Source organism: Shewanella zhuhaiensis (assembly GCF_022484835.1).
Taxonomy (GTDB): domain Bacteria; phylum Pseudomonadota; class Gammaproteobacteria; order Enterobacterales; family Shewanellaceae; genus Shewanella; species Shewanella khirikhana.
Genome location: NZ_JAKUDL010000001.1, coordinates 979229 through 1094571 on the forward strand (window position 1 = coordinate 979229; position 115343 = coordinate 1094571).

The 115343-nt window shown below is 55.3% G+C and carries 87 protein-coding genes, 2 pseudogenes and 1 riboswitch (2 of these 90 running past the window's edge); of the genes and pseudogenes, 51 read left to right on the forward strand and 38 right to left on the reverse strand.

Going from position 1 to position 115343, the window contains the following annotated elements; all coding sequences use genetic code 11:
* The 7 genes from MJ923_RS04220 to MJ923_RS04250 all read right to left on the reverse strand — a co-directional run.
* A protein-coding gene (locus tag MJ923_RS04220) for a sensor histidine kinase (RefSeq protein WP_240590021.1) crosses the window boundary here: on the reverse strand, nucleotides 1-1417 show its 5' portion. Its footprint begins 20 nt before the window's first position; the window shows 1417 of its 1437 coding nt (coding positions 1-1417); the start codon lies at nucleotides 1415-1417; the stop codon falls past the left edge of the window.
* A 129-nt stretch (nucleotides 1418-1546) separates the two neighbouring features.
* Nucleotides 1547-2215, reverse strand: coding sequence for a response regulator (locus tag MJ923_RS04225; RefSeq protein ID WP_240590022.1), 669 nt, complete (start codon nucleotides 2213-2215; stop codon nucleotides 1547-1549).
* A 28-nt stretch (nucleotides 2216-2243) separates the two neighbouring features.
* Nucleotides 2244-5705 carry a two-component regulator propeller domain-containing protein gene (locus MJ923_RS20840; RefSeq protein ID WP_240590023.1) on the reverse strand — a complete coding sequence of 1154 codons (3462 nt, stop codon included), beginning with the start codon at nucleotides 5703-5705 and terminating at the stop codon, nucleotides 2244-2246.
* A gap of 219 nt (nucleotides 5706-5924) precedes the next feature.
* Nucleotides 5925-6380: a GNAT family N-acetyltransferase gene (locus MJ923_RS04235; RefSeq protein ID WP_240590024.1), complete on the reverse strand. Its 456-nt coding sequence runs from the start codon at nucleotides 6378-6380 to the stop codon at nucleotides 5925-5927.
* 252 nt (nucleotides 6381-6632) lie between these two features.
* Entirely contained in the window at nucleotides 6633-6839 is a 207-nt protein-coding gene (locus MJ923_RS04240; protein WP_240590025.1) for a tautomerase family protein, read from the reverse strand.
* Nucleotide 6840: 1 nt separating this feature from the next.
* Entirely contained in the window at nucleotides 6841-7221 is a 381-nt protein-coding gene (locus MJ923_RS04245; RefSeq protein ID WP_240590026.1) for a nuclear transport factor 2 family protein, read from the reverse strand.
* Entirely contained in the window at nucleotides 7221-7922 is a 702-nt protein-coding gene (locus tag MJ923_RS04250; RefSeq protein ID WP_240590027.1) for a glutathione binding-like protein, read from the reverse strand. Before MJ923_RS04250 ends, MJ923_RS04245 begins: the two co-directional genes overlap by 1 nt.
* Nucleotides 7923-8046: 124 nt before the next feature.
* Between MJ923_RS04250 and MJ923_RS04255 the strand changes: the two genes are divergently transcribed.
* The 3 genes from MJ923_RS04255 to MJ923_RS04265 all read left to right on the forward strand — a co-directional run bounded on the left by MJ923_RS04255 (nucleotide 8047) and on the right by MJ923_RS04265 (nucleotide 10165).
* On the forward strand, nucleotides 8047-8409 hold the full coding sequence (locus tag MJ923_RS04255) for a winged helix-turn-helix transcriptional regulator (protein ID WP_240590028.1): 363 nt from the start codon (nucleotides 8047-8049) through the stop codon (nucleotides 8407-8409).
* Between the two features lie 201 nt (nucleotides 8410-8610).
* Entirely contained in the window at nucleotides 8611-9222 is a 612-nt protein-coding gene (locus tag MJ923_RS04260) for a histidine phosphatase family protein (RefSeq protein WP_240590029.1), read from the forward strand.
* A 385-nt stretch (nucleotides 9223-9607) separates the two neighbouring features.
* Nucleotides 9608-10165, forward strand: a complete 558-nt coding sequence (locus tag MJ923_RS04265) for a YfaZ family outer membrane protein (RefSeq protein WP_240590030.1) — start codon at nucleotides 9608-9610, stop codon at nucleotides 10163-10165.
* A gap of 169 nt (nucleotides 10166-10334) precedes the next feature.
* Here MJ923_RS04265 and MJ923_RS04270 read toward each other — a convergent pair whose 3' ends face one another.
* Nucleotides 10335-12365: a glycoside hydrolase family 97 protein gene (locus tag MJ923_RS04270; protein ID WP_240590031.1), complete on the reverse strand. Its 2031-nt coding sequence runs from the start codon at nucleotides 12363-12365 to the stop codon at nucleotides 10335-10337.
* 306 nt (nucleotides 12366-12671) lie between these two features.
* Here MJ923_RS04270 and MJ923_RS04275 point away from each other — a divergent pair, with 306 nt between their 5' ends.
* From MJ923_RS04275 to MJ923_RS04300, 6 genes are all read left to right on the forward strand, one after another.
* Nucleotides 12672-13040, forward strand: coding sequence for a hypothetical protein (locus MJ923_RS04275; RefSeq protein WP_240590032.1), 369 nt, complete (start codon nucleotides 12672-12674; stop codon nucleotides 13038-13040).
* A gap of 197 nt (nucleotides 13041-13237) precedes the next feature.
* On the forward strand, nucleotides 13238-14227 hold the full coding sequence (locus MJ923_RS04280) for a YegS/Rv2252/BmrU family lipid kinase (protein WP_240590033.1): 990 nt from the start codon (nucleotides 13238-13240) through the stop codon (nucleotides 14225-14227).
* 769 nt (nucleotides 14228-14996) lie between these two features.
* Nucleotides 14997-15209, forward strand: coding sequence for a hypothetical protein (locus tag MJ923_RS04285; RefSeq protein WP_240590034.1), 213 nt, complete (start codon nucleotides 14997-14999; stop codon nucleotides 15207-15209).
* A 770-nt stretch (nucleotides 15210-15979) separates the two neighbouring features.
* Nucleotides 15980-17545 carry an ATP-dependent nuclease gene (locus MJ923_RS04290; protein ID WP_240590035.1) on the forward strand — a complete coding sequence of 522 codons (1566 nt, stop codon included), beginning with the start codon at nucleotides 15980-15982 and terminating at the stop codon, nucleotides 17543-17545.
* On the forward strand, nucleotides 17530-18567 hold the full coding sequence (locus MJ923_RS04295) for a DEAD/DEAH box helicase family protein (RefSeq protein WP_240590036.1): 1038 nt from the start codon (nucleotides 17530-17532) through the stop codon (nucleotides 18565-18567). Before MJ923_RS04290 ends, MJ923_RS04295 begins: the two co-directional genes overlap by 16 nt.
* A 121-nt stretch (nucleotides 18568-18688) precedes the next feature.
* Nucleotides 18689-19066: a hypothetical protein gene (locus MJ923_RS04300; protein ID WP_240590037.1), complete on the forward strand. Its 378-nt coding sequence runs from the start codon at nucleotides 18689-18691 to the stop codon at nucleotides 19064-19066.
* Nucleotides 19067-19574: 508 nt separating this feature from the next.
* Here the strand turns inward: MJ923_RS04300 and MJ923_RS04305 are convergent.
* The 5 genes and pseudogenes from MJ923_RS04305 to MJ923_RS04325 all read right to left on the reverse strand — a co-directional run.
* Nucleotides 19575-21002, reverse strand: a pseudogene (locus MJ923_RS04305) (PfaD family polyunsaturated fatty acid/polyketide biosynthesis protein); the annotation flags it as partial.
* 270 nt (nucleotides 21003-21272) lie between these two features.
* The gene (locus MJ923_RS04310; protein ID WP_240590247.1) at nucleotides 21273-27050 is read right to left on the reverse strand and encodes a hotdog fold thioesterase; all 5778 of its coding nucleotides are present in this window, start codon (nucleotides 27048-27050) and stop codon (nucleotides 21273-21275) included.
* A gap of 65 nt (nucleotides 27051-27115) precedes the next feature.
* Nucleotides 27116-29011: a PfaB family protein gene (locus MJ923_RS04315; protein ID WP_240590039.1), complete on the reverse strand. Its 1896-nt coding sequence runs from the start codon at nucleotides 29009-29011 to the stop codon at nucleotides 27116-27118.
* A gap of 12 nt (nucleotides 29012-29023) precedes the next feature.
* Entirely contained in the window at nucleotides 29024-36859 is a 7836-nt protein-coding gene (locus tag MJ923_RS04320; RefSeq protein ID WP_240590040.1) for a type I polyketide synthase, read from the reverse strand.
* A complete protein-coding gene (locus tag MJ923_RS04325) occupies nucleotides 36856-37671 on the reverse strand; it encodes a transcriptional regulator (RefSeq protein WP_240590041.1) in 816 nt (271 codons plus the stop codon). Before MJ923_RS04325 ends, MJ923_RS04320 begins: the two co-directional genes overlap by 4 nt.
* Nucleotides 37672-38031: 360 nt before the next feature.
* Here MJ923_RS04325 and fusA point away from each other — a divergent pair, with 360 nt between their 5' ends.
* From fusA to MJ923_RS04340, 3 genes are all read left to right on the forward strand, one after another.
* Nucleotides 38032-40080 (forward strand): elongation factor G, encoded by a 2049-nt coding sequence (gene fusA / locus MJ923_RS04330; protein WP_240590042.1) that lies wholly within the window; start codon nucleotides 38032-38034, stop codon nucleotides 40078-40080.
* A 146-nt stretch (nucleotides 40081-40226) separates the two neighbouring features.
* Nucleotides 40227-41138 (forward strand): 4'-phosphopantetheinyl transferase family protein, encoded by a 912-nt coding sequence (locus MJ923_RS04335; RefSeq protein WP_240590043.1) that lies wholly within the window; start codon nucleotides 40227-40229, stop codon nucleotides 41136-41138.
* A gap of 10 nt (nucleotides 41139-41148) precedes the next feature.
* Entirely contained in the window at nucleotides 41149-42459 is a 1311-nt protein-coding gene (locus MJ923_RS04340; protein ID WP_240590044.1) for an FAD-dependent oxidoreductase, read from the forward strand.
* A 59-nt stretch (nucleotides 42460-42518) separates the two neighbouring features.
* On the opposite strand, the gene queF is transcribed toward MJ923_RS04340, so the two are convergent.
* Entirely contained in the window at nucleotides 42519-43376 is an 858-nt protein-coding gene (gene queF, locus MJ923_RS04345) for an NADPH-dependent 7-cyano-7-deazaguanine reductase QueF (protein ID WP_240590045.1), read from the reverse strand.
* Between the two features lie 59 nt (nucleotides 43377-43435).
* Here queF and syd point away from each other — a divergent pair, with 59 nt between their 5' ends.
* Nucleotides 43436-44083, forward strand: a complete 648-nt coding sequence (gene syd, locus MJ923_RS04350) for a SecY-interacting protein (protein ID WP_240590046.1) — start codon at nucleotides 43436-43438, stop codon at nucleotides 44081-44083.
* Between the two features lie 68 nt (nucleotides 44084-44151).
* Here the strand turns inward: syd and MJ923_RS04355 are convergent, their stop codons facing one another.
* Both MJ923_RS04355 and MJ923_RS04360 read right to left on the reverse strand, forming a co-directional pair.
* Entirely contained in the window at nucleotides 44152-44925 is a 774-nt protein-coding gene (locus MJ923_RS04355) for a Zn-ribbon-containing protein (protein WP_240590047.1), read from the reverse strand.
* Complete coding sequence (locus MJ923_RS04360; protein WP_240590048.1) at nucleotides 44925-45233, reverse strand: hypothetical protein; 309 nt, start codon at nucleotides 45231-45233, stop codon at nucleotides 44925-44927. Before MJ923_RS04360 ends, MJ923_RS04355 begins: the two co-directional genes overlap by 1 nt.
* Before the next feature lie 144 nt (nucleotides 45234-45377).
* Between MJ923_RS04360 and MJ923_RS04365 the strand changes: the two genes are divergently transcribed.
* Nucleotides 45378-45734, forward strand: coding sequence for a DUF3192 domain-containing protein (locus MJ923_RS04365; RefSeq protein ID WP_126166253.1), 357 nt, complete (start codon nucleotides 45378-45380; stop codon nucleotides 45732-45734).
* Here the strand turns inward: MJ923_RS04365 and MJ923_RS04370 are convergent, their stop codons facing one another.
* The gene (locus MJ923_RS04370) at nucleotides 45735-45965 is read right to left on the reverse strand and encodes a DUF2789 domain-containing protein (protein WP_240590049.1); all 231 of its coding nucleotides are present in this window, start codon (nucleotides 45963-45965) and stop codon (nucleotides 45735-45737) included.
* Nucleotides 45966-46155: 190 nt separating this feature from the next.
* Here MJ923_RS04370 and MJ923_RS04375 point away from each other — a divergent pair, with 190 nt between their 5' ends.
* Complete coding sequence (locus MJ923_RS04375) at nucleotides 46156-46794, forward strand: GNAT family N-acetyltransferase (RefSeq protein WP_126166255.1); 639 nt, start codon at nucleotides 46156-46158, stop codon at nucleotides 46792-46794.
* Complete coding sequence (locus tag MJ923_RS04380) at nucleotides 46787-47089, forward strand: Mpo1-like protein (RefSeq protein WP_240590050.1); 303 nt, start codon at nucleotides 46787-46789, stop codon at nucleotides 47087-47089. The genes MJ923_RS04375 and MJ923_RS04380 overlap by 8 nt, the downstream gene beginning before the upstream one ends.
* A 2080-nt stretch (nucleotides 47090-49169) precedes the next feature.
* On the opposite strand, the gene MJ923_RS04385 is transcribed toward MJ923_RS04380, so the two are convergent.
* Nucleotides 49170-49559 carry a DUF3301 domain-containing protein gene (locus tag MJ923_RS04385; protein WP_240590051.1) on the reverse strand — a complete coding sequence of 130 codons (390 nt, stop codon included), beginning with the start codon at nucleotides 49557-49559 and terminating at the stop codon, nucleotides 49170-49172.
* A complete protein-coding gene (locus MJ923_RS04390) occupies nucleotides 49556-50569 on the reverse strand; it encodes a DUF3549 family protein (protein ID WP_240590052.1) in 1014 nt (337 codons plus the stop codon). Before MJ923_RS04390 ends, MJ923_RS04385 begins: the two co-directional genes overlap by 4 nt.
* 117 nt (nucleotides 50570-50686) lie before the next feature.
* Here MJ923_RS04390 and MJ923_RS04395 point away from each other — a divergent pair, with 117 nt between their 5' ends.
* Nucleotides 50687-51001 (forward strand): YqcC family protein, encoded by a 315-nt coding sequence (locus tag MJ923_RS04395; protein WP_240590053.1) that lies wholly within the window; start codon nucleotides 50687-50689, stop codon nucleotides 50999-51001.
* The gene (truC, locus tag MJ923_RS04400) at nucleotides 50991-51800 is read left to right on the forward strand and encodes a tRNA pseudouridine(65) synthase TruC (RefSeq protein ID WP_240590054.1); all 810 of its coding nucleotides are present in this window, start codon (nucleotides 50991-50993) and stop codon (nucleotides 51798-51800) included. The genes MJ923_RS04395 and truC overlap by 11 nt, the downstream gene beginning before the upstream one ends.
* Before the next feature lie 94 nt (nucleotides 51801-51894).
* Here truC and MJ923_RS04405 read toward each other — a convergent pair whose 3' ends face one another.
* Nucleotides 51895-52053, reverse strand: coding sequence for a hypothetical protein (locus MJ923_RS04405; RefSeq protein ID WP_164551134.1), 159 nt, complete (start codon nucleotides 52051-52053; stop codon nucleotides 51895-51897).
* Between the two features lie 341 nt (nucleotides 52054-52394).
* Between MJ923_RS04405 and MJ923_RS04410 the strand changes: the two genes are divergently transcribed.
* From MJ923_RS04410 to purU, 3 genes are all read left to right on the forward strand, one after another.
* Nucleotides 52395-52856 carry a flavodoxin gene (locus MJ923_RS04410; protein WP_240590055.1) on the forward strand — a complete coding sequence of 154 codons (462 nt, stop codon included), beginning with the start codon at nucleotides 52395-52397 and terminating at the stop codon, nucleotides 52854-52856.
* Nucleotides 52808-54277 carry a PTS transporter subunit EIIC gene (locus tag MJ923_RS04415; RefSeq protein ID WP_240590056.1) on the forward strand — a complete coding sequence of 490 codons (1470 nt, stop codon included), beginning with the start codon at nucleotides 52808-52810 and terminating at the stop codon, nucleotides 54275-54277. Before MJ923_RS04410 ends, MJ923_RS04415 begins: the two co-directional genes overlap by 49 nt.
* A gap of 162 nt (nucleotides 54278-54439) precedes the next feature.
* Nucleotides 54440-55285 carry a formyltetrahydrofolate deformylase gene (gene purU / locus MJ923_RS04420; protein WP_240590057.1) on the forward strand — a complete coding sequence of 282 codons (846 nt, stop codon included), beginning with the start codon at nucleotides 54440-54442 and terminating at the stop codon, nucleotides 55283-55285.
* 101 nt (nucleotides 55286-55386) lie between these two features.
* Here purU and MJ923_RS04425 read toward each other — a convergent pair whose 3' ends face one another.
* From MJ923_RS04425 to map, 4 genes are all read right to left on the reverse strand, one after another.
* A complete protein-coding gene (locus MJ923_RS04425) occupies nucleotides 55387-55734 on the reverse strand; it encodes a DUF3718 domain-containing protein (protein WP_240590058.1) in 348 nt (115 codons plus the stop codon).
* A 264-nt stretch (nucleotides 55735-55998) separates the two neighbouring features.
* A complete protein-coding gene (dapD, locus tag MJ923_RS04430; protein WP_240590059.1) occupies nucleotides 55999-56823 on the reverse strand; it encodes a 2,3,4,5-tetrahydropyridine-2,6-dicarboxylate N-succinyltransferase in 825 nt (274 codons plus the stop codon).
* 27 nt (nucleotides 56824-56850) lie between these two features.
* A complete protein-coding gene (gene glnD, locus MJ923_RS04435) occupies nucleotides 56851-59424 on the reverse strand; it encodes a bifunctional uridylyltransferase/uridylyl-removing protein GlnD (protein ID WP_126166265.1) in 2574 nt (857 codons plus the stop codon).
* A gap of 8 nt (nucleotides 59425-59432) precedes the next feature.
* Entirely contained in the window at nucleotides 59433-60233 is an 801-nt protein-coding gene (gene map / locus MJ923_RS04440) for a type I methionyl aminopeptidase (RefSeq protein ID WP_240590060.1), read from the reverse strand.
* 314 nt (nucleotides 60234-60547) lie between these two features.
* Here map and rpsB point away from each other — a divergent pair, with 314 nt between their 5' ends.
* The 15 genes and pseudogenes from rpsB (at nucleotide 60548) to rnhB (ending at nucleotide 75282) form a co-directional block, all read left to right on the forward strand.
* Nucleotides 60548-61276, forward strand: coding sequence for a 30S ribosomal protein S2 (gene rpsB / locus MJ923_RS04445; protein ID WP_126166267.1), 729 nt, complete (start codon nucleotides 60548-60550; stop codon nucleotides 61274-61276).
* Between the two features lie 129 nt (nucleotides 61277-61405).
* Nucleotides 61406-62257 (forward strand): translation elongation factor Ts, encoded by an 852-nt coding sequence (gene tsf / locus MJ923_RS04450; protein ID WP_126166268.1) that lies wholly within the window; start codon nucleotides 61406-61408, stop codon nucleotides 62255-62257.
* 69 nt (nucleotides 62258-62326) lie between these two features.
* Entirely contained in the window at nucleotides 62327-63055 is a 729-nt protein-coding gene (gene pyrH / locus MJ923_RS04455) for a UMP kinase (protein WP_126166269.1), read from the forward strand.
* A 73-nt stretch (nucleotides 63056-63128) separates the two neighbouring features.
* Nucleotides 63129-63686: a ribosome recycling factor gene (frr, locus tag MJ923_RS04460; RefSeq protein WP_126166270.1), complete on the forward strand. Its 558-nt coding sequence runs from the start codon at nucleotides 63129-63131 to the stop codon at nucleotides 63684-63686.
* Nucleotides 63687-63768: 82 nt separating this feature from the next.
* Complete coding sequence (gene uppS, locus MJ923_RS04465; RefSeq protein WP_126166271.1) at nucleotides 63769-64569, forward strand: polyprenyl diphosphate synthase; 801 nt, start codon at nucleotides 63769-63771, stop codon at nucleotides 64567-64569.
* Between the two features lie 24 nt (nucleotides 64570-64593).
* A complete protein-coding gene (locus MJ923_RS04470) occupies nucleotides 64594-65451 on the forward strand; it encodes a phosphatidate cytidylyltransferase (protein ID WP_240590061.1) in 858 nt (285 codons plus the stop codon).
* A gap of 2 nt (nucleotides 65452-65453) precedes the next feature.
* Entirely contained in the window at nucleotides 65454-66641 is a 1188-nt protein-coding gene (ispC, locus tag MJ923_RS04475; protein ID WP_126166273.1) for a 1-deoxy-D-xylulose-5-phosphate reductoisomerase, read from the forward strand.
* A 27-nt stretch (nucleotides 66642-66668) separates the two neighbouring features.
* Entirely contained in the window at nucleotides 66669-68039 is a 1371-nt protein-coding gene (gene rseP / locus MJ923_RS04480; protein ID WP_240590062.1) for a sigma E protease regulator RseP, read from the forward strand.
* A 31-nt stretch (nucleotides 68040-68070) separates the two neighbouring features.
* On the forward strand, nucleotides 68071-70554 hold the full coding sequence (gene bamA, locus MJ923_RS04485) for an outer membrane protein assembly factor BamA (protein ID WP_240590063.1): 2484 nt from the start codon (nucleotides 68071-68073) through the stop codon (nucleotides 70552-70554).
* A 62-nt stretch (nucleotides 70555-70616) separates the two neighbouring features.
* Nucleotides 70617-71114, forward strand: a pseudogene (locus MJ923_RS04490) (OmpH/Skp family outer membrane protein).
* A gap of 3 nt (nucleotides 71115-71117) precedes the next feature.
* On the forward strand, nucleotides 71118-72143 hold the full coding sequence (gene lpxD, locus MJ923_RS04495; protein WP_240590064.1) for a UDP-3-O-(3-hydroxymyristoyl)glucosamine N-acyltransferase: 1026 nt from the start codon (nucleotides 71118-71120) through the stop codon (nucleotides 72141-72143).
* 56 nt (nucleotides 72144-72199) lie between these two features.
* The gene (gene fabZ / locus MJ923_RS04500; RefSeq protein ID WP_126166277.1) at nucleotides 72200-72661 is read left to right on the forward strand and encodes a 3-hydroxyacyl-ACP dehydratase FabZ; all 462 of its coding nucleotides are present in this window, start codon (nucleotides 72200-72202) and stop codon (nucleotides 72659-72661) included.
* The gene (gene lpxA, locus MJ923_RS04505; RefSeq protein WP_240590065.1) at nucleotides 72658-73431 is read left to right on the forward strand and encodes an acyl-ACP--UDP-N-acetylglucosamine O-acyltransferase; all 774 of its coding nucleotides are present in this window, start codon (nucleotides 72658-72660) and stop codon (nucleotides 73429-73431) included. The genes fabZ and lpxA overlap by 4 nt, the downstream gene beginning before the upstream one ends.
* Nucleotides 73432-73465: 34 nt before the next feature.
* The gene (gene lpxB, locus MJ923_RS04510; RefSeq protein ID WP_240590066.1) at nucleotides 73466-74617 is read left to right on the forward strand and encodes a lipid-A-disaccharide synthase; all 1152 of its coding nucleotides are present in this window, start codon (nucleotides 73466-73468) and stop codon (nucleotides 74615-74617) included.
* A gap of 26 nt (nucleotides 74618-74643) precedes the next feature.
* On the forward strand, nucleotides 74644-75282 hold the full coding sequence (rnhB, locus tag MJ923_RS04515) for a ribonuclease HII (protein WP_240590067.1): 639 nt from the start codon (nucleotides 74644-74646) through the stop codon (nucleotides 75280-75282).
* 36 nt (nucleotides 75283-75318) lie between these two features.
* Here the strand turns inward: rnhB and MJ923_RS04520 are convergent, their stop codons facing one another.
* The gene (locus MJ923_RS04520; RefSeq protein WP_240590068.1) at nucleotides 75319-76098 is read right to left on the reverse strand and encodes a hypothetical protein; all 780 of its coding nucleotides are present in this window, start codon (nucleotides 76096-76098) and stop codon (nucleotides 75319-75321) included.
* Between the two features lie 357 nt (nucleotides 76099-76455).
* Between MJ923_RS04520 and dnaE the strand changes: the two genes are divergently transcribed.
* Together dnaE and tilS are read left to right on the forward strand one after the other, a co-directional pair.
* Nucleotides 76456-79929: a DNA polymerase III subunit alpha gene (gene dnaE, locus MJ923_RS04525; RefSeq protein WP_240590069.1), complete on the forward strand. Its 3474-nt coding sequence runs from the start codon at nucleotides 76456-76458 to the stop codon at nucleotides 79927-79929.
* Nucleotides 79929-81401, forward strand: coding sequence for a tRNA lysidine(34) synthetase TilS (tilS, locus tag MJ923_RS04530; protein WP_240590070.1), 1473 nt, complete (start codon nucleotides 79929-79931; stop codon nucleotides 81399-81401). Before dnaE ends, tilS begins: the two co-directional genes overlap by 1 nt.
* Nucleotides 81402-81471: 70 nt before the next feature.
* On the opposite strand, the gene dgcS is transcribed toward tilS, so the two are convergent.
* Nucleotides 81472-82380, reverse strand: a complete 909-nt coding sequence (dgcS, locus tag MJ923_RS04535; protein WP_240590071.1) for a diguanylate cyclase DgcS — start codon at nucleotides 82378-82380, stop codon at nucleotides 81472-81474.
* 160 nt (nucleotides 82381-82540) lie between these two features.
* On the opposite strand from dgcS, the gene MJ923_RS04540 reads away from it, so the two are divergent.
* Complete coding sequence (locus tag MJ923_RS04540) at nucleotides 82541-84487, forward strand: monovalent cation:proton antiporter family protein (protein WP_126166286.1); 1947 nt, start codon at nucleotides 82541-82543, stop codon at nucleotides 84485-84487.
* Nucleotides 84488-84558: 71 nt separating this feature from the next.
* On the forward strand, nucleotides 84559-85647 hold the full coding sequence (locus tag MJ923_RS04545; protein ID WP_240590072.1) for a hypothetical protein: 1089 nt from the start codon (nucleotides 84559-84561) through the stop codon (nucleotides 85645-85647).
* Between the two features lie 28 nt (nucleotides 85648-85675).
* Here the strand turns inward: MJ923_RS04545 and MJ923_RS04550 are convergent, their stop codons facing one another.
* The 9 genes from MJ923_RS04550 to MJ923_RS04590 all read right to left on the reverse strand — a co-directional run bounded on the left by MJ923_RS04550 (nucleotide 85676) and on the right by MJ923_RS04590 (nucleotide 97117).
* Nucleotides 85676-86800 carry a patatin-like phospholipase family protein gene (locus MJ923_RS04550; protein ID WP_126166288.1) on the reverse strand — a complete coding sequence of 375 codons (1125 nt, stop codon included), beginning with the start codon at nucleotides 86798-86800 and terminating at the stop codon, nucleotides 85676-85678.
* 124 nt (nucleotides 86801-86924) lie between these two features.
* Entirely contained in the window at nucleotides 86925-88643 is a 1719-nt protein-coding gene (locus MJ923_RS04555; protein ID WP_240590073.1) for a proline--tRNA ligase, read from the reverse strand.
* A gap of 370 nt (nucleotides 88644-89013) precedes the next feature.
* On the reverse strand, nucleotides 89014-90327 hold the full coding sequence (locus MJ923_RS20845; RefSeq protein ID WP_240590074.1) for a GGDEF domain-containing protein: 1314 nt from the start codon (nucleotides 90325-90327) through the stop codon (nucleotides 89014-89016).
* Between the two features lie 16 nt (nucleotides 90328-90343).
* Complete coding sequence (locus MJ923_RS04565; protein ID WP_240590075.1) at nucleotides 90344-90958, reverse strand: acyltransferase; 615 nt, start codon at nucleotides 90956-90958, stop codon at nucleotides 90344-90346.
* Nucleotides 90948-91730 (reverse strand): tRNA (N6-threonylcarbamoyladenosine(37)-N6)-methyltransferase TrmO, encoded by a 783-nt coding sequence (gene tsaA / locus MJ923_RS04570; RefSeq protein WP_240590076.1) that lies wholly within the window; start codon nucleotides 91728-91730, stop codon nucleotides 90948-90950. The genes MJ923_RS04565 and tsaA overlap by 11 nt, the downstream gene beginning before the upstream one ends.
* Before the next feature lie 3 nt (nucleotides 91731-91733).
* Nucleotides 91734-92129 (reverse strand): Rcs stress response system protein RcsF, encoded by a 396-nt coding sequence (rcsF, locus tag MJ923_RS04575; RefSeq protein ID WP_240590077.1) that lies wholly within the window; start codon nucleotides 92127-92129, stop codon nucleotides 91734-91736.
* A gap of 155 nt (nucleotides 92130-92284) precedes the next feature.
* Nucleotides 92285-93544 carry an amidohydrolase family protein gene (locus MJ923_RS04580; RefSeq protein ID WP_240590078.1) on the reverse strand — a complete coding sequence of 420 codons (1260 nt, stop codon included), beginning with the start codon at nucleotides 93542-93544 and terminating at the stop codon, nucleotides 92285-92287.
* A complete protein-coding gene (locus MJ923_RS04585; protein ID WP_240590079.1) occupies nucleotides 93541-96576 on the reverse strand; it encodes an amidohydrolase family protein in 3036 nt (1011 codons plus the stop codon). Before MJ923_RS04585 ends, MJ923_RS04580 begins: the two co-directional genes overlap by 4 nt.
* A 145-nt stretch (nucleotides 96577-96721) precedes the next feature.
* Nucleotides 96722-97117, reverse strand: coding sequence for an H-NS histone family protein (locus MJ923_RS04590; protein WP_126166296.1), 396 nt, complete (start codon nucleotides 97115-97117; stop codon nucleotides 96722-96724).
* Between the two features lie 952 nt (nucleotides 97118-98069).
* Here MJ923_RS04590 and MJ923_RS04595 point away from each other — a divergent pair.
* The 3 genes from MJ923_RS04595 to MJ923_RS04605 all read left to right on the forward strand — a co-directional run bounded on the left by MJ923_RS04595 (nucleotide 98070) and on the right by MJ923_RS04605 (nucleotide 101671).
* Nucleotides 98070-98819 (forward strand): electron transfer flavoprotein subunit beta/FixA family protein, encoded by a 750-nt coding sequence (locus tag MJ923_RS04595; RefSeq protein ID WP_240590080.1) that lies wholly within the window; start codon nucleotides 98070-98072, stop codon nucleotides 98817-98819.
* A 1-nt stretch (nucleotide 98820) separates the two neighbouring features.
* Nucleotides 98821-99744 carry an electron transfer flavoprotein subunit alpha/FixB family protein gene (locus MJ923_RS04600; RefSeq protein WP_240590081.1) on the forward strand — a complete coding sequence of 308 codons (924 nt, stop codon included), beginning with the start codon at nucleotides 98821-98823 and terminating at the stop codon, nucleotides 99742-99744.
* 87 nt (nucleotides 99745-99831) lie between these two features.
* A riboswitch (Lysine riboswitch) is annotated at nucleotides 99832-100031 on the forward strand.
* Between the two features lie 77 nt (nucleotides 100032-100108).
* Nucleotides 100109-101671: a Na+/H+ antiporter NhaC family protein gene (locus MJ923_RS04605; protein WP_240590082.1), complete on the forward strand. Its 1563-nt coding sequence runs from the start codon at nucleotides 100109-100111 to the stop codon at nucleotides 101669-101671.
* A gap of 126 nt (nucleotides 101672-101797) precedes the next feature.
* Here MJ923_RS04605 and MJ923_RS04610 read toward each other — a convergent pair whose 3' ends face one another.
* Nucleotides 101798-103954, reverse strand: a complete 2157-nt coding sequence (locus MJ923_RS04610; RefSeq protein WP_240590083.1) for a M3 family metallopeptidase — start codon at nucleotides 103952-103954, stop codon at nucleotides 101798-101800.
* 153 nt (nucleotides 103955-104107) lie between these two features.
* Between MJ923_RS04610 and MJ923_RS04615 the strand changes: the two genes are divergently transcribed.
* A complete protein-coding gene (locus MJ923_RS04615; RefSeq protein ID WP_011759289.1) occupies nucleotides 104108-104686 on the forward strand; it encodes a thymidine kinase in 579 nt (192 codons plus the stop codon).
* Between the two features lie 64 nt (nucleotides 104687-104750).
* Here the strand turns inward: MJ923_RS04615 and MJ923_RS04620 are convergent, their stop codons facing one another.
* Nucleotides 104751-106118 (reverse strand): glutamine synthetase family protein, encoded by a 1368-nt coding sequence (locus tag MJ923_RS04620; RefSeq protein WP_240590084.1) that lies wholly within the window; start codon nucleotides 106116-106118, stop codon nucleotides 104751-104753.
* 428 nt (nucleotides 106119-106546) lie between these two features.
* On the opposite strand from MJ923_RS04620, the gene MJ923_RS04625 reads away from it, so the two are divergent.
* From MJ923_RS04625 to bla, 4 genes are all read left to right on the forward strand, one after another.
* On the forward strand, nucleotides 106547-108550 hold the full coding sequence (locus tag MJ923_RS04625) for a BCCT family transporter (RefSeq protein ID WP_240590085.1): 2004 nt from the start codon (nucleotides 106547-106549) through the stop codon (nucleotides 108548-108550).
* 88 nt (nucleotides 108551-108638) lie between these two features.
* Entirely contained in the window at nucleotides 108639-108995 is a 357-nt protein-coding gene (locus MJ923_RS04630) for a YajD family HNH nuclease (RefSeq protein ID WP_126166304.1), read from the forward strand.
* Between the two features lie 150 nt (nucleotides 108996-109145).
* Nucleotides 109146-110663, forward strand: a complete 1518-nt coding sequence (locus MJ923_RS04635; RefSeq protein ID WP_240590086.1) for a peptide MFS transporter — start codon at nucleotides 109146-109148, stop codon at nucleotides 110661-110663.
* Nucleotides 110664-110752: 89 nt separating this feature from the next.
* Nucleotides 110753-111484 (forward strand): subclass B1 metallo-beta-lactamase, encoded by a 732-nt coding sequence (bla, locus tag MJ923_RS04640; protein WP_240590087.1) that lies wholly within the window; start codon nucleotides 110753-110755, stop codon nucleotides 111482-111484.
* Nucleotides 111485-111507: 23 nt separating this feature from the next.
* Here the strand turns inward: bla and MJ923_RS04645 are convergent, their stop codons facing one another.
* A complete protein-coding gene (locus MJ923_RS04645; RefSeq protein ID WP_126169402.1) occupies nucleotides 111508-111735 on the reverse strand; it encodes a DUF1289 domain-containing protein in 228 nt (75 codons plus the stop codon).
* 156 nt (nucleotides 111736-111891) lie between these two features.
* Between MJ923_RS04645 and MJ923_RS04650 the strand changes: the two genes are divergently transcribed.
* The 3 genes from MJ923_RS04650 to MJ923_RS04660 form a co-directional block, all read left to right on the forward strand.
* Entirely contained in the window at nucleotides 111892-113049 is a 1158-nt protein-coding gene (locus tag MJ923_RS04650; protein ID WP_240590088.1) for a chemotaxis protein, read from the forward strand.
* Nucleotides 113050-113157: 108 nt separating this feature from the next.
* Complete coding sequence (locus MJ923_RS04655; RefSeq protein ID WP_240590089.1) at nucleotides 113158-114480, forward strand: methyltransferase; 1323 nt, start codon at nucleotides 113158-113160, stop codon at nucleotides 114478-114480.
* A 303-nt stretch (nucleotides 114481-114783) separates the two neighbouring features.
* Nucleotides 114784-115343 carry the 5' portion of a 3-oxoacyl-ACP synthase III gene (locus tag MJ923_RS04660; protein WP_240590090.1) on the forward strand. The gene runs 490 nt beyond the window's last position, so 560 of the gene's 1050 nt are visible here — the first part of the coding sequence; the start codon lies at nucleotides 114784-114786; the stop codon falls past the right edge of the window.

Below are 115343 nucleotides of genomic sequence, written 5' to 3' on the forward strand. Positions count from 1 at the left end.
GGGTGATCACCATGCGCAGGCCACCCAGAGGAGACTGGCTGGCATGGATTTGCCCCTGGTGTGCCTGGATGATGGACTTGGCCACGGATAAGCCCAGACCCGCGCCACCTGTGTCGCGGCTGCGGGAATCCTCCAACCGGTACAGGGGCTCAAACAGGCGCTCAAGCCGGTCAGCCGCCACGCCGGGAGCACTGTCCTCCAGGGTGATGACTATGACATCACCACTGCGACCAAGGCTGAGTCGAATACTGCCCGGCGCTTGGGTATAACGCAGGCTGTTTTCCATCAACTTGCCGAGCGCCAGCTCGAAACTGGCTTCGTCCAGAAGAGCAGGGCAGGGAGGATGGCTGCGGGCAAGATCCAGCTTGAGCTGCAAGCCCCGGCTGGCGGCTCTGTCCTGAAAACGGTTTATCCAACCGGACAGGAAGTCATGTAACTCCACCCGAACCGCATTACCGTCGAGCCGGGTTTGGTCGAGCTTGCTGGCGCGGGACAGGTCCGAAATGAAGGCATCCAGTTGCTGCATGTGCTTGAGCAGTCCCTCGATATTGGCACTGCTCGGCGCCATGACCCCATCCTGCATGGCCTCCAGCTTCATTCTCAGCACACTGAGTGGGGTTCGCAGTTCATGGGACACATCCGTAAGCAGCTTCTGCTGTTTGACTAAAGTGTCGAGCATCAGGGCATTGCGATCCTGCAGCAGCCTCTCAGACTCTGCATGGGATTTTTTCAGCTCAAGGTGGGCCTGGTTCAGGGTCAGCTCGCTGAAATAACAGGTGAAGACCATCACCAGGGAGGCCAGCACAAAACGGATCAGGCTGACCTGATCCCAGGCGCCTGCCTGCCATTGCCCCAACTGGCTGAATGCCATAGCAAACAGCACCAGATAAAACACCGCCACCAGAGATGCACCCAAGGCGCGGCCATTGAGCATGAATACAAATACCGGCAGGAAAAAGGTCCAGATCAAACTGAATTTTTCCGCCTGCCCCTGCCAGGCCAGCGCCCATAAAAACAGCATCAGAACGAGGCTGACCAGCAGGGAAGTGGACTTGAGGATGTTGAGTTGTGCCCCATTGCGCTGTTTGTTATGGGCCAGGGCACCAGTATCCTGCGCTACTTGGGGATCATCCGGCCTGTGGCCATTCTGGTTATTATCCCCATGGGGAGCCTTGAGGGGTAAACGATGGCTCAGGCGCAGGCGAATATAGGCAAACAGGCAGGCTGCCAGGGCGCATAAATCCAGCGCGGCAATCTGCCACATGCCCCTGAATTGGTTGTAAATTGCAAAAACACTGAGTAGCAAAATGATGGTCAGCAGCAGGCCATTGAGCACTAGCTGCCGACGTTTCAGGGCGATGCCATTTAAGGATTCGGTCTCACTGAATAACCGCATATCGCGTAAAAATTGGAACATGTTTCCCCCTGACTCTACATCTTTGGCGCTGAGACTTTGCCGTTATGCCAAATAAGACCACAGGATTGTGCAGCAATTATGCAGTTTTTTGGGGGCACGGCTGGATTGCGTTAATGGCTGCAGGGTCTTTTAGCCTTCGAAACGATAACCCAGGCCATAGATAGAGCGGATCATCTCCTGCTCTGTATTTAGGCCGGCGAGCTTTTTACGCAGGTTGCGAATATGGCTGTCCACTGTCCGGTCCGACAACACCCTGAAGTCACTGTAGAGCAAATCCAAAATCTGGCTGCGGGAATAAATACGGTTTGGCTGGCTGTAGAGCAGGTTAAACAGCCTGAACTCCAGCGCCGTCAGCACAACAGTCTGGCCGCCAAAGCTTAAGGACAAACCTGGTTCATCTACCTTAAGGCTGGGGCCCGCGGCAGTGAGTTTGCCGTCGAGCCGGCGCAGCACAGCCCGCACCCGGGCGGTCAGCTCTCGGGCACTGTAGGGTTTACACACATAGTCATCTGCGCCGGTATCAAGCCCGAGCAGGCGGTCCACCTCTTCTACCCTGGCGGTGGTCATAATGATGTAAAGCTCTGAAAAGACTCTGAGTTCCTGGCAGATGCTCAGGCCATCCTTGCCCGGCAGCATCAAATCGAGCAGCACCAAACTGGGCTTGTCTGATTTCACTGCCTCGACCACGTCGCTGCCGTCATGAAATACACGGGTTTCCAGACCTTCAGCCTGCAAATACATCTGCATCACTTCGGCGATGTTCTTTTCATCTTCTACGATAAACACCTTGTGGGTCATGGCGGTCTTTTGTCACCTGTAAGCTGTGTTAAGCGTTGTGCTCAGACGTATCGGTTATGGACCCAGTGGCAGGCAAAGAGGGCTGCTTGGCCGATACGGGGATACTGAGCGGCAATTGTATTTCAATGGCGACCCCACCCAAAGGGGAGGGCGAAGCCGTTATCGTGCCGCCGTGGGCGCGGATAATCGACTGGCAAATCCACAGCCCAAGCCCCGAACCAGATGCCGTCTCTGCCTTGTCGGCGTCCCCAGTGTTGCTGGCCCGGTATAGCCGGTCAAACAGGCGCTCATATTCCTCGGCGGCAACCCCGGGGGCTGAGTCGTCGATGCGAAGGGTTATCCAGGCTTGCTGCGATGCGCCCGAGATCTGGGGCTCTTGGGGAAGATGAGACGGCGGCGTCGCCAGCAACAGCTGTACCTGGCCGCCATGGTTTGTGTATTTGTAGCTGTTTTTCAACAAATTCCCCAAAACCTGCTCCAGTCGTGCCTTATCCGCAAACACCGATGGCTCTGGCAGCAACTCAGGCTGACAGCTGTTAGAGAAGCTAACCCTGATCCCTTTTTGTGCCATAAGGGGGCGGAAGCCGGTTATCTGCTCTTCAATCAGAGGCAAAAGCTTGAGGTGCGCCTTACTCATGGCAAGGTTTGTTCCTTCTTCTGCAGACAGCTGCACTATGTCGCCCACCATGCGATTGAGATTACCAAGGCTATTTGCCATCGACTCAAAGGTGGCATCGGAGCTTTGCAGCAAACCATCCTGCATGGCCTCCAACTGCACTTTAATCATGGCCAGCGGCGTGCGAAGGTCGTGGCCAACTTCAGCCAGCATTCGGTTTTTTTGCTCCATTAATTCTGACAGCATTTCAGCTTTTCTTAGGGCATCGCGATGCTCAAACTGCGCCAGTTGCTGGGCACGCGCGCGGGCCAGGCGCCAGCGAAACAGGCCATACAACAACGCCAGCAGTAGCGTCGCCATCAGCAGCTGAAACCACAGGGTTTGATAATATTTGGGTGCTTTACTGACGTTCAGTAACAGCTCTGGCCCCCAGTCGCCGCCGCGCGCCCGCGCCTGTAAGTGCAGGCGGTACTCCCCGGGCGGCAGGGCAGTATAGCGGGCAAGACGAATATCCTCCGGCGCAGCCAGCCAGTCGTTGTCGTAGCCATCGAGACGATAGCGGTAATCCACCTTACCCAGGCTGCTGGCGTCGGGGCTGGCAAAACGCACCGAGAAGCGTTGGTCGTCGGCGCCGACCACTAACTCTGGCGCCAGGGGATCGAACGGCATATCGACACTGCCAAGCTGGATTTGAGTAATGGCGACAGTGGCGTCAGGGATTGACCGTGGGCGGGCTTTGGTGCTTATCAGCTGCATGCTGTTGTTGCTGGCATAGGCGAAACTGTGGTCATCGAGAAGTGGGCTGCTGCGGCTCCAGCCGAGGTCAAGCGCGCCCTCACGCTCACCAAACTGTGCCAGCAGCAGGCCATTTTCATCCAATAAATGCGTGTTACCCAACCAGAGCTGTCCCGTTGGCAATGCCACTAATCTGGCTGGCTGTATCATCTGGGCTGTGATGTCGTTGGCAAAGGGGCTGAATCTCAATACGGCAACATTCTTGTCAGGCCCCGAACTCTTGTCAGACCCCGAGGATGACATTGGTTCGGGCGTAACTGTGAGTTTTTCCAGCTCGCTGCTGCTCAGTCTGTCTATGCCTTCTGGGTGGGTGATTAGCAGGTTACCCTGACTATCGCCAAGGATTTGATTTATCTGGTTGTGGCGCAAACTGCCATCGGTTGCCTGTTCGCGGCTGAAGAGATTGACAGTGTCAGCACCCGGCATCACCAATCCCAGTCCACCCTGGGTGCCAACCCAGAGCCGATTTTGCTCATCAAGGTAGAGGCAGCGAACGAAGCTGATAAAGCGACTGCCGTCGGCATTTTTAAGCGGCGACATACTCAGGTTGTCCAGAGATACCCTGACCAGCCCCCGGTCACTGCCGGCCCAGAGTTCCTGCTCTTGTCCAAGGGCAAGGCTTTTCACGAGCACGCCGTCATTTTTGGTGAGCGGCAATTGCAGTTCGTTACGCCAATGGCCATCGGCGCTGGTGGTGATCAGATTGCCGCTGTCGCCCCCAAACCAAAAGTTGTCCTGCTGGTCTTTTATGGCCGCAACCAGCAGTTTTTGTTGAACTTTTATATCATCACTGAAGGGGGCTGTGAGGCCGGTGCTGAGATTAACGCGGCTTGCCTGTTGCTCGGTCAGTACCAGGAGTTCATCCGCACCCAGATTAAGCAACTGATGGATATTGGATGAGAACAGCTCTTTCAGCGCGGGTGCAAAACGGTCAATCAGCGAGAAGCCCTGGGCCTGAGGCGGATGGAATTGCAACCCTACGCCCAGCACTCCCAGCCACAGGGTGCCCGAGGGTGAGCTTGTTATCGAATACACCACATCGCCCGCAAGCCCATGATGGTCAAGCAGGTTTCCCTGTAGATGTTTGATAAGCTTGCCGGTTTTGCCGTCGCGCAGCTCCACGCCTTTGGTACCGCTGAGCCAGATACGGCGACTGCCATCGGCTTCCAGAGTTTCGGCAATGCCGGTGTTGATGACCTTGTGGGCGGCATTGCCTTCGTCTTGATCAAGTTGCAACACCAGCCCTGAGTCGGGGCTTAAGATGTAGGAGCCCTGATTCTGGCTGGTAAGCCACAGGCGGTTGTCGCTGGCAAGATACAGCCTGCGCAGTACCACCCTGTGCAGCATCTCCCCCTCATTGGCAAATAGCCTGAAGCCGGCGGTACCCTTATCCATACTGGCCAGTCCCATGGCGGTAGACAGCCAGAGTTTACCCTCGGCATCGAATTCGATATCCAGCAGGTAGTTGTGATAACGGTCGTCGGGTTTATCGAGGGAAAGATAAGGGGTGAACTGCGCGCTCTGTTCGCTCCAGCTGTCCAGCCCCCGGTCGTGGGCAAACCAGAGTTTGCCGTTGCGGTCTTTTTTAATGGCATTGACCTGGCTGCCACCTATGCTGACCGACATCTCTGGGTTTCGCGCAAAATGGGTTGCCTGCCAGGTGCTTAAGTCGACCCGGTAGACGCCTTGCGTCATGGTGCCAATCCACAAAATCTGGCCATCGGCAAGCAAGGAGCGCACATGCAGCTTGGACAAATCCAGTTTGTTTGCACTTTCAAGTGGCTGATATTCATAACCATCAAAGCGGAACACGCCTCTGCGGGTGCCTACCCAGATAAAGCCCTGTTGGTCGATTTCCAGCTTGAGGACTTCTTTGCCCGGCAGTTTGTGATTGGCTTCAACCTGAAACAGCGGTGGAGTCAAGAAAGATGAGTCAATGGCTTGGCTTTGAAAGCTGATGGCAAAGGCAAATAGCATCGCCAGTAAATGCCAACAATGGCGCACGCCAGCGCTTATCGAGTGGCTGAAAAACCAGGCTGAGGGCTGCGGGCTGCGGCGCATTCTGAACTGCGGGATCACCAGTGGTTCTCTTTGAGCCAATGAGTTGAGACGCGTTATTGTTAACGGCAAGGGTATCTTGTTAATGAAGACGGGAAAAGCCTTTAGCGCAAATGCCAGCTAAAAAGGCCGATTAACTGAGTGAATCGCATAAGGTTTCACCAAGCCCCCGCTGGCTTGGTGAACCTGCCAGAGGCTTGATGAATAGCATCAGAGACTTGGTGAACCTGTTGATGTGGCTCACAGGGCCTTGGTCATAAACAGGCTGTGGGGATCTTCGCGGTAATGCCCAAAGGGGGCACAGACCTCAAAGCCGTGGGCTAGGTACAGTCGCTGGGCGGGCAGGAAGTAATCGGCGGTGCCGGTTTCCAGATACAGGCGCTTAAAGCCGAGGCGGCGGCTCTCCTGCTCCAGATGCATCAGCATGGCGTGGCCAAAACCGCGGCCGCGCAGGGCCCGGGTGGCGCGCATGGATTTGATTTCGCCGCTGTGAAAGTCCACCTGCTTCACAGCGCCGCAGGCGGCGAGGGTATTGCCCTGCCACAGAGTATAAAAACGGATATCACCTTGCTTGAGACGGGCCAAGTCAAGCGCGTGCACGCTGTCTGCGGGGGAGTTGTCGTACATGTCTTCCAGATGTTCGTGCAGCAATCTGGCAACGGCCGGGTGGCTTAAATCGTCAAGCTTGATATTCATCCCAATACTCCATAAGTAGTGACATCCGTAGTGACAAAGCAAAGGCTGTGCCTGAATTCAGGGTATTGATAGATATAGAGTTTCAGCATTTACCCAGAGTCATAGAGCACCTAGACCGGGAGCGGTGCACCTTTTCGGTGCAGTATCTTGTTAACCTTGAGTGCTGAATTCGCTGATAAAAACGCCGGGCGGCGGATTAAGCGGCCTGGAATGCCACTGTTGCGTCTGCCCGGCAGGGGAGAGAAGTGTTGATCAGCCTTGCTGACTTTGACGGAAGGCTTCCACCGGCAGGCCGCCTATGCCCCAGTTGTCCAGTTCCACTTCGTCAATTACCACCATGGTGGTGGCCGGAGACTTTTGCAGCACCTGCACCAACAGCTCGGTTACGCCACTGATAAGCGCCGCTTTTTGCTCGGCGGTTACCCCTTCCCGGGTCACCTTAATATTCACGTAGGGCATGTTAGTTGTCCTTTTTCTCAATGATTTGAAACACCTTGGCGATGATCTGCCAGCGGCCGTTTACCCGTACCAGGGTCAGAAAATCCACAAATTGGCGGGGCCCTATGGCGCAGCGCACCCGGGCAAAAGCCGTGTTGTCACCGGCAAATTCAATGGCATCGATAACATCCTGACGTGGCTCCCTGCGGCTCGCCGGTGACTGCCGGGTGGCAATTACCTCGCGGTAAGTGGGCATATCCCGCTGCAAAAACGGCGTTTCATCGGCGCTGGCGTACAGGGCATCGGGGTGAAACACGGTATCGAACAGGCGCAAATCGCAGTGATACAGCAGCTCAAAATAGTCTGATAACAGTGTCTGCACTTCATCAAAAGGGCTTGGCATCAGGCTGGTTCCTCGTGGTTCTGGGGCTGGTTCTGGCTGGCACTGTTTGCGGCCGCAACCTCAGTCTGTTTTTCCGGCAGCAGGCCTTCCTGCTGCATGGCCAGTATTGCATTGGGTCTGGCGCCGATTTTTTGCCACAGGGCGAAGGCTGCTGGCCAGTCTGCGAGGGAGACTCCAATAAACTGGCACCAGTTCAGAATGACAAAGGCGTAGATGTCGGCCACGCTGAGGCCGTCGCCAAGCAGATAATCCCCACAGCTCCTCAGTTTTTTCTCAAACAATGACAAACGCTTACGCAGCTTGGCTTCGGCCTCTTTGCGCGCCGCAGGGCTAAGCTCAACGCCGCTGAAAAAGGGGCTGAAGGCTTTGTGCAGCTCCGATGACAGAAAGCCAAGCCATTCCCTGAGTCTGGTGCGCTCAAGGCTTGCCGCAGGCGGAGCCAGTTGGATGGGGGCAGTTCCAGACGCGGCGGGCAAATCGGCCAGAAACTCAAGGATGGCGGCGTTTTCGGTGATGACTTCACCGCTTGCAAGCGTCAGCGCAGGCACATAGCCGCCGGGGTTGATGTCGCGAAATCGCTGTCCGGTCTGGGTAAGGCCCCTGGCGGTATCCACCTGTTCCAGGGTGTAGGGCAAGCCAAGTTCGTTGAGCACTATGTGCGACGCCATGGAGCAGGCGCCGGGTTTGAAATACAGCTTCATATGCAATTAATCCTTTAAGGCAGTTTGAGTGCTCTCTGATAATATCCATCAGAAAGTAGATTACTAGAAGTAACCTTGTTTTGCGGGTAGAATCGGGTTACCCCGAAGAAACCTGGTTACTTGTATGTCTTTGAAAGTGCGTTTGAATAAAAGCCCTAAGCCTCCGGTTCCCTGCATGCTTACCGAGTGTATGGCGGTGATTTCCGGTGCCTGGGCGCCCAATGTGATCTGGTGTTTGCGGATGGGCCCGAGACGCTTTAATGAGCTCAGAGTGGATATTCCGCCGGTGTCGGCCAAGGTGCTGTCGGCGCGGCTGACCGAGCTTACCGAGCGCGGCGTGGTCAGCCGTCATGTGCGGGATACCTCGCCGCCCTCGGTGGAATATGAGCTGACCGAACTTGGTCGGGAGCTTATTCCGGCGCTGGATGCCATTGTCGAGGTGGGTCACAAGCTCAAGACCAAGGGCTATCTGGTGCAGCAAAGCTGAGAAGTTGCGTCTAAGACTCAGGTCAATAGTCGCAATAAGCTTTATCCAAGCCCCAAAAAACGTGGGTGAAGCTTGCGCTATCCCTCGTGCGGCGCCCTGGCAGTCTCTGGCTTGGGGTCAGAAATGACTCAAAAGCCGATTTTTGTTCCCGTCGGTCGATTCGGTTAATTTTTGGGTGAGATGTCAAAGCAGGAGCCGACCGTGAGCAGACGATTTTTTGTATTAAGGCACGGGGAAACCCATTTTAACGTTGAGCAGAAATTGCAGGGCCACTGCAACTCACCACTGACTCCCAAAGGGCGCGCCCAGGCCCGGGCGGTGGGCACGGCGCTGAAAGCCTATTTGGGGCCAGAGTTTCATTTTTACGCCAGTTCCCTCGGCCGCGCGGTGCAGACCGCCGAGATTGTGCGCGCCGCCCTTGGCTGCGCCGAAACGCCCATTATCAAAGAGCCGCGGCTGATGGAGTTCTTTCTGGGGCTGTGGGAGCAAAGAACCGTACCCAGTATCAAGAGTCAGCACCCCGAGCTTGCCGGGGCTGGCGACTGGTATTTGCATGCCCCCGAGGCCGAAAGCTTTGATGAGGTGAGGAGTCGGCTTGCAAGCTGGCTGGCCGAGCTGCCGCCACAGGGCGACATAGTGGTAGTCAGCCACGCCCTGACCGGCATAGCGCTGCGGGGCATGCTGCTGGATTTAAGCTACGAAGACTGCTGGCGTCAGGATTTGCCCCAGGATGCGTTTTTCATCATCGAAGAAGGAAAAGTGACCCGAATCGACTGCACCCTTGATGTGGCGCGGGAGCTGGGTGTGGCCTGAGCCGGGAGCCTTGGTTAAAGGGCTTTGGAGCAGAGCCTTCAGCGGATGAAAGAGCCTTCAGCGATGAACAGAGAGCCCTCAGCGATGAACAGAGAGCCCTCAGCGGATGAAAGAGCCCTCAGCGGAAGAGCGCTCAATGATGAATCAGAGCCCTCAGCATGAATAAGCGACCTCAGCCATGAGTCGCGCGCACTGGAACCATTTGCCGCATCTGCGCAGCGCATCTGACTGGTTAATCGGCTGGGGTAAAAATGTAATGCCTTGTTTATAAATGATTAAACAAGGCATTTATTCATCTTTCGTTAAGGATGTTGCCGCCACACTTGGGGCAAAACACCCACCGCAGCCGTTGCGGCGGGTATTTCCCAAGGCAAAGGAGACATTCATGACCTTTAAACGCACTTTTTCAATCGCCGCTGCCCCGTTCCTGTTGGGCCTTGGCGCCGTGTCTGCCTCCGCCAGTGGCGCCGATGTGTCGCTGGGGCTGAACGATGAGCGCGCCTCCGTGGCCCTTGGCGCCCATATCAACCCGCACACCAGGCTGGAAGGCGAGTATCTGTACGTGGACAGCGGCAATCATCTGCTGCAGGGCGCCATGCTGTTTACCCACAACGCCGGGCCGCACCAGTTTGAATTTGGCCCCATGGCCTCCCGCGTGTGGATGGATAACAGCCCCAATGGCAGCATGGTGTCGCTGGGCGGCAAGTATCAGCTGGCCCTGGGTAATGGCCTGGCGCTGAAGGCATCCGGTTTTATCAGCCCTTCGGTGCTGAGCTTCTCCGGTGTTGATGGCCACTATCAGTGGAGCACGGCTGTGGGTTACCAGCTGAACCCGAACCTTGGCTTTGAAGCCGGCTATCGGCAAATCCATATTCAGTACGATGACCACAGAAACCGCGACCTCGAAGACGGCTTTTATGTGGGAGCCAACTTCCGTTTTTAGTCTGTTAATCAATTCGTTAATAAAAAACGCCGCAGGTTTTGCCTGCGGCGTTTTGTTTTGGGCTGAGCGCCTGTGGTTGTCAGGTCGTGGCGAACAGGCTGTCGCTGAAAGGCGGGTGCCGCTTGGCTGACAAGCAGTCGCTTAAAGACATCGACTCAGTGCAAATGGCTCAGAGCGCTTTAAAGCGTACCGCCGCGCCGCCACCTTCGGCCAGATGCAGGCTGAGGGTATCGCCCTTGCGTACGGTTTGCTTTTTGATGTCTATCTCGTAGGGGCGCCATTTCCATTCGGCGTCTTTGCCGTCCTGGTAAATCTGCGCCTCAAAGGTTTTGCCGGGCTCGAGGAAATCCAGCTTCACTGTTACATCCCGGGCCTGCTCGTCGGTCACTGCACCCAGATACCAGTCGTTGCCGCTGTACTGGCGCGCCTTGCGCTCTTTACGGGCCATCACCACAAAGTCGCCCACCTCACCATCGAGGGCAGTGCTCTGCTCCCAGTCGGTGGGTACGTCTTTGATAAATTGAAAGGCGTCCGGGCGTTTTAAGTAGTTCTCGGGCAAGTCGGCCGCCATCTGGATGGGGCTGTAGAGCACCACATACAGCGCCAGCTGCTTGGCCAGGGTGCTTTGGGGGCGATTTGTGTTGTCACCAAGGCCGTTAAAGCTCATATCGAAGATGCCGGGGGTAAAGTCCATCGGCCCTGCCAGCATGCGGGTGAACGACAGCATGGCAATGTGCTCTGGCGGGTTGGGCGGATTGCCCCAGGCATTGTATTCCTGACCACGGGCACCCTCGCGGGCAAGCCAGTTGGGGTAGGTGCGCCTCAGCCCCGTGTCCTTGATGGGCTCGTGGGTGTTGATGCTTATCTGGTATTTGGCGGCGGTTTTCACGTTATCCAGGTATTCGCCCACCATAAACTGGCCGTCGTGCCACTCAAAGCGCTCAAGGCCGTTTTCATCGATGCGCTTGATGTTACCGCCATCGGCCACGTAGCCGGTTTTCACCTGACTGACCCCCATCTTTTGGTACAGGCCAAAGGCGCCATCCCACTGTTGGCGGTAGTTGCTGACGCTGCCGGAGGTTTCGTGGTGGCCAATCAGCCTGGCGACCACTTCGCGGCCATAATCGGTAATCGCCTGAATATCAAAATCGGCAAAGGGCTGGGTAAAGCTGAACAGATCGCCATTGTGGAACCAGTCTCCGTCCCAGCCGATATTCCAGCCTTCTACCAGCACCCCATCAAAGCCATTATCGGCGGCAAAGCGCAGGTATTTTTTGGTTTCAGCTGTGGTGGCGCCATGCTTGCTGCCGCTGCCCCAGGTGTTTTGATTGATGTGCATGCCCCACCAAATACCCACGTACTTGCCGGGCTGCACCCAGGAGACATCCCCAAGCTGGTTGGGCTCGTTAAGATTAAGAATAAGGTGCGAGTTAATCAGCCCAGTGGCCTTGGCCGCAATTTGCAGTGTGCGCCAGGGGGTGTTGAATTTGCCGTTGGTTTTGACCGCCACCCCATCTGACCAGGGTGTCAGCTCGGCAACAAAGGTGCCGGGTCGGCGCTGATTCAGGGTCATGGCGGCGTAGTCCACCAGAGCCGCTTCGTGGATGGCAATGTGCACCCCATCCTTGTTTTTAAAGGTAAAAGGCGTTTGCACCAGCGCCGCATCGGCAAGCTTGCTGTGCTGATAGAGATACTCATAGCGGTTCCAGCCACGGCCGGGGATCCACCAGGCGTCGGCCTTGTCTGCATCCTCCACCGCAAACTCGGTCAGCTCGCGGGTGATATTCAGCGGGGTATCGGCATCCACCTCGTAGCGAAAGCCCACCCCATCGTCGAAGGCGCGAAAGCGTACCTTGTAGGCCTGTTTGCTTTCTGGGTGACTAAAGCTTACCAGCAGCTCGTTGTGTTTATCTTCAATCAGGCGCGCCTCGCCCCAGGGCTGCTCCCAGTGGCTATCGACACTGGCCGTCTGGCTGGCGCTGATATCAAAACCGCCGCGAAAGTTGGCGGCATTGCTGAAGTCAAATCCCAGTCTGGACGAGCCTATCACCGGCTTACCCTGAAACAGCACCGCGTAGTGAGGGGCGTTATCGTCGCTTACCCTGAGTTCAATCTCGCCACTTGGGGATTTGAGGCTTAAGGTTTTGGCCTGCAATGGCAGGCTGGCAGCCAGTGCCATCAGTAGCAGTGAATAGCGCATGGGGAGTCCTTGTAAGGTGTATTTTTGTTTGTGACCACCTTAGCGAAGGTGTGCGCCGGGGGACACAAGCTGCATACGTATTCAGCTGTTGATACTGACGTGATGCTGATGTGATGCGACCCGCTGTAGCTGCGTGCATGCGCTGATACCGGCTATAAACAGTAAAGGCCGCGCGCCACCAAGGGAATGGCCGAGTAAGTCAAAGGTTGTGATTTTGCAGTGAATTTTCAGCTTTGCTTAAGCTTTGCTGAAACTATGCCGCCGCTTGTTGTATAACAGGGGTACTCAGGCAATCAGGAGGCCAGAATGAGTCAGGTACAAAACAGCACTGCGTCAATCAGCGATGCGCAGACCAGCAGCGCCGAAGCATTATCCCAGCAGGGCAGCGTTATCAAATCGGCGAACGCCGCAGTTCAGCGCGGCGTGGCCCGTGCCGATGGCAAGCTTAGCTTAACCGCAGCAAGCCTCGAATTTACCCCCTACAACAACCAGTTGGGCCTTGGCCCCTATCAGGTGGCGCGCACCGAGATTGTCAGGGCTGAAAAGTGCCTCGGCAAAGGCGGCGGCTTTTTGCCCGTGACCACAGATGCCATGCGCATCACCTTAAGCAGTGGCGATAGCCTGGAGTTTATTGTTGCCAACCCGCAGGAGTGGATAGGCGCGCTTAACGGCTAATCTGCAGCCCTGTCTCAGGCACGAAAGCCAGCCCTCTTGTTGTGGAGTGCTGGCTTTTTGCTATCCGCTCCGCCGTACTGCTGAAATTGAGCGGCTGTTGCAACTGCTCACGATTAACCCCTTAACTATTGAAACCTGCGCCGCGACAGTGTTTGATGACAGTGTTTGATAAAGCAGCAGCCCCCGCTGGAGACACCATGACCATCCGCATTCTGCTTAACGGTAAAAAGGCCGGTTTGGAGCCGGTACGCGCGGCGATTCTGGCCGCAAGGAGGCACGGCAATGTTGAAGTGCGGGTCACCTTTGAGGGCGGTGATATCGACCGTTTGGTGGCTGAAGCCGTTGCCGATGCCTGCCAGCGATTGGTGGCGGCCGGTGGCGATGGCACTGTCAACGAATGTGTCTCGGCGCTGATGCGCTTTGATGAGGCGAAGCGGCCCGAGCTTGCCATCATGCCCCTTGGTACAGCCAATGACTTTGCCACGGCTTGCACCATTCCCATCGCGCTTGAACAGGCCCTGAGGCTTGCGCAAACCGGCGAGGCGCGCGCCATTGATTGCGTGAAGGTGATAGCGGGCGCTGAGCACGCCGAAGGCTGTTCTTTTGCTGAAGGCTCTTCTCTAGCTGAAGGCTCTTCTCCTGCTGATGGCTCTTCTCTCGCTGAAGGCTCTGCCCGTTACTTTATCAATGTCGCCAGCGGCGGCTTTGGCGCCAAGGTTACCGCCGAAACCCCGGTGGCACTGAAAAACTTTTTGGGTGGCGGCGCCTACACCCTTGCAGGCATAGTGCAGGCGCTGAGCTTCGCCCCCTATCAGGGCACTATCAAGTTACCCAATCAGCAATCCCAGGAGCATGTAATTGTGGGCGCCATCTGCAATGGCCGTCAGGCGGGCGGTGGCCAGCAGCTTGCGCCCAAGGCCATGCTAAACAATGGCTTACTCGACACCATTGCCCTGCGTCACTTCCCAATGGAGGCACTGCCTCAGGTGCTGAGCGAACTGGCCAATCAGGACACAGACGGCGAATACGTGCGCCGCATCCGCACCCCCTGGGTTGAGTGGCATTCGGATGAGGTTATGCCTATCAATCTCGATGGCGAACCCATAGCTGCCCGCCGTATCCGTTTCGAGGCGATAGCCGCTGCCATCAAGTTGGTGCTGCCCCAGCTGTGCCCTTTGCTGCGATAGGGGGGGGCGCCTACCCGATAGCTTTCGGCAAATATTGCCACCTTTAGTCGTATGCTGTACATTTGAGCGAATTGGTTAATAACCAAATAAAAACAATGGTTAAGGCATGGCTGATATAGCGTTTCAACCAGTGTTTTCATATTGATGCAGACAGATATACAGACAGAGATGCTGACAAAGGTGCTGATTAGGGATGATGGCCGTCGATTCGATACGCGTTCAAAGGGATTTGCCCCGCTTTTCGCATTCCCATTCCCCCACAGTTGGACTTTTTGAAGCTGCCGCTTCTGGCTTTTTGTTTGTCGCTTTGCAAGCGACTTGAAAGCGAAGCCTTCCAGGCTTCACCCGGGCAGAAGGCTTTGCGCGCCCAAAGCCCTCTGCACACCAAAGGGCGCCCCCACGAAGCCGAGCACTTTGGGCTTATGGGCTGAAAACGGCCACCGCGTCAGACGCTCATCCCTGATTCGACTGACGCTGCCTCGGCGAAGCATATCCATATGCTTCCGTCCCGGCTCGGCATCCGCGCCTCGCGCTCGTGAGCTTATCGCTTTGCGATACTCGCCCATGCCTCGGCTCGTCCGTTTCACTCAGCCCAACACCCAAAGCGGCTCCGAAGGGGATTGGTGCTGGCCGTAAGTTCAGCGTTTGGGGTTATTTGTTTAGTGGCCTCTTACTTATAAATTTCAAAATTAAAGCAATGAGTTAAGGTTGGTAGTAGGTTGGTGTGGCAACAGTTAACAGGGACATAGTTATGCGTAGCAATGAGTACATGGAAGGATTCAACGCAAAATCCTATAGCGAGAATCCCTATCCGCCTGACTCCCATGAATTTGATGAGTTTGAACGAGGGAGAACACAAAAAATTAAACGCACTCATGCCGGTTCTATTGGACTAGATGTACTGGACCCGAGCGACTTTGATAGTGTGCCGCGTTTGATTAAACCTAAAGCGGACCAAGGCTACAAATACAAGAAGAAGTGAACGGCTTTAGTGTCACTAAATTGGATCGTTGTATGTATCTAAAGGCCGCAGAATTTTGGGAGCTTGCTGGTGAATACTGTTATACGTTACGATGGTATCCAGTTAACTATTGATAATAAAAACAATAGATAAGATGTTACTCATGTAGGCCGCATCTAGCGTGTGGATTGCTATGTAACGCTCAGATTAGCGTCATAAACTGACAAAGGTGCTGATTAGGGATGATGGCCGTCGATTCGATACGCTTTCAAAGGGATTTGCCCCTCTTTTCGCATTCCCATCCTCCCACAGTTGGACTTTTTGAAGCTGCCGCTTCTGGCTTGGTTGGCAGGGTTGCATCCTGCGGGTTAGGTTGGTTTGTCGCTTTGCAAGCGACGGGAAGTCGTGGGTCTCCAACCCACACCCGGGGAAAGGGGGCCGTTTCGACTGGCCCCCTTGTCCAATCCCCCAGCGACCCGCAACGAAGCGGACGACAACATGGATGTTGGAGGTAGAACAACGCAGGGAGCAGTTGTCGAAAGCCCCTTGGTAGTGTGAGCGCATTTGGCTACACGAGAGACTCGCATCCTGCTCGACCCTCGTGCCTCGACATCCCTGTCTCGGCTACGCCATACGCTCAAACTCCCCGCGGCCGCTTCGAGCGGGATTGGTGCAATCTTCGGCATGGGTGTTTAGAAGGGAAGAGTTATGTGTGTCCTGACTTTATCTGAAGAGTTGTTATACGCTCAGCTTAATCTGCTAACATTTTCACAGAACTGGAAAAGGAAAACATGCAACACATAAAAAAACTAAAGCTCATTAACTACAAAAGATTCAGACAGTTTGAAGTCGAATTTGATTCGAAGATTAATACTATCATTGGAGACAACGAGGCTGGGAAAAGCTCAATATTACAAGCAATTGAATTACTTTCCAGCGGAAGCAGGCATAAAGTTGAGACTATAGGTATTGAGTCAATTCTTAATAAGGATTCGATTTCTGGGTTTTTAGCGGGTGAAAAGACGTTTGATAACTTACCTGAAATTCATGTCGAAGCTTATTTAAGTGATGAAAATAACCCAGATCTTTTCGGAAAGCACAATTCTGAAAACATCAATGCTAGCGGTCTGCATATGATTTGCCTTCCTAATGAAGAGTTAGTCAGTGAAATCAATCAGATTTTAGCATTAGATAACGGAAATTTTCCATTTGAATTTTATATTGTTAAATTCATTACCTTTAATGGTGAGGCATATTCTGGATATCGCCGCTTCTTTAAGTGCTTAACAATAGATAGCTCAAAAATCAATAGTGAACATGCAAATGCAGAGTACATAAGAACAGTTTATGACTCCACTGTAGAACATGCAAGTAGGGTAAGTCTGAGCAACGAATATCGGTTGCAAAAAATACAATTCAAAGAAAATAAACTTAAAGATATAAATGCTGAATTAGGAAGTTATGAACTGGCCATACGCTCAGGGTCAAAATACAATCTTGAAGCTGATATAACTCTGACTCAAGATGATATTCCGATAGACGCTAGAGGACAAGGGCAGCAGTGCTTCATAAAAACTGAATTCGCTTTGAATCGTAACGCTAAGAATAATACGTTAGACACCCTCCTTTTAGAGGAGCCTGAAAATCATCTTAGCCACAGTAACATGAAAAGACTTATTTCAAAAATATCGGAATCCCATCAAAATCAGATAATTGTCGCAACACACAGTAGTTTAATAAGTACTAGGCTAGATTTAAGGAAGTCTATACTTCTAAATAGCAACAGCGATAAACCTCTTAAGCTAAATAACTTATCATCATCAACTTCAAAATTTTTTATGAAAGCTCCAGATAATAATATTCTTGAGTTTGTACTGTCGAGAAAAGTTATTCTTGTTGAAGGCGATGCAGAGTATATGCTGATTGACACACTATACAAAAGGTCAACCGGGAGGACTCTAGAAGAAGATGAAGTACATGTTATTTCTGTGGGGGGGACCAGTTTTAAACGCTATATGGAACTAGCAAAAACTCTTAAAATTAGAGCGGCGATAATTCGCGATAATGATGGAAATTACCAAGAGAATTGTATAGATAACTATGCTGACCATACTGCAGACAATATTAAGGTATTCTCGGATGCTGATGATAATAATCATACCTTTGAGGTCTGTCTTTATGGTAAGAATAAAGCAATATGCGACGCATTATTTTCTGGGGGGAATATACAGAAGTCGCCTCTCGATTTTATGCTTAGCAATAAGGCTGAGTGTTCTCTTAGACTTGTAGAAAATCATTCAGAAGACTTGGACACTCCGGAATATATAAAGCAGGCGATTCAATGGATAAACGAGTAATATTTGCCGTCGCCGGATCTGGGAAAACATCGAGCATCATTAATTCACTTAATGCTGATAGTCGGTGTTTAATCGTTACCTATACCGAAAATAATACCAGACACCTAAAAAGTCGAGTAATTGATAAGTTTGGCGAGATCCCAGTTGGGATTCGGATATATAGCTACTTTACATTTTTATACTCGTTCTGTTTTAGACCCATATGCGGATATAAGCTAAAAACCAAAGGAATTAATTTCAATTTTCCTCTACCCCAATACGCACAACGCTCTAAAAAGGATACGAGAGAGCATTACATTGATAAGAGCGGACGGCTGTACGCAAACCGTATAGCTAAGCTATTAATTGAATTTAATGTTATTCCTGATTTAATAAAAAGAATAGAGAAATTCTATGACTCGGTATTTATTGATGAAGTTCAAGATTTCGCAGCAAACGATTTCAACCTAATTTGTGCCTTAGCAAAAGCGAATGTAGAAATGAGATTGGTAGGAGACTTTTACCAGCATACTTTCGACACCAGTCGTGATGGGAATACGCAAAAGTCATTGCATGATTGTTTTGAAAGATACTGCGACAAACTAAGAGGTTCAGGTTTTGAAATAGATTTGACTTCGCTGTCAAATAGTTATCGCTGCAGCCCTAGTATTTGTGATTTTGTATCTAAAAATCTCGGGATCGCGGTTTTATCTCACCGAGATGATGAGGTCGCGGTAGAATATGTTGGCAATGCTGATGAGATTGATTTAATTTTCAACAATGACTCCATTGTTAAGCTTTTTTATCAAAAAAGTGATAGTTATACAGGAAACACTGCTAACTGGGGAAATACCAAAGGATTAGATCACTTCCAAGATGTATGTGTCGTGCTAAACCCGACAACCCTAAAAGCTTTTGATAATGCTAATCTAGATCAGCTCAATCCAACTACAAAGAACAAGCTTTATGTGGCTTGCACCAGAGCAAAAGGAAATTTATATTTTGTTTCTGAAAAATCATTAAAGAAGTATCAACTGCTGTGATTCAGCCACGCTTACGAAAAAATATAGCAATTCACTGCACCAAGAAAATTTGCTCGCTTCACTCAAAAAATTTGGTGACTGAAGTGTTGTGCGACAAGATTAGATCTGTAAATGGAGTTGTATGAAATCATCATTGAGAAAGAGTGGTACGGATTTTGAGTTTCAATATAAGTTTGGTTGTGAGAATGTTAATGGCATTCTAACTAGTGCTGAGTTGATAGATGGAAACCTAGTGGTATCTACGGAATTAAAACCTACAAGCAGCAATCAACGCGACGATATGAGTATGCTTCTTCGTCATATAGAATCTGTAACAGATATAGTTGTCCACGAAGCACAAATTAAAAAGAATTTGCTTAACTATTGCCGCAATAACAAGGATAAATTTTTTAAAAAACAACTGAAAATTAAATTTTCAAGTTCCGTTGCCCATACCTTTAACGTTGAGTTTCGTTCGGTAGATAGTGAAGGCGTAGGTTTTAGCATAGAAAACAAGTGAGGACAGGTATAACTCTTCACTTGCAAATTGCACCCGCTTTTTCCCCATCGAAGCCGCTTTGGTTGTTGGGCTGAGCGAAACGGCTAAGTCGAGGCATGGATGCCGAGACAGAGACCGTCGAGCTTGGAGCGAGTCGGTCGCGGTGGCCGTTTTCAGCCCATAAGACCAAAGTGTTCGGCTTCGTCTGGGGTCGCTGGGGGATTGGAGAAGGGGGCAAGTCGATACTGCCCCCTTTCCCCGGGTGTGGGTCGGAGACCCACGACTTTAGGTCGCTTGCAAAGCGACTTAATTTCATAAAAACACGCAGGTTTTCCCCTGCACCCCAGATAAGCAACAAAACAAAAAACCAGCCAAACGGCTGGTTTTGTCATTTACATCGTCCAGTACAACTGACCACCGACTATCCGCTTGGCAGAAATCGCACAAATTGCACACATTGCACCATTCGCCCCAGGCGTTGAAGAGGCTTACGCACTAAGCCCCCGCATCCATGCCAGAAACATCAGTCTTAGGCTAAAGGCTCCAACGGACGATACCTTGCCACCAAAGAAGGCAACACAACCCCTTGAGCCTTCAAGGTATTCACCCGATGCAAATACGCTGCCCCGCTGAGCAAATGCAGCGCCAAATCCACTGCACGGCGCTCGCGATAATCATCAAGGTACGTTCCCTTCGACCAGCCGTTAAAGGCACCCAGTGCAGGCCCTGCCCAGATTTGATAATCCATCTCACGGCCTGCTTCGCCGGTATTCGACCAGCGGCTGGAGAGCCCCAGATACCAGCGGAAAATCAGCGCCATCTTGCGCTTGGGGTTACCCTCGGCGCGCTGAATTTGAGCGGGGTCGCGCTCCATAAAGTGCGCCACCGTGCCTTGCCAGATATCATCGAGGCTGGCGCGAAACACCTGGGCTTCAAGCTTGGTGCGCTCGTCTGCCGGTATGGCCTCGATGCTGTCATAACGGCTGTAAAGCTCATACAGCTTGTTGGCGCGCATGGGGAACAGGGTGCCGCGTTTAACCACCTGCAGCTTAACTCCCATCTCGAACATATCGGCGGCAGGAGCCATGGTCACGTCGGCCATCTCTGTGGTGGCAAGCAGCTTACGGGTGTGCTCGCTGGCGCCGGCCTCGATACAGGCCTGATTGATGGAGCCGGTGACGATAAAATCCGCCCCCATGTTAAAGGCGGCCAGGGCCGCATCCGGGGTACCTATGCCGCCGCCTGCGCCGACGCGGATGGGGGTGGCAAAGGCGTGCTGGGCTTGCAGCTCGTCTCTGAGCGCCAGAATGGTGGGCAGCAGGGTGACCAGCGGACGGTTGTCGGTGTGGCCGCCGGAGTCGGCTTCGGCGGTGATGTCATCGGCCATGGGCACCAGCAAGGCAAGCTCGGCCTGCTCAGTGCTGATATGGCCCTCGGCTACCAGGGCATCGAGCATCTTTTTCGGCGCACTCTTCATAAAGTGGCTGGCGACTTCGGTGCGGCTGATTTTGGCGACAACCTTGTTTTTGATGACAATATTGCCATCTTTATCGCGGCTTAAGCCCGCGGCGCGGTAGCGCACTATGTGCGGGGTCAGGGCCAAAAAGGCCGAGGCTTCTACCGTGTGCACGCCGTGCTTTAAGTAAAGCTCCACCGCGCCTTGCTCCAGCGCAGGTTCGCTTGGGCTGTGGATGAGGTTAAAGGCGTAGGGGCCCTGTGGCAGCTCGGCCTGAATGCGCTTGATGGCGGCTTCAACACGGGCTGGCACCAATCCTGCGGCGCCAAAGGAGCAGAGAATGCCTGCCTTACCAAGGGCAATCACCAGCTCTTCGGAGGCGATGCCATTGGCCATGGCGCCAGCGTAGTAGGCGTATTTTACCCCGTGGCAGCGGCGAAAATCCTCACTGCCAAGCTCACAGGCGGCAAAGGGGGCGGCAAAGGCGGCCACCGGCAGCAGCCCGGGCTCTCGGCCTTGCTCCGCTTGTTGCTCAGAAGCATCGTGGCTCAGGCAAAGCTCACCACCGGGCAGGCGCGCCACATACAGGGGCTTATTCAGCTCAAGCAATGCCGACTTAAAGGCGTCCACATGGCTTATGCCCGAGGCTTGGTCTATGGCCCATGGCCACTTGAAAGCTGTGCTCATCTTGTCTCTCTTAGGGCGGTCAGTACCGCAATTCTTCTTATCAGCGGCAGTTGGCCGCGTTCAATACTGTTTTGTCGTGGCGCGTCAGGCTTCTTCAATTGCAAGCGCCAAATCGCTGATTTCGTAAATGCGCAGGCCATCTTTGGCAAGCCAGGCGTCGGCCTTGAGGGTAACGCGGCCTGTTTCCCTTTCAATGGCGGTGATGTGTAGCTCAAGCGACATCTGCTTATTTAAGGGGCTGATTTGGCCACGGTATTTCCACTTCACACGGCTTAAGCAGTGATTAAAGCGCGGATTGGCAAACTCATTTCCAAGGCCTGAGTCCAGCGCGAAGCTTGAAAGCAGCTCGATAATGGCCTCAACCCCGAGGGAGCCCGGCATCACCGGGTCCTGATGGAAGTGGAAGCGGAAGAACCAGTCGCTTGGGTCAATGTTGCGCTCGCCGTACACATAGCCAAGGCCTGCCTTGCCACCAGCGCGGACTATATCCACCTTGTCGACAAAGTTAAGGCGGCCGCCCGGCAGGCGCAGATGGGGCTTGCCGGGGGCGGCCTGATACAGGGCGCAGCCTGTATCGCGCAGGTTATAGCTGATGTCAGGGCTCAGGTGCTCAGCCTCAATCCAGGGGGTGGTTACCTTGCCGTTATCCAGCCCCAACTGGTGGGTCAGCGCCTCGGCCTTGAAGTAACCAAATACTGCCTTGCCTTCATAGAAGGGCTCGCCGTCCGCCGCCAGCGCAAAGCTGAAGGTCTGGATGATATTGGTGCCGGACATCACAGTGCTCAGCAGGCGCGAGTCGTTGCTGATGGTCTTGCCGCGAAGGTCGATGTCTTTAATAAGGGTGCCTTCACCGTCGAGATTGCGGAAAAACAGCTCAAGCCCGGGGAAACCGAGCGTGGTGCCCATATAACCCGAGATAAAGCCGTTTGGCTGCAGGGCGATTTCCATCAAAATGGAGTAGGGCATGCGCGCCGGGTGGCTGTTTTCGGCAAAATACCAGGCCTTGGGCGGCACTTCGTATTCGCCGATGCAGGATGCCGGGGATTTGAAATCGCCGCGCTTGCCGTTAACCTCCACCACCCGGGTGGTGAGCTGCAAATCGCCGCAGGGGGTGCGCGGCGGAATAAGGCCGCGGTACACGGCAAATTCAGGTCCGAAGCAGTTTTCAATGTTGCCGGTGGCAAACTCAAACAGGTGCCAGGGGGTAAAAGGCACGGTATCCGGGATGCGATTTGCCGATTTGGGTGAATAGTCTTTTGTCAGCGGCGCTTCGATATGTTTCACCGGCACCACGCCCTTGATTGGCGTGGCGTTTAAGTCTGGCTCATGGGTCATCAGCGGCGCATTGATGGATGCCTGACGGCCTTCGAGCAGTGCCTTATTTTCGCTGATGGCAGCTGTTTCGTTTGCTGCGCCGTAGCGATGACAATCCTCATCTTCTTTGAGCATCACGCCGGCATTGTGAGAGGGGAAATCCACCCTGCTGTTGTTTGCTCCGTAGCGATGACAATCCTCATCTTCTTTGAGCATTACGCCGAGGTTCTGAAAGTCCACGACCACTTTACCGTCGAGGATGATTTCGATATTGGCCTTGGCCCAGGGGGAGGGGGTCAGTCCTATGTCGGTGACTTCCATACGGTAAGTGAGGCGGTTTGACTGGGGCAGTACCTGACCACGGCAGCGCACCTTTTGCGGCGCATCTTTAAGTGGCTGGAAGCGGCCGTTTTGGGTGAGCTTATGCAGCCCCAGATGCAGCATGTAAAACTGCAGCAACTGACCACAGCCTTCGGCCATCAGCGAGCCTGCCATCACCTGATCGTCTTTGAAATGGCAGGGGAAGTACCAGTGGTCTGGCTCTAGCTGCTTGTGGCCTTCAATAAGACCAAGGCCCCAGGCGCCGCCCTGTACATCCACCTTGCTGACTTCTTCAATCATCAAAAACTTTTCAGAAGCAAAACAGAGGGAAGGCTGATGGAAGCCCAAATCATGGCTTGGGCCAAAGCAGCCCGCCACATCGGCGGCAAGCAGGCGCGAGACCTTATCGTAGCCAAAGGCGCTTTTATCGCAGGCAATCAGTGGCTTGAAGTGGCGCGGATTCGCCATGGCGGCGCTGCGCTGTTTGATTTCATCCTCGGTGCGGATAACCCCTTTGCCGTCGGCAAGCTCGGCATCGGTAAAGAAACCTGCGCAGCCGCCGTCCATCTTGAGGATAAGCTTATCGCTCACAAAGCACTCGTAGGAGAAGAAAAACAGCAGGGTGTCGCCGTTGCGGGCGTAATTGTTGATGGAAATATCGTACCTTAAGGTATCGCCGCCACGGGGCAGGTCGCCTAAGAAGGTGAGGGTACAGTCCAACAGCCGATAGACCCGCTCGCCCTTGTTCTCAAGGTCGATGCCGAGGAAGGAGATAAGCATCAGATCGCACTGACCCGATTCCACCGCCACCGCCCAGGGAATTTGCCCGTCCACCAGATAGGGGGCATCCAGCGGGATGTCGTACTCTGTGGTCATGGTGCTTGGCTTGTACTCGCCCAGTTTGGCGTTGAGTTTGGTCACCCGCGACACCAACAGATAGTCGGTGGTGGGCAGCCGTACCCGGCGCTTGTAGCTGTCGATAATAGCGTAATCGGGGCCAAACACAGGGGCGATATCGCCCTCGGCGTACTCAACCAAATCGGCATAATCCCAGATGCAGTCTTTTACCGCCTGAGCTGCGCTGGTGGCACTGAGCGCGGCCGCAGGCTGGCTGACTTGTGCTTCTGGTAGGCTCACTTCCACTATGGGCAGGCTGACTTCCACTTTGGGCAGACTGATTTGCAGCGGCTGCTGCTCGCTCACGGCAGCGGCGATGGCGGCATTGCTTATCTCACCCGAGCTGCCCGCCATCAGCGCGCGGGCAAGCTTGAGCCCTGCCTCGCGGCTTTGCAAAAAGGCCTGATGGGCCTCAAGGGCGGCCAGATGATTCTGCACGCTCGGAGCGCTTAGCTGCTGATTGCCAAGAGCTGGGCTGCCAAGAGCTGGGCTGCCAACAGCTGGGTTGCCAAAAGCCTGGGGGCCTGGCGCTATGGATTGGGCGTTATTCTCTGGTTGGTTGTTCATTAGTTTATGAGCAGGGGCTGTTTGAGCCGGGCTTGGATTATCTGATACGGGCACGGTGGCCTGAGCGCGGGCCAGTTTGGCGCGAATGTCGGCCTCGAAGGGCAGCTCTGCAGTTAACACATGCTGGGCGATGTCGCGCCCGCCCAGGCTGATTTGCTGAATAAGCGCCTTGCCTTTGCTTGTGCCTGTGCCTGAACCTGAGTTTGAATCAAGGCCTGACTCGATACGTCCTTGTAGCAGCTCACGCTGTGTTTGAGATTGGCTGAGGGTTAAAAGGGCGCTGTGGCGCTCGCCGTCTTGCAGCACCTGCGCGGCTTGGTGTTTGCCCTGCTGCATGTTCAGCAGGCCGTGAATCAGGCTTGCCATACCGGCAGCAGCAAAGCTGTGGCCGAGGCGCGCACTGGCGCTTGGAGCCTTGAGCGGATAGCCGCCGCGCACGCTCGGGCTGTGTTCAATCAAACTGCTGTGGTGAAGCGCATCGGCCTCCACAAATTCCGGGGCGCCAAGGGTGGCGTAGCTTTGCGATGATGTGCCGGGTGATGTATCAGTGCTGGCTTTCAGCACCAAAGCTCCAGCGCCTTCACCTGGGGCAAGCCCCATCGCTTTCAGGGCGGCCTGATGATGCAGCACCTTCTCGGCCGAGCCGGAGAGGTCGACAGCGGCAATCACAATGGCATCGAGTTTGTTGGCCTGCTGTGAGTCAGTGCTTGCCAGCAGGTTTTGCGCCACTTCGATGGCGCGGGCCACCGACAGCTCGCCCGCCGAAATGGTAAAGGCGGGGCCACTGAAATCCCACAGGCTTGCGACCCGCGAGGCCATGATATTGCCGATGTAACTGGTGTACTGATTCAGGCTCGCTGACGGCAGCACCGCATCCATGGCGAGTTTCTCAAGCGAGCGGTATTCATCATCTGAAAGCACTATACCGGCAGCCTCGAGGCTCTGGGCAATCTGGCTGTGCAGATTCACCCGGCCACGGAACTGGTGCAGCTCGAGCTCGGTTTCCATGGCGACCAGTACCGCCACATTAGTGCCGGGAGCGAGTTTGGCATCGCGAATAGCCTCGTCGGCCACTTTCATCAGCAAAAGCTGCTGGGCCACCAATCTGTCATTGGGGTGAGGCGGCAGCTTAAAGCGCAGGAAATCCAGCTCAAAGCTGTCGATATAACCGCCCTCTGGCGCGCTGGAGCCGTCTGCTACCAGCGATTCAAGCCCTTTCCAGCGGCTCTTGCCGGGGGCGGCGGGCAGCGGGATAAGTGCGGTTTTATCTTCAGCAATCAAGCTGTTAATCGCCTTCAGGCTGTCTGCTTTGCCAAAGTGGGCGCCAATGCCTGAGATCTCAAATGCTTGCGGGGCGCTGAGTAGGGAGAATGGGGCGATGGGCGCTGCATCAGCATCGGTCAGCGCATCGGGGGACTCCAGTACCAAATGGGCATTACAGCCACCAAAGCCGAACACCGACAGGCCCGCCAGCGGCGCGCTGTTGCCGGTTTTTTGCGGCCAGCTTATACATTCAGTCGGGATTTGCGCCTCGCCAAACAGCCCCTTGGGGGATGAAATAGGGCTTTGCAGCCGCACACTTGGCGGCAGCAGTTTGTGTTTCATCGCCAGCATCAGCTTGATGATGCCGGGCATGCCTGCGGCGGTAAGCAGATGGGTCAGGTTGGACTTTACCGAGCCAATCCTGGGTGCCGCGCTGCCATCAAGGTGCTTTTCGAAAAACTGCTCAAGGGAGCTTAACTCGACTTTATCGCCAAGTGGCGTGCCGGTGGCGTGGCACTCGACAACCTCCACCGCGGCGGGGCTTATACCGCTGTCATCATAGGCGCGCTCGAAGGCTTTGACCTGGCCTTTGTTGGCCGGGCTTAACACAAACTGGCCGCGGCCATCGTTGGACAGGCCGACACCGCGAATGATGCCATGAACTGTGTCGCCATCTTGGATGGCGTCATCGAGACGTTTTAACGCCAGCATACCTGCGCCTTCTCCGGCAAACAGGCCGCCGGTGTTTTTATCCAGCGGCGCCGAAAATCCGGCTTCGGGGAAGGCGTGGAAAATCGAAAAGCCCATGCTGATAAAGAAGGGGTCGGCGCCGCTGACGGCGCCAGCCAGCATCAGGTCGGCCTTGCCGGTGGCAAGGTAATCACAGGCAAGCTTGATGGCGTACACCGAACTTGCGCAGGCGGCATCGAGGCTTAACTGAGGCCCTTCAAGGCCCAGACTCTCGGCAATGATAGCCGAGGCATCGGCAGCGGTTTCCTGCTGCCAGGGGGCTGCTGCGCCCAGGCTTTCATCGTTCTGGCTTGCAGCGTCAAAGGGCAGCAGCGCGGGGAAGCCCGGCAGCCTTTGTTTGAGCGCCTGCTCGACCCGCTGGTGATAGAGCGGGATCATAGCGCGGTTGGAGGCCCTGGTCGGAAATGACAGTGTGCCCATGATAACCCCGGTGCGACTGGCATCGAGCTTGACGCCAAGGCTCACCTGTTTGGCGACATCGAGCGCCCACAGCTGATGTTCATCGAGCTGGTTTGCCAGTGCTGCCATGTCGGCGGCAGATTTGGCAAAGCCCTCGGGGCTGAAGCGGAAACCCTCAACATAGCCGCCCTTGTCGCAGTAGAAGCGATCGCTTTGACCCTGCTCGCCAAGGTAGTCGGCCACGGGCGCGCTCAGTTTGGCATCGCTTAACTGGGTGTGGGCATCGCGGCCAGCTTTTATCAGTTCCCAAAAGGCATCGATACTCTCGGCGCCCGGGAAGCGGCCGGCCATGGCAACCACGGCAATGGGGCAGGCTACTGAGTGTGTCTGCCGGGTGTTATTTTTGGTTTTATGGCTCAAGGTGTTGTCTCTTGGGCGGCGCGCTGCGCTGAGGTATCGACAGGGCGCAGGCGGGGTAAATTCATCGGAATGCCGTGGGCTATCAGGCGGGCAAGCAGCTTTTGCAGCGCCTTGCCCTGCTGGCCATCGGTGGGCTGAGCCGTAAGGCGCATCAGCTTGTCATCGCCAATGGCCTGCACTATGCCACTGGCTTCGCGTCCGGCGCCCACTTCGGCAAAAATGCGGCCACCGGCCTTGTAGGCGCGCACGATAAGCTCATCGAACTTAAGCTCGTTGGCAAAGGTGGCGGCGATAGCGGCGGCAATGCTGTCGGCAGTGGCGTCAAGCTTGTCTGCGCCTGCGCTCAGCATCAGTGGCAACTCTGGGGGCAGAGCCTCAGCAAGGGGGCGCAGGTAGAACTCGCCAAGGGCCGCTTCAATCTTTTTGGCGGCAGGGGTATGCATGGCGGTAACGAGCTTGGTGTCCAGCCCGCGTTTTCCAAGCTGTTTCAATAACTTCTTAAGCTCAGCCTCATCGCCAGCCAGCACTGTGCTGGGCCCCTGGGCGATGGCGATTGCCACCTTGGGGAATTCATTCAGCAGCGGGCGAATATCGCTGGCGTGGACTCTGAGCACCAGACTCTTCCACTTGATGTTGGCTTCTTTGGCGAGCTTCCACTGGCTTCTTACCGCACTGAGCGACCCGGAAATGGCATCGTTGAAAACCGGGCTTGCCAGGGTGTCACCCACCATCGCGAAGGGGTCTTGCCACAGGCCCTGGGCCGCGACCATGGCCGCTTCACCCATGGAATAGCCAAGGGTGAGTGCAGGCTTAATCCCAAGCTCATCTTCAAGAATTCGGGTCATCAGTACGCTGGCGCCAACGCCGGATACCGCAAGCTCGGCCAGGCTCGGGCTGTCACCCAGCTCCCTTGGCAGCAGCACGCCGTCAAGGCCGCTGAGTCCATGTTGGCGACAGGCTTCATCGAGGGAGTCGAACACCTTGGGGAAACGCAGGTGCAGTGACTCGAGCATCTCGGCGCTGGCGGTGCCGACGCCGGGGTAGACAAACGCAAGCCCGGCAGGGCCTGCGGGATTAGGCGAAAACACGCTGCCTGCCGGGGTAGATAACTCAATATCGTCACGCAGGCTTTCAGCGAGGCGCCATGACAGGCTGGCAGCTTCGGCGGCAAGGGCTTTGGCATCCTGTCCCATCAATACCAGCGCGCGGCAGCCCGGGGTCATCTCATCGAAGGCATTGGCTATCAGCGCTTCCAGTGCTTCGCTGGAATCGACCGCGCCAAGCTCGGCCTGAATTTGGGTCAGGCGGCGCTGAATGGCCGACCAATCGCTGCCGGGCAGTGCCAGTGGCAACAACCAGGGCAGTTCGTGGCCATTCAGTCCAAGGGCCGTACGGGCGGAGCCCTGAGTCAGCACCAGGGTCTGACTTGCAGCCTGGGACGGGTTACCCACCAGTGCCAGCACCCGCGCCTGATAGCGGGGGTGGCTCCAGTAGCCGCCATACACAGGATGAGTGCGGCCCGCCAGCAATTCAACATGCTTGATGACGGCCTCAAGGCTTGGGGCATCAAACAGAATTTCTGCTTCGGCGGGCGTGCGTCCGGCCTGCGTCAGCGCCTGATGTATGGCATTTTTACCGGCGCCGAGCCCCTGCAGCAGCGCCAGCGGGTGCAGATGGGCTTTGGCGGCATCCAGTGCAGGCATCAGCACCAGATTGGTGTCGGTGCCAAGGGCCACCGGGCCACTGGCAGCAGCGCTGACCAGCGCTTGCCAGTCCGGCTCGGCGTCGCTGCAACTGGCAATCCCTGTCGGCAGCTTTGCCAACCGGCACAGCGCCAGACGCAGCGGCTTGGGTGTTTCCTGAGTGTGTTTGTCGGTGCTCATATCCATCATCAGTCCCTTCGATTAGCCCTTGGCTGGCTTGGCAGCCTGAGTCTCAGTGCCCTTGTTGCCATTGGCAAAGGCTTTATCCAGCGACTTGCTGATAGTCACCCTGGCGCCTTCCATGGCACAGGCAAGCTTGCCCTCGGCATCATAGAGTGCCACATCGGCGCTGAGTTGACGGCTTGAGTGGGCTTTCACCCACAGACGGATATGGCCGGTTTCGCCGTGGCCAATAACCCGCTGCTGGGTGAGTTTACCAAGGCTGGCTGGCAGGCTGGCCGCATCGTACTTAAGCCGCGCCCACACCAGCAGCGCCTGCAGCAGTGCATCCTGCTGGGCAAGCTCGGCATAATCGGCATCGGTATCCGCGCTGAATGGCAGCGGCAGGGTATAGCTGCAATAAAGGCCTGAATCATCAAAGCGTTGTACATCACCTATGACCTGCAGCGACGGCCCGTGGAACAGGCTGGCGTCCTGGTAGAGTTGGTTGCCGGTGATAACCGGCTTTTTGGCGCTGATGGCCTTGTCGGTGGCTGGGATGCTGGACTCAGCGCCTGCACCGCCGGGGCTTAGATTGGCCTGGTACTGAGGACGGCCATCAGAGTCGATTTGCGCGTTCAGGCCGCTCTGTGTGGCAGTCAGCGTTAAGGTCAGCTGCTTCTCATCGCTGTCGAACACCACCCCTTTGAGCAGGCGATAGTCGGCAATCTGCCAGCCATTGTCTGGCTGCGGGAAGCTGCTATTGGCGGCGCGGCGGATCCAATTCAGGGCACAAACGGTGGGCAGCACGCTGTTGCCGCCAAGTTGGTGATCGGCGAGGATCCCCAATGCCTGGCGCTGTATGCTGCAGCCGATACTGACGCTGTGCCCATCAGGCTTTTTTACTGAAAGCTCTTGCTTGTTGCCCTGCATGCTGGAGCCCACCAAAATCTGGCAGGCGCTGCGGCGCTGCACAGCTTCGGCAAACAGGTTGGCGCCAAGATCCCGCGGGATCACATACACGCCACGCTCCGTGAACATCTTTTTCAGGCTCTCGTTGACCATGCCGCCGTCCCATGGACCCCAGTCGAAGGCCACCACGCGGCGATTGCCGCTGTTGCCCAAACGATGGGCGGCCTTGTTCAGCACTTCGTTGGCCATGGCGTAGTCGCTCTGGCCCTTGTTGCCGTAGAAGCCGGCGGCGGAGGAGAACAGCGCCACTAAGCGCAGGTCCTTAAGCACATCCAGCAGGGCGCGAAGCCCGCCGACCTTGGTGCCAACTACCCGGTTCAGTTCATCCAGGTTCTTGTCCTGAATGAGTTTATCGGCCAGAACCCCGGCGCCATGGATAAGCCCGGTAATTGGGGCGAGCGCCTGGATAGGCGACAGCGTTTGCGCCACCGCAGCGGCACTTGAAACGTCCAGCGCCAGATACTCGGCGCTGGCGCCAACGGCATCAAACCGTTGAACGGCGTTTTGGATCTCGATGGCGCTGATAAGGGGCGCAATCATGGCCTCCACATCTTTGGGCTGTGGCCGCTTACCGCTGGCCAGCAGCTCCTGGATTGCCGCCTGTTTCAGCGCCTTAGCATCCAGCCCTTTGGCCCAGGATGGGAACTCGGCAGCTGGCAGCGCCTTGCTGCGCCCCGCCAGAATAAAGTGCGCGCCGGTTTCTTTGGCAAGTGCCAGGGCACAATCGAGGGTGACCCCTTTCGCGCCCCCGGTCACCAGTATTTTATCTGCGCTGTTTAAGCTGGTTTTGGGGTGTTTTTCAGTCAGTTCGCTGGCAATTAAGCCAAAGCGACCCTCTGAGCTGATGCTCCACTCCAGCTCGGCATTGCTGCCATTATCCACGCCATAGAGGGCATCGATAACGGCATCGGCCAGGGCCGCAGCGTCTAGTTCGGGTGCAACATCAAGGGCGCGGCAATGGGCCGTGGGCCACTCGTGAGCCAGGGTTTTGGTCAGGCCAAACAGCGCCGCCTGATTAAGCTCGAAGGGACTATTGCCAAGACCGAGTTTGCCGTCCATACGCGCAGCGGTAATAAAGGCGCGGCGCTTGTCGCTGCTTGCGCTAAAGCCAGCGGCCAGATGTTTGGCAAACAGGAAGGCCAGTGACACCTTGGCAAAGGCGGAATCGCTGAAATAGCAGCCGTCAGCTTGCTCATTCTTCGACTCATTCTTTGGTTCGTTTTTTGATTCAGCAGTGTCTTGCGGCTGCAGGTGAATAAAGGCAGAGACTTCACCCAAAGAGCGCACCAGTTCGGCAACGGCGTCGTCGCTGTCATCAGTCAGGGTTTGGGCGGCGATACTGGCATCCAGCACCGACTGGGTAGCGAGCGACCTTGGACGCACCACTGTCACTTCAAGCCCTTTACCCGACAGGCGACCTGCCAGCACACCGGCGTTGTGGCCATCATCGAGGATGATCACCCGGCCATTGGCGGCAAACAGGCTGGAAGCCGAGTCGGCCTCGAGTCTATCTGCCGCTGGCAGCTTTTTTAGGCTGACCCCCGTGTGCGGTGCCAGCTCCAGTGCGGTTAGCTCGTCGGCCTGACCTGAGAATTCACTCGGCAGGGAAAAGGTATCGACGATTTGCCCCAGGGTGCGACATTCGGTCAGTGCGGCTGCGTCCACTTCGGCAAGGCCCGGCAATCTGTCCTGAACTGTGCCAAGGATCTCCACCCGTTTAATGGAATCGATACCCAAATCGGCTTCCATGTCCATGGCAAGATCAAGCATATCAACTGGATAGCCCGTTTTCTCAGCCACGACACTCAGCATGGTGTCCAGCACCTGCTGTGGGCTGGGCGCAGGGATTGGCGCTGATATTTCAGTGGCGGCGACCTCGGTTGCCACTTCTGCAACTGAGGATGCTTCAGCTGAGGCTTCAGTTAAGGCTTCGGGGGCTGATGCTTCAGGCTCAGGCGCATCGGTTGCAATAATGGCTTCGGGCTGGAAGGTTTCGGCGACAGCGGCCATCAGGGCTGCGGTTTCTTCGCTCAGATCCTTTTCGGCGCCTGCTGCGTTTTGCTGTTCTGTCACTGCCGCTTGTTCGACTGCCGCTGCCTCTTGTTCGACTGCCGCGGGCGTTACAATTGCTGCTGACTCGCTGGCAGTTGAAACGCCAAAGCAGCCGATGATGTCTGCCAGGGTGCGGCACTCAGCCAGTACGGCAGCATCCAGCTGTGGCAGATTTGGCAGGGCATCCTGCACTGTGCCTAAAATTTCCACCCGCTTGATGGAGTCGATGCCAAGATCTGCCTCCATGTCCATCGACAGTTCCAGCATTTCGGCGGGATAGCCAGTCTTGTCGGCCACCACGGCCAGCATGGTTTGGGTTATCTGGTCTGCGTCCGCAGCACCTGCGTCCACTGCAACTGCGGCTTGTGCTGTTGCAGCCGGTACTTGCACTTGAGCCGCCTCAGTTGCAAGCGGCAGACTGGCACTCATCAGGTTCACGATATCAGCCAGGGTGCGGCACTCGGCCATGGCGGCGGCGTCCAGCTCTGGCAGGCTCGGCAGGGCGTCCTGCACTGTGCCTAAAATTTCCACTCGCTTGATAGAGTCGATACCGAGATCGGCTTCCATGTCCATGGCCAAATCCAGCATCTCGGCGGGATAACCCGTCTTGTCGGCCACCACGGCCAGCATGGTTTGAGTTACGTCGGCTGCAGGGCTCTGATGTTGCGGTGCTTCAGTGGTTGCAGCCGCAGGCAGGCTGGTGCTCATCAGATTGACTATGTCAGCCAGGGTGCGGCACTCGGCCATGGCGGCGGCGTCCAGCTCTGGCAGGCTTGGCAGGGCGTCCTGCACTGTGCCTAAAATTTCCACTCGCTTGATGGAGTCGATACCGAGATCGGCTTCCATGTCCATGGCCAAATCCAGCATCTCGACCGGATAGCCTGTTTTGTCGGCCACCACGGCCAGCATGGTTTGGGTTATCTGGTCTGCGTCCGCAGCACCTGCGTCCACTGCAACTGCGGCTTGTGCTGTTGCAGCCGGTACTTGCACTTGAGCCGCCTCAGTTGCAAGCGGCAGACTGGCACTCATCAGGTTCACGATATCAGCCAGGGTGCGGCACTCGGCCATGGCGGCGGCGTCCAGCTCTGGCAGGCTCGGCAGGGCGTCCTGCACTGTGCCCAGAATTTCTACCCGTTTGATGGAGTCGATACCCAAATCGGCTTCCATGTCCATGGACAGGTCCAGCATCTCGGTGGGATAACCGGTTTTCTCGGCGACTACCTCCAGCATGACCCGCTGAATGTTGGCGCCCGCATTTGTGTCGGCGGCCTGCGCTGCTTGCAACGCTACTGGAGCCTGGACCTGTGCCTGAACAGTGGCTGCTACCGACATGCTCTGTACCGGAGCCGAAGCAGCGCTCTGTACTGGATCCGAAGCAGCGCTCTGGGCAGTTGCCGCTGGCATCACTGTGGCTGCGGCGGGCACTGCTGTTACAGCAGCAGCGCTTACAGGTGCCACGACAATGTTTGAAGGCACATATGCCTGACCGGCAAGGGAGCGCAGCATCTGCTCGCTGCTCGCTGCCTGGGCGCGCATAAACTCGGTGTGAATACGTAAGGTTTCGGCCTGGTGCTGGTGGAACAGCTCCAGCGCCCGCTCGGTGGCAGCGGGTACGCTTTGACCGGCGGCAGCCAGCTCCAGCTGCTTTTGCATCAGTGCCTGCACCCCTTCACCGTATTGGGTGGGAATGGCCAAAAACTGCTGGTGCAGGGCGGCCAATTGCTGCTGGGCGGCAAACAGGGCATCCAGACCGCCTTGGGTCACTTGTGGCGCCTGGCCAACTTGGGAGGCAACGGGGGCCTGAACTGCTGGAGTCTGTGCCCCTGCCTGGATTGCGGGCGCTTCGACGTATTGAGTTTTTTCCACGATTTTCTCTACGATTTCAATTTGTTTGCTGACCTCGCCGTCCTTGAGGGCGGCGGCCATACGCTCGGCCGTAGCCGGGCTTATGTAGTTGCTGGCGCTGAGTTTGATGGTCAGCGCTGACTTGGCCTTTGGTTTGTGAGACAGGTGCTCGCGGTATGGGTCGGGGTTGCCGATGGCAAAACCTGCCAGTGCCAGTTCCAACGCCGCCAGCTTGAGCTTGCTGTCGGCGCGGTGGCTGCCAGCCGATTGTGCCGATTGCGCATCGAGGGACACGATCAGACAGTCTCTGCTGCGCTCACCGAGGATGGCTTCCACCAAACGGCTTAGGGTGTTCTTGGGGCCAAACTCCACAAATACCCGCACGCCGTCGCGGTACAGGCTCTCAATTTGCGACTCGAACTGTACCTGCTCCAGCATTTGCGCCTTGAGGCTTTGCTTAAGGCTTTTGCCATCCAGCGGCCGTTTGTCACCGGAGGCGTTGGCGTACAGGGTGGCCTTGGCATCAATGAAGCGCTCTTTATCGATGGCGGCCGCAAAGGGCGCATGGGCATGGCCGACCAGCGGAGTGTGGAAGGCGCCGGACACAGGTAATTCGATGGCGCGAATGCCTTCAGCGGCAAGGCTGGACACCACAGCCTTTAAGGCATCGGTGGGGCCTGCCAGTACCAGTTGGGTTGGGCTGTTGTGGTTGGCAATGACCACGGCCGGATCTTTTTCAAGCAGCTTGTCGAGCACATTTCTGTGCTGGGGCGATGGCAGAATAACCGCTGCCATGGTGCCGGCATCTTTGCCTTCCGGCACCGAGGCCATGGCATCACCGCGCTCGAATGCAAGTCGGTAGTAGCTGTCTTTATCGATAACGCCGGCGGCGCGAAGGGCTGATAGCTCGCCAAAGCTGTGGCCCGCCACTGCATCGAAGCTAAAACCTGCGGCCTTTAATATTTCAAACTGACCCAGGCTCACGGCGCCGATGGCGCTTTGGGCGAAGCGGGTGTTGGTGAGCGCCGCTTCATCGGCTTTGCGCGACTCAGTATCGAACTTAGGGATAGGGAACACCCGGCTTGATAACTCACCAAAGCCGTGGCGACCGGCATAGCCGCGGCGGGCAAATTCGCCGTCGGCGGCACTGAACTCGGCGCGCATCTCGGGGTAGAGCATCGCCAGCTCGCCGCCCATGTTGAGATATTGGCTGCCTTGTCCGGCAAATAGGGCGGCGACCTTGGCCTTTTTGTCCATGGCGGCGGCTCTGAAACTCATATCCAGGCTGCGCCAGTGCGGCGCGCCAGCGCTGATTTTGCCGATGGCTTCATCCAGGCTGTCTTTGAGCTCCTGGGTGCTTGCTGCCAGCAGGCCAAGGCGGGGCCAGTTGGCATCGATGGTTTCAGCCTTGAGGGTAAAAGGCGCCACCAGTGACTCGAAGCGCTCGTTGCTGCTGCCAAGCTCAAGGCTTAGGGATTTAAGCTCGCCAAGCAGGGCATCCACACTGGGGGCGGCAAACAGCAAGGGCACAGGGGCGGTGCGCAGCCGATAAGGCGTACGGCCATGATCGGGCTGGTATTCTTCCATCACCAGATGGAAGTTGGTGCCGCCAAAGCCGAAGGAGCTGACCGCAGCGCGGCGCGGAATGCCGTCGGGGCGTGGCATCCAGGGGCGCGGCTCGGTGGACAGATAAAACGGCGAGTCTTCTATCGCCATTTTCGGATTGGGTTTGACCACATTGATGGTGGGCGGCAGCACCTTGTGGTGCAGTGCCAGCGCGGCCTTGATAAGCCCGGCGGTGCCTGCGGTGGACTTGGTGTGGCCCACCTGGGATTTTACTGAGCCAAGGGCAATGTGCTGGCGTTCGCTGTTGCCTTCGGACATGACCATATTCAGGCCACCGAATTCGGCCACATCACCTGCGGCTGTGCCGGTGCCGTGGGCTTCCATTAAGCCTAAGGTGTGGGCGGGGAAACCGGCATCATCGTAGGCGCGGCGCAGCGCCTTGGCCTGACCTTCTGGGCGCGGGGCGTAAATGCTCTTGAATTTGCCGTCGCTTGAAGCGCCAACGCCTTTGATTACGGCGTAAATTTTATCGCCGTCGCGCTCGGCATCTTCCAGGCGCTTAAGGGCTATCATGCCGATGCCTTCGCCAATCATCATGCCTTTGGAGTCGGCATCGAAGGGCTTGATTTTCTCATCCACGGTGAAGGCCGGTGTTTTGGAGAAACTCATGTACATGTAGGCGGAGTTGTCAGTGCAGGCGCCGCCGGTGAGCATCATGTCGGCGCGCCCTTCGGTGAGCTCGGTCAGCGCCATGCGCACCGCGGCGAGGGAGCCGGCACAGGCCGCATCCACCACGCAGTTCATGCCGCCCAAATCGAAGCGGTTGGCAATGCGCCCGGCAATCACGTTACCCAGGCTTCCGGGGAAGGAGTTTTCTTCCCAGTGAATGTACTGGCTTTGGAATTTTTTGATCAGCATTTCGCTGTTATCGTCGCTTAAGCCGCTCTCGCGAAACACCTTTTTCAGCACCGGATATTGCAGGCGGGCATTGAGGCTCTGGCTGATTTTTTGGCCGCCGCCTATGCCCAAGGTGATACCGATTTTGTCGCGGTCATGACCCGAGCCTTCGCCGATACCGGCATCTTCCAGTACTTCTTTCGCCACCACCAGTGACAACAGCTGAGCGCTGTCGGTCAGCTCAAGAATATTGGGCGGAAGGCCGAATTCCATTGGGTTGAAATCAACTTCTGGAATAAAGCCGCCACGCTTGCAATAGCTCTTGTCGGCGACCTTTTTGTCGCTGTCGAAGTAGTCGTCCACCAGCCAGCGATCGGCGGGCACCTCGGTGATTGCATCGATTTTATCGACAATCAGATCCCAGAACTCGTTCAAATAGCGGCTGTTGGCAAACAGGCTCGCCATGCCAACGATGGCGATGGGGGTGTCCTTGAGACGCTTGTTAAGGCGCAGGTCCTTGGCGTCGTGAGTCTGGGACTCGCTCATGGGGCAACTCCTGTGGGCGCCGGGTTTGGCGGCGACTTTTTACGGTTTTTGGCGCTCTTTGCATCGGGAAAACGTGCCAAAAAGGTTTGATAGTTACGGGCCAGGATTTTCCTGAGCCTGAAGGGCCCATGGTGCAGCACATGGGTGATGTAACGGTCGGCGGCCTCAATATCGGCATCGCCGCGCTCGTCGGGGTAGATGTCCACATACACCCAGTCGTGGGCGGGCGCCATGCCAATCAGTACCGAGAAGGAGCCTTCCTCTTCCAGTGGCACATGCATGGCTTCAATTTGCACCACGGTTTGCTCGTCTTCCGCAGGCAATTTGAGGGTTTGCGCCAGGGTGTGGCTGTTCAGGGTGTAGCGCTCGGTACCGGCATCGCGGCAAATCGGCAGGCTGGCGAAATGCTTTTCCGGCAGCGATTCGTTGGGGGTGATATCACCCAGCCGGGAAACGCCGTGGCGCTTGAGGCAGCGGGCGAGGCCTGAACGGGACACATTGGGATTGATATGGCGCTGGGTGACTTCGAGCAGCTTATCCAGGGTGAGTTTGAGCTGATATCGCAGGCCCACCACCACGTATTCCTGCACCGGTGTCAGGGTGGTGTTGAGGTGATGGGGCTGATTGGAACTGTCGGTAACAGTGGCGCGGTTTTTCCACTTTCGTACCGTTGCCGGGGTAATGTTGAGCACACGGGCAAGCTCAGCCACCGGCAGCGGTGACTCCTGAATAAAACGGCGCATCTCCACCGTGGTAGTGGCATTGCGGTGGCGGGCACCCTTGGCGGCGCCTTTGGCTTTGTCCGCACTCACGCGGCCTGACTTCCCATATTGCTGTTTTTTATCCTTAAAGAGGGTGTGTATCCGTATGCTGTGGCCAAGAGCGTATCCGTGGGCATCGTCATGCAGCAAACAGATACAAACTGGCGGAACCGGGGCGGCCGCACTGCGAGGTGGCAGCGTACCAAAAATACGCCCGGTTGGGGATACCTCAGTCAATGGGGAAGCAGATTACCTGAGGATGGTAAAAGATACAATCAGGCGGGACTGGGTGGTCTGCTTCTCATACCACTTATGAATCCGCATGAAATATGACCCCAGTCACCTTTTGCCAGCATACTGGGGTCTATACTGCCTCCAATGCCGGATAAAATGTGACACAAGGAGGCCGTTATGGCTGAGTATCAGACTGCGAGGATCCGCAACCTTGCCCTGCTTGGGCATACCGGAGCGGGTAAATCCTCGCTACTCGAGGCGCTTCTCTATGGCGCCAAGGCGATAAGTCAACGTGGCAGGGTGGATAAGGGCACAAATCATGCTGATTTCACTGCCCAGGAAAAAGCCCACCAACACAGTCTCGAACCATCCTTCCTCAATCTCGATTTCGACGCTCACCACATTAATCTGATAGACACCCCCGGACTACCCGATTTCTTTGGCCGCGCACTGTTGCCGCTGCCGGCGGTAGAGTCTGTGCTGTTGGTGGTCAATGCCGCCACCGGTGTTGAGCCGGTAACAGCCCGCGCCTTCGAGGCCGCCCGCGCTCAGGGCAAGGTAGTGTGTGTGTGCGTCAACCATATCGACGGTCACCTCGACCGCTTACCTGCCATTATTGAAGAGCTGCAAACCACTTTTGGTCCGCGTTGTCTGCCGGTCAATCTGCCATCGGCCGATGGCAATGATGTGGTCGATTGCTACCTGCACTGTGAAGAAAACCGCCCGACGCTGTTCTCCTCTGCCGCCTCCGCCCGCGACGAGCTGGTGGACACTGTGCTCGAAGAAGACGAAGAACTGATGACCCTGTATCTGGAGCAGGGCGAAATGCTCAGCGCTGAGCAGCTGCACGAACCGTTGGAAACCGCCCTGCGGATGGGGCATCTGGTGCCTGTGTGTTTCACCAGCGCCGAGCAGGAAGTGGGTATTGCCTCCCTGCTTGAGCTGATGGTGAAGTTGCTGCCAAGCCCGCTGGAAGCCAATCCGCCACAGTTTGTGCGAGGCTTTGGCGAGGGCGCTACGCCGGTTGATGTAACACAAAAGGCCGACGACCACGTTCTGGCGCAGGTATTTCGCGTCGGTATCGACCCTTACTTTGGTCGGGTGGCAGTTTTCCGTCTGTATCAGGGCACCATGCAAAGTGGCATGAAGCTCTTTATCGGCGCCGATCGCAAGCAGGTTAAAGTCGCCCACTTACTGAAATTACAGGGCGCCGAAACCGCCGAAGTGGGCACCGCCGTACCCGGTGATATCTGCGCTCTGTGTAAAATTGATGAGCTGGAAGTAGGCTCGGTGCTGCACGACAGCCACGATGAAGACGAGTTTCACCTGCCTGAGCTTAAGCTGCCACAGCCCATTTTCGGTTTGGCGGTATCGCCCAAGCGCCGTGGGGATGAGCAAAAGATTGCCGAGGTGCTGGCGAAATTGATTGCCGAGGATCCAAGTCTTGCGGTGTCCCAAAACGAAGCCGAGGGCCAGACGGTATTGAGTGGCCTGGGTGATTTGCACCTGCAAATTGCGCTCGAGAAAGCCCAGAGTGTGTTTAAGGTCGACATGGATACCTGCAAGCCCGCGGTGGCCTACCGTGAAACCGTGTGCAAGGCGGCCACCGCCCGTTATCGCCATAAGAAACAGTCAGGTGGTGCCGGCCAGTTTGGCGAAGTGGAGCTTACCGTCGAGCCGCTGCCAAGGGGCAAGGGCTTTGAGTTTGTGTCCAAAGTGGTGGGCGGCGCCGTACCGACTCAGTTTATTCCGGCAGTTGAAAAGGGCGTGCGTGAGGCGCTCAAGGTCGGTCGCCTCGGTGGCTATCCGGTAGAAGATGTGCGGGTCACCCTGCTTGATGGTAAGCACCACAGCGTGGATTCCAAGGAAATCGCCTTTGTTATGGCCGGTAAAAAGGCGTTCTTTGAAGCCTTCTTGCAGGCAAGTCCGGTGATTTTGGAGCCCATGGTGGCCATGGATATTCTGGTCAGTGCCGAGGATGTGGGTGACATCACAGGCGATCTCAGCTCCAGCCGTGCCATGGTTTGCGGTACCGAAGCCAGACGCGATGGCAAGGTGCGGGTGATGGCCGAAGCGCCGCTGGCGACAGTAGATAACTACGCCACCCGGCTTAAATCAATGACCTCGGGCGAGGGCGAATTTACCCTGAGTTTTGCCCGCTACGACATAGTGCCGCCGGCGGTGCAACAAAGCCTGCTGCGCACTATAGAAGATAAAGAGGATTAACAGCAGTATTCGTCTCCTTTCCAAAACCTTTGCGGCGCTTATGGTTAACCCATGCGCCGCTTTTTTATGGCTGATCGTTTCGCGCTTGGGGATCCGGGCAAAGCTTGCCACAATAAGGGCAATTGTTATCTTCTTATGGCCTTTGGATGTCTGCTGACTCAGATGCTCTGCAAATCAACCTGTTACTGACCCTGATAGCGCTGCCGCCACTCGATGGGGAGCCCGGGCAGCTTGATGCTTATCTTGCTCCTTATCTGTATTGGCTCAGCGCCGATGAGCGTGAGCGCAGCCAAAGGGCCAGATTGCCAGGGCTGGCTGCGCGGCAATTGTTGGTGCGTCTTTGCTTAAGGGCTGAGCTTGCCAGACGCACAGGCCAGCCTCCCACGTCGCTGACATTCGACTACGGTCCCCAGGGCAAACCCTCATTGAGCGACGCAGGTATTCACTTCAATATGAGCCACAGCGGTGATTATTTGCTGATAGCCTCTGCCCTCTGCGAAGGCGAAATGCTGCTTGGTGCTGACATAGAACGTAACCGCGCCAACACGGATATAGACGCCATTTATCGCCATTATTTTTCGGCCCCTGAGCAGCAGTATCTAGAGCACCTTGCCGCCGATGCCAAACGGGACGGCTTTTTTGATTTGTGGGCGCTGAAAGAGTCCTACATCAAGGCCACCGGCAAGGGTCTTGCAGAAGGCCTGAAAACCTTTGGTTTCGACTTAGCGGCTGCAAAGTGCTGTCCAAACGACGCTTTCATCCACTTTAACGATGGGCTTGAGGTTCAGCGCTTCTTGGGCGCTGAAACGCAAGTGAGCACAGATTCGAACAGGGCGGCGAGTGCCGAAACCCAAACGGACCCCTATGCGAAATGGCACTGGCAGTCAGCGGTGGGCCAAATCGATTCAGAGTTCAGACTGGCTTACACCCTGGCGAGCCCAACGCCGCGGCGGTGCAGGTTAACCCTCGCCCAACCTCAATGGCAGAGCCTGCTGCAGGATGTAGCGAATAGCGATGCATCCCATGCAGGTGTCAATACCTTGCTGAATACGTGGTGAGGCTGCACCTGTGACGAGCCGGGAAAGCGTATCTCAGTTTGATTTGCTGGTCGTGGGCTCCGGCCCCGGCGGCGCATCCGTTGCCCGCGGGGCTGCCGAGCGCGGCCTTAAGGTATGTCTGCTGGAGTGGGGCAGCAAGGCGCCCCTTAACGGCAGTTTTTCGCAAATGGCGGCCATGGCGGCGGTGCCCGGTAAGGGCGCGTTTTTCCACGCTGACGGGTCGCTGTTGCTGCGGGCTATCACCCTGGGTGGGAGCTCTGCCATCAATTTCGCCACCATCATGGACCCGCCCGACTGGTTTAACGACTATGGCATTGATCTTAAGCCCCATGTGGCCAGGGTACGCGCACTACTGCCAGCGCATTTGTTACCGGATGAGCTGATTGGTCCGCTGGCAAAACGCATCGCCCAGGGGGCAGCTTCTCTGGGACAGTCATGGCAGAAGCTGGAAAAACTTATCCGGCCAGCACTTTGCCGTACCGATTGCCACCGCTGCGGCTATGGTTGCCCATACGGCGCCAAGTGGAGCGCGAGGGATTTTGCCCATGAGGCGGCGCAGCTTGGTGCCGTTTTGCATACCAATGCCAAAGTCACCCGGGTATTGCAGCAAAATGGACACGTCATTGGCGTTGAATGTCGCCAGGCGAGCCGCCGTGTGCACTTGAAGGCTCCGAAGGTGGTATTGGCTGCGGGAGGCATAGGCTCAGTGCAGCTGTTGCAGCAGGCAGGCTTTAGCGAGGCAGGCTGTGGCTACTTTGTTGACCCTGTGATTGCGGTGATGGGCAGCTTGCCGGCATCGATTGCCGGGGACATAGGCGCCAGCGGCCGTGAAGTGCCCATGACCCAGGGGATGTACCTGCATCAAGCCGGGGTATCCCTTGCCGATCTGGCGCTGCCAAAGCCGCTGTTTCAGGCCTTTTGTGCTCAAAAGGGAAGGCTCGATAAGCTTTCAAGCCATGGCAACACCTTAAGCATCATGGTGAAGATTCGTGATGACTTAGGTGGCCGTATTGGCAAGCATTGGCTGAATAAGCCGCTGACGGAGCAAGATAAAGCCAAATTCAACCAGGGCGTGGCGCTGGCAACGGAGATTTTGAAAGCGGCAGGCGCTGACAATGTATTTAAAAGCCATCATTTTGCGGCGCATCCGGGTGGCGGCGCTGCCATTGGCAAACTGGTCGACAGCGAGCTTGAGACTGAACTGCAAGGGCTTTATGTCTGCGATGCCTCGGTTATCCCGCGCCCCTGGGGGTTGCCGCCAAGCTTAACCCTGATGAGTCTTGGCGAGCGCCTGGCATCGAGACTTGCGGCTGTGGGTTAGCCGCCTGCCACGGAAATAAAAAACGCAGCCTTGGCTGCGTTTTTTGATGGGGTTTAATCTTACTGGCGTGCCAGACGATTGTTTTCCGGCAGCTGCTCGAAGTCACTGCGAAACGGATTGATATCCAAACCACCACGGCGGGTATAGCGGGCAAACACGGTCAGTTTGCTGCAACCACAGTAGCGCTTCAGATCGGTGAAGATCCGCTCGACACATTGCTCGTGAAATTCATTGTGCTGGCGGAAGGAAATCAAATAGCGCAGCAGTTTTTCACGGTCAATTTTCGGCCCCTGATAACGGATCATCACGCTGCCCCAGTCAGGCTGGGAGGTAATGAGGCAGTTGGACTTCAGCAGGTTGGAGTTTAAGGTCTCCGCCACCAACTGCTTGTCGTCTGTGCTGTCGTTCAGATAATCAGGGTTGAATTCATAGTCTTCGACTTCGATGTCCAAATCGTCAATGCAGGTACCGGGCAGCTCAACGATGCGCTCAAGGCCAAACTGCTTGGGCTCAATCACCTTCACCTTGGCCAGGCCCTTGGCACAGGCTGCCAGGTCTTTTTCCAGGGTTTCGGCCACAGCTTCAATGGACTCGAAACGGGTCTGATTGAAACTGTTGAGATACAGCTTGAATGACTTGGACTCAATCAGGTTTTCACTGTTGACATCCAATTGCAGTTCAAGCAGCGCCACCATGGGCTTGCCTTTGGCGTTGAGCCAGGACAATTCATAGCCGGTCCACAGATCGGTGCCGTGGAAAGGCAGTTCGCCGTTAAGGGCGATGGCATCCCGATTGAGTTTACGGGGAACCCCTTGCAGCAGCGAAGGAGCGTACTCGGCCTGATATTCGGTAGCCTGACCCAGAGTCAGCCCCGCAAGCTCGGCGGCCCCGCTATAGGGATCGTGATTTCGTGTCATCAAACATCTTTCCGTGTCAAAATAGGCGCACATTATACCCTAATTTGGACGGTTCTTAAGTGTCTTGTCTGGCAGCTCTGACAAAATTTCATAAATCCTACGCCCAGGCGTTTTTGGACAGGCTGGGAGAGCAACCCCGCTGTTATGCCCATGGTCGACCATCGCCCTGCCTGGTTGACGGGCAGGATCTGGACAGCGATGAGCCAGTACTGTGGCAATGGGCGTCGCGGGAAGCGGCTGCTAACTTCGACAATTTAAGCCATGCGATGGAGTTTGAGCTTCATGGCGATATCAATGATTTTTACGGCCACGGCTTTGCAGGCCCGTTGCAGTTTGATTCTCCGTGGGGGGAAGGCGAGCTGATCCAGCCCTGGAATGAAGATGACTTTGTGCTTTTGCAGCAAAACCTGCTGGGGCATCTGATGATGAAAAAGCAGCTTAAGCAGGGGCAAACCTGGTTTGTTGGCCTGATTGGCGATGATGAAGAAATGCTGACCATCAATAACGACGATGGCAGCGTATGGCGCGAAGTGGCAGGCAATGTGCCCCATGAGCGTCTGGCAGATAACCTGGCGGAGTTTATCGCTAAGCTGAGCCCCCGGGTTGCACCGCCAAGCGTGTTTGTCGAGCCGCAGCCAATGATTGCCGATCATCAAGGTATTTTTGCCAGCATGAAACGCATGTGGCGCAATCTTGTTGGCCGCTGAAGCCGTGATGAAAAAAGGCGCCTCGGGGCGCCTTTTTTATTGTGGGTGGCTGCGATGCCGCAAGCCCGTTACTGATAATCCCAGGAAAGATTGGATACGATACGGCAGGGCTCGCAGCGAAAGTGGAACATGTCGAGCAGTGGCTCATCGAGGCGCCACTCGTGGCTGCCACAGCGGGGGCAGGGGCGTTCCCGCTCGCTGGCCAAACTGGTTCCGCCTACCCGATACAGATAGTAATAGGTGGGGATTTTGGTGAGGTACTCAAGCCTACCACGCAAGTCCCAGCCTCGGCGGAACAGGTCGCTTTCTGTGGTGCTGATTTCCTCCAGAGCGGCAAATTCAGCCTTGGTGCCTGAGGCCATTTGCAGTTCATCACAGGCCTGCCATTCGGTTTGCCAACGAATGAGCTGCTTATGATCGCCATTAAAGCTGGCGGGCAGTCGGTAAAGCGGAATGGGCAGCAGATTATCACCGCTTCGCACCGGCGAGCACATATGCACATAGCTGGTGTACAGCAGTTGCCAGCTGGACTCGCCTTCGAAGCTCTCGTTGGCATTGATGTCCTGCCCCTGAAGTTTTTCGCGCGGAGGCAACAGCTTGGCATCGGTCAGCGCTTTTAATGCGGCCTTGGCCCAGGGGCTGTTGTGGCGGTTGGCGAGGCTGTCCGGCGCTGGCAGCATCAGCCTGGCACGAAACTCACCTTCGTGAAAACTCACCGCAAATTCGCGACCCAGCACCTGGCCATTGGCGCGCCAAGCTTCCAGTAAATGGTTAATTGCACCTTGGGCGGCGCTGAGGGTGGTGTCGGCAAAACACTCAAATCGCACTTCGGTGACGAACATCAGTTACCGCTCCCTTCGAGACGTTCAAGCCTGGCAGCCAGGGTCTGACACAGGGCTTCAAGCTCGGTAACACGCAGCGTAAGGGCTGTGAGTTCATCGGGCGTTTCGGTGGCTTTTGCTGGCATCTGTACGGCCTGCAGTCTGGCTTTTTCGTCCTGAGACAGGTTTTTGAACTGCTGCAGCCCTTTGACGATAACAGGCAGTGGCAATGGCGTCGGCAAATTGGCCTTTATCAGGGCGATGCTGGGTTCCTGGCCCTTTTCTTCCAGCATGCGCGCGGCCGCAAGCACCTGTTCGATTTGACTCATAATTGGTGAAATTCCTCAATCACATTCAGAGGGTGATTTGATAAGTCATTAATATTCAGTTGGTTATGTCTTGGCCTGCTTTTTGCTGTAATCCGGCCTCAATGGCGGTGATTTTATCACAGCCCTTACAATAAGGAGAAAGGAATGAAAGCGGTTTATTTAAGTGCAGTATTGGCCACGACTCTGGCGCTGGGTGGATGTGTGGTGAATGTGAAGGATGGCAACGATGCTTATCAGGATTGGCAGCAAGTTGAGCAGCAAAATCGCGAGCACTTGTCACGTTTGTCGCTGGGGATGGCCAAGGCTGATGCACTGACGCTGATGGGCCGTGCCGACTTCCATGAGGCTTGGAGTGACAATGGCAAGGAGGTGCAGGTATTTTACTTCCGCACCAATCGCATTCATGGTGACGGTACCACGACCAAGGAAGAGTGCACGCCGGTGGTTTTCCACAACGACCGTCTGGTCGGTTGGGGCGCTACCGCCCTGGCCAAGGGATAGTTATTTCCTGAGCTGGGTATCCAGGAGGTCGACAAGCTCTGACCAATTGCTGTCGGCTTCCAACGCCTCTTTTAAAAACGCCGCCTGCGCTGGACTCCAGAAGCTGGCTTGCCAGATGGTGTCGGCGGCTGCCAGCTGATGTGATGCAATAAACTCATTGATGGCCTGCTCGGTGTTATCCAGTCCGAGCTGTTCGAATAAATGGCCTAAATCCACCGGTGTGGTGTCCATGTGTTATCCCCCTATATTTCCCTTCTTTAGCTGACCAACAGCGACTGATCCACTCTACTCAGTATTTGTGCTGCCTGCTGCATTAATCATTGATTGGCGGGGGACAAAAGGCAACTCTGATTAATAATTGCACTTTTTGTGTGGATTGCTACATTGGGTAAGGTTTGATCTGGATCAAGGAATAACAATAATGGAAAACCAGACTCAGGACAGCTACAAAGCCGTTTATCTTACCGCAGAAGACCTGCGGGTAGCGGCGTCCATTCTCTACAACGCCTACCACGATGACCCCTTTTTTATGCAAGCGCTTGGACATGAAGACAAGGTGTCTTACGAGCAAAAATTGCGTGCCGCAATCCGTGAAGAGTTAAATGAATTGTGGCAACAGGAACAGACTTTGGTGGGATGGTTCGATGAAGAACGTCTTATCGGTGTGGCCTGTGTGGTGAAACAGCAAGTGGGCCTTGGCGAAGCCAAAAACTGGCACTGGCGGCTGAAAATGCTGCTGGGAACCGGCTGGCAGTCCACCCAGATGATGCTGAAAAAAGAAGCCAGCATTGTGGAGCATCTACCAGGCAAGGCCTGCGGTATTTTGCAGTTTATTGCTCTTGCCCCCAGCGAGCAGGGGAAAGGCCATGGCGCACAACTGCTGCGAGCGGTGCAGTCCTGGTGTGACGATCAGCCTGAGCTTGATGGAATTGGGGTGTTTGTCAGCCAGGATGCGCATCAGCATCTCTTCGTCAGTCAGGGATTCGAAAGCCTGGGCCCTCTCAGCCTTGGAAAGGTCGACGGCGAGCTGCTGTTTTATCGGAGGCAACACTATGCCTGAGCGATTTCAATCGTTTCGGGAGTTTTATCCCTATTATTTGAGCGAACACGCAGATCCCCGTTGCCGGGCGTTGCATTATCTGGGGTCTTCGCTGGTGCTGGCGGCGCTCGGGTATTTGCTCATCAGTGGCAACTGGGCACTGTGGTGGATGCTGCCCCTGATTGGCTACGGTTTTGCCTGGGTTGGCCACTTTGTGTTTGAGAAGAATCGCCCAGCTACATTCAGGTATCCCTGGTACAGTTTTTTGGGCGATTGGTTGATGTGGTGGCAGTTTATCACCGCCAAAAGGCGGTAAGATTTTACCGGTTACCGTTTGTCCTACAGTGCGTGTGAGACATATCTCACACGCACTGTAGGACAACATGAAAAGATAACGGGTGTTCGCTCTGCATCAGAGATTAAAAGTTTAATTAAATCAAATTCATTTCTAAATTTCCCTCCTCAATCGACCTCATGTTTACAAACAGAAATATTCTGTAATACCTCTAAAGTAGTCCTCCTTTGGTAAACTGTATTTGCAGTCGAGGGAAAGACGGCAAAGATGACAAGGATGGTCAGTTTTTCGGGAGCCAGTGACGGCTCCGCTTCCCGGCAGGATGTTCGGGAGATCAAGGCTGATAGGACAAGGCAAGATGCCTTAGTCAGGATGACATCAGGGACGGCACAGGACAGGTTCAGGATGAACATCTACCGATAACGGACGTATCGGTACAGGGAGTCAGTAACGCAGGGATCAGCTTGCAGGATGCGATTCAGGAAAGGGCTCATGGATGCAGCCGGTTCGGCACAATGGAGTGGCCGGTCAAAGGATTGAGTACGCAAGTACAGGGATAAGATGCTGGAAGCCAGGAAATGCAGGACGCATACAGACGCAAGGATGGTGCAGGGAGCACAAATTAGCGGGATGGCTAACAAGGTAAAAATGGGGCGCGCCTTAAGAGACGCGCCCTTTTTCTTTTCTGCGACGTTCAAACTTCCTACGCTGTAACGGCCGTTGATTGAGCTTGGTATGATGTCGGCTCTGTCTGCTTTTTTTAGCCTTCTGGGCTCATTAGTACAAAGACTTCAGCGCTTTGCCGCCTCGGATTTTTCTATCGTTAAAGCACAGAAGCACAGAAGCACAGAAGCACAGAAGCACCAAAGCACCAAAGCACCAAAGCACCAAAGCACCAAAGCACCAAAGCACCAAAGCACCAAAGCACCAAAGCAAAAGGCCGCGGTGTGCCCAGGTCTGAATTTCTCTCATCCGTTGTTTACATAGCGCTTGAGAGTGTATCGGTGACATCGACAAACCTGAGTACGAGTACCGCAGGTCGCAGACACATAAGCACCGGACTCCATTAGGCAAATCCTTGGGTAAACAGGGGGGAATGCAGACTGAGGAGTCAAGCTGTTGCAAACTTGATACCTCGTACGGTTAACGCCTCAGAACATTGTAGGCTGTAAGTTGCCAACGGAGCTGGCTTTAGCTGGGATGGATGGCGAATTTGCCGACGAAATTCGAGTGCCTGTCAGCTTTGCTACAACCCGTGTGAGACATTTCTCACATCTTGCGTAAGACATAGGGATTAACCTTTGCTCTACATCTCGTCAGAGTAGGTTATATCCATTTATATACAACAACTTATGATTAAGTATGTCGTGGATTACATTGGTAGATGTAAATTCAGTGTGATTTTTGAGCAACAAGGTTTCGGCACTTACCGTAGAATTCAAATTGTCGAAGGACAGACAACGGCAAAGGATGCTGAGTCAGGATGACGACAGGACTCCTCCACGGAAAGGGGGAACTGGTACAGGAAGTATCAGCCAGGGAAGATTATCACAGGATGTGCCGACAGGAAGTCGGAACAGCGGCAAAGGAAGCCAGAACTCTCCAGGAAAGTTTACGTGCCCCGGATGGCGCAAGACATGGATTGTTGAGTATGGATACTCATCAGGGATGAATGAAGGACACGCTCACGGATGGAGCAGGCTCGGTCAAGGGATAACCGGGTGAGAAGGAAAGTACGCAAGTACAGGGACAAGCAAGGGAAAGACAAGGACGACGCAGGACGCGACTCATACGCATGGATGGTGCAGGGAGCACAACAATAGCCGGATGGCTTAACAGAGAAACAGATGGGTGCGGTTCGAAAGAGCCGCACCCTTTCTTATTTCTGCACCTTATCTGTTACTTGCATTGCTGCCAGTGCATGGATGTTGTGTTTCTAAAGCCGCGCAGCGTGCGGTGAATTTCTGCGCGCGAGTTGTCGGCACCTATCTGCTTTGTTTTTGCTAATGCTCTGTGCCTGGGATCAGCTCCTAAAGCATCACTATGGAGCGTAGATAAGGATCGTTGATACAAAAAGCGGGCCTGAGCCCGCTTGATGTTGTTATCGGCAGCTGCCGGAATTGCAACTGCTCTTCGAGCCACAGCCGCCGCCAAGCGAACCCCTCGCCGTAGGGGCCTCGTGCCACTCGGGCTCAGGAAAAATAGGCCATTCAATCTTTTGGATCTTTTTACCCAGCATCTGAATATGACCGCGGTACTGATTGATACCGTCAGTGGAAAACTCGAACAGGTAAGTGGCCTTCCAGCCAATACCTGTGCTGGCACCCAATGTGGGTCTCGCGTTCAGTTGTGCCACCGCCAGCAGTTGCACCTTTTGGCGTTTGCACTCTTTTTCCGCAAACAATCTGGCCAACTCCGCCATTTGTCGTAACTGCCAGAAAAAAGCCGCCACCAGGGCAACACCAAGAAGTAAAAGCAAATCTGTCATCATGATTTGGTCGCCTTGAACAGTCCACCGATAGCCCGGGACAGGGTATCGCTGCGATTGGGATCCCGAATGGCCATCAGCATTGCTGTGCGCAGCGCCGGGATAGCCACAATATCAGCAAAGACTTGATTGAAAAAGTCTTGTTGTGTCAGAGCCAGGGCTTCAAGGAAGGTTTTGCGACAGCTGTCATCCCGCAGCGCCAGCCAGTTGCGACCGGCGATGCACACCAGCACTTCTTCAGTGAGCAGTTTCTTGGCTGCCAGTTGTGTCACAGCTTGAATCGACGCATCAGCTTTGCTGCCAAGGGCGCGCAGGAAAAAAATCTGCCGTGCATCCCTGTGCTCTGCCAACCCCTCCAGCAGTGCCTCAGTCACCGCCTCAGGGATCAGCACATGTTCCAGACACTGACACAGGGCGATTTGCACTTCGGCAGGAGCTTCCTTCAGTGAGCGAACCACCATCGCCTCGTGATCGAGTTCAGACAGCCTGACACTGATATCAGCAAGTCCCTGAAAGCCCACATTTGGCCAGTGCTCAGCAGGCAGTTGGCCGCTTAAATATTGCGCCGCAAACTCATACTGCGCAGAGGCGGGGCGGCCCAGATGCCGACGCACCAAGGCGTTAAATACCGCCAGCTTTTCCTGGGTGGGCTTGAAGCTGAAAGGATGGTTGGCCATCTTCTGCTGCTCTTCCTCACTCAGGGTGCGGGTTAAATCCTGACCAAGCGCCTCCAAAATCATTTGAATGAACTGACTGCGGGGGGCAGGGCTCAACAGGCCGCGCTCATCCAGAGGTAAGCTGATAAACCAGACAAAATGCTGCTCGCTGGCATCCCAGAATACCAGGGCCATCTTGGCATGACCTTGAATGGGGTAAGGGTAGGGCGCTTGTAAGGCTTCAATTTGGGCAAAAGCCATGGCATCGATATGCTGAACCCGGCGGCCAAGGTCGTAAACCTGGAACTGCGTTTTGGCGGTGGAAAGAAACTGACTGATGCTGGTGATTTCTGCCATGAGGCTGCGGCCCTTGCTATGTGTTCTGCCCGTTGACGGGGGAATTCGCAAAGGCGCCATTATAGGGATAAGCAGCTCAAGATGGTACACTTGCGGTTTTCATTGTGGTTTGCCCTTATGCCTTATACCTCTGTTTTGTTGTTGCTGAATGAGCTTGAGCATGCTTTGCACCGGGCGGGGCTGTGGCACTCGGTCGCGCCCAAGCCGCAAGCCCTGGCAAGCACAGCGCCTTTTTGCTGCGACACCATGAGCTTCGATGCCTGGTTGCAGTTTATTTTTTTGCCCAGATTCACCGCGCTGCTTGAAAGCGGCCAGCCGCTGCCAGCCATGGCACTGGCGCCAATGGCTGAACATGTATGGGGCCAGCAGGTTGAATTTGCTGAGTTAATTTCTGTAATTACCCGATTGGATGACGCCGTCAATGCAGCATGATGTTCCACCCGGCAGCGCCGAGCTTGCCTTTGCCGATATCGCCCCCGAGATTGAAATTCTGTTCGAAGATGAGGCGCTGGTGGCTATCCACAAGCCTGCGGGCTTGCTGGTGCATCGCACCTATCTTGCCCGTAAAGAGCATTGGTTTGCGATGCAGTTGACCCGGGATAAGGTGGGTTGCCATGTGTTTCCGGTGCATCGTCTCGACCGTCCAACCTCGGGCGTGCTGCTGTTTGGCAAGTCCAGTGCTGTGGCAAATCACCTCTGTGGTCAGTTTGCCAGCCACAGTATTCGCAAGCACTATCTGGCGCTGGTGCGCGGCAATATGCATGAAGCCGGACTGCTGGATTACCCACTCAAAGAGGAACTGGATGAGCTGGCCGATAAAGACGTCGACCCTGACAAACCTGCTCAGGATGCCATCACCGCCTACCGGCCGCTGCTGAACAGTGAAATCCCCTACTCATCGGGGCGTTACCCGAGTAGCCGTTTTGCCTTGATGCACCTTGAGCCCCAAACCGGGCGCAAGCATCAGTTAAGACGCCATATGGCGCATCTGCGTCATCCCATAGTGGGCGACACCACCCACGGTGATGGCAAACAAAACCGCTTCTTCAGGGAGCATTTTGGGGTAAACCGGCTGTGGTTGATTGCCAAGCGGCTGGAAATTACTCATCCACTGACAGGACAGCCGTTGGCAATTGAAACGGAACTCGAGCCCGAGTGGCTCAGCATTTTTGAGGGACTTGGCTGGGATGAGGCAAGTCTGTCACCGGACTCACCTCTGATTATTGCGTAACTGCCGGACTATTGCATAATCGCAGGATTTTTTCGTCACTGCCTGATTCTTTCGTAACTGCCTGACTATGCGGCCTATGCGATTTTGATTGGGATTAGCCCTGATTTTTTATCCGGGCTTTCAGTTCGGCCAGGCTGACAAATCCGGCCACCTGAGTATGGGGCATATCGGGCCACAGCCGCTGGCTTTGAAAATATTGGCCTCGCCTGTGTTTACAGGCCCTGTGTTGCTTTTTGCGGCAGCTTGGTTGCATGGCGTTATTTCCCGTAGCACGGCTCCCCGTCCCTGGTGTTCGCCGCTCTCAGCATCCTTTTCTGCCCCAATGACTTGCCGCGGCAGGTCTGCACGGGGAGTGAAAGCAGAACTCGGTCTCAAGGTACCACGAAAGCTGCTAAAGTGACCAGTAATAGCCCGGCAATAAGTGCGGTTTATTTGTAACATTAGCCGCCCTCGGCTGGGGCAACTTTAGGGCAACAGTTGGTGAGCTGGCGTCAGTTCACTGGGGCGAAAAGTCTTGCATGGCTTATGCCTGATCCCCTATGTTGAGCGCCATATGATTGAAAAACGTAAAATAAGCGCGGAGGGAGTCTTCGGATGAAGCATGTGGATCTGGTTTTTGGCACTGTATACGGCAGCGCCCAGTTTGTGGCCGAAACACTGGCGGATGAATTAACAGCGCTTGGCTACCAGCCACGGCTGTGGCAGGCCCACGAGTTATCCGCATTCACCCCTGAAAAAGGTTTATTGATTGTGGTGTCATCCACCACCGGCAGCGGCGATTTGCCCGACGATATTCAGCCTTGGTATTACCGCCTCAAATCATCAGCGCCTTACCTTCCCTCGCTCAATTACAGCGTGATAGGTCTGGGTGATTCCAGCTATACCGATTTTTGCGGTGCCGGTGAAAAGCTCAATGAACTCTTTGCCGAACTCGGCGCCAGGGCGGTATTGCCGCTGCTGCGTATCGATGCAATGGAAACCATGGAACCGGAGACAGAGGCCAAAACATGGCTGTCGCAGTGGCATCAGCAGGTTCAGAGCGGCCAGGCCGCTTAAGCCGACTTAATCGGCACTGGTTTCGCTTCGCCCAGCGTCTGTCGCAGACGCTGCTTATTCCTATTGCCATTTTGCCTGCCGCCGGGGTCATGATTGGTCTTGCCACCAATCCGTTGCCCTTTATTCCCGATGCGTTGAATGTGCTGATGCTGAGCGTCGGCAAGCTGATTTTCGATATCATGCCGATGCTGTTTGCCATTGCGGTAGCCATAGGTTTTTGCCGTGACCAGGGCATTGCTGCGTTTTCGGCTGCCTTCGGTTACGGCGTGCTGCTGTCGACTTTGGCAGCCGCTGCCAAGGTGTACCAGCTGCCCACTCAGGTGGTGTGGGGCACGCCGACCATAGATACCGGTATTGCCGGTGGCATGGCGGTTGGGGCGGTCACCTGTATTGCGGTGCGCCTCAGTGAGCGACTTAAATTGCCGGCGGTGTTCTCATTTTTTGAAGGCCGCCGCAGCGCGCCCCTTATTATGATCCCCCTGGTGATGATGTTGGCCATGATGCTTGCCTTTATCTGGCCGCCGCTTGAGCACCTTATCGAACGCATTTCCAGTTGGGCTGTATATCAGGAGCCCGCCATTGCCTTTGGGTTTTACGGCATGATTGAGCGCTTGCTGCTCCCCCTTGGGCTGCACCATATCTGGAACGCACCCTTTTATTTGGAGGTTGGGCAGTATCAGGTGGGGGATGAGTTGGTTCGCGGTGAAATGGCGCGGTATCTTGCTGGCGACCCTTCCGCGGGCAATCTTGCCGGAGGCTACCTTATCAAGATGTGGGGCCTGCCTGCGGCTGCCTTGGCTATCTGGCGCTGCGCCGACAAAGAGCAGCGCAACCGGGTGGCAGGGGTGATGCTGTCGGCTGCCGCCGCAAGCTGGCTTACCGGCGTTACCGAGCCGGTTGAATTTGCTTTTCTGTTTGTGGCGCCGCTGCTGTATTTGCTGCATGCGCTGCTGACAGGCCTTGCCTACAGCGCATCGATTTTGCTGGATGTGCACCACAGCGTGGTGTTCTCCCACGGGCTGGTGGACTTTGTGCTGCTGTTGCCCCAGTCGAGTAATATCCACTGGTTCTGGTTTTTGGGGCCACTGATCTTTGTGGTCTATTACGTGCTGTTTCGTGGCTGTATTCTGGCATTTAACTTAAAGACCCCGGGCCGTTTTGAAGCCAATACCGGCCAGCAGCGCAATCTGCTGGCGATGATTTCGGCTCTGGGGGGCAGCGCCAATGTTGCGGAACTCTCCGCCTGTTTGACGCGGCTGCGAATTAGCGTGCTTGACCCTTCGCAGGTGGATAAGGCCAGGCTGATGTCTCTCGGCGCCAAAGGGGTCATTGTTGTCGGCAGTGGTGTTCAGGTGGTGTTCGGAACCAAGGCCGAGACCTTACGCAAGCTGCTGCAGCGCTATCTGGATAGTCGAAACTAGGGCTTGTTGGTGTTTCGGCAATATCCAGGCGGTTTTTTTCCCGATTTGCTTATTCCCTCCCGATGATTTCACCATCAATCAAATTTATTAAGTGAATTCTGCTGTTTGGGGCCTGCCTGTGGCATGCTCAGGGGCTATGTGTCTTTGATTGGGGAACGCAGAGTGTCGCAAGCGCTGCAACGTAGAGTACTTATCACCGATTGTGCCGATGCCAAGGGGCTGATAGCCAAGATAACCGGGGTTTGTTTTGATCATGGTTTGAATATCATCAAAAATGATGAATTCGTCGATAACACCGAGGGGCGCTTCTTTATGCGCACCGAACTTGAGGGCGATTTTGACGAGCCTAAGTTGTTGTCGGCCCTTTATGATGTGCTGCCTCAGCAAAACCATACCGTGCTTAAGCCCGGTGGCCGTAAGCGGGTTGTGGTCATGGTGACCAAAGAGGCGCACTGCCTGGGCGACCTGCTGATGAAGGCTTACTATGGCGCGCTGGATGTGGACATTGCCGCCGTGGTGGGTAACTACGATAACCTGCGCCAGTTAACTGAAAAATTTGATATTCCCTATCATTTTGTCAGCCATGAAGGGCTTGATCGCCATCAGCATGAGGCCGCGCTGCTTGAGGTGATTGCACCCTATGCGCCGGATTATCTGGTGCTGGCCAAATTTATGCGGGTACTGACCCCGGAATTTGTGGCCCAGTATCCAAACCGCATCATCAATATCCATCACTCATTTTTGCCAGCTTTCATCGGTGCCAATCCCTATCGGCAGGCCTGGGAGCGCGGCGTGAAAATCATCGGTGCCACGGCGCATTTTGTGAATAATTGCCTCGATGAAGGACCCATCATCAAGCAGGATGTTATTCATGTGGACCACAATTACAGTGCGCTGGAAATGGCGCGTGCAGGCCGTGACGTTGAAAAAACCGTGCTGAGCCGGGCGTTGGGGCTGGTGCTTGCCGATAAAGTAGTGGTGTACGGCAATAAGACGGTGGTGTTCTGATTTGCTGAGCACAAACCCATAAATCCAAAAGGCGCCTTCGTGACTCTCGGCGCCTTTTTGTTACTCAGAGTGCAACTGTGAGGTCTATATTGTATCAACGCTCATTCAGTGAAGCTCACGTATATGCGCTCGTCGGCGCCGGTCATAGTCAAATCTTTAATGGTTACCTGCCCGGGTAGATAGTGGGCAATGCGCTTTGCTGTGCGGTCGGCACCGTGGGACAGCGCAAATTCGTGGAAACTCTCGCCATTACACACCAATCGGGGAAAAACCCGCTGTTCATTGATGCGGTAGTCTTTCATGGTGTCGTAAAAGCGAACCATATTATTGCTCATACCCGCTTTGCATACGGCAATCAGGGCGTTTTCCACACTGGGGCTCATGGCCGCCGACGCACCAAAACAAGCGGTTGCCAGTGCCAGGGCGGTCAGGACATGCTGCGTTTTCATAAGTACTCTCCTCGTTGTACAGACGCCCCTGAATTACAGCCCTCTCCTTGCACAAAATCGACACTAAAAGTATGTCGTTCTGTATCTGTTTGTGACTATCCACCGCTGATTGACACTGGGATCCAGCGAAGGGGGACACTTTTGTATCCATTGCGGCAAGTGCTTGAAATCGGCGTAACCTAATGCACCGCGATTAGGTTGCGGTGGATAAGTTTTCAATAAAAAAAGCAGGCCTAAGCCTGCTTTTTTTAGATTGTGCGCGTGTTAGTCAACCATGCGCAGCAGTTCGTTGATACCCACCTTACCGCGGGTCTTTTCGTCGACTTTCTTCACTATGATGGCGGCGTACAGGTTGTACTTGCCACAGCTTGAGGGCAGGGTGCCTGATACCACTACCGAGCCTGCAGGTACACGGCCATAGTGGATTTCGCCGGTTTCACGGTCGTAAATACGGGTGCTCTGGCCGATGTAAACGCCCATGGAGATCACCGAGCCTTCTTCCACCACCACGCCTTCTACGATTTCAGAGCGGGCGCCGATAAAGCAGTTGTCTTCGATGATGGTTGGGCCAGCCTGCAGTGGCTCGAGTACGCCGCCAATGCCTACGCCGCCGGACAGGTGCACGTTTTTACCAATCTGAGCACAGGAGCCAACGGTGGCCCAGGTATCAACCATGGTGCCTTCGTCAACGTAGGCGCCAAGGTTTACGTAAGATGGCATCAATACGGTGTTTTTACCGATGAAAGAGCCCTTGCGCACGGCGGCAGGTGGCACCACACGCACGGCTTCGGCGCGAAAACGTGCTTCGTCGTAGTCGGCAAACTTCATGGGTACTTTGTCGAAGTACTTGGTTTCAGCACCTTCAATAACACCGTTGTCGAAGATGCGGAACGACAGCAGCACGGCTTTCTTCAGCCACTGGTTAACATGCCACTGACCGTCGATTTTCTCGGCCACACGGACTTCGCCCTTGTCGAGCATGTTGATCACAGTCTCTACATCGGCGCGGATGCTGGGATCGACACTGGTAGGGGTGATGGTTGCGCGAGCTTCAAAAGCCGCCTCGATACGCTGGCGTAAAGCCTCCATTTGGGATCTCCCGTGTGTAGTAAAGGGTTAAAAAATCGCACTCTGGGACAGGGCGCCAACCAGCGCTTCCCGGAGTTTTTGCTGTTCAGTCTCGCTGAGGGCCTGACCTTCGCGGGTTTGCAGCACGAAAAAGTCTTCCGCTCGCTCACCGATGGTGGTGATTTTGGCGGCCAACAGGGTGATTTCACAGCGGTAAAAAATGTCGCCGACCCGAGCCAGCAGGCCCGGCATGTCCAGCGCGATGAGTTCCATCATACTTGTACCATGACGGCTACCGGGCAGAAAACTGACCTGTGTCGGTACATTAAAAGGTTTCATCTTTCTGGACAGCTTGCGAAACTTCGGCGGCTTGGGGTTTTCGCTCGAAAGCGCCTTTTCAAGCCCCTTGCGGATACTCTGAATTCGGGACAGCTGAGTCAATGGCTCGCCATCCTGCTCAAGGATAACAAAGCTGTCGAGGGCATAGTTGTCCCTGGACGTCATTACGGTGGCGTCGTGAACGTTGATGTTCTTGTTATCCAGCACCGCCATCACGGTGGCAAACAGCTTGGGCCTGTCTTTGCAGTACACAAACAGCTCGGTACCGCCGCGGGTGGTGTGTTTGGAAATCAGCACCAAAGGCTCGTCCTGGCGATGCTTTAAAATGCCTTCGGCGTGCCAGGTTATTTGGCTTGGCTGATGACGCAGGAAGTAATCGGCCTTGAATCTGGCCCACAGGGCATCGAGATCTTTCTCTTTCACGCCGCGGCGCAGCAGCTCTTTTTTGGCCTTGGCCTGATATTCCCGCACCCGGGCGCGGATATCCACCGGCTTTTCGGTGCCCCGGGCCAGCACCCGCTGGGTCGAGAAGTACAGATCCCGAAGCAGCGAACCCTTCCAGTTGTTCCAGGTTTTCTCGTTGGTGGCGCAAATGTCAGCCACTGTAAGGCAATAAAGGTAACTCAGGTGCACTGCATCGCGGACCTTACCGGCAAAGTCTGCGACCACGTCAGGGTCGGAAATATCCCGCCGCTGGGCCGTTACCGACATCACCAGATGGTTTTCAACCAGCCAGCTCACCAGACGGCCGTCGTGATCGTTAAGGCCATGGGCCTTACAGAATGCCAGTGCGTCCACGGCGCCAAGCTTACTGTGATCGCCGCCGCGGCCCTTGGCGATATCATGGAAAATGGCCGCAAGCACCAGCAGGCCTTTTTTCGGCAGCTGGTTTATCAGCACAGAGCCAAGCGGAAACTCATCTTTCTGCTCAGGCTGGGAGAAACGTTCGATATTGAGCAGCAACCTGTGGGTGTGCTCATCCACTGTGTAGGCGTGGAACAGGTCAAACTGCATCTGACCTTCGATGGCGCGCCAGGCAGGCAGATAGGCCGAGAGGATGCCGTGTTTGTGCATCAGTGAAAACGCCGAAATCCCCCGCGGGTGGCGCAGGATCTCCATAAACACCTGACGGCACTCGCCGTACTCCATCAAAGGCTGGGTTAACGCCTTGCGGGCCTGGCGCATCGAGCGCAGGGTAGGGGCGTAGATGCCGCGGATATTGGAGTTACGGGCAATCAGCAAAAACAGCCCCATGATGTCTTCGGGCTTGCCAAAGGGCTCCTCGGCCAGAGCTTCGATAAAGCCGCCACGACGCTGGAAGTTATCGTTGATAGGCACGATTTCCAGCGCCTTGATGTGGCCGAGGGTGGCACGCTTAAAGAGCTGCAGCAGCATCTCGTTAAGTTCCATCACCCGCCGCACTGTGCGGTAGTAGAGCTTCATCATCTGCTCTACCGCAAGCTGGGTGTCATCCTCATACCCCATCAGCTGGGCCACCTGACGTTGCAGGTCAAACAGCATGCGGTTTTCATCGCGACCTGAGGCGATGTGCAGCGCAAAGCGCAGTTGCCACAGGTATTGCTGACACTCAAGCAGCTCTTCAAGCTCTATGGGTTCAAGAAAACCGTGGCCGACCAGTTCTTCGAGCCGTGACGCATTAAAGTGGCGCATGGCCACCCAGGCAACGGTTTGAATGTCGCGCAGGCCGCCGGGGCAGCTTTTTACATTGGGTTCCAAATCAAAGGCACTGGCCTTGGTGTGACGTGCTTGCTGCTCGTCGCGTTTGGCGACAAAAAAGTCGCTCGAGGGCCAGAAGTCTTCGGTGCGGATGGCATCGTAAAGCTCGTCAAACAGCGGCTCATGGCCGGCCAGAAAACGGGCTTCCAACAGGTTGGTGGCAATGGTGATATCGCCGCGTCCCTGTGACAGGGTTTCCTTGACGCTGCGCACGCTGTGGCCGATTTCAAGGCCTGCGTCCCACAGGAAGGCAATAAAGTAGCCAAGCACGAACTCGGCTTCTTTGGGCAGTTTTTCATCGACCAAAAACAACAGGTCGATATCTGAATGGGGGTGCAGCTCGCCACGGCCATAACCACCCACGGCAATCAGCGCCACCGGATAGTTGCCCAGGCCATGGTGCTCCCAGGCGCTGATAAGCAGCTCATCTACCCCCAGACAACGACGGCGTACCAGTTCGACCACGTTTTCGCGGGCCGAAAAGGCCAGCGCCAGTTGCTGATTCAGCGCCTGCAAAGACGCCTTGGCCTGCTGAGCCGTCGTCATGGCGTGCCTTATTTATGATTGATTACGCGGGGAAAATCTTCTTCGCTGCGCAGGGTCAGAACTTCTACCCCGGTCTCGGTCACCAGCAGGGTATGTTCCCACTGGGCAGAGTTTTTGCCGTCGATGGTAGTCACAGTCCAACCGTCATCTTTATCCAGTACGGTTTGGTGACGACCGGCGTTGATCATGGGTTCGATAGTGAAGCACATGCCGGGGCGCAGCACAGTGTTGTCGCTGTTTTTGTAGTGAACAACCTGCGGCTCTTCGTGGAAAGTGGCGCCAATGCCGTGGCCACAGTAGTCACGGACGATGCTGTACTTTTCAAGGCCGCTCTTGGCACCCTTGATGACTTTTTCGATGGTGGTGCCGATTTCACCGAGCTTGAGGCCCGGGCGTACTTTGCGGATAGCAGCGTACAGGCTTTCCTGGGCGATGCGGCACAGGCGCTTGTCTTTGGGAGACACTTCACCGATGAAGAACATCTTGGAGGTATCACCGTGGTAGCCATCTTTGATTACTGTGATGTCGATATTGAGGATGTCACCGTCTTTGAGGACATAGTCAGACGGAATGCCGTGGCAGATCACCTCGTTTACCGATGTACAGATGGACTTGGGGAAACCGTGGTAGTTCAGTGGCGCGGAAATGGCCCCTTGCTCTTCGGTGTATTTGGCACAAATCTCGTTCAGTTCATTGGTGCTGACGCCTGCCTTGACGAAGGGGGCGATCATTTCCAGCACCTCAGCGGCCAGTTTGCCGGCGGCGCGCATTTTTTCTACTTCAGCGGGCGTCTTGATGACTATACTCATGCAGTTGTTATCTCACCTAGTATCACAGGGAATTCGGGGCGCTTGGTTGCCAAATTGGGCCTGCAAAAATTTGTGCTTTGGCCGGAATTATGGTATAAAGCGCGCCGTTATGTTTGACTCTCAAAATCACTGCGGCGGGAAATCCTGGGCAGTGATGAGTGAAATATGGCGGCCATTATACATGGCTAATCTGTAAATACTAAATCGCACACGTGTCGACACATGCCTCGGGGTGCTTCTGGTCAACAGGTCAGGGGTCGAGGTCATGGGATACGTGGAGGTAGAACCCCTTTTTTACTTTTAAGGTATTCAAAATGACTACAGTTTCAATGCGCGACATGCTCCAGGCCGGTGTTCACTTCGGTCACCAGACCCGTTACTGGAACCCTAAGATGAAGCCATTCATCTTCGGTGCCCGCAACGGTGTACACATCATCAACCTTGAGCACACTGTACCAATGTTCAACGAAGCTCTGGCTTTCATCAGCAACGTAGCTTCCAAGAAAGGTAAAATCCTGTTTGTTGGTACCAAGCGCGCTGCCAGCGAAGCTATCAAAGAAGCCGCTGTTTCTTGTGACCAGTACTACGTTGACCACCGCTGGCTCGGCGGTATGCTGACCAACTGGAAAACCGTTCGTCAGTCAATCAAGCGTCTGAAAGAGCTGGAAACCCAGTCTGTTGACGGTACTTTCGACAAGCTGACCAAGAAAGAAGCTCTGATGCGCACTCGCGAGCTGGAAAAGCTTGAGAAGTCTCTGGGCGGTATCAAGAACATGGGCGGTCTGCCTGATGCTCTGTTCGTGATCGGTGCCGACCACGAGCACATTGCTATCAAAGAAGCCAACAACCTGGGCATCCCAGTGGTTGCCGTTGTTGATACCAACGCTTCTCCTGATGGCGTGAACTACATCGTTCCTGGTAACGACGACGCTATGCGTGCTATCCGCCTGTACACCGAAGCTGCTGCTACTGCTGCCAAGTCTGGCCGTGGTCAGGATCTGGCTGTACAAGCTGAGCAAGACGGTTTCGTAGAAGCCGAATAATAAGGCGTGATGAGTTTCATCTCCCTTATTAACCAAGATCTATGATTGGTTAACAGGGGCCCATGGGCCCCTGTTTCATACCTGCTGACTCGGCAAGTGATTGCCGACTATCTATAGAGGAATTTAACAATGGCAATTTCTGCTGCCCTGGTTAAAGAACTGCGCGAGCGCACTGGCGCCGGCATGATGGATTGTAAAAAAGCTCTGGAAGAGACCAACGGTGATATCGAGCTGGCTATCGATAACATGCGTAAGAGTGGTGCTGCCAAAGCTGCTAAGAAAGCCGGTAACATCGCTGCTGAAGGTACCATCCTGATCAAGCAGGGTGCTGGTTTCACCGCGCTGCTGGAAGTGAACTGTCAGACTGACTTCGTTGCCAAGGACTCTAACTTCCTGGCTTTCGCTAACGAAGTTCTGGACGTAGCTGCCGCCGGTAAAGTAACCGTTGAAGATCTGAAAGCTCAGTTCGAAGAAGCTCGTGTTGCTCTGGTTGCCAAAATCGGTGAAAACATCAACGTTCGTCGCGTTGAGTACATCGACGGTGCCAACGCTGCTTCTTACCGTCACGGCGACCGTATCGGTGTAGTTGTGACCGGTGAAGCTGACGAAGAAACTCTGAAGCACCTGGCCATGCACGTTGCGGCTTCCAAGCCTGAATACGTAAACCCTTCAGACGTTCCTGCTGAAGTGGTTGCCAAAGAGCGTGAAGTTCAGGTGGAAATCGCCATGAACGAAGGCAAGCCAAAAGACATCGCTGAGAAGATGGTTGAAGGCCGTATGAAGAAGTTTACCGGTGAAGTATCTCTGACCGGTCAGCCATTCATCATGGAGCCTAAGAAGACTGTTGGCGAATTCCTGAAAGAGAAAGGCGCTTCTGTTTCTAGCTTCATCCGCCTGGAAGTGGGTGAAGGTATCGAGAAGAAAGAAGAAGATTTCGCGGCCGAAGTGGCCAAGCAAATCGCTGCTTCTCAGAAGGCTTAATCGCCACTTAGGTAAGTACCCCAAGACCGCAGCAGCCGCTGCGGTCTTGTTATAACCAGGACAAAAATCATGAGCACCAATCCAAAACCTGCATTTCGTCGCATTCTTCTCAAGTTAAGTGGTGAGGCCCTGATGGGCTCAGAGGGCTTCGGTATCGATCCCAGCGTACTGGATCGTATGGCTCAGGAAATCAAGGAACTGGTAGAACTGGGTATCCAGGTTGGCGTAGTGATTGGCGGTGGTAACCTGTTCCGCGGTGAAGGTCTTGCCAAGGCGGGTATGAACCGCGTGGTGGGTGACCACATGGGTATGCTGGCGACTGTGATGAACGGCCTGGCGATGCGTGATGCTTTGCACCGTGCCTATGTGAATGCCCGTCTGATGTCTGCAATTCCCCTGAACGGTGTGTGTGACCGTTACAACTGGGCCGAAGCTATCAGCCTGCTCAAGTCCGGACGCGTGGTGATTTTTGCCGCCGGTACCGGTAATCCTTTCTGCACCACCGACTCGGCTGCCTGCCTGCGAGGCATTGAAATTGAAGCCGATGTCGTGTTAAAAGGCACCAAGGTTGACGGCGTCTATTCTGCCGACCCAATGAAAGATCCTGAGGCGAAGAAGTACGATGAACTGACCTACGCCGAGGTTCTGGACAAAGAATTGAAAGTGATGGATCTGTCGGCCTTTACCATGGCCCGTGACCACGACATGCCTATTCTGGTCTTCAACATGAACAAGCCCGGTGCCCTGCGCCGTGTTATCATGGGTGAAGAAGGTGAAGGCACCATCATCAAAAAATAAGTGACAAGTTTGAGTACAATCGGGGAGCTGCGGCATGCCTCAGCTTCCTTAATGACCGAAAAGGACATTTATCGTGATTGAAGATATCAAAAAAGACGCTCAGGAGCGCATGGGCAAGTGTGTTGAATCCACCAAGGCGCAAATGGCCAAAGTACGTACCGGCCGTGCTCACCCAAGCCTGCTGGATACCATCCATGTTAACTACTACGGTACTATGACCCCACTCAAGCAAGTGGCCAACGTCAGCATTGAAGATGCACGTACCCTTGCGGTAAACGTGTTTGACCGTAGTGCCATCCAGGCGGTTGAAAAGGCCATCATGAGCTCAGATCTGGGTCTGAACCCTATGTCTGCCGGTGCCACCATCCGCATCCCGCTGCCACCGCTGACCGAAGAGCGTCGTCGCGATCTGGTTAAGGTAGTTCGCGCCGAGGCTGAGCAGGGCCGCGTAGCCGTACGTAACGTACGTCGCGATGCCAACTCTCACTTCAAGCAGCTGGAAAAAGACAAAGAGTGCACCGAGGATGATGTACGTCGCAGCGAAGACGAAGTACAGAAAATCACCGATCAGCACATCAAAAAGATCGACGAAATCCTGGCTGCCAAAGAAGCGGAGTTGATGGAGGTCTAAGCCTCCGGACTCCACGCTAGAGTTAAGACGCCGTGTAGAGGTATACTACACGGCGTTTGTTTATTTATAGGGTTGTATATCGATGTCTTCCAACAGGGAAATTACCGCTGAACCGACCACAGAGTCTATGCCTCAAGAGGTCTCTGAACTGGTCAATCAGTCCCTGCCACGACATGTCGCAATCATCATGGACGGTAACGGCCGTTGGGCGCAGGCTCAGGGCAAACCCAGGGTGATGGGGCATAAGGCAGGGGTGAAGGCGGTGCGCCGCGCTGTAAGTACTGCGCGCCAGCTCGGCATCAAGTCTTTGACTCTATTTGCATTTTCAAGTGAGAACTGGCGCAGGCCAGATACCGAAGTCAGCCTGCTGATGGAGCTTTTTTTCACAGTGCTGCGCCGTGAACTCAAGTTGCTCGACCAAAATGGGGTACGCCTGAACATTATTGGCGATACCAGCCGTTTCTCCGAGCGTCTGCAAAAGCAAATTCGCGATGCCGAGGCCAAAACGGCCAACAATACCGAGCTGGTGTTGAACGTGGCAGCCAACTACGGCGGCCGCTGGGATATACTTCAGGCAGCGAATCAATTGGCACAAAAGCTCGCATCTGGTGAAATCGACAGCAGTCAGTTTACCGAAGAGGCATTAAGTCAGCATTTGTGCATGCAAAATCAAGGGGAAGTTGATTTAATGATCCGCACTGGTGGCGACTTCCGCATCAGCAACTTTGTGCTCTGGCAGGCGGCTTACGCTGAGTTGGTGTTTACTGACACCCTGTGGCCTGATTTCGACGAGCAGTGTTTTAAAGACGCCATCGCCCTGTTTGCGAGTCGTCAGCGCCGTTTCGGATTGACTGGAAGTCAAATCGAAGAAATGCGCGCCTGAGTTTTCTTTTACGAGGGACGTTTTTTGCTAAAACAACGAATAATAACAGCAATCTGGCTTATCCCGCTGGTTTTCGGTGCCATCTTTTATTTGCCGTCTGACTACTTTGCCTGGGCCTTGGTTGGGGTGTTTTTGATTGCCGCCAAAGAGTGGGGGCGGATTATCGACGCCGACTGTCAGATGACCCAGTGGAGCTTTACCATTACGCTCGCCATCCTGTTGGTGGCACTGAATATTCTGGTGCCCAGCGCGGAAGTGTGGAACACAGGACATCTGCACCCGATATTTTTGGCTGTGACCCTGCTTGGTGGCCTTTGGTGGCTGGTGGCCATGGGGCTGGTGGTGACCTATCCCAAGAGCGCCCGTCTGTGGCAACGCAGCCATATGCTGAAATCCATGTTTGGTCAGCTCACCTTGTTGCCTTGCTTTGTGTCTCTGGTGGCGCTTAAGTCACTGAGCACCGCCAGCGAGCCCTATTTTGGCGGCGCCCTGGTGTTTTTGGTGATGTTGGTGGTGTGGGCGGCCGATAGCGGAGCCTACTTTGCCGGTAAGGCGCTGGGACGCACCAAGCTTGCACCCAACGTCAGCCCTGCCAAAACCATCGAAGGTCTGGTGGGCGGGCTTATCACCACCATGATAGTGGTGGCCATTGTGATGACCCTGTCACCGCAACAGGAAATGGGACTGGTGATTGCTGTCACCCTGTTTACTGCGTTGGCGTCGGCCCTCGGCGATTTGTCCGAGAGCATGTTCAAGCGGGTTGCCAATATCAAAGATTCCGGCACCATTTTGCCGGGTCACGGTGGCGTGCTTGACCGTATCGACAGTCTGACTGCGGCGCTGCCTGTGTTCACCCTTATCTACATCGCCTTTTGGATGTAAGCATGCAAAATCTGGTGATCCTGGGGGCCACGGGCTCCATTGGAAAAAGTACCCTCGATGTGATTAAGCGAAACCCCGGTGCGTACCGGGCTTTTGCCTTGGTGGCCGCCAGCAGCGTGGCTCGTATGCACGAGCTTTGCCTTGAGCATCGCCCTCGCTATGCCCACATGGTTGACCCGCAGGCAGCAGCCGAGCTGAAAGCGGGTTTACCGGCCGAGCTCAACATTGAAGTCAGCACCGGTGAAGCGGCGCTGCTTGGGCTGGTGTCGGCCGCCGAGGTCGACACTGTGATGGCCGCTATTGTGGGTGCCGCCGGTTTGGTGCCAACCCTGGCGGCGGTACGTGCCGGTAAGCGGGTACTCTTGGCCAACAAAGAAGCCCTGGTGATGTCCGGTGAGCTTTTTATCGAAGAAACCCGCAAGAGCGGCGCCACCTTGCTGCCCGTGGACAGCGAGCACAACGCCATCTTCCAATGCCTGCCTGAACAGGCGCAGCGCGAAATAGGCCGCTGTGATTTATCGGCCGCCGGGATTTCCCATATTTTGCTGACAGGCTCAGGTGGCCCGTTTTTAACATCGCCGCTGGACTCCCTGGCCGCGATGACACCGGCTCAGGCCTGCAAACACCCCAATTGGTCCATGGGCCCGAAAATCTCGGTGGACTCCGCCACCATGATGAACAAGGGGCTGGAATTTATTGAAGCCCGCTGGCTGTTCAATACCGCCAAAGATGAGCTTAAAGTGGTCATCCACCCGCAAAGCGTTATTCACTCCATGGTGCAGTACCGCGATGGCAGCGTGCTGGCGCAGATGGGTAACCCTGACATGCGCACGCCCATTGCTCATGCAATGGCCTATCCAGAGCGAATTTCTGCCGGGGTGGAACCTTTGGACTTTTTCAAAGTCGGACACTTAAGTTTTTGCGAGCCAGATTTTGCCCGTTTCCCTTGCCTGAAACTGGCGATGGATGCCTGCCAGCAAGGGCAGGAAGCCACCACAGTGCTCAATGCCGCCAACGAGGTGGCTGTGGCGGCCTTTTTGAACGGTCAGATAGGTTTTACCGATATCGCTGTGATTAATGGCGAATGTCTGGGTAAGATAGCCAAAACCCATCTGGATTCACTGGATGCCATTCTGGCTCTCGACAGTGAAGCCAGGCGACTGGCAATGCAACTGGTGGCACGCCACTGATTTTAAGGACTTAATCGAAGGAGAACTATGTTCGACATCCTCTGGAATGCCGCATCCTTCATTGTGGCGCTGGGATTACTGATCACCGCCCACGAATATGGACATTTCTATATTGCCCGTCGCTGTGGCGTGAAAGTGGAGCGATTCTCTATCGGTTTTGGCAAGCCGCTTTGGCGACGCCAGGGGGCAGATGGCACCGAGTATGTCATCGCCATGATCCCCCTCGGTGGCTATGTGAAGATGCTCGACGAGCGGGTTGACGACGTCCCCGCTGCGCTGGCAAATCAAGCCTTTAACCGCAAATCCGTGTGGCAGCGCATTGCCATTGTGGCCGCAGGCCCTATCGCCAACTTCATTTTTGCGGTATTCGCGCTCTACATCATGTACCTGATTGGTGTGCCTTCGGTGAAGCCGGTTATCAACAGCACTCAGGCAGATTCTCCCGCCGCTGTTATCAATGTTAAGGAACCGATGCAAATCCTTGCTGTCTCAGGACAGAAGGTACGCAATTGGGAAGAAGTTAATCTGGCTCTGGTCGGTCACATTGGTGACGACAGCCTGAGCCTGACACTGGCCCCCTTAAATCGCCTTGAAGGCCAAACCGCTGACGAGCGCACCTTTACCCTGGATACCCGAAACTGGCGCTTCGACCCTGAAAAAGAGTCCGCCATCGGCACATTGGGACTGGGCATGCTGCGACCGCAAATTTTGCCTGTGGTGGCTCAGGTCTCCAAAGACAGCGCCGCTGAAGCTGCTGGTGTGCAGGCGGGTGATGAAATCGTCGGTATCGACGGGGTGAGTTACGCCGGCTGGGAGTGGTTTGTTACCACTATCCAAAGCTCGGCCGACAAATCGATTCAGCTCACCATTAAACGCAATGGCGAGCAGAAGGTTCTGACCGCCACCCCAAGGCCCGGCAAAGGCGCCGACGGCAAAACTGTTGGTTTGATAGGCATAGTGCCCCAGGCCAGCGAGCTGCCTGAGTCAATGCGTATTCAGCTGCAGTATGGCGTGATAGACTCCTTGGCGGTTGCGGCCGACAAGACCTGGCAGCTGGTGGTGGTCAGCGTCAAGATGATCGGAAAACTCTTTACCGGCGATGTGTCGGTGAAGAATCTGAGCGGACCCATTTCCATCGCTCAGGGCGCCGGCAACAGCGCCAACTTCGGCTTGGTGTACTTTTTGGGATTTTTGGCTCTTATCAGTGTGAACCTGGGCATCATTAACCTGCTGCCTTTACCCGTACTCGATGGGGGCCATTTGCTGTATTACTTTGTGGAAGTGATCACCGGGAAGCCTGTACCTGAAAAGGTGCAGGAAATAGGATTCAGATTTGGGGCAGCGCTGCTGCTAATGTTGATGAGTATCGCCCTTTTCAATGATTTTGCCCGACTCTGAGCAAGGACAGACAAATAATCAGAAGTGCTCTATGAGATTGAATAAACTTTTTGCCTCTATGATGCTCCTCGGCGCATCGTATTCAGGGACCGGCCTGGCAGACACCTTTACGCCATTTACAGTCACCGACATTCAAGTAGAAGGTTTGCAGCGTGTAGCACTGGGTGCCGCCTTGCTCAGCCTTCCCATCAAGGTGGGTGACCGGGTTGACCAACTCAAGCTGCAACAGGCTATCAAGAGCCTGTATGCCACCACCAACTTCGACACCGTCTCGGTCAGTAATGACAACGGGGTGTTGGTTGTCTCGGTAAAAGAGCGTCCCACCATCAGTGAGGTGACCTTCGAAGGCAACAAGGACATTAAAGACGAACAGCTGCAGGAAAGCCTTGATGGCAGTGGCGTGAAGGTGGGCGAAGCCCTCGATCGCACCATGTTGTCCGGTATCGAAAAAGGCCTGCAGGACTTTTACTACGGCGTGGGTAAATACGGCGCCAAGGTTGAAGCCCAGGTAATTAACCTGCCCCGTAACCGGGTTGAGCTGAAGTTCAAATTTACCGAAGGTCTGGCGGCTGAAATCCGTCAGATCAATATCGTGGGTAACAGCCAGTATTCCGATGCCGAACTGATTGGCATGTTGGAGCTGAAAGATTACGTGGCCTGGTGGGATCTGTTCGGTGAGCGTCGCTACCAGAAGCAAAAGCTGCAGGCTGACCTTGAAACCATCAAGACCCACTATCACAACAACGGTTTTATCCGCTTTGAAGTGACCTCTACCCAGGTGGCGATGACTCCGGACCGCAAGGGCCTGTACATCACCATCAACGTGGATGAGGGCGAGCAGTACAAGGTGAAGGACGTTAACCTCACCGGCGACCTGATGGGTCGCGAAGAGCTGATGCGCGCAATTCTGCCTATCAAGGCCGGCGATCAGTACAACGGTGCCGACGTTACCTTTACCGAAGAAATGTACTCCAAGTACCTGGGCCGCTTCGGTTACGCCTATCCTGAGGTGAAAACCTATCCGGAAATCGATGACGAGAACAAAGAGGTTACCCTCAATGTGAACGTTAAGCCCGGTAAGCGTGTGTATGTACGTTCCATTAACTTCACCGGTAACACAGTGACCAAGGATGAAGTGTTGCGCCGCGAGCTGCGTCAGATGGAAGGTGCCTGGCTTAACTCCGCCAACGTGGAGCTGTCGAAAAACCGTCTCAACCGTCTGGGCTTCTTTGAAACCGTTGACACCGAAACCGTGCAGGTGCCCGGCACCGACGATTTGGTGGATGTGGCCTTCAAGGTGAAAGAGCAGCCATCTGGCTCCTTCAACGCCGGTATCGGCTACGGTACCGAGTCGGGCATCAGCCTGCAGTTTGGTGTGCAGCAGAGTAACTTCCTGGGGACTGGTAATCAGGCGGGTATTAACGTCAATACCAACAAGTACTCCAAGAACGTGAGTCTGTCGTATTCCGACCCTTACTTTACCAAAGACGGTGTAAGCCTGGGTGGTAACATCTACTGGAACGAGTTCGACGCCAACGAGGCGAACCTCGAGCGCTATAAGAACAGTTCCTACGGTGTGGCACTGAGCAGCGGCTTCCCCATCAACGAATACAACCGTATCAATGGTGGTATCGGGTTCCGTCACAACACTATTTCGGAAATTTCGGCTTACGAACAGGCGCTGCGTTTCTACAACATCTACCGTGATGCTGACGACCCGAACGCTGACTTGAGCTTTAACAACTTCGAGCTGAATGCCGGTTGGTACAGAAGTACCTTGAACCGCGGCACCTTCCCAACCGACGGCTCCAGCCAGCGTCTGTCGGGTAAGATGTCGACGCCGGGTTCGGATTTGCAGTACTTCAAGACCGACTTTGATACCAGCTTCTACTTCCCAATTACCCGCAGCCACAATTTTGTGGTGCTGACCCGCGCCCGTCTGGGTTACGGTAACGGCTACGGTGATTTCAACGGCAACGACCAGATCCTGCCGTTCTGGGAAAACTACTACTCGGGCGGCTCCAGCAGCCTGCGTGGCTTCAAGTCCAACTCCGTCGGCCCACGTTCTTTCTACGTGGTACGTGGCAGCGAGCCTTGCTCGCCTGACCCAAGCGGCGACGGCTGTGGTTTGCCGGGCGATCCTAACCAAATTCAGGTGAGCCAGGGCCGCTCCATCGGTGGTAACGCCGTGGCCACTGCCAGCCTCGAGCTGATTGTGCCAACGCCGTTCCTGGATGAAGCCTACAGCAACTCAGTTCGTACCAGCTTCTTCGTCGATGCCGGTAACGTTTGGGATACCGAGTTCGATTACGACAAGTATCGCACCCTGCCAGCAGAGGAATTTGCCAAGCTGGAAGACTATAGCGATCCAAGCCGTATCCGTGCCTCCTGGGGTATGAGCGTACAGTGGTTGTCACCCATGGGCCCCATGGTATTCAGCCTCGCCTGGCCAATTAAGGAATACGAAGACGACGAAACTGAGATCTTCTCCTTCAATATTGGCAAAACATTCTAAAACACATACACTCGGCGACGATTGTGAAAAAACACCACAACAAGGAGTTTATTTTGAACAAGATGCTTAACCGTGCCCTGATGACACTGATGTTGATTGGCGCCCCGCTGGCCGCCAACGCTGAAAAACTGGCGGTAGTGGACATGGGTGCCGTGTTTGAACAACTGCCTCAGCGCGAAGCCATTGGCAAGGCGCTGGAGAAAGAGTTCGGCGATCGTGAAGCCGAAGTGAAAAAGCTGCAGGGCGAGCTGCGCAGTCTGATGGAAAAGAACCAACGTGATGCAGCCCTGATGAGCGAAGCTCAAAAGACTGAAGCTGTGCGCAAGATGGAATCCCTGCAGGCCGATCTGCAACTGAAAGGTAAGGCCCTGCAAGAAGACGTACGTCGTCGTTAGGCCGAAGAGCAAAACAAGATTTTGGTTAAAGTTCAGCAGGTTATCAAAGATATCGCTGAAAAAGAGAAAATCGACATGGTACTGCAAAGCGGCGCCGTGGTATTTGCCAAGCCTCAGACTGATATCAGCAGCAAGGTTGTAGAAGCGCTGAGCAAGGCCAAGTAATAGATGAAGATTGTGACCCTTGGCCAATTGGCAGAACTTCTTGGAGCAGAAATCAAAGGCGACGCCGCGCTGGAAATCAACGCAGTGGCCACCCTTGAAGATGCCCGCGAAGGCCAAATCAGTTTTCTGGCCAACTCCAAATACCGCGCTCAGCTGGAAGGAACCAAAGCGAGCGCTGTATTGCTGTCAGCCAAAGATGCCGACAGCTTTGATGGCAATGCCCTGATCCTTAAAGACCCCTACGTGGGTTTTGCCAGGGTTGCACAACTTCTCGATACAACGCCCAAAGCCGCCGAAGGCATTCATCCTTCGGCGCAAATTGACCCTTCCGCCCAATTGGGTGAAGGGGTTGCCATTGGCGCCAATGCCGTGATTGGTGCCAATGTCATTTTGGGTGACAAGGTGCAGATTGGTGCCGGCTGTGTGGTGGGGCAGGACTCCATCATTGGCTCGGGAACCCGTTTGTGGGCCAATGTTACCCTGTATCACGATGTACATCTGGGAATGGACTGCATAGTACATTCCGGCGCCGTAATTGGCTCAGATGGATTTGGCTACGCCAACGAGCGTGGCACCTGGGTTAAAATCCCTCAGACAGGCGGCGTACGCATTGGCAACAATGTGGAGATTGGCGCCAGCACCACCATAGACCGCGGTGCCCTGTCCCATACCGAAATTCATGATGGTGTGATCCTGGACAATCAGGTGCAGATCGCCCACAACGATATTATTGGTGCCCATACCGCCATTGCGGGCAGCACCACCATTGCCGGCAGTGTGACTATCGGCAAATACTGTATCATAGGCGGTAACAGTGCCGTCGCTGGCCACCTGACCATTGCCGATGGCACCCATGTCAGTGGTGGCACCAATGTGACCAGCGTGATCCGTGAGCCAGGCGTGTATTCGTCCGCCACAGTCGCCATGGAAAACAAGCTGTGGCGCCGCAACACCGTGCGCTTCCGGCAATTGGATGAGCTGTTCCAGCGCGTGAAGGTGCTGGAAGGCAAACTCAAAGAAGAAGAGTAAACGCAGTAGCAAATGCAGTAGCAAATGCGCTTAGGCGCATCCTGAGGAACCAACCTGTGTCGAATCAATTGAACACCATGGATATCAAGGAGATCCTTAAGTATCTTCCCCACAGATATCCGTTTCTGCTCATTGACCGTGTGCTGGATTACACCCCCGGTGAAACCCTGCACGCCATTAAAAATGTGACCATTAATGAGCCATTCTTTGTGGGTCACTTCCCGGTCGCTCCGGTCATGCCCGGCGTGCTTATTCTGGAAGCCATGGCGCAGGCCACGGGTCTGCTGGCATTCAAAACCATGAGCAGCGAGCCATCTCCGGATGTGCTTTACTACTTTGCAGGCATAGATAATGCCCGCTTCAAACGCGTGGTAGAGCCAGGTGACCAGTTGCATTTTGAAGTAAAAATGATCAAAGAGCGCCGCGGGATTGGCGTGTTCTACGGTGAGGCCAAAGTGGATGGTGAGTTGGTTTGCAGCGCAGAAATCATGTGTGCCCGCAGAGAGATTAGCAAGTGATCAGTGAATTAGCCTTCGTCCATCCCGATGCCAAAATCGGGAACAATGTCAGCATCGGCCCCTGGACCTACATTGGTGCAGGCGTAGAAATCGGTGATGACAACATCATTCACTCCCACGTGGTCGTGAAGGGCCCCACCGTGATAGGTAAGGGCAACCGAATTTTCCAATTTGCCTCAGTGGGCGAAGACTGTCAGGACAAGAAGTACGCCGGTGAGCCAACCAGGCTGATTATTGGCGACAACAACATCATCCGCGAAAACGTGACCATTCACCGTGGCACCATTCAGGACAACAGCGAAACCCGCATCGGCTCAAACAACCTGTTTATGGCCTATGTGCACATCGCCCATGACTGTGTGGTTGGCAACAATGTGATTATGGCCAACAACGCCTCCATCGCCGGCCACGTACACGTGGGCGACTGGGCGATTCTGGGGGGTATGACCGGCGTGCATCAGTTTGTGCATATCGGTGCCCATGCCTTTACTGCCGGTGCTTCGCTTATTCTGCAGGACGTGCCACCGTTCGTCATGGCCGCCGGCCAGCCTGCTATTCCCCGTGGTTTGAACAGCGAAGGCATGAAACGTCGCGGTTTCTCCAAAGAAGCCCAGCTCGCTGTGCGCCGCGCCTACAAGACCCTTTATCGTAATAACCTCACTGTGGAAGAGGCCACCGCGGCGCTGGCAGAGGAATCCGCTGCCATCCCCGAGGTGAAGATGATGATGGACTTTGTGGCGAACTCTGGCCGGGGTATTATCCGCGGCTAAGAGTAGCTAATTTTATCCCGTTGACAGGAACGCCATGAGCCAGTCCAAGCAACGTATATTTGCCATTGTCGCCGGAGAACTCTCCGGCGATATTTTAGGTGCCGGTTTAATCAAGGCCCTTAAGACCCGTCACCCCGACGCCCGCTTTATCGGGATCGGCGGCCCGCGTATGGAAGCCCTCGGCTTCGAGTCCCTGTTTGCCATGGAAGAGCTGGCGGTGATGGGCATAGTCGAAGTGCTGTCACGCCTGCCGAGGCTGTTAAAGGTACGCTCGACGCTGGTGAAAGAGATAACAGCCCTCAAGCCAGACTGTTTTATCGGTATCGATGCCCCGGATTTCAACATAGGGCTTGAGCTGAAGCTGAAGCAAAAGGGCATTAAAACCGTACACTATGTCAGCCCCTCTGTGTGGGCCTGGCGACCAAAGCGCATCTTCAAAATCGCCAAAGCCACCAATATGGTGCTGTCCTTGCTGCCGTTTGAAAAAGCCTTTTACGACAAGCATCAGGTGCCCTGTACTTTCGTGGGTCATACCCTGGCTGATGATATTCCGCTGGAGCTCAGTAAAACGGAAGCCCGTGAAACCCTGGGGCTCGACAAGGACGCCGAGTATCTGGCAATACTGCCAGGCAGCCGCGGTGGAGAGCTCAAGATGCTCAGCGAGCCCTTTATCAAGGCGGCTGTTGCCATCAAAGAAGCGCTGCCCGATGTCCGCTTTATCACTCCGCTGGTCAATGAAAAGCGCCGTGAGCAGTTTCTTGCCGCCATTGAGGCTTATGCCCCAGAGCTTGAAATTCAGCTCTTTGACGGCCATAGCCGTGAACTGATGGCAGCCAGCGACGGCATTTTGCTGGCCTCAGGCACTGCAACCCTCGAAGCTATGTTGGTGAAGCGCCCCATGGTGGTTGCGTACCGGGTGGCGCCGCTGACCTACAGCATTGCCAGCCGGATGATGCTGATTAAGCGCTATTCGCTGCCCAACTTGCTTTCCGGCAAGGATTTGGTGCCTGAGCTTATTCAGCAAGATTGCACCCCAGAGAAGATTGCTGATGTGGTTATCAAGATGATGAACAGCGATAACAGGGCGCTTATCGGCGAATTCACCGCCTTGCACCACAGCCTGCGTCAAAACGCCAGCGAACGCGCCGCCGAAGCGGTGGATGCGCTGATTGGCTGTTCGGTTTGATTAGCGATTCGGTTTAAGGAGCGGCAATGGCGGTATATAAAAACCTGACAGCCGAGGCTGCGGCGGCGCTGGAAGCCGAGACCCAGTTTGGTCTGGTGGCCGGGGTCGATGAAGTGGGCCGTGGGCCGTTGGTTGGCGATGTGGTGACGGCTGCGGTTATTCTGGATCCTGCCAACCCCATTGCCGGGCTGAATGACTCCAAAAAGCTGAGCGAGAAAAAACGCGAAGCCCTTTACCCTGAGATCATGGCAAAGGCGCTTGCGGTGTCCATCGGCCGCGCCAGTCCGTGGGAAATCGATGAACTCAATATCCTCCATGCGACCATGCTGGCGATGCAGCGCGCCGTGGCCGGTCTTGCCATCAAGCCAGGCAGGGTATTGGTAGACGGTAACCGCACCCCGGACTTTGGCGTTCAGGCTGATGCGGTAGTGAAGGGCGATGGTCTCATCGCAGCCATCAGTGCCGCCTCCGTGGTTGCCAAGATAACCCGTGACCGCGAGATGGCTGAGCTTGATGCCAAACATCCACAGTTCGGTTTTGCCGCCCACAAGGGCTACCCAACCAAGGCACACTTCGAGGCGCTTGATACCCACGGTGTATTGCCCGAACACAGACGCAGCTTTCGCCCTGTGCGCGAGTGGCTTGAAGCCAACTGCGGCGAATAAATCCTGAAAAAGCAGCGTTGGCAGCTTTTTTCTCTGTTACTTTTTCTCAGCGGGCTGGCAGTAAAGGCTGATGAAGACAGAGCCGTTGCCTCCGGAACGGGTATGCCCCCCACAGTCGCTATGTGTACCACTGGCGAGAGTGCCGGTAGCGATAGACCAAATAGCCTTGAGATTAAAACCGGCACCATCCCCCTCTGCATCATACTGAAACGTACACTTATACTGTCGACAATATATTTCGCTTGCATTAAAACCGGCTGTTGAGTTTTCTAATTCGTGCAGGGCAGCGAGCACTTGTGTTTCTTTGGCACCATCCGGCGCCCCCCATTGGTAGCCCTTTTCGATAAGTTCGGTTTTCTCTTGTTGATATAGTTGGGCGACTGCCCAATAAGCTTCTGGAGTAAAGCTGTTGATGTCCACATAGCGCATGTTCGGCTGACCATTGGCGTAACGTTCGGCGGCATATAGATATATTTGCCCCGCAAAAAGCAGGGGTTCGCCGGTTTGCTGAAATTGTGCAATGGCGTTTTGCCAATCAGCTTTGGTAATCCCCCACGTCAGTAAATCTGTATCCGTCGGTTCAGGTTGCGTCGATACGGCATCAGTATCTAACGTGGTTTCATTGGGCGCTGGTGCGGAAAGTGATGTTTCAGGACTATCTTGAGTTAAGGTTTCCGGCGCCAGCACTGACTGCATCGACGTGTCTGAGTTCATGGCCCTTGGCAGCCGTTCATTTGTTTCGAGATGAATCGATAATAATACCGCCGCTATCATCAAACAGGCTATCACAAGGGAATAAGATTGCCGGATTTCCATTTCGTTTCAATCCGTTGAGTTTGTGTCATTTATTACCAACATAGATGATTTGCTATAAAGCGTAAACGGTTAATGCGATGCATTAAGTTATCTGAGCTCCTGGTCGTCATGGCTGCGAAAGCAGAATACGCGCTATTGAAACTGGCCTCTGACAGCAGCCGCGGGCGTTTCTGGCGCGAATAATGCCTTTGCTTGTGGCTCATCTCAGGGCGACCTGAGCGCCGGCGCAGCCCTTGTGTAAACTGTGCAAAAACGCCGCTTCTCAGGCGGCGTTTCTCAGTAAAGTCTTTCGCCCTGTCCTGCGGGCATGTTATCTTTCTCCTTTGATTTTTCGTGCCATAAAAGCCTTCATTGCCCATGTCTCAGCCCAAGTTTGTTCACCTGCGAGTGCACTCCGACTTCTCCATGACCGATGGTCTGGCCAAGGTCAAACCCATCCTCGGCAAAGCCGAAGCCCTGGGAATGGCGGCGATTGCGCTCACCGATCAGAACAACCTTTGTGGTCTGGTAAAGTTCTATGGCACTTGCCATGAAAAGGGCATCAAACCCATTATCGGTGCCGACTTCTGGATGTTGGTGCCGGGGTTTGAAGAGGAGTTTTGTGCCATCACAGTGATTGCGATGGACAACGAGGGCTACCAGAACCTGACTCAGCTCATCAGCCACGCCTATCTGCGTGGTCAGGTGCAGGGCAGGGTGGCTATCGATCAGGAATGGTTGCTGGAGTTTAACCAAGGCATTTTGCTGCTCTCGGGCGCCAAAGAAGGCGACCTTGGCAAGGCGCTGCTTAAGGGCAATGCCCCTCAGGCCGCCAGCCTGACTGAGTTCTATCAGACGCATTTCCCCGACCGTTATTTTATCGAGCTTATCCGTACCGGCCGTGCAGACGAAGAAACCTACCTGCATATGGCAGTGAAGCACGCTGGTGAATTCGACCTGCCGGTGGTGGCCACCAACCAGGTGGTTTTTTTGAACCCGGAAGAGTTTGAGGCCCACGAAATTCGGGTGGCCATTCACGACGGCTTTACCCTGGCCGATAACCGCCGGCCCAAGAAATACAGCGACCAGCAATATCTTCGCAGCGAAGATGAGATGTGTGAGCTGTTTTCCGACATCCCCGAAGCTATTGCCAACACGGTGGAAATTGCCAAGCGCTGTAACGTGACTGTGCGCCTGGGTGAGTACTTCCTGCCCAACTTCCCCACCGGCGATTTAAGTACCGAAGACTTCTTGGTAGTGCGCTCCAAAGAGGGGCTGGAAGAGCGTCTCGAGTTCCTGTTCCCCGATCCCGAGGTCAGAGCCGAGCGGCGCAAAGAGTACGATGAGCGCCTCGATATCGAGCTTAAAGTAATCAACCAGATGGGCTTCCCCGGTTACTTCCTTATCGTAATGGAGTTTATCCAGTGGGGTAAGGATAACGGTATCCCCGTAGGGCCGGGGCGGGGCTCGGGCGCGGGCTCTTTGGTGGCCTACGCGCTGAAAATTACCGACCTAGATCCACTGGAGTTTGACCTGCTGTTCGAGCGCTTTTTGAACCCTGAACGGGTATCCATGCCCGACTTCGACGTCGACTTCTGTATGGACAGGCGCGATGAAGTGATTGATCACGTGGCCGAGCTTTACGGCCGCGAGGCGGTGTCGCAAATCATCACCTTCGGTACCATGGCCGCCAAGGCGGTGGTACGTGACGTGGGCCGGGTGCTGGGCCACTCCTACGGCTTTGTGGACCGCATCTCCAAGATGATCCCGCCCGAGCCTGGCATGACCCTGGCAAAAGCCTTCGAGGTCGAACCTGGACTACAGGAAGCCTATGATGCCGATGAGGAAGTGAAAGACCTTATCGACATGGCGCGCAAGCTTGAGGGCGTGACCCGTAACGCCGGTAAGCACGCCGGGGGCGTGGTAATCGCACCCACCAAAATTACCGACTTCTCGCCGCTTTATTGCGACGCCGAGGGTAAAAACCCGGTTACCCAGTTCGATAAGAACGATGTGGAATACGCAGGTCTGGTGAAGTTCGACTTCCTCGGCCTTAGAACCCTGACCATCATCGACTGGGCCCTTGGGATGATAAACCCGCGCCTTGCCAAAATGGGCAAGGACCCGGTGGACATTGCCGCAATTCCGCTGGTGGACTCAAAATCCTTCGCCATGCTCAAGCGCTATGAAACCACCGCGGTGTTCCAGCTTGAATCCCGCGGTATGAAGGACCTTATCAAGCGACTGCAACCTGACTGTTTTGAAGACATGATTGCACTGGTGGCTCTGTTCCGTCCCGGGCCGCTGCAGTCGGGCATGGTAGATAACTTTATTGACCGTAAGCACGGCCGCGAGGAGATTTCCTACCCCGATGCCACCTGGCAGCACGAGTGCCTGAAACCCATTCTGGAACCCACCTACGGCATCATCCTGTATCAGGAGCAGGTGATGCAGATTGCCCAGACGCTCTCGGGCTATACCCTTGGCGGCGCCGACATGCTGCGCCGCGCCATGGGTAAGAAAAAGCCCGAAGAGATGGCCAAGCAGCGGGCTGTGTTCCAGAAAGGGGCCGAAGACAATAACGTCGATGGCGAGCTCGCCATGAAAATCTTCGACCTGGTGGAAAAGTTCGCCGGTTACGGTTTTAACAAGTCGCACTCGGCCGCCTACGCACTGGTGTCGTACCAGACGCTGTGGCTCAAGGCTCACTATCCGTCTGAGTTTATGGCGGCGGTAATGTCGGCGGATATGGACAACACCGACAAGATTGTAACCCTTGTCGATGAGTGCGAGCGCATGGGGCTTAAGATCATCCCGCCGGATGTGAACAAGGGCCTGTTTAAATTCACCGTGGATGAAGAGCTCAACATCGTTTACGGCATCGGCGCCATCAAGGGTGTGGGTGAGGGGCCGGTGGAGGCCATTCTCGAAGCCCGCAAAGACGGCCCCTTCAAAGACTTGTTCGACTTCTGCGCCCGCATCGATTTGAAAAAGCTAAACCGGCGGGTGATTGAAAAACTGATTTGTTCCGGTGCGCTGGATAGCCTGGGGCCGCACCGTGCCTCCATGATGGCAACTTTGCCCGAGGCGATGCAGGCGGCGGATCAGCACGCCAAGGCCCAGGCCACCGGCCAGCACGATATGTTTGGTCTCTTGAACGATCATCAGGAAGACGCCAAGCAGCAGTTTGTGGAGTGCATGCCCTGGCCGGATAAAGTCTGGCTCGAGGGCGAGCGTGAGACCCTGGGCCTGTATCTTACCGGTCACCCCATCAATCAGTACCTGAAAGAGCTGAAAAATTACACCTCCGGGCGCCTGAAAGACATTCACCCCACCGACAGGGGCAAGACGGTCAAGGCCGCGGGGCTGGTGGTGGCCAGCCGGGTGATGCTCACCAAGCGTGGCTCCAAGATGGGGCTGCTGACCTTGGATGATAAGAGCGCCCGCCTCGAGGTAATGCTCTTTACCGAAGCGTTCGAGAAGTTTGGCCATCTCTTGGAAAAAGACCGCATTCTTATCTGCGAAGGGGAAGTGAGTTTCGACGATTTCTCCGGCGGCAACCGCATGACTGCCCGCAACATTATCGATATCAGCGAGGCCCGCAGCCATTTTGCCAAGGCGCTGCAGGTGGATATCCTCTCGAGCCAGTGTCCGGAAACCGTGATGGATGCTTTCTTCGATGCCCTCAGTCCCTGGAAAGGTGGTGCCGTGCCGCTGGTGGTGAATCTTCAGCGTGATGATGCCAGTGGTCGCCTGCAGCTTGGTGATGAGTGGCGGGTGAACCCCACCGATGAGCTGGTACTGGCGCTGCAAACCCTGCTTGGGCCGGATAAGGTCAGGATTGATTTCTGATGACGCCGGGAGCCCTTGCCGCCCTGATTGACTCGGCGCTGTCGCAGTTACCAACCGCTGCGTTGCCAAAGCGGATAGTGCTTGGTTACAGCGGCGGGCTTGATTCTGAAGTGCTTGCCTGTGCGCTGGGGCAATTCAAGCAGGCGCCAAACAGCGCCGCCATCGAGTGTCTGCTGGTGCATGTGCACCACGGTTTGAGTACCAACGCCGATGCCTGGGCGGCCCATTGCCGCGAGCGCGCGGCCATCTACGGTTTACCGCTGGTGGTCGAGCAGGTCAGTGTCAAACAGGGGGCGCGGCTGAGTCTTGAGGCTGAAGCCCGCAATGCACGCTACCGGGCGCTTTGCGGTCATCTGCAAGCGGGCGATGTGCTGCTTACTGCCCATCATCAGGACGACCAACTGGAAACCGTGCTGCTGGCGCTGACCCGAGGTTTGGGCCCCAAAGGCCTTGCCGCCATGGGTGTGTGCCAGCCACTGAGGCTGGACAGTGCGAATGAAGCCGAAGCTGCAACAAACGAACAAGTTGCAGATGATACAAAAGGCTGGGCGCGGTGTGCGTTTCAGCTAAGACCCTTTCTGCATCTTTCCCGTGATGAGCTCAAGCAGGCGTCAGACAGCCTGGGTCTGGTTCATATCAATGATGAGAGCAACGCCGACACCCGCTTTGACCGTAATTACCTGCGCCTCGAAGTTATCCCAAAGCTTACCGCCCGCTGGGGCGCCATTGCCGCCACCGCCAGCCGCTCAGCAAGGCTCTGCGCCGAAAGCCAAAGCCTGCTCGATGATGAAGCGAGGCAGCGTTTGGCGCCACTGCTGGATACCTGTCCTTACAGTGTGCAGCCAAGGCTGAAGCTTAGCCCGCTCGAGGCCATGTCAAAGGCCTGGCAGGCGCAGCTGGTAAGGCACTTTTTGCTCGGGAATCGTCTGGCCCCGCCATCCGAAGTGCAGCTCGATGAAGCCTTGTCGCAGCTGTTGGCTGCGCGGGCAGATGCGTCGGTGGAGATGCAATTTGGCGCCACGCGCCTGCGGCGTTTTCAGGACTGGCTCTATGCCGATACTGTATCGCCGGAGCGTTCTGGCAATGCCAAACCCAAGGCTAGTCCTGGCACAAATAGCGCAATCACCCTGGCTGAACTGAAGGCCGGAATCGAGACGCCGCAGGGGATGCTCAGGCTTTTGCCTGCTGAGGGGGCTCAGTTTGCCATTGCGGCAACCGCACTTGAAGGCCAGTTATCGCTTGCTTACGGCCTGCCTGGCAGCCTTAAAGCCAGGCCCGCAGCCAGGGCACATTCCCGCGAACTTAAAAAACTCTGGCAGGAGCAAGGGGTGCCGAGCTGGCTTCGAGCGACAATTCCTATGCTGATGTGTGATGGCAAGCTGGTGGCCGCTCTCGGTGTCTGGATTGAGGCGGATGCCTGTGCCAGAGCAGGAGAGCCTGGCTTCAGTGTGCAACTGTCCCGCTGTCCCTAAAAATAAAAAACGCCTGCGGTTGCAGGCGTTTTCCATTCTCTGACTGTTTTACCATGCTCAGGGCAATCGCTTAGGTATTTTGGGTATCCAAGCTTAAGCGGTAGCAATTACGGCCAGCCGCCTTGGCCTGATACAGCGCCTTGTCAGCGCGCTCGTATAGGTTGTCCTGATTTTCACCGGCCAGGATCTGCGCAGCACCGAGGCTGGTATGGATCCGGTTACGACTGAAGAATCCGCCTTTATTGAGCTTGGCCAGCACCCGTTCGCACAGTATTGCCGCCGAATCCAGTTCGCCGCGGACAATAATCACAAACTCATCGCCACCAATGCGAAACGCCTGATCGGTGTTGCGGATGGCACTTTTTATCAGGGCACCGAACTGCCGTAACACGGCATCGCCAAACTGGTGGCCGAAGTTGTCGTTCAGGTGCTTGAAGTTGTCCAAATCCAGCACAATCAGCGCCAGCTTATCGTGGTGGCGGTTGGCTCTGGCAACGGCATTTTTAATCGCCTGGCCATAAAAATGACGGTTACCGAGTCCGGTGAGCGAGTCAAACATCGCCTGCTCAGACATCTTTTGATAGCTGATGGCATTGAGCAGCGGCTGAATGAGCATGGACTCCAGCGTTTGCAGGGTGCGAATTTGCGCAGGTGTCAGCGGCTCTATCAGGCGGTAATCCAGGGTTGAGCCCGGAAACGCCTCAGTATTCAGGTGCCTGCGCAGGCTTACGCCGCTGCGACGCCCCCAACTGAAGGAGAGGTCTGCAAACTGTGCCTGAATACCGGCAAGCGGCAGATATTGGCCAAGGGTATTGCCGAAACAGGCAAAGACCGTCCGTGGATCTAAACTTGAATGCAGCTGTTGGATGATGGCGACCAGCGCGCCCTGATCCGGAGTCGGCAAAGCCGTATTCGCACTACCTTCGGGGGTGTAGCGATACTCTTCAGGGTATAACTGCGGTGCGTAACCAAAGTCCATAGTGTTTACTCCAGCGGTTTTGGACTCAAGACAGATAAAAATAAGCAAAATGTGTGCCGATAAAAGTGTTAAATAAATTTGTCTTTATTAGTCATTCAGTTAATCTTTGAAGTGACCATTCTTGTTTTTTATTACGCCGGAAAATTGACAGGGATTTTTCATGGAACACGGCATTCTCCTCAAGATCCTGCTGATGCTGCTTATCGCCATTGGGGCGATAGCACTGCTGCGTCGCTTGGGGTTGCCGGCCATTTTGGCGTACCTGCTGACCGGCGTAGTGGCCGGTCCCGGCGGCTTTGACTGGTTCAGTCAGCAGCAGATGCATTCGGTGGCCGAGCTTGGCGTGGTGCTTTTGATGTTTACCCTGGGGCTGGAGTTCTCTGTCCCCAAACTCTGGGCCATGCGCCGCACTGTATTTGGCCTCGGCAGTGCTCAGGTGCTGGTGACAACCCTGATAGTTATGCTGATTGCCATGGCCCTGGGGCAGCAGCCCGCACAAGCACTGGTGATTGGCTCCGCCATCGCACTTTCATCCACCGCAATCGTACTTAAGCTGCTCAACGAACAGGGCGCGCTGCGTCGCCGCCACGGCGAGTTGTCGGTGAGTGTGCTCTTGTTTCAGGATCTGGCCGTAGTACCGCTGCTTATTCTGCTGCCGCTGCTTGGCGGGGACGACGGCGCCGTGGCGCTTAACAGCATTCTGTTTGCACTGCTTAAAGGTATTGTCGCTTTTATGGCGCTGATGGCCTTTGGTAAGTGGGCACTTCCCAAGGTATTCGATGAAGTGGCGCGCTCACGCTCCAACGAACTTTTCGTACTCTCTGCGTTGGTGGTCGCCTTACTGACCGGTGCCTTTACCCAGTGGCTGGGGCTGTCGATGGCCCTGGGGGCTTTTATGGCGGGCATGCTGCTTGGTGAGAGCCAATATCGGCGCCAGCTTGAAGCCGATATCCGCCCATTTCGTGATTTGTTGATGGGACTTTTCTTTATTTCCATCGGCATGCTGCTGGATTTCCAGTTAGTGATGGCTTACTGGTGGCAAATCCTGCTGGGTTTGCTGGCCGTGGTGGTAGGCAAGGCGCTGGTGGTGCATGGGCTGCTGAAACTGGCCGGTGAGCCATTTAGGGTGTCATCGGTTACGGCGCTGACTCTGGCGCAGGTCGGGGAGTTCTCCTTTGTGGTGCTCGCCCTGGCGGTAAATTACCGTCTGCTGGAGCGTGAGGTCAGCACAGCCCTGGTGATGGTGGCCGTGCTGTCGATGGCACTTGCTCCTGCCCTGGTGCGCCATGCGGTGAACATCAGCAAGCTGTTTCAGGGGCTTAAACCCAATTCCCAGCGTGATGCCGGTTTGCCCAAGGTCGAAGATGGCTCTGAGCTGGTGCTTATTCTTGGTTATGGCCGGGTGGGTCAAACCATCGCCCGCTTCCTTCGCGCCGAGGCCGTGCCTTATCTGGCGCTGGATCTTGACCCCACCCGGGTGCAGGAGGCCAAGCGGGCAGGGGAGCCTGTGTATTTCGGCGATGCCTGTAAGCGCAGTATTTTAAAGCAGGCGGGGATAAGCCAGGCCAAGATGATAGTGCTTACTTTCTGTGAAAGCCGCGCCGTTGACGAAGTGTTGCACCTGTGCCGCGCCATGGCGCCTGAGTCAAAAATTCTGGTGCGCACCCGGGATGACAGTGAGCTTAAGCTGCTTGAGCAAGCAGGCGCCAGCCAGGTTATTCCCGAAACCCTGGAAGGCAGTTTGATGTTGGTGAGTCAGGTGCTGTACCAGTGCGGTGTGCCGCTTACCCGCATTTTAAAGCGCCTCGAGCTTGAGCGGCGGAACCATTATCAGTATCTGCATGGTTTTTTCTCGGGCACGGAAATGGACTTTACCCTGGAGCTGTTGCACGCCGTGGCCTTGCCCCGGGGCGCCAGCGCCGTCGGTCAGCGTCTTGGTGATATTCCCTGGAGCAAACTCAGGGTGGAACTGAGGGGCATTCGCCGCGCCGGGGAGGAATTCGACAGCCCCGATGAAGACTGGCAGCTTAAGGCCGGTGATGTGCTGATTTTACTGGGCAAGCCCCGGCGGGTGGAAAAAGCCGAGGCGCTGCTGCTGCAAGGCTGACGATTTGTTTGTATCCACTGAATGGCGTTATACTGGCACGTCATTTTTCTCTGTGAATACAAGGAAGTTTTGTGTCACACCCCATTCAGGACAGTTTCTCCATCCCCGTAGATGAACTCTTCAAACTGCTGACGTCCAAGGTTCAGGTTGTGTTCTCATCTCAGGAACAGGCGCCGCTGTGGCTCACTGTGCCGGTCGATGATGCCGACAATGAGTGCCAGTGCGTCGGTTATCTCGAATGCGCTGAAACTGAAGCCCGCAGATACATCCGTGAGCATCTTAAGCCCGCGACGGCATATTTCCCCAAGCCGATGCATTGGCAGGAATTTATGCTGATGAGTTATGCCAATCAGGCGATGCCGCTGGAGCTTGGCGACATGCAGGCGATGTCTGCCGAAGAACATCACTCATTCCTTAATCATATGGTGGCAAGTTTTCAGGGCCAGCAAGGCATTTTGCGTCATTGCGGCAATGATGTGGAAGTGATCCGTCAGTGGATTTCTGCTGCTGCCCCCGGCTGGCAGACCGCCAGTGATTTAATGGCGCGTTATGCCAATCTTGAGCATATCTGGCTGTTGGACTGCTTATGGCTTGCTGAGGTGCACCGAGAAGGCGATGGACAGACAGCCCATGCCGGTCAAAGCAAGAGCCGCACCTCTGCTGACCAATCCTCATCCGCATATCGGGGCGCTGCTGAGGTTTTACCCCGGCAGCTGATGGTGCTTGGCGGCGAGCTGGCACGCTTTGAGCTGTCGAGCGAACTGCTTGCAGTTGCCCAAAGCAAGGGCATTGAAGTGGTGCTGCTAAATGAGCTCAGCTTTGATTACTGCGCCGATGCGCTGACCATGCTGCCGTCACTGGTGAGCCGGGACGATAACGGCGCGCCCCAGCTGTATGTCTCAGGCAAAGAGCAGTCTCATCTGCCGCTGAAAGCCTATCTGGTCTTGGATGAGATGCCCCATGGCGCCGTGGAGGTGCAAATGGATGACAAGGACGCAGTGGCAGGACTGTCAGTTAATCAGGTGGCCGCTGATTCCTTTTCGAAGGCGTCGGTATCCAAAGCTGCGGCTCAGTCTGAGCAAGGCAAGAGCCAGCTTGGCACTGTGGTGGTGGCGCTCTGTTTAATCCTCATTACTGCCGGGATCATCTATAGCCTTTGAGGCTGGCATTTGCACTTGTGTGGCTGTGTCAGTCGAGATTGAAAAAGGCTTTGATTTCATCGATACGGCACATGGCGTCCTGATAACCCAGCTCAATCAGGGCGCTGGTGTAGGCCTTTTCGAACAGCAGGTAGGACACAATACTCGAGTCCGACTCTTCACTGATCCCAATCAGCCCCAGCAAACTGCGGATGGCAAAGGGCATTTCCCGGTAGTAGCGGGCTGCAAGCTCGGTTAAATCCTCTGAAGGCTTAATAACCAGGGTGGTGATGGGCTTGAGGTTCAAGCGGTCACGGCTCTCCTGTGGGATAAGCTTGAGGGTATTGTTTATCCGCTCAAGACGTTCAAGGTCGCTGTTGAGGGTATCGGAAAAGATGGTATCCAGCAGGTGACCCGCCACAGTGGCCGTTTTCGGATGGTGCTCCATCTCACGGGTTTCCTGCTTGTGGGGACTGTCGAGGTTAATCACCAGAATACGTTCGGCCCCCAGGTGAATGGGGCTTGCCAGCGGCGCCAGCTGGTGCACTGAGCCATCGCCATAATAATGCTGCTTAAGCTTGATGGACGGGAACACCAGCGGAATGGCCGAGCTTGCCAGCAAATGCTCGGTGTTGAGCCGGGTGCGCTCGCCGCTTCGGCGCGCGCGCTGCCAGTTGTCTATGTCCCGTGAGGCCTGAAAAAAGGTCACCGAGCGGGAGTTGTTATAGCAGGAAGTGTCCACCGACAGCGCGGTGAGGGCGCCGGATTTGATATTGCGATCGATACGGCCAAAGTCGATAAGCTCATTCAGCAGCTTTCGCAGCGGCTCGTTATCCAGCAGGCTGCCGGCGTCGGTGCTGACCTTATCGTGCTGCATGCCTTTGAGCGCCATGCGGCTTAAGTGTTTCATCACTCCACCCAGGGAGCTGGTATACACCTTGGAGGTTTCAAAGTGGCGCCACACCCACTCGAGTTTACGCACGCCGAGGTGAAAACAGGAGGCGTGGGTGGCGATGGAGGTGCCATTAATCGCCCCAGCCGAGGTGCCGCACACAATCCGAAACGGAATGCCGTGGTTTCGTGGATAGAACTGAACTATGGCTTTGAGTACCCCGACCTGATAGGCCGCCCGGGCCCCACCGCCACCCAGCACCAGTGCAGTGGATGATGGCAAGACTTGCTCCAATTTCTTGATAGTTAATTCAATTAAAGCTGCTTGATGCCGGGCTTGGCAATGGTGCGGCATAAAAAAAAGCACCCCGGAGGGTGCTTTCTGTGGTTCAGTGGCGCGCTGTAGATCAGGCGCGGGTGAACTGGCTCTTGAGGAAGTCGACGATTTGGTCGAAAGGCACTTCGCTCTTTTCACCGGTGCGGCGGTTCTTGTACTCGAACACGCCGGCATCGATGTTGCGATCGCCAATCACCACGGCATGGGGCACGCCCATGAGTTCCATATCGGCGAACATCACGCCTGGACGCTCTTTACGGTCATCAAACAGCACTTCGAAACCGGCCTCGGTCAGCTCGTTGTAGAGCTTTTCGGCAATTTCGGTCACCCGGTGTGACTTGTGCATGTTCATTGGCAGAATACCCACGGTGAAGGGGGCAATGGCTTCCGGCCAAACGATGCCGCGATCGTCATGGTTTTGCTCGATGGCGGCAGCCACGATACGGCTTACGCCCACACCGTAACAGCCCATCAGCATGATTTGCGATTTGCCGTTTTCATCCAGTACGGTGGCATTCATGGCTTCTGAGTACTTGTTACCCAGCTGGAAGATGTGACCCACTTCGATGCCGCGGGCGAAGGCATAGGTGCCTTTGCCATCTGGGGTGGCTTCGCCTTCCACTACGTTACGGATGTCGGCGCCCTGAACCAGCGGCAGATCGCGCTCCCAGTTGATGCCGAACAGGTGCTTGCCATCTTCGTTGGCACCGGCGGCAAAGTCGCTCATTACCAGCACGCTGTGGTCGGCAATGACAGGCATCTTGAGGTTTACCGGACCGATAGAGCCGGTACCGGCACCCACAGCGGCGCGGATTTCCGCTTCACCGGCAAACTCCAGCGGCGAGGCAACCAGCTCCAGCTTGTCGGCCTTGATTTCGTTCAGTTCGTGGTCGCCACGTACCAGCAGGGCAACCAGAGGCGCTTCTTCGGTCGCGCCTTTAACAATCAAAGTCTTGATGGTCTTTTCGATGGCCACGCCAAACTGCTCAACCAACTCGGCGATGGTCTTGGCATCGGGAGTGTCCACGGTGCGCAGCGCTTCGGTGGCTTGGCCGCGAGGCTCGGTTGGCAGTGGGGCTTCGGCCTTCTCGATGTTGGCGGCGTAGTCGCTGCCGGTGGAGTAGGCAATCAGGTCTTCACCGCTTTGGGCCAGTACGTGGAACTCGTGGGACACGCTGCCGCCGATGGAGCCTGTGTCGGCCAGCACAGGGCGGAATGCCAGACCCATGCGGCTGAAAATGTTGCTGTAGGCGGTGTACATGGCCTGATAGGTTTCATCCAGCGTCTCTTGATCCAAATGGAAAGAGTAGGCGTCCTTCATCAGGAACTCACGTGAACGCATCACGCCGAAACGGGGGCGCACTTCGTCACGGAACTTGGTCTGGATCTGGTACAGGTTCAGCGGCAACTGCTTGTAAGAGCTCACTTCCTTACGGATAAGGTCGGTGATCACTTCTTCGTGGGTCGGGCCGAGCACAAAGTCACGCTCGTGACGGTCGGTAAAGCGCAGCAGCTCAGGACCAAACTGATCCCAACGACCTGTTTCAACCCACAAATCACCCGGCTGCACCATGGGCATCAGGATCTCAATGGCACCGGCTTTGTTCATTTCTTCACGAACAATGGCTTCCACTTTGCGCAGTACCCGCAGACCTGTGGGCAGGTAGCTGTAAAGGCCTGACGCGTTGCGGCGGATCATACCCGCACGCAGCATGAGTTGATGACTGATTACCTCGGCATTGGCTGGGGTTTCTTTCTGTGTCGATAGCAGGTATTTGCTGACTCGCATTCCCGGTGTCCATAGTTAAAAACAGTGGGCGCCATTGTATCACCTGCATCCATGATGTCACGCGCGGTATGCAGCAAAAAGCCTGCGCTGATGCGTGTTTGGGGCCAGGGGCTGTTGACGTTGCGAGATTAATTTTTGTTCGCTCTGGCAAGCCCGTGCTCGCGAAGCGAGGAATGATGTGTAGTTATGCTACTCAAATGACGAGCGACAAAGAGAAAGGGCTTGCCAGACGAACCCGTCGGGCAGCATTTGGCTTATGTTTCTGCTGCGTTAGCGTCCGTTTATGTAGAGTCACTACACTGCACGGACTTCGCCTTGCATAAACACCAGTCAAATTGCTGCAAAAATAACCGTGAAACGTCAACAGCCCCTAGCTATTACCGGCGGCCTGAAGCCAGGTTGCATCGGGCAACATACAGGGCGCCACCGTGGCCTGATTACCACCCTGGGCACGGGCCTGCAGCAGGGCTTCTTCAGCCTCCAGCGGCAGGCAATCCCAACTGTGGGGGCGTCTTGGCACCTGATTGGCGACGCCCACCGACACAGTGAGCCAGGGCTGACTTGCCAGCAGCGGCGTGGCGATACGGGCCTGATTCACCCGGTGGCAAAGCTGATGGGCCAGCTTAATGGCCTGCTCAAGATCGGTGCAGGAAAGCACTATCGCCAGCTTATTGCCTTCGAAACGGGCCAGGAAATCCTGCACCCGCGAGGTGTGCTGGGTAGCAATAGCCACCAATTGTTGCAGGCTGGCTTCGGGCACTTCGGCCAGCTCATGGCCATTTTGCAGACAGATGGGATCGGGGCTCAGCAGCAGCATGGATACCGGCTCTTCCCGGCGCAGACCACGGAGCCACTCTTGCTGCAGGTGCTGATTCAGGGCGCTGCGGGAGGCAAGCCCTGTGGTAGGGTCAACGTCGGGGTTGCGTTTTTGGCCACTTAATTGGCGCTGGATATGGCGCAGGTTATCCGACATATCCCTGAGTTCCTGATTAACCTGAGGAATGGGCGGTGCAGGCTCGTTGCCGTGGGAGGAAATCACCTGCAACTGGCGGCTGACATCCAGCAGAGGGCGGATAAAATGGCGGCCAAGCAGTGACCAGGCAAGATATTGTGTCAGCAGGATAAAAAACAGCGACAGGAACATCACAGTCATATTGAGCTGCCAGCGGCGCTTTTCGACTTCGGCGAGAATTTTCTGACTCTGGGCCACATGCAGTGAGCTTATCCTGATGGCCAAATCCCGACTCAGCTCAGCCAGGCCACGCAACACAGGTACCCGGTCCTTATCGGGTTGCAGGCTGTCCAGTCCTTGCTTGACCCGGATGGCCATATCCCGCTCAACGATTTGCTGTTCCAATAAGTTGCCAAGCAGCGTCGTTTGGCGCTTTTGCATTTCATCAATCAGCTTTACCCGGCTGTTTGGTGGCAGGGTGTTCCAGTCGCGGGCGAGATTTTCAAACCCCAGCTGCTGCAACAGGCTGTCGCGGGAAAGTTGCTGAAATTCCAACTGACTCTGCTGGTTGGTGCTGAACTCCTGTGCCTGCTGATTGATGGCGCCAAGGGCCATCAATCCGGTGGCAATGCCGAGCAGGGCAATGCACAGAAAGCTTTGCCACAGCCGCCGTTTCATCGCTGGCAGCGGCCTGAGTTTTGATAAGGTGGATACCTGAGCGTCCTTGTTCACTGCATCGTCCCTGTGTTTAACCTTTTGTGCGCCTGTCGCCTATGATGCGGGCGGGGTTGCCGGCAACAATGGCGAAGGGGGGCACATCCTTGGTGACGACAGCTCCCATGCCGACAACGGCCTGGGAGCCTATGGTCACCCCATCCACTATGCCCGCCTGAGCACCAATCCACACATCCTCGCCTATCACTATGCCGTTGGAGCTGACTTTCTGCCGGTAAATGGCTTCATCCGGGCTCATGCCATGGTTAAAGGCGTAAATGGTAACGTTATTGGCGATGCGGGTTCTGCTGCCAATTTTGATGCCTGAGCGGCCGCCGTCAAGGGAAGCGCCATGATTTATCGCCACTTCATCGCCCATATCAATCGGACCGTGGAGAAAAACCCCTGCCGCTATCATACATTGGTCTCCCATGCGGATATCGCGGCCGGGTTCGGCAAAAAGCTGCGCTTCGGGGGCAATAAAGCAATGCTGGCCCAAGGTGACGGTTTCGAGCTGCACCAGCCGTGACTGCACTTCCTGCTGCCAGGGCTGTGCCCAGGCTTTATGCTTGTCTTTCAATGAGAAATACAGCCAGGGCATCCAGGACAGGCGCTTTTTATGCTGCTCGCGGTAGTCGTCAGGCGTCATTGCTTTGTCCTGAGCTGTTTTGTCCAGAGGCGTTTGGTTCAGATGCAACCTGGCCAACCTTGGTGGGCTTGAGTTCCAGCACATGGGCCTTGTCGTCCTGAATGCACCAGAAAATATCCAGATCGTACAGGGCAACCTGATACAGCTTGGGATCTTCTTTGGCTTTCTTGTAGGCCGGGCGTGGGTCCTGGGCCAGCACGCCGTCTATCAGCGCCGCCAAATCCGGGCGGGCATCGCTCTGGCCTAGGGTGGCGATTTGCGCCGATGCCGTCTCGCTGTAGCTCACCTCAATCAATACCGGGGCTTCCTGCGCCATGCCGCCCTTAGCATCCACAATGGCATCGGAGAAGGGAATATAGGGTTTGATATCTATGATGGGCGTGCCATCAAGTAAATCCATGCCACTGATTTCGAGGCACAATTTCCCTTTTCGTTTCACTATGCCGTGCAGGCGCACCACCGACTGGCCTATGCCATTGGGGCGAAAGGTGGAGCGGGTGGCAAACACCCCCAGCTTTTCATTGCCGCCGAGGCGTGGTGGTCGCACTGTGTTTTTCCAGCCCTGAGACAGGTTTTCGTGGAAGCAAAACAGCAGCCACAGGTGGGAATACTGCTCAAGCCCGCGCACTGTGTCGGGATCGTTAAAGGGTGGCAGCAGCTCCACAAAACCGTGGGCGTTTACCAGCCCCGGTTGCCGTGGAATACCGAATTTTTGCCGATAGGGCGTGTGGCAGGTTGCCACCGCCTGAATAAGATTTTCGAACGCCTTCATAACTTAGTCGGCGCTGGCCTGACGGATGGCCTGACCCACACACAGGCTGCGGCTGTGGCAACCGCCGCCGGGCTCGGTGATCAGGGTACAGTTTTTGATGATAAGGCCGTTTGCGCCTTTATCGGCGGCTTTGCGGCGGGCATCGGTGCGGGCATCGGCAAGGCTTACCGGCACATCATGAGGGCTTGCCTGACAGGCTTCGCCTTCAACCAGACCCAGAATTTCGTAGCGGCCTGAGGGTTGTTGATTGGCTTCGAACAGCACCACATCTCCGGCCTTAAAGTAATCGTTGATGGCCTCACGGTCGAGGTTGCTGGAAAAGCGATAGTCCGATGAGCAGCCTGCGAGGGCCAGCAATGCAGCAACCCCGGCTGCGGCGGTCAGATTACGTAGGGTCATGATGGGTCCTGTCGGCGTTTGGCGGTCGCTCCTGCGCCGCGGCACATGCCCCGGCAAGTTGCATCCGGGGCATTGGTTATAAAATTCTGCGTGTCCGGCGAGGCTTCAATCAGATCTTACTGAGGGAAACCGGCGCCGGGCTAATCTGCAAAATTCTATCGCTTCAAGTACTTTTGATAAAGCTGATCGGCACGGGTTTTCAAATCAATCTCACGGCCGTCAATAAATACCTGCTGGATGCGGGCATTCATGGGGTCGAGAATATCGCCCTCGGCCAGGACCAGATTGGCGCGAAAACCTTCCTTGATGGCACCCATATCATCGACACCGGCAATTTTGGCGGCATCCAGGGTAATGGCCTTGAGTGCGGCGTCTTTATCCAGTCCATTGGCGGCGGCATAACCGGCCGCAAAGGGCAGGTTGCGGGCATCCCAATCGCCGTTGTAGGCAATGGCAAAGTCGATGCCGGCCTTGGCAAGCCTGCTTGGCACTACAAAGGCCTCGTCGATGTTGTCATCCCTGTGCCGTGGCAGGCTCAGTACTGAAGGATAAACCACAGCCACACCGGCCTCTTTGATGGCATCGGCATGACGCCAGGCATCATAACCACCAACAATCACGGCCTTGAGCTGGTACTGGCGCACCAATGGCAGGGCTTCGCTGATGGCGCGGCTGTCGTTGAGGTGTAAAAACAGCCTGGCCTTGCCGGCAAACAGCGGCTGCATGGCTTCAAAGCGGCGATGGCTCAGACCAGGCTCGGCAGCCTTACGGTCGGCAAAGGCATGGGCGCTGGCAAAGAGATTGGTAATGTCATTCAGCGCTTTTTGGTGCTTTTCCAGCGCTTTGGCTTTCTCATCCGGCTTGCTTGGCAAACCGCCAAGTTCTGGCCAGTAAAGATGCAGGCTCATGGGTGTTGGCACCAGCGCATCTTCCACTGTCCAGCTGTCGAGGTTCACCAGCGCACTTTGCCCGGCCAGCAGCTCGCCCTGGGGGACGATTTGTGCGTGGGTAATGCCATTGCGCCTTAAGGTGGGGATGATTTCCGAGTCGGGGTTAAACACCGATTGCGCCCTGAGCTCGGCGTTGTTCAGCCCCACATCAAAGGTGTCTACGGTTGGGCGCACCATGGAAATCTCCACCATGCCGACCTGGGTGTCCAAGGCGACAAGGCCGGGGTAGAGGTGCTTGCCTTTGGCATCGATAATGCGGGCGTTTTCCACCTCAAGCTGAGCGCCAATGGCCTTGATGCGGCCGTTTTCAACCAGTACCTGGGTATTTTCTTTTACGCCATCGGACACTGTATGCACTGTGGCATGGGTGAACAGAATGGCGTTAGATTGCGAGTTTGTCGGCACCATATCGTGGGCGCTGGCAGTGGCTCCCAGCAGCGCCAGTGGCAGAAGTAAATGTCTCATTGGTGGGCTCCGTGTTGATGCTGGTTGCTGCGATTCTGGCCTGCAAAAATAAAGTGGGTGTCGCAGTGCCATTCGGGTTCAAGCACATCAGACGGTGTCTCGCCTGCTTTTTCGCTTTCATCCAGCGTCAGGATTTTTTGCACCAGAGCGCGTTTCTCCTCGGCCTGTGCCTGTCTCATGGCCGCATCTTCTTCTTTGGAATAGAAGCGCTTGCCATCGACCCAAACCATCTCAGTTCGGGCGTAAACCGACAGCGGGTTGGCATCCCACAGCACCAGATCGGCAACCTTGCCTTCTTTGATGGAGCCGGTGTCTTTGTCAATGCCCAGCTGTTTGGCTGGGTTGATGGTAATCATCTTCCAGGCTTCTTCCGGGCTCATGTCGCAATACATCATCGATTTGGCGGCTTCCTGATTGAGGCGACGCTGCATCTCGAAGCTGTCTGAGTTGAGGCTGGTCAGCACTCCGGCCTGTTGCATCAAACAGGCGTTTTGCACTATGGCGTCGTAGACCTCAAATTTATAGGCCCACCAGTCGGAGAAGGTAGATGCTCCGGCGCCGTGGGCCGCCAGCTCTTTGGCAACCTTGTAGCCTTCAAGCACGTGGGTAAAGGCTTTAACCTTAAAACCGTATGCTTCGGCGAGGCGGATAAACATCAGGATTTCTGATTGCACGTAGGAGTGAATGTGCACATCGCGGCTGCTTTCCAGCACTTCGGCAATGGCTTCCAGGCGCAGGTTAGGGCGTGGACTCAACTGCTGGTTTTGCTCTTTGGCTGCAAGCTTGCTGTAACTGGCAAAGGCCTTGCGGTAATCGCGGGCGGCATCGAAGGCATCGGCCATAACCGACTCAACCCCCATGCGGCTTTGGGGGAAGCGAATGGTAAAATCATCGCCCCAGTTGGCCTGCTTGACGTTTTCGCCCAGGGCGAACTTGATGCTGCCCGGTGCGCCTTGATATTTAAGGCCTTCAGCACTTTCGCCCCAGCGCAGCTTAATCAGTTGGCTCTGGCCACCTATGGGGTTGGCGCTGCCGTGGAGCAGCTGCGCCGTGGTCACGCCACCGGCGAGGGAGCGATAGATGGAAACATCTTCGGGGTTCAGCACATCACCAATGCGGACTTCGGATGTTACTGCGTCTGTGTCTTCATTGGTGCCGCCGTTAAGCGCAATATGGGAGTGCTCATCCACAATACCGGCTGTGAGATGTTTGCCCGTGCCATCAATCTTGCTGTAACCCGGCGGGGTCATCAGCTGTTGACCGATTTGCAAAATGCGGCCCTTGCTGATGATAACGTCGGTGTTTTCCAGCACGCCTTCGGCTTCCGAGGTCCAGACAGTGGCGCCCTGAATATGCACCTTGTCGTTGCCGGGCAGGGCGGCGCGGCCAAAGGCCACATTGGGAGAAGTCAGAGCGCCCACGAAAGCCGCAGTTGTTGCAGATGCTTTGCCGGTAGCTGCGTTGTCAGCCGCTTTGGGCGTAGCTCGGGTAAGTGTCAGTGGCTGCGTTTTGCCATCGCTGCTGATTGCCTGGCCGCTTAGGCGGGTCATATCCAGCTTTAATCTGAATTTGCCGTTGCTGCCGGGCAGCTCAGCGCGTCCAAGCAGGGCATTGACTGTGCCTTGTGCTTCCAGCGGCTTGCCATCGAGCGTGACTTTTATGCCGCTATCATAACCTAGGCTCAGTGGCAGGGATTTATCACCCAGCTGTAACTGGTACTCACCAATGAGCGGGCGTACATCTTTGGGGACAATAGCCTTTTCTTGCCCTTGCAGGAACACGCTCACCAGCTTGCCATCCTTAAAAGGATTACCCTGATACACGGCCAAATCGGCCATAAAACCAGGTTCGATTTTGCCGGCTATATTGGCAACCCCGGCGATGGTGGCGGCACTGGTGGTTAGTGCGGCCAAGGCGTCTTGTTCGCTGAGGCCTGATTGCACAGCTTTTTGCAGCCGCGGCCAGAAGTCTTTCTTATCTTCAATGCCGTGCAGGGTAAGGGCAAAATTCACGCCTGCCTGACTCAGGGCGGCGGGATTGGCGCTGGCACGCTCCCAGTGGCGCAGTTCGGCCAGTTTGAGATGATGGCTTAAATCCGGATCGCTGACATCGGGCGCCGCTGGGAAATTCAGCGGCAGAATAAGCTCAAACGAGGTGTTTTTAATTTCATCTATACGCGCATATTCGCGGCCATTGCCCAGCAATGCACCCTTCAAATTAAATTCGCCCATCAGCTTTGCGGCCCTGAGCTGACTATTTAAATCCTGTGTATCAAATACATAATAATGCGGCTGCTCGCTTGAGAGTGCTTCAAGGGCGGCATTGAATTCAAGCGCACCCGTGCCAGCCAAGGCGGCGTTTTTACCATACCAGCCCGCATCCAGCAGTGTTTGGCGAATTAATGCCATGGCACCCATCAGTGAGTTGGGGTAGTCCTGCACAGAGCTGCCTTTATCAAAAGACAGGAAATGATTCGCTTCGGCGCGGTAAACCAGCTCATTGGCAATTTTATCGGCAAGGGAAACATGGACGCCCTGACCACGGAAAATGCCATCAAACTTTGCCGATTGCACACTGGTAAAGCCGTTATTAATCCAGCTTTGTGCCTCTTCGTGGTTGCCGGCAAATTCATGTGCCCAGACTTTTTCTGCATGAATGGCACCGTTGGCAGCATTACCGCCAATACGGGCAATTTCATACACGGGCGCGGTTTTCTCCGTGCTGGGATAGCTAAAGCCAATACCATATTGGCTGAATGGGTCGATAAAGCCCGGGTAAATATCCAGGCCCTGCATATTAATTACCGTCGCACCGGCTGGCGCGGCTTGGCCTTTTAATATGGATTTGATTTTATTGCCTTCAATGACCAGGGTTCCCCGCTCCACGACTTGCCCGGGAGCCAGATGTAATCGGGCGCCTTCGATGGCTAACAGTGACTGCGGATCGGATGTCAGTAAGGTTTTGGCATCTGTACTCAACGGGATGCTGGAGAGTCCCAGTAAGAGTAAGATGAAGTTATTGTTATTTTTCATCGTACTGGTGTTGTCTTTTCTGTAGGCAAAAGTAGATAAAAGAGTAACGGAAGATGCAATTGAATGGCAGTACTGAATTGTAAAAAGGTTTTCACACAAATAAAAAAGGCCGATATGAAATCGGCCTTAATATTTGAGTATTCACTTAGATGAGGAAGTCATCCATAGAAGCGCCTTTCTCGGTGGCGTTCTTGAATACGGTAGGCATACGGCCCTGGCCAGTCCAGGTAATTTCTTCGCCGTCTACAACGATTTTGTATTTGGCAGGACGTGGAGCGCGCTTTTTGCCAGCAGGCTTGTTGGCAGCCACGTTACCCAGATCTTCAACAGACAGACCGATTTCAGCCATCTGCTTACGGATTTCTTCAATCTTGGCGATACGCTCGGCGTTGGCTTTCAGCTCTTCTTCGGCTTCGGCTTCACGCTCGTTAATGATTTTTTCGAGTTTGGCGGCCAGATCACGCAGCTCATCAACAGACAGATCTTTAACAGCAGCTTTCAGACGACGACCGTGGGTCAGGATTTCAAGAAAATCGCTCATGGTTTATTTGGTCCCGTGTTTAATAAACTAAAATGAACATCGAAAAGAATAATAGAAATAAATAAATCAGTCTGCAATTAAAAAACCGTAATTATTAAGTGATATTCATCAAAATAGGCGAGTTCGACCGCTTTTTGCTCCAGCCAATGGGTCAAATTGAGCATGTTGGCGATAAAAGCAGGCCACTTTTTTCCAATAGATACTTTGCTCAGGTTTAGCTTTTCATCCTGTCAGAGTCGCTTGCCCCAATCCTGGATGTCGTCATTGGCCTGCTTGAATACGAATTTTTAATGGAACGAGTGGGGCAGGCATGCCCTTTGGCAAGACACAATTAATCACATAATCACAGATAAATTGATTGGATATTGTATTTGTTGATATTTCAGCTTGGGCGTTATTTGTTTGATACCTGACCAAAACAGTCTGCTTAGCCTTTAGTCGAATTGGTATTGTGACATCGATTTCATTTTCGTCTGTTTTAGCCTGCTTCTATTCTGCGTTGTCTGTCAGTCTTCACTTCTATGATGGCTATTGGTTCACGGCGGGTTACTGCTAGCTTTACTGGCTGTTATTGGCCCAGCTTCTATATTTGTGGTCGGCGGCTTTTGGGGCGGCTGTAGCGAAAGCCATGGAAACGTCGGCTTTTACTCAAGGTTGATATTTGCGGGCTTATCGTCCGCCGGGGGTCATCATCCCATGTGTCATTGCGGCGGCTGCCGGGCGTAGCAGGCGCCATGTATCAGGTGCTATGTATCTGTTGCCATGTAATAGGCGTAATGGTGGTGTTCAAAAAACTGGCCAGTGAGCCTATGCACAAACTCACAAACGCTCGTTTGACTCAGGTTGACGTTTACGTTAACAGCACGTAAAGTTGCGCTATTGCGTAACCACTTGGGTGCCATGGTGCCCGCGGTTACATCCCCAACAAAAGAAGGTGCAGGAAGGAAACCCTATGAAAATACTGGTGCCTGTAAAGCGCGTTGTCGATGCCAACGTGAAGGTGAGGGTGAAGGCCGATAATACCGATGTAGACACGGCAAACCTCAAGATGGCGATTAACCCCTTTTGTGAAATTGCCGTAGAAGAAGCGGTAAGACTCAAAGAAACGGGTCACGCCAGCGAAATCGTGGTTGTGAGTGTCGGCAGCAAGGCCGTACAGGAGCAGATGCGTACCGCTATGGCACTGGGCGCCGATCGGGGAATTCATGTGGAAGCCGGCGACGATTTGGCTCCGGTTTCCATCGCCAAGATTTTGAAAGCCGTGCAGGACAAAGAGCAGGCCGAGCTGGTATTGCTGGGTAAGCAGTCCATCGATGGTGACAACAACCAGACCGGCCAGATGCTGGCCGCGCTGATGGACGCGCCTCAGGCGACCTTTGCTTCCAAAGTGGTGGTGGAAGGCGGTGAGCTGCTGGTAACCCGCGAAGTGGACGGCGGCCTGCAAACTGTGCGCCTGCCAATGCCCGCCATTGTGACCTCAGATCTGCGCCTGAATGAGCCTCGCTACGCCAAACTGCCCGATATCATGAAAGCCAAGCGCAAGCCGCTGGATACCGTAACTCCGGAAGCCCTGGGCGTGACGTTAAAGGCACACCAGAAGCTTATCAGTGTGACAGCGCCTGCTGCCCGTCAGGCCGGTATCAAGGTGGCCTCTGTTGAAGAGCTGGTGGAAAAACTGAAAAACGAAGCAAAGGTGATCTGATATGAGCATTCTCGTCCTTGCAGAACATGATAACGCCAGCCTGAAACTGGATACCGCCAAGGTTGTGAGTGCCGCCAAGGCTATAGGTGGTGACATCCACCTGCTGGTTGCCGGTCATAACTGTGGCGCTGTGGCCGACGCTGCCGCTGCCATCGATGGCGTTGCCAAAGTGCTGGTGGCTGATAACGCCGCCTATGCCGCTCACCTGGGTGAAAACCTGGCCGCGCTGATGCTGGATTTGGCCGGTAATTACAGCCACATTCTGGCCGCCGCCAGCTCCATGGGTAAAGATGCGTTGCCTCGGGTTGCCGTGCTGCTCGATGTGGCCCAGCTCTCTGAAGTGGTTGCCGTGGTTGATGCCAACACCTTTGTGCGCCCCATCTACGCTGGTAACGCGCTGGCAACGGTTGAGAGCCTGGATGACAAGAAGGTGATGACGGTACGTCCCAGCGCCTTCGACGCCGCCGGCAATGGTGGCAGCGCCGCCATTGAAGCCCTGGATAAGGTGTTTACCGCCAAGAGTGCCTTTGTGTCGCAGGAGCTGACGGTATCCGAGCGCCCTGAGCTTGGCAGTGCCGGCATTATCGTCTCCGGTGGCCGCGGCATGGGCAGCGGTGAAAACTTTGCCCTGCTGGAAAAACTGGCCGATAAACTCGGCGCCGCCGTGGGAGCTTCCCGCGCTGCCGTTGATGCAGGCTTTGTGCCCAACGATCTGCAGGTAGGTCAAACCGGTAAGATTGTGGCGCCGCAGCTGTACATTGCCGTGGGTATCTCCGGAGCCATCCAGCATCTGGCGGGCATGAAAGACTCCAAGGTGATTGTTGCCATCAACAAAGATCCTGAAGCCCCCATCTTCCAGGTGGCGGATTATGCCCTGGAAGCGGATCTGTTTGAGGCCGTGCCCAAGCTGATAGACTTGCTTTAATTTGTGATCTTGGTCACGATATGCGGCCTGGGGGTAGCTTCCCCCGGGCCGCTTGTGTTTTTATGTGCCGCACGCCTGCACACGGGCGTCCTGAGTAGAGGTGCGCCAAGCATCAGTAACAGTCAACAGGGTGATGCCGTTGACGGGCTGTGAAAGGGCATTGGCGCCGAAGTGGATGTGTGTATCACCGCCTTCCGCTGGGGTCGTTATCGAAAGAAACGGCACTGCCATAGTATTTTCTGTCGGGATGACAGAGGTTGTATTTACTATGGAGCGCTACTGATAGGACAGGTGTTCTTGGGTATTTTTGCCGTTTCCCCACCAGTTCAGTCGCCCTCCATTCGTTTTTTACGAAGATATTTCAATGACATTGATAAGTTACGCCGACTCGGCATTGTCCCTATTGCCGCCGATTGTGGCTATCGTACTGGCGGTATTGACCCGCAAGGTGCTCTTGTCCCTTGGCCTGGGTATTCTGGTTGGCGCGCTGCTGCTGAATAATTTTGCCCCTCTTGCCAGCGCCGAATTTTTGGCTCACCGGGTTACCAATCTGGTGTGGAGCGATGGCGCGCTCAATAGCTGGAATCTGTATATCCTCGGCTTTTTGGTGCTGCTGGGGATGATCACCGCCCTGATTACCGTCTCCGGCGCTGCCCGCGCCTTTGCCGATTGGGCCAGACAGCGCATCCGCTGCAAGCGTGACGCCAAGCTGTTGACCATGTTTTTGGGCTGTGTGGTCTTTATCGACGACTACTTCAACAGCCTGGTGGTGGGCTCCATTTCCCGCCCCTTAACCGACCGTTACTATATTTCCCGCGCTAAGCTTGCCTATCTGCTGGACTCCACCGCCGCACCTGTATGCGTAATTTCGCCGGTTTCCAGCTGGGGCGCCTATATCATTGCGCTGATTGGCGGCATCCTTGCCACCCACGGCATGAGTGAGGCGGGCCATTTGTCGGTGTTTATCCAGATGATCCCGATGAACTTCTACGCCATCTTCGCGCTCTTACTGCTGCTATGTGTGGCCTTTATGGGGCTGGATGTTGGCCCGATGAAGGCCCATGAGCAAAACGCTATGCGCGGCAATTTGTACGATGAAGCCAAGGGCACACCGCCGGGGGCCAGTGCCGACTTGCCGGAGGCCGATAGCGGCCGTATTGCGGGGTTGTTCGTGCCCATTGGCACCCTGGTATTCGCCACCCTGTTTTTTATGATCCAAAGCGGCGCCTCGGCGCTTGCCCAAGCCAATCAAGAGTTTTCTCTCATTGGCGCTTTTGAGAAAACCGATGTGGGTGGTTCGCTGTTCTTCGGTGCGCTGGTGGGCCTGGGGGTAACTCTGGTGCAGGCCATAATGCAAAAGGTTGAAAGCAAGCTGATTATCACGGCGCTTACCCAGGGCGCCCGCTCCATGGTGCCTGCCATCTATATCCTGCTGTTCGCCTGGACCATTGCCGGTATTATCGGCGAGCTGGAAACCGGCAAGTTTATGGCGAGTCTTGCCAGCGGCAATATTCCCTTTGCGCTGCTGCCAGCGGTGATGTTTATCCTCGCCGGGCTTACCGCCTTTGCTACGGGCACCAGCTGGGGCACCTTCGGCATTATGCTGCCGATTGCCGCCGACATGGCCATGGGCAGCCACACGGCAATGATGTTGCCGATGCTCGCCGCCGTGCTGGCTGGTGCCGTATTCGGTGACCACTGCTCGCCCATTTCTGATACCACGATTTTGTCGTCCACCGGCGCCAGCTGCCACCATATCGATCATGTGGTGACTCAGCTGCCCTATGCGCTGATTGTGGCAGCCATCAGCTTGGTGGGCTATACGGTGATGGGCTTTACCGAGTCGGTGTGGGCCGGATTTGGCACCACTTCAGCCCTTTTTGTGCTGGCGGTGATAGGTCTTAAAATCAAGGCCGGGAAGGGCTGAGCCTCGCTGAGTTTACAAGACGTTTAACAATAGAAAAGCCGCTCAATTGAGCGGCTTTTTTGTGGCTGAGCTTTCACTTACCAAAGTGCGGCCTGTATCAGGCCGCTGATTGGTTCAGGTGGCGGCTTACTTCAGGCCGCGGCGCTCCAGCAGACCGTCGGTGGTCGGTTCCTGACCACGGAAGTTGATGTAGGCTTCCATCGGCGGCACGCTGTTGCCCACTTCACGGATGGCCTTGCGGTACTTCATACCAATTTCACGGTTCAGGCCGCCCTGGGTTTGCACGTAGGCATAGGCGTCGGCTGCCAGAATTTCAGACCACATGTAGGCGTAGTAGCTGGCGCTGTAGCCGCCCGGGAAGGCGTGGGCGAAGTAGGCTGAGCGGTAACGTGGCGGTACGGCTTCAATGTCCACGCCGTGCTTTTTCAGCGCAGCGGCTTCGAAGCTGGCAACGTCTTTGAGGCTGTCACTGGCTTTCAGTGAGTGCCATTCCAAATCCACCAGGGCTGCGGCCATGTACTCCAGGGTGTCAAAGCCCTGGTTGAAGCTGCGTGACTTCAGCAGCTTGTCCAGCAATGGCTTGGGCAGCGGCTCGCCGCTCTGATAGTGACGGGCATAGTTGGCCAGTACCTTGGGATGGGCGGCCCAGTCTTCTTCGAAGGTGGATGGGAACTCAACGAAGTCGCGGGATACCTTGGTGCCCGCCAGCGTTGGGTATTTCACCTTTGACAGCATGCCGTGGGTGCCGTGACCCATTTCGTGGAACATGGTGGTCACTTCATCGTAGCTGACAAAGGTCGGCTCGCCGTCCGGTGCCTTCTTGATGTTCATCACGTTCACAACCACTGGCTTGTTACCCAGCAGACCGGACTGGTCCACGAAGGAGCTCTTCCAGGCGCCGCCCCGCTTGCCGTCACGGGCAAAATAGTCGGCGTAGAAGATGGCCACGCTGGTGCCGTCTTCATCAAACATTTCATAGGCCTTCACGTCCGGGTGGTATACCGGCAGATCCGGGCGCGGCTTCATGGTCAGGCCGTAGAGTTCCTTGATGGTGTAGAACACGCCATCTTCCAGCACCCGGTTGAATTCGAAGTAAGGCTTGAGGCTCTCTTCATCCAGGGCGTACTTTTCCTGACGCACTTTTTCGGCGTAGAAGGCCCAGTCCCAAGGCTTGAGCTCGAAATTGCCACCGGTTTTATCAATCATCGCCTGAATATCGGTGGCCTCTTTGCGGGTGTTGGCCACGACTTTTGGCACCATGGTGCCAAAGAGCTCGTACACGGCTTCAGGGCTGCCGGCCATTTGTGGCGCCAGGCGATAGCTGGCCCAGTTGTCAAAGCCCAGCAGGGCAGCGCGTTCGGCGCGAAGCTGTGCCAGACGGGCAACCAGAGAGGCAGTTTCGTTCTCGCCTTCAAGGCCACGGTTGGCAGAGGCTTCGAATACCCGCTTACGCAGTTCACGGTTTTCAAGCTGTGCCAGCACTGGCTGACGGGTGGTGTTGGTGATAGACAGCAGGAACTTGCCGTCATGGCCTGCGGCCTTGGCATCGGCGGCAGCCATGCGAATAGCGCTGTCAGACAGACCCGCCAGCTCGGCTTCGCTGTCAACCACCACGGCGATTTCTTTGGTCAGGCGACGCAGGCGCTGCTGGAATTCATCGGTCAGCTTGGAGTGCTCTTCGTTCAGGGCACGGATTTGGGTCTTCTGCGCTTCGGTGAGCTTGGCGCCAGCCATCACAAAGCGCTGATGGTACACCTCAATCAGGCGCACTTCTTCTTTGGTCAGTCCAAGGTCGTTGCGCTGGTTGTACAGGCTTTCGATGCGGGCAAACAGAGTCGGGTTCAGGTTGATGTCGTCAGAGTGAGCCGACATCAAAGGTGCCATCTTGGCTTGCAGTGCGCGTAGGGTAGGGTTGGAGTCGGTGCCCGCCAGGTTATAGAACACCTTGGAGGTGCGGGTCAGCAGGGCGCCGCTTTTTTCCATGGCCACCAGGGTGTTTTCAAAGGTGGCTGGCTCAGGATTGTTGGCAATGGCCAGGATCTCAGCCTTGTGCTCGGCAATACCCTGCAACAGCGCTGGTTCAAAATGGCTGTCGTTGATGGCGGCAAAGTTGGGCGCCTGATATTGCAGTGCGCTTGGCGCGAAGAAGGGGTTGTCAGCACCAATGACGGCGACAGCGGTGGCTACATCGCCATTGTTTACGCCACTTTCGGACGGGCCAAGGGCGCAGCCGCCCAACAAGAGCGCGCCGCCTACGGCAAGGGCGATAAGGCTTTTATGCATGGTTTCTTCCTGCTTGTTGTTGTGATTGTGGTTTTTTGATGACTGGCTAGGCTAACGAGGCGGCCTTAAATAAGTCTGAATTGTTGTGGGAACTGGCACTGGGGCTGGGGCTGCGCTAAGATAGCCCGGCATTTTTTTCAGGGGATCTTCGCGTTGGCTCAGCTCTATTTTTATTACTCGGCAATGAATGCCGGCAAATCCACCTCGCTGCTACAGTCTTCCTATAACTACCGCGAACGGGGCATGAATACCCTGGTGCTGACCGCCGCCATCGACGACAGATATGGCGTGGGTAAGGTGGCTTCACGTATCGGCATTCAGGCCGACGCCACCGTGTTTGGCAGTGAAGATAACCTGATGGATTTGATTGCCACTCACCACAGTCAGCAGCAACTGCACTGCGTGTTGGTGGACGAGAGCCAGTTTTTGTCCAAAACCCAGGTGCGTCAGCTTACCGATGTGGTGGATAAGCTCGATATCCCGGTGCTTTGTTACGGCCTTCGCAGCGATTTTCGCGGCGAGCTATTTATCGGCAGCCAGTATTTGCTGGCCTGGGCCGATAAGCTGGTGGAGCTGAAAACCATTTGTTTTTGTGGCCGCAAGGCCAACATGGTGGTGCGCCGTGATGGTGCCGGGAATCCGGTGCGTGATGGTGCTCAGGTGGCCATTGGCGGCAACGAGAGCTACGAGTCCATGTGCCGCAAACACTTCAGTGAGCTGGTGTGGGACTGAGCCTTTAGCAGTGCTGAAACTAAAAAGCGCCCTCGGGCGCTTTTTGCTTTTTAGGTAGCCACTATCAGGCGTGGGTTAAGTACCAGTGCCAGTCCTGCTGGCCCACTTCTGCCATAAACTGCTGATATTCTGCGCGTTTAATTCTGCCGTAAATCCGGTGGAAATCCTCACCCAATACGGACTTCATCCACTCGGAGCGCTCAAAATTGCAGAGTGCCGACAGCCAATCGGTTGGAAGGGTTTGATGTTTTCCTTCATAGCCGTTGCCGACAATGGCCTCGCCAGGGGATAACTGCTGGCGAATACCATGATGGCAGGCCGCTAAAATGGCGGCAGCGGCGAGATAAGGATTGGCGTCTGCGCCACAGATGCGATGTTCCACATGGCGACTGGGCGCCGGGCCACCGGGTACCCTGAATGAAACGGTTCGGTTGTTCACGCCCCAGGTCTTGGCGATTGGGGCGTAGCTTGCGCTCTGAAAGCGGCGGAAGGAGTTGGCATTGGGGCAAAACAGCAACTGGGCATCTTCCAGGGTCGCCATCATGCCGGCGATGGACTGAGTTAACAGCGGCGTACCCTCGGACGATTCGCTGGCGAACAAATTTTTGCCATCGGCATCGGCGAGGCTGACGTGCATATGCATGCCATTGCCAGCCAACTCACTAAAGGGTTTGGCCATAAAGCAGGCCTGTAATCCATGTTTTGCGGCCACGCCCTTCACCAGACGCTTGTAGCGCACCGCTTCGTCCATTGCTTTAAGCACATCAAATCTGTGCTCGAGGGTAATTTCTACCTGACCCGGTGCATATTCAGAAATTGCGGTGCGGGCGGGAATGCCTTGCACCTCACAGGCGTGGTACAGGTCATCGAGGAAGGGCTGTAACTGCTCCAGCTCCAAAATGCCATACACCTGGGTTTGGCTCGGGCGATGACCGTCGCGTTGCATCGCGGGCTGCGGCCGGCCGTTGGCATCGAATCTTTGATCCAGCAGGAAAAACTCCATCTCGGCTGCCATAACCGGGTAAAGGCCATCGGCATTCAGCGCCTCAGTCACCCGAGAGAGCACCAGGCGCGGATCGGCTACTGCCGCCGGCATACCTGCTTGAGGGTGCATGGCCAGTTGAATTTGCGCCGTGGGCTGGGTGCGCCAGGGCTGCAACAACAGGCTGCCTTCGATGGGAAAAGCTGCACAGTCGGCATCGCCCACTTCCCACACCAGCCCGGTATCTTCCACATCATCCCCCTGGACGGTCAGGCCCAGAATGGTGCTTGGCAAGGGGCGGCCATGTTGATACATGGATAAGACTTCCTCCCGGTGCAGCAGTTTGCCGCGGGGGATGCCGTTAGGGTCAATGATAAAGACTTCAACATGCTGAATCTGGGGATGTTTGTCCAGAAAGTCTATCGCTTCCTGTGGTTTGGCAAAGGGCATAGCGGCCTCGGATTGACTGGAACCCAGCCGGGGATACCACAGAACTCCCACAAACTTGGATTGATATTGAACGTATTGTTTTATTTATTTGACAGTATTTCTTGCCTCTGTATCGAAAGTCAATGGGCAGCAATGGCGATAATTGCACCATGTCGACCTGCCGGGCTTGGGGCGTCTGAGCTCTCATCAACAAGGCGGAATTGCTTTAAAAATCGGGTGTTTCCCGCAATTTAAGGTGTATTTGTGTTATGCTGTATCGCCTCTGTAGCCATCTGTGCAGGGTCTGGCCATTATTTGCAGCTGTTTCTATCGGCAGCGTGTGAGGCAGAGCCCTGCCATGGGAAGGCGCGACGTCCTGAGCTGTCGCCGCTGATACGCCAGAGCCGTGCGAGGACTTATTCGCACCTTCCTTAGCCAAGGGACTGAATATGACATTCAAACGCAGTATTAATCCGCCGGTTTTCTTCGGCTCTCTCTTTCTTATCACCCTGTTGGTGGCGCTCGGTGCCATCTGGCCAGAGCAGGCCCAGCAATGGTTTGGTGCCGTGCAGCACTGGCTGGAACTCAAAGCGGGTTGGCTCTATGTAATGGGCGTGGCCATCTTCCTGGTTTTTATCGTTTTTGTGATGGTGAGTCGCTTCGGGGATATCAAGCTTGGCCCCGATCATGCCGAGCCCGACTACAGCTACAAGAGCTGGATTGCCATGCTGTTTTCGGCGGGTATGGGCATAGGCCTGATGTTTTTTGGAGTTGCGGAGCCCGTGATGCATCTGATAGCACCGCCGGATGCCACGCCCGAGTCTATTGAAGCGGCCAAAGAGGCGATGAAAATCACCTTCTTCCACTGGGGAATTCATGCCTGGGCCATCTATGCGGTGGTGGCCCTGAGCCTTGCCTACTTTGCCTATAGGCACAAGTTGCCGCTGCTGCCCCGAAGTGCGCTTTACCCCTTGATTGGTGAGCGAATTTACGGCCCCATCGGCCATGCGGTGGATGCCTTTGCGGTGCTTGGCACCATGTTCGGGGTGGCCACCTCGCTGGGGTTTGGGGTGCTGCAGGTAAATGCCGGGCTTAACTTCCTGTTCGGTGATAGTGTGCCCATCGACACCCGCTTGCAGGTGGGGCTGATTGTGGTCATCACCCTGATTGCCACCGTCTCGGTGTTTTCCGGACTCGATAAAGGGGTTAAGCGGCTTAGCGAACTCAATCTGCTGCTGGCTGTGGTGCTGATGCTGGTGGTGCTGCTGGTGGGGCCGACCGTGTCGCTGCTGCAGGCCTTTGTACAAAACACCGGCGCTTACTTCTCTGATATTGTTGGTAAAACATTTAACCTTTACGCCTATCAGCAGAAAAACGACTGGCTCGGTGGCTGGACCTTGCTGTACTGGGGCTGGTGGATTTCCTGGTCGCCTTTTGTGGGCACCTTTATTGCCCGGGTATCCCGTGGTCGCACCATTCGCGAGTTTCTGCTGGGGGTGCTGTTCGTGCCGAGCGGCTTCACTTTTTTGTGGATGACGGTGTTTGGCAACTCGGCCATTGATCAGATACTGCATCAGGGCAACACAGTGCTGGCCGAGGCCGTTTCAAGTGATGTGTCGGTGGCGCTGTTTGTGTTTTTCCAGCAATTGCCGCTGACCTCTTTGCTGTCGGCGGTGGCCCTGTGTCTGGTGGTGACCTTCTTTGTCACTTCGTCCGATTCGGGCAGTTTGGTGATTGATAATCTCACTTCCGGCGGCGATATGTCGGCGCCTGTGTGGCAGCGGATTTTTTGGGCGCTGATGCAGGGGGTGGTTGCTTCCGTGCTGCTGCTTGCCGGTGGTTTGCAGGCGCTGCAAACGGCTGCAATTGCCAGTGCCATGCCGTTTTTGTTGGTGATGCTGCTGATTTGCCTTGGGCTGTTTAAAGCACTGCAGGATGATTGGCTTAAGCTCTCCAGCGTGCAGCTGCACCACACCAGCGTGCAATACGCCAAAGCCAACGTAGACTGGCGCGAGCGCTTAAAGGTGCTGGTGGCACAGCCGTCAGCCCATGATGCCAATGCCTTTTTGCGCGGACCGGCCAAAGAGGCGCTGGGGCAGGTGGCCGAAGCTCTGGTGGCTGAGGGCGTCAATGCCAGAGTGGTGGAGCTTGAAGACAGGGTTCGGCTGGTGATTGCCAGCGATGAGCATCCGGACTTCGTGTATGGCTTAAGGCTGCGGCAATACAGCAAGGTCGCCATGCCCGGCGCCGAAGAAGGCGAGGCTGGCGACGATGGCGACGATGGCGAAGAGGTGTTCCACCGGGTGGAAGTGTTCCTGGAGCATGGCGGCCAGCACTATGATGTGCTTGGCTACACTGTTGAGCAATTGCAGGCCGACGCCGTGACCCAGTACGAAAAATACCTGCACTACCTGCACTTGTCGGTCAGTGAATCTGTGAGCGAAGACAGCTGATTGCGCCCCGGGCCGCTGCGCGTTATGCTGCGGCCCTTATCTCTAGTGTGTGCGTGATTGGCCGTGAAGCGGCCGTTTTGGACCTGATATGACCCAGAGTAAACTCGATAAGGTATTGGCCGCAGAGCGCGAGTACCGTGAAAAACGTGAAGGTGGTTACCGGGAGCGGGCGCTTAAGCTCTACCCCTGGGTATGTGGCCGCTGTGCCAGGGAATTTACCCATAAGAATCTGTCTGAACTGACGGTGCACCACCGCGACCACAACCACGACAATAACCCCTCAGATGGTTCTAACTGGGAACTCTTATGCCTGTACTGCCACGACAATGAGCACTCACGCTTTGAAGAGCTTATTCGTTACGGCAGCACTCAGGAGGCCAAACAGGAGTCGGCGACCTACAATCCGTTTGCCGATCTCAAAGCCCTGATGGGTAACAAAAAATAACCAGTTTGGCGGGTTGGAAAAGGTGCCTGAAGGCGCCTTTTTTATTGTATGGCATCTGTATAAATTGTCTGCAAAATCTGATTGGTTTGTGTGCAGCATCACCCTATACTCGGGCTGGATCATAACAATAATCAAGATGGGATATTTGCAATGACAACAGGGAATATGCCGGTCTCCAAGACCCGTTCATTTATGACAGTGTCGCTGATAGAGCTGTGGGAGCGTTTTGGCTTCTACGGTATGCAGGCACTGATTGTGTACTTTATGGTGCAGCGCCTTGGTTTTGAGGACAGCCGGGCCAACTTGGTTTGGAGTGCCTGCGCCGCGCTGATTTATGTTTCACCCGCAATAGGTGGTTGGGTAGGTGACAAGGTGCTGGGCACCAAACGCACCATGCTCCTGGGCGCCGGAGTACTGACCCTGGGCTATGCCCTGATGGCGGTGCCCACTGACAACACCTGGTTTTTGTTTTCGGCCCTCGGGGTTATCGTGGTCGGTAACGGCCTGTTCAAACCCAACGCCGGTAATCTGGTGCGCAAGATTTATGAAGGCGATGACTCCAAAATCGACAGCGCCTTCACCATCTACTACATGGCCGTGAACGTGGGCTCCACCTTCTCGATGCTGCTCACCCCCTGGATTAAGGACTACGTTAACGCCAACTATGGCGATGGCTTCGGTTGGCATGCCGCCTTTGCCGTGTGTTTTGTCGGCCTGATTGTGGGTATTGCCAACTATATGGTGATGCGCCACACCTTGGATGAATACGGCTCAGAACCGGATCTGCTGCCGGTGGATAAGCGCAAGCTGATGGCGGTGCTCGGCTGTTCGCTGCTGGCAGTGGTGGCATCGGCCATTATCCTCGAATTTGAAGACGTGGCGCGGGTGTTTGTGTATGGCGCCGGTGTGGTAGTGCTGGGGATTTTTGTCCACCTTATCCGCACCAGTGAAGAGAGTGAGCGGGCGGGGCTGATTGCGGCGCTGGTGCTTACCCTGCAAACGGTGTTTTTCTTCATCTTTTATCAGCAGATGTCGACCTCGCTGGCGCTCTTTGCTCTGCGTAACGTCGATTGGGATTTTGTCGTGGCAGGTACCCATCTGTGGACCTGGTCGCCTGCACAGTTTCAGGCACTCAATCCCATCTGGATCATGGTGTTAAGCCCGGTTCTCGCCTGGGTTTATGCTTGGGGTGGCAAGAATAACAAGGACATTTCCATTGCCGCCAAATTTGCCCTTGGCTTTGCGGTGGTGGCGGCAGGCTTCTTTATTTATGGTATTGCCGGTGAGTATGCGGTGAATGGTAAAACGTCAAGCTGGGTGATGATTTGGGGCTATGGCTCCTACTCTCTGGGCGAGCTTTTGGTGAGCGGTTTGGGACTGGCGATGATTGCCCGTTATGTGCCCGAGCGTATGGGCGGCTTTATGATGGGGGCGTACTTTGTGGCCTCGGGCATTTCCCAGTATCTGGGCGGTGTGGTGGCCAACTTTGCCAGTGTGCCTCAGGGAATTACCGATCCGCTGGAGACCCTGCCGATTTACACCAACCTGTTTAATAAACTGGGATTTGCCGCTCTGGGCTGCACGGTGATAGCCTTGGCTGTATTGCCGCTGATGCGTCGCCTGACTGAAACCCACCACAGTCACAATACCGCGGCGCAGGATAGTTGACCTGCTTAAGCTGCTGATCCAGTGTCATTAACGGGCGCCGGCACCATGCCGGCGCTTTTGTTTTTTTCTTGTGTCTAAAGGAGCCATTTATGTTTTTTCGCTCGGCTGTTGGCGCTATTGCTGTGCTTGTTTCTCCCCAGGCCTTTTTTGCGGCCAGCGCTACAGCGCTTGAAATCACCCCATTATCTGAAAACCTCTACCTGCACCAGAGTGAGAAAACGATTGAGGGTTGGGGCAAGGTGTCGGCCAATGGCCTTATTTTGGTCGATGGCAAAGAGGCCTTCGTTGTGGATACGCCATGGAGCGATGCCGACGCCGAGACCATGCTGGAGTGGGCAAACGCGCAGGGCTTAATCATTAAAGGCGTGCTCGCCACCCACTGGCACGAAGACAGAGCCGGCAGTTTTGGCGTGTATGAGAAAGCGGGTATTCCAACCCTGAGCTCAGAGGCGACCCAGGCGATGTTGCAGCAACATCAAAAGACCCTGGCGACCCAGACTTTCAGTGGCGACGAGATACAGTACTTCGGCAACAAGGTTGAGGTATTTTATCCGGGCTCGGGTCATGCGAACGATAATCTGGTGGTGTACCTGCCCGATGAAAAACTGCTGTTTGGCGGCTGTCTGGTGCGGGAAGCCTCAACTCAGTCGATGGGATTTTACGGCGATGGTTCGCTGCAGGCCTGGCCTGAGTCCATGTCGCGGGTAATAGCAAAATTCCCCGAAGTGAATACCGTGGTGCCAGGCCACGGCGCGCTGGGGGACAAGCGTCTGCTTGAGCACACCAAAGTGCTGGCCGAAGCGGCGCTGAAGGCGCAATAAACCGGGTTGTCGGTTTCAGACGACTAATCGAGCCCCAAGCGGGCTTCAGATTCCAGCCATTTGGCTCTGCTCAGTGGCTGATTATTTTCACCCTCGAGGGCTTTTTTGCGGGCAGGCAGACTGGCCAGGATCTCCAGCTTTCGCTCATCACTCGCCTGGGACCATCCGACAATTTCATCGATATGGCGCAGACAACCCATGCAGTAATCCTCATCGTTCAGGCCGCAGCGGGCGACGCAGGGGGATTGGATCACAGGCATTCTCCTAACGGGTTAAAAACTGGACGCCGAGTCTAGCATCTCAGTGGGCATTTCCCCAACTTATGATCTCTATCACTTTGGCGGATAGGTCACGCTGGTTCGCCGCTGGTACAATTGCGCTCAACAGAGTAAAAGGAGCGACACTGCATGAAACACAGACTCACAGCCTTGTTGGCCACGACCTTATTGGTGCTGCTTGGCGGCTGTTCGCTGCTGGAAGTCAAACTGGAAAGCGGCGTGGTGCCACTGCCCAAGGAGCAACTGAATATGCGGGTGTTTACCCGTGATTTTGCCAGCAGCTTTTATCAGCAGGTGGAAAGTAGCGCCGATGCCATCATGCTGGAGCAGGATGATGACCGCATCAAGGCCAATGCGCTGATGTGGAAGATTTATGCCGAGCAGGGGCTGCAGACCACCCTGTATCAGGCATCGCCGGTGGCATCCATGATAGACACCTGGGTCTATACCGCCCAAATGCGTGCCTTCTTTGAGACCGGTGCCGGGCAGGCACTGTTTGGTGAGCGTCAGGGCTTGGCACTGGAGGCCACCCGCGCGCTGGAAGCTGAATTTACCGAGCGGGTAAAACGTTTCGCCAAAAGCGGCGATTTCAGCAAAGACAGCGCCTTTGTCAGCCAGTATGTTGCCGCCAATCCCTTCACCGATATCGGCTTTGGTCGCAAAAGCGCCTTTGCTGACTGGCTGGCCTTTCGCGGCATAGATGAAAGCGATGCTGTGACCACCTTTGGCTCGGCGCCTGAAGTTGCCAGTGATATTTCCGATCGCCTCGCTGCCATCAGCAGTCAAACGCCGAAGATTTTAGGCTGGAAGGCCGAACTCTTTGCCATGCACTCCAGTGTCGACCCAAAAGAAATTGAGCGCACCCTGCGTGAAATGGCCGACACCGCCGCCCGTTTTCAGGCGCTGATGGCCCAAAGCCCGGAAATGATGTCGCAGCTGGCGGTGGATATGCGCAAGGAGCTGGAGCCACTGTTGGAAAAGCTGGGCGCAGGCACAGATGAGAAACTTGCCAGACTCTCCGAGGAGCGGATAGCCCTCGAGGCCATGGTCGCCCGCGAGCGGGAGGCGCTGGAGACCATGGTAGCCCGCGAGCGTGCCAATGCCGCCAAAGATTTGGAAGTCATTACCCAAAAGGCGGTGGAAGTGGTGTTTGAGCAGCTGACGCAAACCCTGAAAAGCCTCATTTTGTACATAGTGCTGTTTTTGCTGGTGGTGTTTTTCGCTCCCCTGGGGCTGGGTGTGTGGCTGGGTAAGCGGATGGCGCTTAAAAAGGCGCAAACCCTCTAAAAAACCAGGCTGCCCCTTGTATGTGGGAACAGCGGCTAAAGCCACGTATAATGAAGCGGCCTTCACTCTGTGGAGGCCGTTTTTTTAGTCTTCTGTCAGGAATTTTTCGTGTCGTCATTGTCTTCGCAGCAAACATCTCAGCCGACCTCAGATATCAGCCCAGCGCTTGAATTGGCGGATGTTTTGCGTAGGCTTGAGTCGCTGGCGAGCACCCTTGAGCAGGGGAGATGCCTGTGGGACCTGCGTACCTTTGAGTGTGTAGACCTGCCCTGGGAGAGCGACTTCCCCGCGCTTGCCCAGGCACTTTGGGCCATCGACGATGACCACATAGAGCCACTGGATAGAGATCAGCGCGGCTTGTGTGCGCTGCTGTGGCCGGCTCTGGAAGCCGACTTGGCCAGACGCGGCGAGCTGGCCTGGTCTAAATCACTGTTTGATTGGACACTGCCTGCCAATCCGCTGGACAGCCGAGCTGAGAATGCCCGTTATCATCCGGACACCTTGCTGCCAGCGCAGACATTAAGCCGGTTTGCCGCTGGCATAAAGGGGCGCAAATGGGAGCAAATATCCCGTTTTGTGGCCATTACTGCCGCGAGCAGCCCCGCTTTGCCTGTGCTTGAGTGGTGCGCCGGTAAGGGCCATCTTGGCCGCCTGATGGGCGCTGTGACCCAAATGCCGGTATTGAGCCTTGAGCTGCAGCAGTCCCTTTGTGAGGCAGGCGCGCTGGAGGCCGACAAGCGCGCGGTAAAGCAGCGCTTCGTGTGCGCCGATGCTTTTGGCGATACTGCCCAAGTGTTTGACACCAACCAACATGCGCTGGCGCTCCATGCCTGCGGCGAGCTGCATCTGACGCTGATGCGAAAGGCGGTGGCCGCTGGCACTGAAGCCATCAGTCTTTCCCCCTGCTGTTATCATCTTTTTGCCAGCGGCGATTATTGCTGCATCAGTGCAGCAGGCCGGAAATCCGGCCTTTGCTTGTCGCGCCAGGCCCTGCAATTGCCTCTGAATCACTCACTGGTGGCGGGGGATAAGGCCAACGCTGACCGCCTCAAGGAAGTAAGCTGGCGCCTGGGGTTTGACAGCCTGCAGCGCACCCTTCGCAATCAAGATGAGTACCTGCCGCTGCCATCGATGCGCCAAAGCCAGCTGTCCGGCAGCTTTGCCGACTTTTGCCACTGGGCCGCCGATTACCGCGGCCTGACACTGCCTGCTGACTTTAACGCCGAGCCCTGGCTTGTTCTGGGGCTTAAACGCCAGCAGCTCACCCGCAGGCTGGATTTGGCCGCACATTTGTTCCGGCCTTTGATAGAGCAGTTTTTGTTGCTGGACCGGGCGGCCTTTTTGCTGGAGGCTGGTTACCGCGTCAGTCTCAGTGCTTTTTGTGCGCCGCAAGTGACTCCCCGCAATGCGCTGATTGAAGCACGCCGCTAACGCTCTTTGCTGGTTCATGGCCTGTGCTTGGGCTTATCAAAGGTGACGCAGGTTTTCTGCACACTTGATTTGAAATTCCTGTCAATCGGGCAAATTCTCAGGCCCAGTTCAGGCAGCACTGTTTGAATAGCCGCTTTCACGTCGGGTCCTTTTTCAACTAAGGGGTCGGATGAGCGCCTGTCCGGGGCTATTAGTTGAGTATTTTGGTTGGCTTGACCTGCATTTCTCTGGATAATGGCTGATTATTGTCAGGCCGAAGTGGCGAGCGGCCGTGAGCTTTGCATCCCAGATAATTAGAACTGAATGAAATATTCCCGAGTATTTATCAACAGCATGGCCTACGAACTGGCCCCTGTTGTCGTATCGAGCTCTGAACTAGAGCAGCGTCTCGCTCCCCTGTATCAAAAGTTTCGTATTCCTATGGGACAGCTGGCTGCCCTGACCGGTATTCGCGAGCGTCGCTGGTGGCCGCTGGGTCACAGGTTGTCTGACGGCGCTATCAGCGCAGCCCAAAAGGCCCTCACAGAAACCGGCCTCAGTGCCAGTGATTTGGGCGCCGTGGTCTATACAGGTGTGTGCCGCGATCAGCACGAACCCGCCACGGCCTGCCGTATTGCAGCCGCGCTTGGCGTGGGTCGCGATAGCGCAATTTACGATATTTCCAATGCCTGTCTTGGGGTGCTGTCGGGCATTCTCGACATTGCCAACCGCATCGAGCTTGGCCAAATCCGCGCCGGGTTGGTGGTGTCCTGTGAATCGGCCCGTGACATCGTCGATGTGACCATCGACCGTATGCTGGCCGAGCCAACCATGCAGAATTTTGCCCAGTCGCTGGCCACGCTCACCGGCGGTTCAGGCGCCGT

Excerpts from the sequence above, each read along its gene's own strand:
- MJ923_RS04250 (WP_240590027.1), bottom strand. The coding sequence starts at position 7,922 with ATGAAGCTGTATTTCAAACCCGGCGCCTGCTCCATGGCGTCGCACATA.
- MJ923_RS04380 (WP_240590050.1), top strand. The coding sequence starts at position 46,787 with ATGCCTGAGCGATTTCAATCGTTTCGGGAGTTTTATCCCTATTATTTG.
- MJ923_RS04370 (WP_240590049.1), bottom strand. The coding sequence starts at position 45,965 with ATGGACACCACACCGGTGGATTTAGGCCATTTATTCGAACAGCTCGGA.
- MJ923_RS04590 (WP_126166296.1), bottom strand. The coding sequence starts at position 97,117 with ATGAGCGATTTTCTTGAAATCCTGACCCACGGTCGTCGTCTGAAAGCT.
- MJ923_RS04255 (WP_240590028.1), top strand. The coding sequence starts at position 8,047 with ATGTCTTTGAAAGTGCGTTTGAATAAAAGCCCTAAGCCTCCGGTTCCC.
- MJ923_RS04635 (WP_240590086.1), top strand. The coding sequence starts at position 109,146 with ATGACAACAGGGAATATGCCGGTCTCCAAGACCCGTTCATTTATGACA.
- MJ923_RS04520 (WP_240590068.1), bottom strand. The coding sequence starts at position 76,098 with ATGGAAATCCGGCAATCTTATTCCCTTGTGATAGCCTGTTTGATGATA.
- MJ923_RS04625 (WP_240590085.1), top strand. The coding sequence starts at position 106,547 with ATGACATTCAAACGCAGTATTAATCCGCCGGTTTTCTTCGGCTCTCTC.
- MJ923_RS04620 (WP_240590084.1), bottom strand. The coding sequence starts at position 106,118 with ATGCCCTTTGCCAAACCACAGGAAGCGATAGACTTTCTGGACAAACAT.
- MJ923_RS04310 (WP_240590247.1), bottom strand. The coding sequence starts at position 27,050 with ATGGCCGGCCGCTTCCCGGGCGCCGAGAGTATCGATGCCTTTTGGGAA.
- rcsF (WP_240590077.1), bottom strand. The coding sequence starts at position 92,129 with ATGACCCTACGTAATCTGACCGCCGCAGCCGGGGTTGCTGCATTGCTG.
- MJ923_RS04320 (WP_240590040.1), bottom strand. The coding sequence starts at position 36,859 with ATGAGCGAGTCCCAGACTCACGACGCCAAGGACCTGCGCCTTAACAAG.
- dnaE (WP_240590069.1), top strand. The coding sequence starts at position 76,456 with ATGTCTCAGCCCAAGTTTGTTCACCTGCGAGTGCACTCCGACTTCTCC.
- MJ923_RS04605 (WP_240590082.1), top strand. The coding sequence starts at position 100,109 with ATGACATTGATAAGTTACGCCGACTCGGCATTGTCCCTATTGCCGCCG.
- MJ923_RS04315 (WP_240590039.1), bottom strand. The coding sequence starts at position 29,011 with ATGATGGATATGAGCACCGACAAACACACTCAGGAAACACCCAAGCCG.
- MJ923_RS04225 (WP_240590022.1), bottom strand. The coding sequence starts at position 2,215 with ATGACCCACAAGGTGTTTATCGTAGAAGATGAAAAGAACATCGCCGAA.
- MJ923_RS04240 (WP_240590025.1), bottom strand. The coding sequence starts at position 6,839 with ATGCCCTACGTGAATATTAAGGTGACCCGGGAAGGGGTAACCGCCGAG.
- MJ923_RS04265 (WP_240590030.1), top strand. The coding sequence starts at position 9,608 with ATGACCTTTAAACGCACTTTTTCAATCGCCGCTGCCCCGTTCCTGTTG.
- MJ923_RS04540 (WP_126166286.1), top strand. The coding sequence starts at position 82,541 with ATGGAACACGGCATTCTCCTCAAGATCCTGCTGATGCTGCTTATCGCC.
- map (WP_240590060.1), bottom strand. The coding sequence starts at position 60,233 with ATGAGTATAGTCATCAAGACGCCCGCTGAAGTAGAAAAAATGCGCGCC.
- MJ923_RS04270 (WP_240590031.1), bottom strand. The coding sequence starts at position 12,365 with ATGCGCTATTCACTGCTACTGATGGCACTGGCTGCCAGCCTGCCATTG.
- MJ923_RS04555 (WP_240590073.1), bottom strand. The coding sequence starts at position 88,643 with ATGCGAGTCAGCAAATACCTGCTATCGACACAGAAAGAAACCCCAGCC.
- glnD (WP_126166265.1), bottom strand. The coding sequence starts at position 59,424 with ATGACGACGGCTCAGCAGGCCAAGGCGTCTTTGCAGGCGCTGAATCAG.
- tilS (WP_240590070.1), top strand. The coding sequence starts at position 79,929 with ATGACGCCGGGAGCCCTTGCCGCCCTGATTGACTCGGCGCTGTCGCAG.
- MJ923_RS04285 (WP_240590034.1), top strand. The coding sequence starts at position 14,997 with ATGGAAGGATTCAACGCAAAATCCTATAGCGAGAATCCCTATCCGCCT.
- MJ923_RS04600 (WP_240590081.1), top strand. The coding sequence starts at position 98,821 with ATGAGCATTCTCGTCCTTGCAGAACATGATAACGCCAGCCTGAAACTG.
- MJ923_RS04405 (WP_164551134.1), bottom strand. The coding sequence starts at position 52,053 with ATGCAACCAAGCTGCCGCAAAAAGCAACACAGGGCCTGTAAACACAGG.
- fusA (WP_240590042.1), top strand. The coding sequence starts at position 38,032 with ATGGCTGAGTATCAGACTGCGAGGATCCGCAACCTTGCCCTGCTTGGG.
- MJ923_RS04335 (WP_240590043.1), top strand. The coding sequence starts at position 40,227 with ATGTCTGCTGACTCAGATGCTCTGCAAATCAACCTGTTACTGACCCTG.
- lpxD (WP_240590064.1), top strand. The coding sequence starts at position 71,118 with ATGAAGATTGTGACCCTTGGCCAATTGGCAGAACTTCTTGGAGCAGAA.
- MJ923_RS04425 (WP_240590058.1), bottom strand. The coding sequence starts at position 55,734 with ATGAAAACGCAGCATGTCCTGACCGCCCTGGCACTGGCAACCGCTTGT.
- MJ923_RS04375 (WP_126166255.1), top strand. The coding sequence starts at position 46,156 with ATGGAAAACCAGACTCAGGACAGCTACAAAGCCGTTTATCTTACCGCA.
- bamA (WP_240590063.1), top strand. The coding sequence starts at position 68,071 with ATGAGATTGAATAAACTTTTTGCCTCTATGATGCTCCTCGGCGCATCG.
- MJ923_RS04290 (WP_240590035.1), top strand. The coding sequence starts at position 15,980 with ATGCAACACATAAAAAAACTAAAGCTCATTAACTACAAAAGATTCAGA.
- MJ923_RS04595 (WP_240590080.1), top strand. The coding sequence starts at position 98,070 with ATGAAAATACTGGTGCCTGTAAAGCGCGTTGTCGATGCCAACGTGAAG.
- pyrH (WP_126166269.1), top strand. The coding sequence starts at position 62,327 with ATGAGCACCAATCCAAAACCTGCATTTCGTCGCATTCTTCTCAAGTTA.
- MJ923_RS04610 (WP_240590083.1), bottom strand. The coding sequence starts at position 103,954 with ATGCATAAAAGCCTTATCGCCCTTGCCGTAGGCGGCGCGCTCTTGTTG.
- rnhB (WP_240590067.1), top strand. The coding sequence starts at position 74,644 with ATGGCGGTATATAAAAACCTGACAGCCGAGGCTGCGGCGGCGCTGGAA.
- MJ923_RS04390 (WP_240590052.1), bottom strand. The coding sequence starts at position 50,569 with ATGGCAGAAATCACCAGCATCAGTCAGTTTCTTTCCACCGCCAAAACG.
- rpsB (WP_126166267.1), top strand. The coding sequence starts at position 60,548 with ATGACTACAGTTTCAATGCGCGACATGCTCCAGGCCGGTGTTCACTTC.
- MJ923_RS04395 (WP_240590053.1), top strand. The coding sequence starts at position 50,687 with ATGCCTTATACCTCTGTTTTGTTGTTGCTGAATGAGCTTGAGCATGCT.
- MJ923_RS04300 (WP_240590037.1), top strand. The coding sequence starts at position 18,689 with ATGAAATCATCATTGAGAAAGAGTGGTACGGATTTTGAGTTTCAATAT.
- rseP (WP_240590062.1), top strand. The coding sequence starts at position 66,669 with ATGTTCGACATCCTCTGGAATGCCGCATCCTTCATTGTGGCGCTGGGA.
- MJ923_RS04565 (WP_240590075.1), bottom strand. The coding sequence starts at position 90,958 with ATGACGCCTGACGACTACCGCGAGCAGCATAAAAAGCGCCTGTCCTGG.
- MJ923_RS04630 (WP_126166304.1), top strand. The coding sequence starts at position 108,639 with ATGACCCAGAGTAAACTCGATAAGGTATTGGCCGCAGAGCGCGAGTAC.
- MJ923_RS04385 (WP_240590051.1), bottom strand. The coding sequence starts at position 49,559 with ATGATGACAGATTTGCTTTTACTTCTTGGTGTTGCCCTGGTGGCGGCT.
- MJ923_RS04245 (WP_240590026.1), bottom strand. The coding sequence starts at position 7,221 with ATGCCAAGCCCTTTTGATGAAGTGCAGACACTGTTATCAGACTATTTT.
- MJ923_RS04280 (WP_240590033.1), top strand. The coding sequence starts at position 13,238 with ATGACCATCCGCATTCTGCTTAACGGTAAAAAGGCCGGTTTGGAGCCG.
- bla (WP_240590087.1), top strand. The coding sequence starts at position 110,753 with ATGTTTTTTCGCTCGGCTGTTGGCGCTATTGCTGTGCTTGTTTCTCCC.
- MJ923_RS04355 (WP_240590047.1), bottom strand. The coding sequence starts at position 44,925 with ATGTTCGTCACCGAAGTGCGATTTGAGTGTTTTGCCGACACCACCCTC.
- MJ923_RS04415 (WP_240590056.1), top strand. The coding sequence starts at position 52,808 with ATGGCTGTCGCAGTGGCATCAGCAGGTTCAGAGCGGCCAGGCCGCTTA.
- dapD (WP_240590059.1), bottom strand. The coding sequence starts at position 56,823 with ATGGAGGCTTTACGCCAGCGTATCGAGGCGGCTTTTGAAGCTCGCGCA.
- MJ923_RS04360 (WP_240590048.1), bottom strand. The coding sequence starts at position 45,233 with ATGAGTCAAATCGAACAGGTGCTTGCGGCCGCGCGCATGCTGGAAGAA.
- MJ923_RS04275 (WP_240590032.1), top strand. The coding sequence starts at position 12,672 with ATGAGTCAGGTACAAAACAGCACTGCGTCAATCAGCGATGCGCAGACC.
- tsf (WP_126166268.1), top strand. The coding sequence starts at position 61,406 with ATGGCAATTTCTGCTGCCCTGGTTAAAGAACTGCGCGAGCGCACTGGC.
- MJ923_RS04365 (WP_126166253.1), top strand. The coding sequence starts at position 45,378 with ATGAAAGCGGTTTATTTAAGTGCAGTATTGGCCACGACTCTGGCGCTG.
- MJ923_RS04235 (WP_240590024.1), bottom strand. The coding sequence starts at position 6,380 with ATGAATATCAAGCTTGACGATTTAAGCCACCCGGCCGTTGCCAGATTG.
- MJ923_RS04580 (WP_240590078.1), bottom strand. The coding sequence starts at position 93,544 with ATGAGACATTTACTTCTGCCACTGGCGCTGCTGGGAGCCACTGCCAGC.
- lpxB (WP_240590066.1), top strand. The coding sequence starts at position 73,466 with ATGAGCCAGTCCAAGCAACGTATATTTGCCATTGTCGCCGGAGAACTC.
- MJ923_RS04410 (WP_240590055.1), top strand. The coding sequence starts at position 52,395 with ATGAAGCATGTGGATCTGGTTTTTGGCACTGTATACGGCAGCGCCCAG.
- uppS (WP_126166271.1), top strand. The coding sequence starts at position 63,769 with ATGTCTTCCAACAGGGAAATTACCGCTGAACCGACCACAGAGTCTATG.
- MJ923_RS04585 (WP_240590079.1), bottom strand. The coding sequence starts at position 96,576 with ATGAAAAATAACAATAACTTCATCTTACTCTTACTGGGACTCTCCAGC.
- MJ923_RS04650 (WP_240590088.1), top strand. The coding sequence starts at position 111,892 with ATGAAACACAGACTCACAGCCTTGTTGGCCACGACCTTATTGGTGCTG.
- dgcS (WP_240590071.1), bottom strand. The coding sequence starts at position 82,380 with ATGGACTTTGGTTACGCACCGCAGTTATACCCTGAAGAGTATCGCTAC.
- MJ923_RS04295 (WP_240590036.1), top strand. The coding sequence starts at position 17,530 with ATGGATAAACGAGTAATATTTGCCGTCGCCGGATCTGGGAAAACATCG.
- queF (WP_240590045.1), bottom strand. The coding sequence starts at position 43,376 with ATGACACGAAATCACGATCCCTATAGCGGGGCCGCCGAGCTTGCGGGG.
- ispC (WP_126166273.1), top strand. The coding sequence starts at position 65,454 with ATGCAAAATCTGGTGATCCTGGGGGCCACGGGCTCCATTGGAAAAAGT.
- truC (WP_240590054.1), top strand. The coding sequence starts at position 50,991 with ATGCAGCATGATGTTCCACCCGGCAGCGCCGAGCTTGCCTTTGCCGAT.
- tsaA (WP_240590076.1), bottom strand. The coding sequence starts at position 91,730 with ATGAAGGCGTTCGAAAATCTTATTCAGGCGGTGGCAACCTGCCACACG.